The sequence below is a fragment of the Variovorax sp. GW821-FHT09B01 genome (assembly GCF_059418345.1).
The window spans coordinates 1-110297 of the sequence record NZ_JBWKPQ010000012.1; the positions used below are offsets into that span (position 1 = coordinate 1).

The window sequence follows — 110297 nt, forward strand, 5'->3', positions numbered from 1 at the left end:
AGCGGGGTCGCCTTCTTTTGCTTACTTTTCTTGGCGAGACAAGAAAAGTAAGTCGCCCGCCGGGGCGAGACCCGGCCTACAGCCTCAAGCAAAGAAAACACCCCCAATCCAACCTCAGCCCAAAGAGCAAAAAAAACACCCCAACAAAACACCAGAAACCAAACAGTCACAATACCCCTCCGGCCAAACACATCCCCCCAGTCGGAGACCCAAACCCAAATGAAAGCCACCTGGAACGGCGCCACCATCGCCGAAAGCGACGACACCGTCCTCGTCGAGGGCAACCACTACTTCCCCATGTCGTCGCTCAACCGCGACGTCGTGACCTTCAGCAACCACAAGACCACCTGCCCCTGGAAGGGCAGCGCGAACTACTACTCGCTGCTGGTCAACGGCGAACTCAACACCGACGCCGCCTGGTACTACGCCGACCCCAAGCCCGAGGCCGAGATGGTCCGCGACCGCGTCGCGTTCTGGAAAGACGTGAAGGTCACGGCGTCGTGACCACCCCGGCCTTCGATCCGCCGTTCATCCATCCCGCGGAACTGCCGGCCGCACTGCGCGACCAGGGCTATGCGGTGCTTGGGCCCCAGGCCGTGGGCGACTGGCTCGGCCTGCCGGTCGCGCAGCTCGAGGCGCTGCATGCCGACTGGAACGATCTTCCGCCCGACGAATACCTGAAGGACGGCGGCCGCTATCGCACGCGGCGCCACGAATGCTTCACGGTCGACGGCGAGGCGATGCAGCAGGTGCCGCGCCGCGCGCACTGGCAGCCGGTCGAATACAACGCGCTGCATGGCGGCATGCAGCGCTGGTTCGCGCCGATGCTCGCGGCCACGATCGCGCAGCCGGCCTGGCAGCGGTTGATCGTGCGACTCGGCGAAGCGGCGAGCCAGCTGCGTGGCGCGCAGCGCTGGTACGTGGAAGCGCACCAGTTCCGCATCGACACCGCGGGCGGCATCGGCCGGCCCACGCCCGAGGGCGCGCACCGCGATGGCGTGGACCTGGTGGCGGTGGCGCTGGTGGGCCGCCACGACATCAAGGGCGGCGAGACGCGCGTGTTCGAGGCCAACGGGCGGCGCGGCGAGCGCTTCACCATGACCGAGCCGTGGACGCTGCTGCTGCTCGACGATGCGCGCGTGATCCACGAATCGACGCCGATCCAGCCGCTCGAGGAGAACGGCACGGGCTGGCGCGACACGCTGGTGATCACCTGCCGCGCCCAGGGTTTTCAGGGCGACTGAAACCCGCGCCGCGAGGCGCTGCGCGGCCTGCAGGCGCGGGCCGCGCGAAGGCGGTATCCGCAATTTCCCTGGCTGGGAGGCGTCCTACAGTTGTGTCGCAGCCTTGCGGTTAAATTCGGGGCCCGGTCTTCGGCCATCTCCAACGGCCCGTGGACTGGACCCTGTCTGCCTGCGAACGAAGAAAGCGAGGTCCGCCATGTTCAATCACATCCTGGTCCCCATCGACGGCTCCGAAACTTCCATGCTCGCGGTCAGCAAGGCCAGCGGATTGGCGCTGGCCTTCGGAAGCCGCATCACCCTGATCCACGTGATCGACAACTACCCCTTCATCGGCGTGGGCGCGGACTATGCGCTCGGCCAGAACGAGTACCTCGCCGCGGCCACCTCGAGCGCCAATGCGGCACTCGCGCGCGGCGTGGCCGCGCTGGCGGCCGAAGGCCTGCACAGCGACCAGCGCGTGATCGACGGCCACGTGGTGCACGAAGGCATCGTGGACACGGCCATCGCCATCGCGGCCGACCTGATCGTGATGGGTTCGCACGGCCGCAGCGGCATCGAGAAGCTGCTGCTCGGCAGCGTGACGCAGCGCGTGCTGCAGGACTCGATGGTGCCGGTGCTGGTGGTCAAGGGCGGCTGAGAAGAACGCCGCGCCACCCCTTCGAATCCCGCCGATTCCCGCCGCTCACGCCGAGCCTTCCCCCGCCTCCCGCAACGCCTCGAAGCGCGGCCCGAAATCGGGTCGGCTCGCGAAGCGCATGCGCTCGCGCGTGGCCGGGTGTTCGAAGCCCAGCGCGCTCGCATGCAGCAGCAGGCGCGGCGCGCGTGCCTGCACTTCGGGGCTGCCGTAGAGCGCATCGCCGAGGATCGGATGGCCGATCGACGCGAGGTGCACGCGCAGCTGGTGCGAGCGGCCGGTGAGCGGCTCCAGCAGCAGGTAGCTGCAGGGCGTTTCGCCGTCGAGGCCGCCCAGGGCGCGCCAGCGCGTGAGGCTGGGCTTGCCGGCGGGGTCGATCTTCTGCAGCGGGCGGCGCGGCCAGTCGGCCATCAAGGGCGCATCGATGCAGGTCCATTCCGCGTCCACAGGCAGCAGACCGTCGACCACCGCTTCGTAGCGCTTGTCGACCTGGCGCGTGGCGAAGGCGTCGCTCAGCGCGCGCTGCATCTCGAGGCCGCGCGCCATCAGCACCAGGCCGCTGGTCGCCATGTCGAGCCGGTGCACGATCAGCGCATCGGGCCACTGGCGCTGGGCGCGCGCGCTCAGGCAGTCCTGCTTGTCCTCGCCGCGGCCGGGCACGCACAGCAGGCCGGCGGGCTTGTCGAGCACCAGCAGGTGGGCGTCTTCGTGAACGGGTCGTAGCAGGGGCGGGGCCATGGGAGGGCCCGAGTGTAGAAGCGCCGCGGCGCAGGGTCGTGCAGGGGCCTTGGCGGGCCCTCATGCGCGGCTCACGGTGGGTGGGCTATCCTTGGACGGATGTCCGGCCCCGCCACTGGCTCCTCAGCCTCCGCCTCCTCTCCCCTCGATGCCGCCGCCGGCGCGGTGCCTTCCCCACCGAGTTTTTCCGACCTCACGCGCGAACGCCCGTTCATGCAGATGTGGGTGGCGCGCCTGTTCGGCACTGCCGCCTCGCAGATGCTGCTGGTGGCCATCGGCTGGCACATGTACTACCTGACCAACAGCGCCTGGGACCTGGGCCTGGTCGGGCTCTACCAATTCGTGCCGGCGCTGCTGCTGGCGCTGCTCGCGGGCCACGTGGTCGACCGCCACCACCGCGGGCGCATCGTCGCGGCCTGCTTCGCGGTGCAGGGGCTGGTGGCGCTGGCGCTGCTGTTCGCGGTGCTGCGCGGCCACGACAGCCGCGCGCTGCTGCTGGGCCTGTCGCTGGTGCTGGGCGCGGTGCGCGCGTTCCAGATGCCGGCCCAGCAGGCGCTGACGCCGATGCTGGTGCCGCCGGTCATGCTGGCGCGCGCCATGGCCTTCAGCTCGGCCGGCATGCAGGGCGCGATCATCGGCGGGCCGGCGCTCGGCGGCCTGCTGTTCGTGGCTGGCATGGCGGTGGTCTACGGCGCGAGCGTGCTGTTCTTCGTGGTGGCCTGCGCGCTGGTGCTGCGGCTGCGCTATGCCTACGTGCCCAAGGCGCGAGAGCCGGTCACGCTCGGCACCGTGTTCGCGGGCGTCAACTTCATTTGGAACCGCAAGCCGGTGCTCGGCGCGGTCTCGCTCGACCTGTTCGCGGTGCTGCTGGGCGGCGCGGTGGCGCTGCTGCCGATCTATGCCAAGGACATCCTGCACACCGGCCCTTGGGGCCTGGGCCTGCTGCGCGGCGCGCCCGCGGTGGGCGCGCTGGTGATGTCGATCGCGCTCACGCGCCGGCCGATCGAACGCCGCGTGGGCCGCGCGCTGCTGATGGCGATCGCGCTGTTCGGCCTGTGCATGGTGGTGTTCGGCATCTCGCGCAGCTTCATCGTCTCGCTGATCGCGCTCGCGGTCTCGGGCGGCGCCGACATGGTCAACGTGGTGATCCGCCAGACGCTGGTGCAGCTCGAGACGCCCGATGCGATGCGCGGGCGGGTCAGCGCGGTCAACTCGATCTTCATCGGCGCCAGCAACCAGCTCGGCGAATTCGAATCGGGCGCCACCGCGGCGCTGCTCGGGCCGGTGGGCTCGGTGGTGGTGGGCGGCGTCGGCACGATGCTGGTCGCGCTGACCTGGTTCAGGCTCTTCCCCTCGCTTGCGCAGCGCGACCGGCTGGTGGTGGCGGCGCCGGCCGTGCGCGGCTGAGTCAGGCGTCGTCGAACAGCGAGAAGGCCTGCGGCGCGTCGATCGCGATGTCGCCCAGTGCCTCGGCCACGCAGGGCAGGATCCAGCGCTCGGCCTTTTCCTCGGCGCTCAGGCCCGGCCATTCGATGGTGTGGCGCGCCTCGCCTTCGAGCAGCTGGCAGATGCAGGTGCGGCAGGTGCCGTTGCGGCACGAGCTCGGCATCTCGATGCCGGCCGCCTCGGCCGCCTTCAGCACGCTGGTGCCGGCCTCGGTCTCGAAGACCAGGCCCGAGGGCTCGAGGCGGACCTTCATGGCCGCGGCGTCGACGTGCCCTGGCGGCGCTGCTCGCGCAGCATGAAGAGGTAGAGGCTCTCGACCTTCTCGCGCGCCCACGGCGTCTTGCGCAGGAAGCGCAGGCTCGAACCCACGCTGGGTTCGTGCGTGAAGCAGCGCACCGGCACCAACTCGCCCAGCTGCTGCCAGCCGTAGTGCGCCTGCAGCGCCGTCACGATGGCTTCGAGCGTCAGCCCGTGCAGCGGATTGCGCGGCTGGGCCGGGGGCGCGGTGGGGGAGGGCGGCGAGGTCGGTGCGTCGCTCACGGGTGGCGGATCACTTGTTCTTGAGCTTGCCGCGCGGAATCACCGCCGTGGTGACGACCGCGCGCACCGGCTCGCCGCCGAGTGCCGGGGCCTTCGGCGGGGAGGTGTCCTTCTTCGGTTTCTTGCTTTCCTTGTTGGAACGTTGCTGACCCTTGGCCATAAGGTTTCTCCTGAGCTGCTGCGATGATGGGCTGGGAGTTTAGCGGTGCGGCGACAATAGGCGGTTCCATCCGTTTTTCCCGCATTCATGTCCGACCACGAAGTTCGCCCCGCCACGATGCGCGATGCCAAGGCCATCGCAGAAGTCCACGCCGCCGCCGCCAAGGCCGCCTACGAAGGCATCCTGCCCGAAGAGGAGCTGCGCGCGCTGGCGCTCGCCTCGCGCGAGGCCAAGTGGCGCGAAGCCATCGAGTTCAGCGAACCGCAGGTCCACGTGGCCGAACTCGATGGCAAGGTCGTCGGCTTCGTCGGCTTCGACCGCTCGCGCGACCCCAAGACCCCGTCCACCGCGGGCGAGATCTGGGCCCTCTACGTCCGTCCCGAGCACTGGGACAAGGGTATCGGCGTCGCCCTCTGGGACGCCGCGCGCGAGGGCCTCGAGGAAGAGGGCTGCACCACGGTCACCATCTGGGTGCCGATCCGCAACGACCGCGCGATGCGTTTCCACGAGCTGGCCGGCTTCAAGCGCGAGATGAAGACCGCCAAGACCACGCAGATCGGCAGCGTGCGCATCGAGGAAATCCGCCTCAAACGCAACGTCGCCTGACATGGACGCCGGACACGCCCCGGGCCACGCCCGCCGGGTGCCATCGCACCAGCGCCGCACGCTCGCCGTGCAATGGATCCGCCGCACCCATGGCTGGTTCGGCCTCTGGGGCGCGGTGCTCGGGCTGTTGTTCGGCTTCAGCGGCATCTGGCTCAACCACCGCAACGTGCTGAAGCTGCCGCAAGCGCAGGAACGCAGCCGGGCCCAGCTCGCGCTGCCCGAGCCGGCGCCGACCACGCCCGAGGCGATGGCCGCCTGGCTGCAGCAGGCCTTGCGCACCGATGGCCCGCCGCGCTCCACGCGCATCGAGCCCGCCAAGCCGGTGGCCTGGGTCGACCGCAAGGCCGATCCCGAGGCCCCCGCGCTGACGCAGCCCGCGCACTGGACCTTCAACTTCGGCGGCCCGAACGAGATCGTGCAGGCCGACTACTGGCAGGGCAACCGCTCGGTGGGCGTGGCCACCACCCACAACGGCCTCGTCGCCACCCTCACCAACATGCACAAGGGCGGCGGCATGCCGCTCGCGTGGATCCTGCTGGTCGACACGCTGGCCGGCAGCCTGATCTTCCTGTCGCTCTCGGGCGTGGCGCTGTGGCTGCTCACGCACCGCCGCCGTGCCGTCGGCCTCGCGGTGTTCGGCGTCTCGCTGGCCACCATGCTGGCGATCGCGCTGAGCGCGCTCTGACGGCTGAAGGTTGAGGGCCGAGAGCTTCGGCCGACTGCTTTCGGCGTACATCGCGTGGCCGCGCCGAAGGCGCGGGCCCGGCATGTGCGGATATTCACGGACCCTGCACACGGCAGCGGCTAAGCTCGCGCCTTTCATTTTCCTTTCGCCCATCCATGGCCTCCAGCCTGCTCCTGCTGCTCGACGACATCGCGACCGTGCTCGACGACGTATCGGTCCTCACCAAGGTCGCCGCCAAGAAGACGGCCGGGGTGCTCGGCGACGACCTCGCGCTCAATGCCCAGCAGGTCGCCGGCGTCAAGGCCGACCGCGAACTGCCCGTGGTCTGGGCGGTGTGCAAGGGCTCGCTGGTCAACAAGGTGATCCTGGTGCCGGCCGCGCTGGCCATCGGCACCTGGCTGCCCTGGCTGGTCACGCCGCTGCTCATGGTGGGCGGCGCCTTCCTGTGCTTCGAGGGCTGCGAGAAGCTGGCCCACAAGTTCCTGCACAAGGAAGAACACGCGGCCGACACCGCGCGCCACGAGCAGGCCGTGGCCGATGCCGCGGTCGACGTGGTGGCGCTCGAGAAGGACAAGATCAAGGGCGCGGTGCGCACCGACTTCATCCTCTCGGCCGAAATCATCGCGATCACGCTGGGCACCGTGCAGGGCCAGCCCTTCACCACCCAGCTCAGCGTGCTGGTGGGCATCGCGCTGATCATGACGGTCGGCGTCTACGGCCTGGTGGCCGGCATCGTGAAGCTCGACGACGCGGGCCTCTACCTGAGCCAGCGCGGCAGTGCCGCCGCCCGTGGCGTGGGCCGCGCGATCCTCGCGGGCGCGCCCTGGCTCATGAAGGGGCTGTCGATCGCCGGCACCGCCGCGATGTTCCTGGTCGGCGGCGGCATCCTGGTGCACGGTGTGCCCGCGCTCGGCCATGCGGTCGAGGCCTGGGCCGCGACCTCGGGCGTGTTCGGCACGCTGGGTTCGATGCTGGTCAATGCCGGCGTCGGCATCGTCGCGGGCGCGGTGGTGCTCGCGGTCGTCGAACTGGTCAAGAAGCTGCGGCGCTGAGCCGCGCGCGGCTCAGCGCCGTTGCGAATCCTTGCCGCGCTTCACCAGCTCGACCACCACCAGCGCCGCGCCCAGCGCGAGCGCGAACCAGCCCACCACCGAGGCGCCCGCCACCATCTCGAACCAGCGCGTGCCCTGCAGGAAGTGCGGGCCCAGCAGCACGGCGGCGCCGATGAGCAGGCAGAGGATGCCGCGTTCGAGCATGCGGGGCTGGCGGGAGGGACGGGCCATGGAGATCGATCGGTTCGGTTGGGGGGAGCGGCCGCCGCATTCGCGCCGCGGCCGGGGGCCCGATTCTCCACGCATCGGCACAATGCCCTTTTCGAGCATCCAGCAAGGACCCCGCCGCATGACCATCGAGATTTCGCGCGAGCTGCGCCAGCAGGCCATCACCTCGATCGAGCGCTATTTCCGCGAGAACATGGAGGAGCCGATCGGCAACGTCGCCGCCGGCGCGCTGCTGGGCTTCTTCCTCGAGGAGATCGGCCCCACGATCTACAACAAGGCCGTGGCTGACGTGCAGGAACGGCTGCAGGCGCGCGTGTCGGAGGTCGACCTCGAGGTGCACGAGGACGAGTTCCGGTACTGGCACAAGTTCGACAAGCAGAAGAAGGGGCGATAGGACTGCCGGGCGGCCATGGCAGCGTACCGCGCGCTCGACCACGTCGTGATCCGCCTGCGCGCGGTCGATCCGCTGTGGTCGCTGCTCGCCGGCGAGCTCGGCCTGCCGGTGAGCTGGCCGCTGCAGCACAGCGCCTTCGCGAGCTTCGGCTGGATCAACGTCGGCAACACCAACCTCGAGCTCTGGGCCGCGCGCGACGACGCCGACATGCCGCCCGAGGCGCAGCCGCCGCGCGTGCAGGGCCTGGCGCTCGATCCGGCCGACCTGGAAGCGAGCATCGCCGAACTGGCCGCGCGAGGTATCGCCTGCAAGCCGCCGCGTGCGTACCGCACGCAGGACGCATCGGGCGCGTCGGTCACCAACTTCACCAACGCGGTGCTGCTCGACCTGTCCTCCGATGCCTGCTGCGTCTTCTTCTGCGCCTGGGATGCGGCCGGCACCATCTATCCGTGGCCGGAGAAGCTCGATGCGCTGCAGCGGCGTGCTCGCGATGCGAAGGTCTTCCGGGCCTGCAGGGGTGGGCCGCTGGGGCTGGTCGGTCTGCAGAGGATCGGCCTGGCCGTGCCCGACGAGGCCGAGGCGAGCGCGCGATGGCGCGCGCTGACGGCCTCGCCGCGGGGCCCGATCGCGCTGATGCCCGACATCGCCGTGGCGCTGGCCCCGGGCCGGCATCCGTTCGCGACCATCGAATCGCTGTGCTTTGGCGTGCGCTCGCTGCCGCAGGCGCGCGCCTTCCTGGCCGAACGGCAACTGCTCGAGGCCTCGTCGCCCGACGAACTGGTGCTCGCGCGCCACGCCTGCCCCGGCCTCGACCTGCGCTTCGTGGAAGCGCCGCGTGGCGCCGGCGCATCGGACTGAATTCAAAACTGTCAGCAAACGTTGCAGAATCGACGGCCATGCCTCGCCATCGCACCGCCCCTTCCTCGCCGACCCACCCGCGCCCGTTGCGCGCCGCCTGCCTGCTGCCGCTGCTGCTGGGTGCCTCGCTCGCCTGCGCGCAGTCGCAGAACCCGGCCGACTTCCCGCTCGAATCGGTCGGCTACCTCAACGAGGAGCTGCCGCGCATGGAGGCCGCCGTCGCCTCGAGGAACCGTGAGTTCTTCCATGGCGCGATGGCGCGCACCATCGAGTTCTCGGAGCGCTGGGGCTTCAAGTCCCGGGCCAACCCGCAGCTCGCCAAGTACCCGATGTGCACCGACGCCGTGATGGACTACGTGGTGGTCGGCCTGTGCCGGCTCGATCCCGCGGGCGATGTCTGCGAGCCCGGGCTCGCGCCGCGGCTCGATGCCAACGTGAAGCGCTGCCGCGAGGTGGCGGCGCAGCGCTGAAAGAACAACGAGCGTGCGCGATCGGCGCGCACCGGAGACAGGAAAGACCATGGACTACGCCCGCTACCAGACCCTCGCCATCACGCGCCGCGGCGCCAACGGCACCGTGCTCGACATCCAGATGCGCGCGGCCAACGGCAAGCTGCCCACGGCCGGCCACGACGGCCACCGCGAACTCGCCGAGATCTGGCGCGATGTCTCGACCGACGACTCGGTGCGCTGCGCCGTGCTGCGCGGCGAGGGCATGGGCTTCTCGGGCGGCGGCGACCTCGGCATGGTGCAGGACATGACGGCCGACGACGCGATCCGCCAGCGCGTGTGGCGCGAGGCGCGCGACCTGGTCTACAACATCATCAACTGCGACAAGCCGATCGTGAGCGCGATGCACGGCCCGGCCGTGGGCGCGGGGCTGGTGGCGGGCCTCTTGGCCGACATCTCGATCGCCACGCGCGGCGCGAAGATCGTCGACGGCCACACCCGCCTGGGCGTGGCGGCCGGCGACCATGCGGCGATCGTCTGGCCGCTGTTGTGCGGCATGGCGAAGGCCAAGTACCACCTGCTGCTGTGCGAGCCGGTCAGCGGCGAGGAGGCCGAGCGCATCGGCCTGGTGTCGCTGGCGGTCGAGGACGCGGAACTGCTGCCGCGCGCCTACGAGGTGGCAGACCGCCTCGCGGCCGGCAGCCAGAGCGCCATTCGCCTGACCAAGTACGCGCTCAACAACTGGCTGCGCCAGGCCGGGCCCACCTTCGACGCCTCGCTGGCGCTCGAATTCATGGGCTTCGCGGGCGCCGACGTGCGCGAGGGCGTGGCCTCGCTGCGCGAGAAGCGCGCGCCGAACTTCGGCTGACGCGCCCCGTCTTCAGGCCTTGCGCAGGCCCTGCAGCGTCTGCAGCAGCACCACGCGCGTCTGCCCCAGCACCATGCCCTTCCACTCGTCGTTGTCGCAGTAGAAGGCATCGCGCAGCTGGCGGCGGATCTCGCGCTGCTGTGCGTCGGAGGCTTCCGGATGGCGGCGCAGCCAGGTGTCGGCGCGCAGGCGCGTGAGCACCTCGTTGTCGGGCAGGGTGCCGAACTCCAGGCCCATGGGCGCGATGCGCGCGTTCGGGCATTCGTCGTAGGCGGTCGAGATCACCGGGCCCGAGACGTCGGCCGAGGCCGAGTCGCCCGCGAAGGGCGCGAACACGTCGGCACCCCACCAGGCATGGGCCATGGCCAGGTCCTCGGGCGTGTTGCGGCCCGGGTAGATCTTCTCGCCGTGGCCGTAGGGGCCCAGGCCCGTGTGCACGTCGATCCAGCCGATGTGCGTGGCCGAGGCCGCGTACTTGCGCAGGATCGATCGGATGGTCCTGTTGCTCCACGAAGGCGCGGTGCCGCCGTAGAACAGGCCGTCGGGCGAGACGTACTGGCCCTTGGTGACGGCGGCGCGGAAGGCGCGCATGCCGTGCTTGTCGATATAGGCGGCCACGGCCGCTTCATCGGCCGGCGTCGGCGGCCAGCTCGCGGGCAGCACCAGCGGTTCGACGTCGGTGTATTCGGCATTCACCGGCAGCGGCGCGCCGAAGTCGATGTGGTTGCGGTTGAGGTCGATGTTGTCCTCGTTGGTGCGGTGCAGGTGCGAGAAGCCGTGCGGATTGACGGCATGCACCAGCAGCAGCGCCACGCCGGCCTGCTGCAGGCGCGTGAGCAGGTCCTCGTCATGCAGGGTCGCGACCTGCGTGCCCGAGCCGCAGAAGCCTTCGGGGCCGTGCGTGCCCGAAGTCACGAGCAGCAGCTTCTTCGCGTCGATGGCGCCGAGCAGCGCGACGTCGGTCGCGAGTTCCTCGCCGAGCGCGCCGCGATGGGCTTCATTGACGAAGGATTCGATCGAAGCGCCGCGGGCGCGCGCGGCCTCGAGGAATTTGGCGCGAGCCTCGACGTAGGTGCCCGAGAAATGCCGCGTGGCGGCGGTGCTGTGGGTGAGAGCGGTCATGGAGGGATCGTGGGGAGGAATGTTCGAGGGGGAATCAGGCGTGCGCGCCGGCCGCGTCGATGTCGCGGCCCGTGTGGTCGCGCAGCCAGAGCAGGCCCAGCAGCGAGACCAGGGTCATGATGACCAGGTACCAGGCCGGCGCGAGCTTGCTGCCGGTGGCGTTGAGCAGCCAGGTGCTGATGAAGGGCGCGAAGCCGCCGAACAGCGCCACGCCCACGCTGTAGACCAGCGACATGCCGCTGGCGCGCACCGCCTTCGGGAACATCTCGGGCAGCATCGTGATGCCGGGCACGGTCTGGCCCACCAGGCCCAGGCTCAGCACGCCGAGCACGATGAACAGCACGGCGGGCGTGGGCGAGGCATTGAGCCAGAGGAAGCCCGGGTAGATCAGCACCACGAGGAAGACGCGGCTCCACAGGATCAGCGGTTTGCGGCCCACGCGGTCCGACAGCAGGCCCACGAAGGGCGCGAAGGCGAACGAGATCAGGCCGGTGAGCGCGGCGCCGAACAGCGCCACCGAGGGCGTGAGGCCGAGCTCGCGCACCGCGTAGGTCGGCATGTAGAAGGTGACGACATAGGCCGCCGTGGTGCCGCCGACCAGCGCGAGGATGGCGGCCAGCACGGTCTTGCCGTGCTGCGAGCAGACGATCTTGAGGCTGCTCTCGCGGCGCGGCGCGGTGGCCGATTCGGGCGCGATCTGCAGCGATTCCTCGAGATGGCGGCGGATGTACATGCCCACCGGCGCGATCAGCATGCCGAGGACGAAGGGCACGCGCCAGCCCCAGCTCTGCATGTTCTCGGGCGACAGCGTGAAGGTGAGCGCGCCCACCACCACCGCGCCGAGCATCACGCCCAGGCCCTGGCTCGCGAACTGCCAGCTCGCCATGTAGCCGCGGTTGCGCGGCGTGGCGTGCTCCACCAGCAGCGTGGTGGAAGCACCGACCTCGCCGCCGGCCGAGAAGCCCTGGATCAGCCGCGCCAGCACGATCAGCACCGGCGCCGCGACGCCGATGCTCGCGTAGGTGGGCGTGAAGGCGATCACCGCGCAGCCCAGCGCCATCAGGAAGATGGTCAAGGTCATGGCCTTCTTGCGGCCCGCGCGGTCGGCATAGGCGCCGATCACGATGCCGCCCAGCGGCCGCATGATGAAGCCGACGCCGAAGGTCGCGACCGTGAGCAGCAGCTGGCCATAGCCGCTGAAGGTGGGAAAGAACAGCTTGCCGATCACCAGCGCGAGAAAACCGTAGACGGTGAAGTCGAAGAACTCGAGGCCGTTGCCGATGGTGGTGGCGACGATGGTCTGGCGCCGGCTGGCGGCGCTGTGCGCGGGACGGGTGGGGCTCATGTCTCGGGGTGTTGGTGTGGTTCTGTGGAATGCGGGTAGGTCGAAGGTCTTCGGCCGCGACGGATGCTAGAGAGTCGGTTGCTCGCTGAAAAGACAATAATTGGGCCAGTACGATAACTTTTGGTTGTCGCCCGTCCGGCACCCGTCCTCCATGAAACCCAACCAGTTGCACGCCTTCGTCGCGGTGGTCGAGCAGATGAGCATCCGCGCCGCGGCGCGCGTGCTTGGCATCTCGCAGCCCGCGGTGACCAAGATCGTGCGCGAGCTCGAGCGCGAGGTCGACGCACCGCTGGTGGAGCGCAGCGTCAAGGGCGTGCGGCTCACGCCCTTCGGCGAGGCCTTCGCGCCGCGCGCGCGCATGCTGCTGGCCGACATGCAGCGCGCGCGCGAGGAGATCGCGCAGATCCGCGACGGGCTCACGGGCCGGGTCGCGCTGGCCGTCAGCACCTCGTTCGCGCAGACCATCCTGCCGGCGGCCTTCAAGGACTTCCATGGCCGGCTGCCGGCCGTCGACGTGCAGTTCAGCGAGGCGGTGCTGCCCTGGATGCTGGCGCGCCTGCGCGAGGGCTCGCTCGACTTCGCGGTGGCGCACGTGGTGCCGGGCCGGCTCGATCCGCAGTTCGAGGCGATCGAGCTGTTTCCGGTGAAGCTGGTGGTGGGACTGCGCGAGCGCCATCCGCTGCGCGCGAGCCGCTCGATGGCCGAGCTCGCGACCGCCGAATGGATCCTGCCGGGCGACGATCACTTCAGCGGCCGGGAATCGATCTCGGCGCTGCTGCCGCTGGGCCTGCCGGCGCCGCAGCGCGTGATCCAGGGCCACTCGGTCACGGTCGCACTGTCGCTGGTCGGGCAGATGGACCTGATCGGCCTGTTCGTCGAGCCGCTGGCCGCGCTGAGCTTCAAGCGCCATGGCATCCGGCGCGTGGACGTGGTCGAGACGCTGCCGACGCTCAACGTCTGCGTGGTCAAGCGCCGCGGCCAGCTGCTGACGCCGGCCGCGCAGCATTTCGTCGAATGCATCCAGCGCGCCTCGGCGCGCGCGCTCGCAGCCTGATCAGCGGCCGCGCCAGGCCGGCGGCCGTCCCTCGGTGAAGGCCGCCACGCCCTCGGCGAAATCGGCGCTGCCGTAGCAGCGGCGCACGAGGTCGTCGGTGTCGGGCGCGCCCTGCGTCGTGCCGCGGCGCAGCGCTTCCTTGGCGGCCGCCTGCGTCACGGGCGCCAGCGCGGCCAGCCGCGCGCACAGCGACTGCAGCGCGCCGTCGAGCGCCTCGGCCGCGCAGACCTGTTCGAGGAAGCCGCAGGCCAGCGCCTCGTCCGCGTCGAGGATCTGCGCCAGCAGCAGCATGCGCCGCACCGGTTGCAGGCCCCAGGCCGCGCGCAGCCGCGCGAAGTTCAGCGACGACAGCGTGTTGCCCAGCGTGCGCGCGATCGGCACGCCGAAGCGCGCGCCCGGCGTCGCGAGCCGGAAGTCGCAGGCGGTCGCGATCGCGAGCCCGCCGCCCACGGCCCAGCCCTCGACCACCGCCACGGTCGGCATCGGCAGCGCCTCGATCAGGCCGATGCCGGCATCGATGCGCCGCTCGTAGGCCACGCCGTCGTCGCCGCCCGCGAAGTCGCGGAACTGCGCGATGTCGGTGCCGGCCACGAAGGCCTGGCCGCCCGCGCCGCGCAGCACCGCCACGCGCACCTCGCCGGCGCGCGCGGCCAGCGATTCGCAGTGCGCGGCGAGCGACTGGTACATGGCCCAGGTCATGGCATTGCGCGCGGCCGGCCGATCGAACACCAGCGTGGCGATGCCCGCCGTCACCGAGAGATGAACGCTGCCTTCGCTCATGACCCGAAGGCTCCGGCCGCGGCCAGCTCGCGCTGCGCCGGCGCATCGATGCCGAGCTCGGCCAGCACCTCGGCCGTGTGCTGCCCCAGCAGCGGCGGCGCGCGCCGCACCTGCTGCGGCGTGCCGCCCATCTTCACCGCGAAGCCGATGTTCGGCACCTTGCCTTCCACCGGGTGGTCGATCTCGATGCGCATGCGGCGGTGCCGGCCATGCTCGCTCTCGAAGGCCTCGGGGTAGCTGAGGATCGGCCCGGCCGGAATGCCCACGGCCAGCAGCCGGTCGATCCAGTGCTCGCAACCTTGTTCGGCGAAGCTGCGCTCGAGGCTCTCGATCAGCGCGTGCCGGTTCGCGAGGCGCAGCGACACCGTCGCGAAGCGTGCGTCATCGAGCAGGTCGGGCCGCTCCAGCGTGGCGCACAGCGTCTGCCACAGCTTCTGGTTGGTCGCACCCATCACGAAGTGGCCATCGGCCGCCTTCATCGCCTGGTAGGGCGCGCTCATGCGGTTGGCGGTACCGAGCTGCTCGGGCTCGCGGCCGGTGCCCCAGTACTCGCTGATGTCCCAGATCGAGAAGGCCAGCGCGGAATCGAACAGCGAGGCATCGACGTACTGGCCGCGTCCCGTGGCCTTGGCGCCGATGTAGGCCGACAGCATGCCGTAGGTGGCGAACAGCGCGCAGCCGATGTCGGCCACCGGCACGCCGGCCTTGGCGGGCGGGCCGTCGGGATGGCCGGTCACGCTCATGATTCCCGACATCGCCTGCGCCATCAGGTCGAAGCCCGGCCGGCCGGCCCAGGGCCCGGTCTGGCCGAAACCCGAGATGCTGACGTAGACCAGCCGCGGGTTGATCGCGCTGAGCGTTTCGTAGTCGGTGCGCAGCCGCTTCATCACGCCGGGGCGGTAGTTCTCCACCAGGATGTCGGCCTGCGCCACCAGCTTGTAGAGCACCTCGCGCCCGCTGTCGGACTTGAGGTCGAGCGCGATCGAGCGCTTGTTGCGGTTCATGTTGAGGAAGCCCATGCTGTCCGTGCCCTTGAGCTTGAAGCCCATGGCGCCGCGCGTCTGGTCGCCGCCCTGCGGCGGCTCGATCTTGATGACGTCGGCGCCGAGGTCGGCCAGCAGCATGCAGGCATAGGGACCGGCCATGACCTGGCTCACGTCGAGCACGCGCACGCCGGCCAAGGGGAGGGGACGGGAGGAGGAGGTGTCGCTCATCGGTTGGCGTCTTTCAGGGGGAAAGGAAAATGGTCTCAAGCGTCGGCGCGCACGCCGGCCTCTTTAACGATGCGGCCCCACTTGGCGTATTCGCTCGCGATGAAGGCGCCGAACTTCTCGGGGCTGCCGCCCGCGTCCTCGGCGCCGAACTCGTCGAGCCGCTGCGCGATCTCGGGCAAGGCCAGCACGCGGTTGATGTCCTCGCTCATGCGCTGCACCATCGGCGCGGCCATGCCGCGTGGGCCGACGAGGCCATACCACGAAGCCGCGTCCAGCCCCGGAAAGCCCGACTCGGCGAGCGTGGGCACGGTGGGATGGCTGCGCGCGCGCTGCAGCCGCGTCTGCGCGATCGCGATCACCTTGCCCTGCTTCACGAAGGGCGTGGCCGCGGTCATCGTGTCGAAGGCATAGTCGATCTGGCCGCCGAGCAGGTCGACGATCAGGGCGCTCGAGCCCTTGTAGGGCACATGAACCGCATCGACCTTGGCCTGCAGCTTGAACATCTCGAAGGCCAGGTGCTGCGCCGAGCCGATGCCCGAAGAGCCGAAGGACACGCGGCCCGGCCGCTCGCGGCACAGCGCCACGACGTCGGGCAGGGTGCGCGCCTTCTGCGCGGGCGCGCAGGTCAGCATGTTCGGTGTCACGCCCACCAGGGTCAGCGGCGTGAAGTCGCGCCGCGGGTCATAGCGCACGCCGGTCAGCAGCGCCGGCGCGATCGCGTGGCTGTTGACGTGCGCCATCAGCAGGGTGTTGCCGTCGGGCGATTGCTTGCTCACGTAGTCGGCCGCGATCGCGCCGGTGGCGCCGGGCTTGTTCTCGACCACCACCGATGCGTTCCACATCGCACCCAGCTTCTGGCCGATGACGCGCGCCAGCACGTCGGTGCCGCCGCCGGGCGCGAAGCCGACCACGATCTTCACGGGGCCGGCCGGTGGCGCCGCCTCGTTCGCGGCGCGCACCAGTGCCGGTGCGGCGAGGGCGGCCGCGGCCGCCAGGGTGAAGCTTCTGCGTTGCATGCTGCGATGTCTCCGTCGTTCTTTAGGTTCGACGGATGGTGCGCAAGGCCCGCACCGGGCGCCATCGCTATTTGGGCGAGGCTGGATTCGCGTTTTGCGTATCCGCGAGCACGCGCGCCACGCTGGCCGCGGCGCGCGACAGCGAATCCTCGGCGCGATGGCACAGCACGAACTGGCGCCGCGCCCAGTCGCCGCGGATCGGCAGTCGCGCGAAGCGGCTGCCCGCCGCCACATGGCGCGCGATCGCCGCCGGCATGACGCCGATGCCCAGGTCCTGAGCCACCAGCGCCGCGATGCTGTCGAAGCCGCCCACGCGCATGCGCATGCGCAGCAGCTGGCCGGTCTCGTCGGCCAGCCGCGCCAGCATGATCGAGATCGCCGAGCCCTCGTTGAGCACGATCAGGTCGCAGGCCAGGATGTCCTCGAGCACCACCTCGCGCCGGCCGGCCAGCGCATGGCCGCGCGCGGTGACGGCCACCAGATGGTCGCCGCGGTAGGGCAGCATCGGCAGGTCGATGGCGCCGAGGCTGGCCTCGTAGATGCCGATGTCGACCGTGCCGCGGCGCAGCGCCTGCTGCACCACCTGGCTGTTCATCTCCTGCAGGTCGATGCGCACGCCGGGGCAGGCGGCGGCGCAGCGCTCGATGTCGCGCGGCATGAACTGGATCACCGCCGACTTCGGCGCCGCCACGCGCACCACGCCCTGTTCGCCGCCGAGGTAGGAGGCCGCGTCGTCCTGCATGCGCAGCACGGTGTGCGTGATGTTGCGCGCATGCGCGAGCATCGCGCGCCCGGCATCGGTCAGCACCATGCCGTGCGGGCGGCGCTCGAACAGCGCCACGCCGAACTGCGATTCGAGCTCGAGGATGCGGCGCGAGGCCGCGGCCGGCGCCATGTGCATGCGCTCGGCGCCGCGCGTGACGCCGCCGAGTTCGGCGGTGGCGATGAAGAGCTGGACCGTCGTCAGGTCGAAATGCAGGCGCGTGCTCATGGGAAGGCGATGCCGGCCTCGCCGCTGCGCCAGGGCGGGTTCTTGCGCATGACGCTGTCGAACAGCGGCGAGGCGATCCAGTCCGCGAGCCAGGCGCGCAGCCGTGGCCAGGGCTGGGCCTCGAACCAGGCCGGCTCGACCATCGCGTACTGGCGCACGAAGGGCATCAGCGCGGCATCGGCCAGGGTGGCGTGGGCGCCGAGCAGGAAGGCCGAGGCCGCCAGCCGCGCCTCGAGCTCGCGCAGGAAGCGCGCACCCTGCTCGCGGGCCTCGGCCTGCACCGCGTCGGCGAAGCGGCCCGGGTACTTGTAGCGGTCGAGCTGCGGCTTGAAGCGGTCGTCGCAGGCGGCGACCAGCGCCTCGGTGTCGCCGGGCTGCAGCCAGCGCAGCGGATCGTGGGCCGCGAGCGCCCAGCGCATGATGTCCAGGCTCTGGTCGATCACCGTGCCGTCGGCCAGCACGAGCACCGGCACCGTGCCCTTGGGCGAGGCGGCCAGCATCTCGGGCGGCTTGCGCTTGAGCTCGACCTCGCGCAGCTCGCAGCGCTGGCCGCTCGCCGCCAGCGCGAGGCGGGCGCGCATCGCATAGGGGCAGCGGCGGAAGCTGTAGAGCACGGGCGGGGTCATCGGCGGCGGGAAGGCGGAGGCGGGCCCCGAGTCTATCGGCGCGGCCGGAGGCGGCGGCGACGGGCGCTTTTACGCTTTACATGCAACCGTGTTGCATCATTCATATAATGCAATGCAGTTGCATATCAACGAGACCCACGCCATGCCCCAACGCCTTCCCGTCACCGTGCTGTCCGGCTTCCTCGGCGCCGGCAAGACCACGCTGCTCAACCACATCCTGCACAACCGCGAGGGCCGTCGCGTGGCGGTGATCGTCAACGACATGAGCGAGGTCAACATCGACGCCGCGCTGGTGCGCGAGGGCGGAGCCGAGCTGTCGCGCACCGACGAGCGGCTGGTCGAGATGAGCAACGGCTGCATCTGCTGCACCTTGCGCGAGGACCTGCTGATCGAGGTCGGCCGGCTCGCAAAGGAGGGCCGCTTCGACCAGCTGGTGATCGAGTCGACCGGCATCTCCGAGCCGCTGCCAGTGGCCGAGACCTTCACCTTCGCGGGCGAGGACGGCAAGAGCCTGGCCGACGTGGCGCGGCTCGACACCATGGTCACGGTGGTCGATGCCTTCAACTTCCTGCGCGACTACGGCTCGGCCGACAGCCTGCGGCAGCGCGGCCAGTCGCTGGGCGACGAGGACGTGCGCACCGTGGTCGACCTGCTGATCGAGCAGATCGAGTTCTGCGACGTGCTGGTGCTCAACAAGACCGACCTGGTGAGCGCGGCCGAGCGCGAGCGGCTGATAGCGATCCTCAAGAGCCTGAATCCGCGCGCGCGCATCGAGCTGTCGCAGTTCGGCCGCATTTCGCTCGACCGGGTGCTCGACACCGGCCTGTTCGATTTCGCGCAGGCCGAGCAGGCGCCGGGCTGGCTGGCCGAGCTGCGCGGCGAGCACCTGCCCGAGAGCGAGGCCTACGGCATCCGCAGCTTCGTCTACCGCGCGCGGCTGCCGTTCAATCCGCAGCGCTTCTGGGACCTGGTGCAGCAGGAATGGGAGGGCGTGGTGCGCTCCAAGGGCTTCTTCTGGCTCGCGAGCCGGCCCACGCGCGCGGGCAACTGGTCGCAGGCCGGGGGCGCCTGCCGCTACGGCGCGGCGGGTTTCTGGTGGGCGGCGGTGCCGCGCGAGCACTGGCCCAGCGATCCCGAGGGGCTGGCGTTGATTCAGGCCAATTGGGACCCGGCCACCGGCGACGCGCGCCAGGAACTGGTGTTGATCGGCATCGGCATGGACGAGGCCGCGCTGCGCGCGCGGCTCGATGCCTGCCTGCTCACCGAGGAAGAGATGCGCTACGGCGCCTCGTGGTGGCAGAACCTGCCGGACCCTTTCCCGTCCTGGAACGTGTAGGGCGGGCGGCGGGCCGGGCCGCGGGTGCGGCTTCGGCCGGCACGCAGTCGCCGCAGGTGCCGTGCAGGGTGAGCGCGGTGCGGCGGGTGTCGATGCCCTGCTTGCGCAGCGCGCGGCCGAGCCGGCCCATGACCTTCGGCAGCTCGGGGTCGGAGGGCAGGGCCAGCACCTTGTGGCACTGGTCGCACTCGAAGGTGTTGCCCGAGGCGGCCTCGACGTGGCGCGCGAAGCGGTTCACGCGGTCGGCGCCGACGCGGCGGTCGCACAGGCCGACCTCGACGAGCCGGTCGAGCACGCGGTAGATCGTGACCCGGTCGGGTTCCTCGCCGGTGGCGGTGGTGTAGGCCGCGGCGACTTCGTCGTGCGTGAGCGGTTGGGAGGTGTGCTCGAGCAGCTCGAGCACGGTCTGGGCGGCGCGCGTGACGCGCAGTCCGCGGTCGCGCAGCTGGCTTTCGCTGTCGAAGGTTGCGTGGGCCATTCGGGGCTTCGGTTGCGAGGTCGTTGTCTTCATGCGAGCCGCCATTGTGTTGCATACCGCGCCGTCGTGGGCGCGCCGCGGCGAATCGCCCGGCTTCCATGCCAGATAATCCGCGCGAATCGGACAGACCACGGACGCCACGACGCAACAGCATGGACACGGGACGCGACGGCGACGCACTGAGCCACCTGCTCGCGGGCTACAAGTCCGAGCGCGCCGTCACGGCGCGCTTCTCGCTGTCGGCGCCGTGGGCACTGCACTCGACCGGCGTGGACGGCCCGCTGATCCGCCTGTGCACCGGCGCCCCCTACTGGATTTCGGTGGCCGATGCCGAGCCGGTGCAGGTGGCGCCGCACGACATCGCGATGCTGCCGCAGGGCGGCGCGCACACCGTGTCGTCGGCGCCGGGGCTCGAGGCGCGGCCGTTCCGCGAGTTGATCGCCGCGCATTCCACCGGCCGCCATGGCGACCACCCGATCGTGTTCTCGCACGGCGGCGGCGGTCCGGTCACCGAGCTGTTCTCGCTGCACCTGTGGCTGCCGGCCCAGGGGCTGGGCTCGATCATCGCGAGCCTGCCGTCGCTGATCGTGCTGCGCCAGGCGCAGATTCCCACCACGGCCTCGCTCGCGCTGGCGATGGAGACGCTGGTCAACGAGACCGTGGCCCAGCGCCCGGGCTGGCAGCTCTCGGCCGCGCGCATGGCCGACCTGCTGCTGGTCCACATCCTGTGCGAGCACCTGTATGCGCAGCCGTCGGCGGCGCCGGCCGGTCCCGCCGCGCCGGCCGAGCGCCTGGGCACCCTGCGCGGGCTCGACGACGAGAGCATCGCGCGCGCCATGGCGCTGATGCACGAGCGGCCCGCCGATCCGTGGTCGGTGGCGACGCTGGCGCAGGCCAGCTACCTGTCGCGCACCATCTTCAGCGAGCGCTTCCGCACGCTGGTGGGCGTGACGCCGATGCACTACCTGGGCTCCTACCGCATGACGCTGGCGGCCGAGAAGCTCAAGAACCGGCAACTGAGCCTGCATCAGGTGGCCGAGTCGGTGGGCTACGAGTCGGAAAAAGCGTTCTCGCGCGCCTTCCAGCGCTGGACCGGGCTCACGCCCAGCGCCTACGCCCGGCGCCACGGCGCCGCCTGAACGTCGTCATCGTCCGGTCACGGACGAACGGTGACCAAATCCGGCGCGCCGGAGGTTGAGCCGCCGGCCCCGGGACCGAAGAATCGCCGCATCCCCATCACGGCCCGCGCAGCACGCGGGCCAGAGAGACGACGACATGACGGCCTCCCCCTCGCGCCCCCGGCGGCAGCGCGTGATTCCCGCGGTGCGCGATCCCGCGCTCGAGCTTTCGCTGGTCAAGCCGATCGCGACCGGCGACAACCACCAGCGCGCGGCCACGGTGCAGGACACCGACGGCGAGCCGCTGCTGCGGTTCGAGGGCCGCAGCAACCCCTACCTCGAGCACCAGCGCAACGACCTGCTGCTGAGCCTGCAGCACATGCGCAGCGAGGGCCACGACGAGATGGTCTTCATGTGCATCACCCACTGCAAGGAGCTGAGCTTCAAGGCGATCCACTACGAACTCTCGAACATGCAGCTGCGCGTGCGCGCCGACGACGTGGCCGGCGCGCTGCAGCTCGCGCCGCGGGTGCGCGCGCTGCTCGAGTTCCTGGCCAAGACCTGGGACGTGCTCTCGACCATCACGCCGCACGAGTTCAACCAGTTCCGCAACACGCTGGGCATCGCCTCGGGCCAGCAGTCCTACATGTACCGGCACGTGGAATTCATCCTCGGCAACAAGTCGATTCCGCTGGCGCGCGCGCATGCCAACAACCCCGAGGTGTGGCCCCACATGGAACGCGCATTGAATGCGCCCAGCCTCTACGACGACGTGCTCGCGCTGCTGCACCGGCGCGGCGTGCCGGTGCCGGCCGAGGCGCTGGCGCGCGACTGGTCGGCCAGCTATGCGCCCAACGCGGGCGTGGAGGCCGCGTGGCTGCAGGTCTACGGCGACCCGGCGCCCGAGAACGATCTCTACCGGCTCGGCGAGGCGCTGATGGACATCGCCGACGTGTTCTCGCAGTACCGCTGGCGCCATTTCGTCTCGGTCGAACGCATCCTGGGCTTCAAGCCCGGCACCGGTGGTTCGGCCGGCGTGGGCTGGCTGCGCAGCGTGGTCGACCACCGCTTCTTTCCCGAGCTGTGGTCGGTGCGCACGCGGCTCTAAGTCCTTCCTTTCGTTTTTCTTTCTGGAGCACGCGTGTTCGATCAACTGCCGGCCCATGCCGACGATCCCATCCTCGGCCTGTTCGAGGCCTACAAGGCCGACCCGCGGCCGCACAAGGTCAACCTCGGCATCGGCATCTATTGCGACGAGCAGGGCCGGGTGCCGGTGCTGGCTTCGGTGCGCGCGGCGCGCGCGCTGCTGGCCGAGGCCGATGCGCCCAGCGTCTATGCGCCGACCGAGGGGGCGCAGCCCTACCGCGACGCGGTGCGGCGGCTGGTTTTCGGCGAGGTGGCAACGGCGCCGCTCGTGGTGGTGCAGACCGTGGCCGGCACCGGCGCACTCAAGACCGGCGCGGACCTGCTCAAGGACCTGTCGCCCGAGGCCACGGTGTGGATGCCCGACCCGACCTGGGCCAACCATGCGGCGATCTTCGAGGGCGCGGGGCTGCGCGTCGATCACTATCCCTATTACGACGGAAGGACCGGCAGCTTCGACCTCGACGGTGCCATCGCCACGCTCGGCAAGCTTCCGGCCGGCGACATCGTGCTGCTGCATCCCTGTTGCCACAACCCGACCGGCGTGGATCCCTCGCACGAGGAGTGGCGCGCGCTGTTCGACACCATCGCGCAGCGCGGCCTGCTGCCCTTCTTCGACATGGCCTACCAGGGCTTCGCGCAGGGCGTGGACGAGGATGCCTGGGCGGTGCGCGAATGCGTGCGCCGCGGCATCGCCTGCCTGGTGGCGAGCTCGTTCTCGAAGATCTTCTCGCTCTATGGCGAACGCGTGGGTGCGCTCGCCGTGCATGCGCCGGGCGCCGATGCGGCGCGGCTGCTGGGCCGGCTCAAGCTCGGCATCCGGCGCAGCTATTCGTGCCCGCCGGGACAAGGCGCGGCGCTGGTGCAGGCGATCCTGTCGGACCGCGCGCTCGAATCGCAATGGCGCGCCGAGCTCGAGGCGATGCGGCTGCGCATGCGCGCGATGCGCACGGCGTTGCATCGGGCGCTAGGGCCGGGCTCCGGCTACCTGGTGGCGCAGCACGGCATGTTCAGCTACACGGGACTGGCGCCCGCGCGGATCGATGCATTGCGCGAACGCTTCGGCGTCTACCTCGTGGGCTCGGGGCGGCTGTGCGTCGCGGGGCTCAACCCGTCGAACATCGAACGGGTGAGCGCCGCGCTCGCGGCGGTGCGCGCATGAGGCGGCCCGAACGCATCCTCGTCGTGGGCGCCGGCATCGCGGGCTGCTCGGCGGCGATCGCGCTGGCAAGCCGGGGCTTCGGCGTCACGCTGGTCGAGAAGCAGGCCGAATGGCGCTTCCAGAGCTCGGGCATCTTCATCTACGGCAACGGGCTCGAGGCGCTGCGCGCGGTGGGCGTGCTGCCGCGCATCCTCGAGGCCGGCTTCGCGATCGAGGACGGGCGCAACGTCTACCTCGACCACCTGGGTGCGCCGATCGTCGACGTGTTCTATCCGCGCTCGCGCGGCGGCGCGGCGCCGATCGTGGGCATCAAGCGCTCGCAGATGCACCGCGTGCTCGCGGACCGGCTGTCGGCGCTGGGCGTGGAGATCCGGCTCGCGACCACGGTGGAACGGGTCGACATGGAGGGCGAGCGCGCGCAGGTGCTGCTGTCCGACGGATCGGCGCAGGCCTTCGACCTGGTCGTCGGCGCCGACGGCATCCGCTCGCAGCTGCGCGAACAGGTGACGGGACCGCTCGCGCCGCGCTACACCGGCTTCGGCGTCTGGCGCAGCGTGCACGAGCGGCCGCGCGCGCTGGTGGCCAAGATCATGATGATGGGCATCGGCAAGCGGCTGGGCATCATGCCGATCGCCGACGACCGGCTCTATCTGTTCGGCACCGTCGCCGAGCCGGCCGGCCGCTGGTATCCGAAGGAGGACTGGCCCGCGCGCATGCGCGAGCGCTTCGCCGAGTTCGGCGGACCGGCACGGCCCTTCCTCGACCAGCTCGGCGCGGACTCGGAGCTGCTCTACACCGCGGTCGAGGAGGTGCAGGCGCCGCTGCCCTGGCATGCGGGGCGCCTCCTGCTGATCGGCGACGCGGCCCATGCCTCGACGCCGTTCATGGGGCAGGGCGGCGCGATGGCGGTGGAGGACGCGGTGGTGCTGGCCGATATGCTGGCCGACCACGGCATTTCCGATGCCACCTTGCGCGCCTTCGGCGAGCGCCGCTATCCGATGTGCCGCTTCGTGCAGGACGCGTCGCGCCAGGTGGGCGAGGCCGGCGCGGTGGAGGACGCCGCGAGCTGCGCGTTGCGCAACGCGGCGATGCGCGAGGGCGCGCAGCGGCAGGTCGATGCGTTCTACGGTCGACTGGACGCCTTGCGCGCGGCTTGAACCGGGCGCTTATGCCCGGATCGGCCTAAGCATCTGACGAATGGGTCGTTCGCGCGCGGGCGGCGGCGCGACAGAATCGCGCGCGTTCTCCAGCCCGTACCCGAAAGTTCTCCATGCGCGTCCCCTCCCTTCTGAAGCCGGCCCTCCTGTTGTGGGCCGGCGCGTCGATCGCCCTGGGCGCGCAGGCGCAAACCCCCGCCGCCTCCTACCCGGCCAAGGCGGTCCACATCACCGTGGCCAACACGCCCGGCAGCTCGCCCGACGTGCTCGCGCGCTACCTCTCGACGCGGCTGTCGGAGCAATGGAAGCAGCCGGTGGTGGTCGACAACAAGGCCGGCGCGGCCGGCATCCTCGCGGCCGACGGGCTTGCCAAGGCGCAGCCCGACGGCTATTCGCTGCTGGTGGGCGCCGACGGCCCGATCACCATCCTGCCGAACCTGCAGGCCAGCCTGCCCTACGACGCGCGGCGCGACCTGCTGCCGGTGGTGTCGCTGGGCCAGATCGACTTCGTGCTGGTGGCCAATCCCAAGACCGGCTATCGCAGCGTGGCCGACTTCGTGCGCGCCGCCAAGGCGCAGCCGGGCCGCATCAACTACGCCTCGGCCGGCAACGGCAGCCCGCAGCAGCTGGGCATGGAGCTGTTCAAGCAGAAGGCTGGCATCTACGTGACCCACATCCCCTACCGCGGCGGCCCGCTGGGCATGCAGGACGTGATCGCGGGCCAGGTCGACGTGATGCTGATCGCCGTGGGCCCGGCGCTGCCGCACATCCGCAGCGGCCGGCTGGTGGCGCTGGGCACGGGCGGCGAGAAGCGCCATCCGCTGCTGCCCGAGGTGCCGACGCTGGGCGAGAGCTACCCCGGCTACCGTGCCGGTACCTGGTTCGGCCTGTTCGCGCCCGCGAACACGCCGCAGCCGGTGGTCGACGCGATCGCGCAGGAGGCTGGCCGCATCGTGCGCACGCCGGCCGCGCGCGCCGACCTCGCGGCCCAGGGCATCGAGGCCACCGGTTTCGCGCAGCGCCAGTTCCAGGGCCAGGTGGCGGCCGAGTACGAGCGCTATGCGCAGATCGTGAAGGCGAACGGGATCAAGGCGGAATAAAAGCCGGTCAACGCACCGACTTGGCCAGCGCCCGCGCGAAGGCCGCGACGTCCTCGTCGCGGCAGACCTCCGCGACCAGCGGCGCATGGCCCTGCGCCACGGCCGCCAGCGCCATCGCCTTCTTCGGGCACAGGCCCAGGCAGCTCGACTGCACCACGCGCAGCCGAATCGGCACATCGCGCAGCTCGTGCTTGAGTTCCTTGCGCACCGGCCTGGCCTGCAGCTTCGCGGGGCCGTCCTTGCGCGCCTCGCATTCGCCGCAGACCAGCACGAGGCCGCCGAGCTTGGTGTCTACCAGGGGTGGGGAATGGCTCACGCGGGGTCCTTCGCTGGGGTTCTTGCGGACCATCTTGGGGGCGTGGCCGCGCCGCGCAAGTCGGCCGAGCGGCCGTCTGGGTGCGCGGGATGCACCGGATCCCTGCGCTGGATCAATGTCCCGGGCCGCCCGAATGCGCTAAGGTCCGGCCATCCGCGCCTGTTTGGCGTACTTTTTCACGACTTTCACCGACCATGTCCCGTCCCCCCATCGAGATCGAAACCGCCCCCCATCCCACCGCCACGGTGATCGTGATGCATGGCCTGGGCGCCGACGGCAACGACTTCGTGCCCATCGCCAACGAGCTCGACCTCTCGAGCGTGGGCCCGGTGCGCTTCGTGTTCCCGAACGCGCCCGTGATCCCGGTCACCATCAACGGCGGCTACCAGATGCCGGCCTGGTACGACATCGCGGTGGCCGACCTGGTGGCGCGCGAGGACGAGGCCGGCCTGCGCCGCTCGCAGGCCACGATCGAGGCGCTGATCGCCAACGAGAAGGCGCGCGGCATCGCGGCCGAGCGCATCGTGGTGGCCGGCTTCTCGCAGGGCTGCGCGATGGCGCTGATGACCGGGCTGCGCCACGGCGAGCGGCTTGCGGGCATCGTCGGCCTCTCGGGCTACCTGCCGATCGCGGCCACCACCGCGGCCGAGCGCCATGCGGCCAACCACGACACGCCGGTGTTCCTGGCCCATGGCCGGCAGGACCCGGTGGTGCCGATCGCGCGCGCCCAGCAGTCGCGCGACGCGCTCGCGGCACTGGGCTACACCATCGAATGGCACGAGTACGCGATGGCGCACTCGGTCTGCATCGAGGAGATCGGCGACCTCAACGCCTTCCTGCTGCGCGTGCTCGCACGCTGAACCGGCGGGCCGAGGCGCCCGCGACACTCGAAAGGAGACACCCCATGATCCTCGTCATCGGCCATGCCACCGCCAAGCCCGACACCCTGCAGGCCATGCTGGCGATCAGCGTCGAGCACGTGCAGCGCTCGCGCGCCGAGCCAGGCTGCCTCTCGCACGAGGTCTCGACCGACGCGCTGCAGCCGCTGCGGCTCACCTTCGTCGAGCGCTGGAGCGACATGGCGGCGCTGCAGGTGCATTTCCGCGTCGAGGCCTCGCGCGCCTTCGGCAAGGCGCTGGCCGCGATGGCCGACGGGCCGCCGCAGATCCACGTCTACCAGTCCGACGAGATCGACCTGGCCGGCCTCGCGGGCCGCTCGGGCGCTGCGCCACGGACCCCCGAAAAGAGCTGATCGCGTCAGCGCGTCGAAAGGTGATGCTATGGAAAAAATAGCGGACCGCAGCATAGCCGGCAGCGGGTTTCCCTGCACGAGCAGCGCCCGCGCCGCCGTGCTACCTTCCAGCCCCTCAGAAGATTGATGGGTCATAACAATATGAGCAACAGATTGCAGGAGAGGCTGGGTTCGCTCTCGGCCGGGCGGTTGAAAGGCATGCGGCGCGGCATCGAGAAGGAAAGCCTGCGCGCGCTGCCCGACGGCAAGCTCGCGCTGACGCCCCATCCGCTCGCGCTCGGCTCGGCGCTGACCCATCCGCACATCACGACCGACTTCAGCGAGTCGCAGCTCGAGCTGATCACGGGCGTCCACGGCGACGCCGAGGCCGCGCTCGACGAGCTGACCCGGGTCCACCAGTTCACCTACCGCGTGCTCGACCAGCTCGGCGACGAGCGCATGTGGGTCTCGAGCATGCCCTGCGGCCTGCCGACCGACGAGACCATTCCGATCGGCCGCTACGGCTCGTCGAACGTGGGGCGCGCCAAGAGCGTCTACCGCATGGGCCTGAGCCATCGCTACGGCCGCCGCATGCAGACCATCTCGGGCATCCACTACAACTGGTCGCTGCCCGAGGTCTCGAGCGAAGCGTATTTCGCGCTGATCCGCAACTTCCGCCGCCACGCCTTCCTGCTGCTGTACCTGTTCGGCGCCTCGCCGGCGCTGTGCTCGAGCTTCGTCGCGGGCCGCCCGCACGAGCTGCAGCCGCTGGGCGACGGCAGCATGTTCATGCCACACGGCACCTCGCTGCGCATGGGCCGCCTGGGCTACCAGAGCGACGCGCAGGCCTCGCTGGCCGTGAGCTACAACAGCCTCGAGGGCTACGGCGCCTCGCTGCAGGACGCGCTCACGCGCCCCTGGCCGGCCTACGAGGCCATCGGCATCCGCAACCTCGGCGGCGACTACAACCAGCTCGGCACTAGCCTGCTGCAGATCGAGAACGAGTTCTACGGCACGATCCGCCCCAAGCGCGTGATCAACCCCGGCGAGCGCCCGCTGCATGCGCTGCGCGAGCGCGGCGTCGAGTACGTCGAGGTGCGGCTGATGGACCTCGATCCCTTCGAGACCGTGGGCATCAACGCCCAGACCATGCGCTTCCTCGACGTGTTCCTGCTGCACTGCCTGCTCAGCGACAGCCCCGACGACACGCCGCAGGAGATCGCCGACCTGGCGCACAACCAGCACCTGACGGCCGCGCGCGGCCGCGAGCCGGGCCTGGCGCTGCTGCGCGGCGGCCAGCCGGTGTCGCTGGTCGACTGGGGCCTGGAGCTGGTCGAGCAGTGCGCGCCGATCGCCGAGCGGCTCGATGCCGCGCACGGCGGCACGGCCCATGCCGAGGCGGTGCGCGCCGCGCGCGAGGCGCTGGGCAACCCCGACAGCCTGCCCTCGGCGCGCGTGCTCGCGGCCATCGAGCACGAGCATGCCAACTCCTTCATCGGCTTCATCCGCGCGCGCTCCGAGCAGACCCGCGCCGCGCTGATGGCGCTGCCCTTCTCCGACGCCCAGCGCGCCGTATTCGCGCGCATGACCGAGGATTCGATCCAGGAGCAGAAGCGCATCGAGATGGCCGACACCATGCCCTTCGAGATCTACCGCGAGCAGTACGTGTCGCCCACGCGCCTGGGCGTGGGCAAGGGCCAGCGGGTGGCCGTCGCGGCCTGACGGCGGGCCGCCCGGCCGCCGGCTGACGACAGCCGTCTTGGCCCGTGGCCTACAGGCGGTCGGTGCCGCTGGCTCACGCTGCACCGCCGCATGGCTGAGAGGATCGGACCATGCAAGCCGTCGCCCGCCAGCCGTTCCCTCCCGCCTCGTTCCGCGCCCTGGCCGATCCGCAACGGTGCGGCACTGCGCGGGGCGGGCGATCATGAGTCTCAAGGCCTATCTCGTCGAAGACAGCCCCGTGATCCGCGAGAACCTCGTGGGTTTCCTCGAGGACGTGACCGAGACCGAGGTGCTGGCCGTGGCCGGCAGCGAGGACGAGGCGGTGGCCTGGCTGCAGCGCCACCGCGACGATTGGGACCTGACCATCGTCGACCTGTTCCTCGAGCGCGGCAACGGCCTGGGCGTGCTCGACGCCTGCCGCCAGCGTTCGCCGCACCAGAAGGTGGTGGTGCTCAGCAACTACGCCACCGCCGAGATGCGCGACCGCTCGCGCCTGCTGGGCGCCGACGCCTTCTTCGACAAGTCGGCCGAGCTCGACCAGCTCGTCGCCTACTGCGAAACCCTGCACGAAACCTCGTCGCACGAGTGACTGGCGGGACCGCCCGGGTGCGGCCGCGCGGTACTTTCTGAGGTAAAACGCGCCGCGGCGCGTGCGGTTTGACGCGTCCTCCATCCATCCTCCGAGAGACCGAGACGACATGAGCAACGACAGCAGCAGCATCGACTTCCAGGGCCGCGTGGCCATCGTGACCGGCGCCGGCGGCGGCCTGGGCCGCCAGCATGCGCTGGCCCTCGCGGCGCGCGGCGCCAAGGTGGTGGTCAACGACCTCGGCGGGGCGCGCGACGGCTCGGGCGGCTCGGTGAGCGCGGCGCAGGCGGTGGTCGACGAGATCAAGGCCGCGGGCGGCGAGGCGATCGCCAACGGCGCCTCGGTCACCGACTTCGAGGCCGTGCAGGCCATGGTGCAGCAGGCGGTCGATGCCTGAGGCCGGGTCGACATCCTCGTGAACAACGCCGGCATCCTGCGCGACAAGAGCTTCGCCAAGATGGAACTGGCCGACTTCAAACTGGTGGTCGACGTGCACCTGATGGGCGCCGTGAATTGCACCAAGGCCGTCTGGGCGCTGATGAACGCGCAGAAGTACGGCCGCATCGTGATGACCACCTCCTCGAGCGGCCTGTACGGCAACTTCGGCCAGAGCAACTACGGCGCCGCCAAGCTGGCGCTGGTGGGCCTGATGCAGACCCTGAGCATCGAGGGCGCGAAGAACGACATCCGCGTCAACTGCCTGGCGCCCACCGCGGCCACGCGCATGACCGAGGACCTGTTCCCGCCCGACATGCTCGAGGCCTTCCAGCCCGAGGCCGTGGTGCCGGCGATGCTGGTGCTGGCGGCCGAGAACGCGCCCACGCGCGCCATCCTGTGCGCGGGCGCCGGCACCTTCGAGGCCGCGCACATCACGCTCACCCAGGGCGCCTGGATCGGCATCGGCGGCGACTCGCCCGAGCAACTGGCCGCGCGGCTCGACGAGGTGCGCGCGCGCGAGGGCGAGCAGGTGCCCCAGAGCGGTACCGCGCAGGGCGCGAACGAGGTCGCGAAGGCGAAGGCGGCGCGCGGCTGAATTCGCGCCCGGCGTTCATGGCGCTTGACCTCGAGTGCACGCGAGCACTTCCAATGAAATCCACCGGGGCCTCCGGTGCTTTCCATTGACGCTCAAGAGGACATCGCCATGAATACCACCACCGCCAGCAACAAGGCACTCATCCAGCACATCCACGCCCAGCTCGACCAGGGCAACAGCCGGCCCTTCCTCGAGGGCTTCGCCGACGACGCGACCTGGAAGCTCGAGGGCAGCACCGCCTGGTCGCGCACCTACCGCGGCAGGAAGGCGATCCGCGAGGAGCTGCTGAACCCGCTGTTCGCCCAGTTCGCCACCCCCTACACCAGCCGCACCGAGCACGTCCTGGCCGACGAGGACCGGGTGGTGGTGCAATTCAGCGGCGACGTGCTGACCCATGCCGGGCGCCGCTACAACAACCGCTATTGCTACGTCTACCGACTCGAAGGAGGCCTGGTGAAGGAACTGATCGAGTATTTCGACACCGGCCTGGTGGCCTCGGCGCTGGACGCGCCGGCGGTCGCGGCCCCGGCCGATGCCGGCGGCTGAGGCCCGGCGCGGCGTCGCGCAGGGCACGCCGTTCCTGATCGGCGAGCTGGCGCAGCGCACCGGCCGCAGCGTGCACGCGATCCGCTGGTACGAGAGCCAGGGGCTGGTGCCCGGCGTGGTGCGCGACGCGGGCGGTCGGCGCCTGTACGGCGAGCCCCACATCGGTTGGCTCGACCTGATGGACCGGTTGCGCCGCACCGGCATGTCGATCGCCGAGATGCGCGAGTACACGGCGCTCGCGCTGCGCGGCCGCGCCACCCTGGCCGAGCGGCGCGCGCTGCTCGCGGCGCACCGCGAGCGCGTGCAGCAGACCATCGCCGAATGGAAGCGCGCGCTGTCGCTGGTCGACCGCAAGATCGACTTCTACGACGCCTGGATCGAGAGCGGGCAGCGCCCACCGCTTATCCCCACCGGCGCGCCCGAGCCGGCGCGGCCACCGCGCCAGCCGGACACGCCGGCGCCTTCGCGCCGCGCGCGTCGAAGCTGAAGGGCGCCGAAGGCTTATTCGGCCACCAGCCCCATGCCGCCGTCGCGGCGGATCGACTCGCGGTCGCGGTGGTTGTGCAGCCGGCCCAGCGTGCTGTCGAGCAGGCGCTTGAGCTTGTCGGACGCGCCGCGGAAGGCCTCGTCCATGCTGGATGCGTGCTGCTTCACCGCCAGCGGCTGGTGGTGCGCGAGCCGCGCTTCCATCACGCAGCACTTGTCGCGTTCGCCGGCCTTCTCGTGGTTTTCGTCGCTCAGGTGCACTTCCACGCGGGTCACGTCGTCGGCGAAGCGCTGCAGCTGCTGCTGGATCTCGGTGTCGGCCCAGCGCTCGAGCGCTTCCTTGTTGTCGATGCCGTTGCTCGTGTTGACCTGTATCTGCATGTCCAGTGTCTCCCTTCTTGGATGTCAGGTTGGAGGATCGAAACGAGTCTTCACTCTGAACGCTGAAACCGTGGCGCGCGTAGGCCAAGGCCCTGCCGGCGGGCCGGGCAGGGTTGGCGATCCGCGGACGAAGGGACGGGTTACGCGCCCAGGCGCGGCACCACGATGTGCTCGGGCGGCAGTTGCGCGCGGTGGCGCTCCCAGGCCGCGGCAAAGCCCGCTTCGAGGTGGCGCGTATAGGTCGCGGTATCGAACAGCGCGCAGTGCCCGCGCGCGGCGGCCAGCTCGGCGCGCAGGGCCGCGAGGCGCGGCGGGTCGGTCGCGAGCGCCAGGGCCAGCGCCTCGTAGGCGGCCGGGGAGTCGGTCGCGAGCTGCGGGAAACCGGCCGCGCCCAGCAGGCTGCCCGCCACGCGGCCGGCGAAGGTCTGGCCCACGCAGCTCACGAGCGGCAGCCCGGCCCACAGCGCGTCGCTGGCGGTCGTGTGGGCGTTGTAGGGCAGGTTGTCCAGGCACAGGTCGGCCAGCGCCAGGCGCTGCAGGTGAGCCGACTGCTCGGCCCAGGGCGCGAACACCAGCCGCTCGGAGGCGATGCCGTGCGCGGCGGCGCGCTCGCGCAGGTTCCGTTCGTAGGCTTCTGTGCCGCCCTTGAGCCAGAGCACGCTGCCCTCGACGCGCGCGAGCAGCCGCAGCCAGATGTCGAAGAACGCGGCCGTGAGCTTCTGGCCGTTGTTGAAGTTGCAGAAGACGAAGGCCCCTTCCGGCAGGCCGGCATCGGCGCGCGACAGCGGCCCGGTGGCCGTCTCGCGGCGCGAGTCGTTGGGCTGGTAGGCGTCGGGCAGGTAGAGGATCTTCTCGCTGTAGTCCGCGCGCGCCGCCTCGGGGATCAGGAAGGGATCGGCCACCAGGTAGTCGATGAAGGGCGCGCCCAGCGTGCCCGGGAAGCACAGGTAGCTGAGCTGCAGCGGCGCCGGCCGCAGCGCCAGCACCGAGGGCCGCGCATCGATGGTGTAGCCGCCGAGGTCCACCAGGATGTCGATGCCGAGGTCGGCGATGGCCTGCGCGGTCTCGCTGTCCGACAGCTCGTGCGCGTCGACGAAGCGGTCGAAGGCCCGCTCGAGCCGCTCGCGCATCGCGCTGCCGTCGCTCTGGCGCAGCGAGATCGCCGTGACCTCGAAGCGTTCGCGGTCGTGGCGCTCGAACACCTCGGCCACCAGGAAGGAGGTGGCGTGGCGGCCGAAGTCGGCCGAGATGTAGCCGACGCGCAGGCGCTCGCCCTCGGCGCGCACCGGCGCGTGCAGCGGTTCGGCCGCCATCGGGTAGTGGCGCTGCGCATGCAGCCGCGCCACCTGCAGCTGCTCCTGCGGCGTGGAGGGCAGGATCAGCAGCGCGAAGGGCTCGATGCATTCGCGCTGCGCGCGGATGTCCTCGCGCAGCAGCGCCATCTGGGCGTCGAAGTCCCGCCAGTCGGCGATGGCCGCGCGCGCATAGAGCAGGCCGCCGCGCGCGAAGGCGTAGTCGGCGTCGCCGGGATGCTCGCGCAGGGTCCGGTCGTACAGCTGTGCCGCGTCCGCGAAGCGCCGCGCCTGGCACAGCGCGGTGCCGTAGTTCTCGATCAGCGTGGGATGCGCCGGCTGCAGCGCCAGCGCGCTTTCGTAGCACTGAAGTTCCTGTGCATGCAAGCGCAGCTTGCCGCAGGCCGCGCCGCGGTTCATGTGGGCCTCGAAGGCGTTCGGGCGCAATTGCACCGCGCGGTCGAAATGGGCCAGCGCCTCGGCGGCCTTGCCGAGCGCGAGCAGCGCGAGGCCCAGGTCGTGCTCGGCCTCGAACAGGTTCGGCTGGCGCTGCAGCAGCGCGCCGAAGGCCTCGGCCGCGGCGCGGTGCTGGCCCGACTTCTGGCAGGCCATGCCGAGGTAGTACCAGCTCTCGAGGGAATTCGGGTCGTAGCGCAGCGAGGCGCGCAGCCGCTCGATGGCTTGCGGGAAGTCCTGCGTCTGGCCCGCGATGAAGCCCAGCAGCCGGTTCGCGGCGGCCATGTGCTGGCCTTTTTTCAGCAGCTGCAGCAGCACTTTCTGCGCAGCGGAATACTGGCCCTGCCGGAAAAGCAGTTCGGCCGACTGCAAGCTCATTGCAGACCCTTGTGGTTCGGTGATCTTGGGGGGAGGGCCACGAGGTGGCGCCCGGCCGCGAGGGGCGGGCGCGCGCAGTCTAGCGTCGTCCGGTCGCGCCTGCCTGACGCGGGGGCCGAAAAAGGGCGGCGGCGCCGCCTTCGCTCAACTCTGGATGTAGTGCGTCAGTTGCTCGATGGTCTGCTCGTGGTCGGCAATGATGTCGTCCATCAGGTCCTGGATCGAGATCATGCCCACCACCCTGTCGCCGTCGACCACCGGCAGGTGGCGGAACTTGCGCTGGCTCATCAGCGCCATGCAGGTCTGGGTGGGGGTCTGCGGGTTCACGGTCATCACGTCGGGCGTCATGATCTCCGAGACCTTGACCTCCTTGGAGTTCTTGCCCTGCAGCGCGACCTTGCGCGTGTAGTCGCGCTCGGAGAGGAAGCCGACCAGCCGGTCGCCCTCCATCACCATCAGGGCACCGACCTCGAAATGCGCCAGCGTGGCCAGCGCATCGAACACCGTGGTGCCCGGCGAGGTCCGCCAGGCCGCGGAGTCGTGACGTTTGAGCAGTTCGGAGACGGGTTTCATCGCGGCAACTCCTTGAAAAAAGTCTGGATTCGACCGACGCCGGAAGGCGCGCTCTGCGACAAATCATAGGGGCTGGCACGCGCGAGCGGCGCAAGACTTTGCAAGCGTGCGGCCATGCGCTGCGCGGCAAAGACCCCGGTATCCCCGCGCGGCGGGGGCGTATCGATCGATTCAGGTTCGCGGTTCACAATGCGCACCCCGGACCGGTGCATGCACCGTCCCATTCCATCCCGCAGCCACAAACACAAGAAAGACACGCACCGATGGCGATCCAGTGGTTCCCCGGTCACATGCATCTCACGCAGAAGGCGATCACCGAGCGCGTGAAGGACATCGACGTGGTGATCGAGCTGCTCGACGCGCGGCTGCCCGGCTCGAGCGCCAACCCGATGCTCGCGCGGCTGACCGCCAACCGGCCGGCGCTCAAGGTGCTCAACAAGCAGGACCTGGCCGACCCCGAGCGCACCGAGCGCTGGCTCGCGCACTACAACGGCCTGCCGGCCACGCGCGCGATCCCGCTCGACGCCAGCCTGTCCACGCCCGCGCAGCAGATCGTGCGCGCCTGCCATGCGCTGTCGCCCAACCGCGGCGGGCTCGCCAAGCCGATGCGGGTGCTCATCTGCGGCATTCCGAACGTGGGCAAGTCGACGCTGATCAACACCCTGACCGGCGGGCGCAAGGCCAAGACCGGCGACGAGGCCGGCATCACCAAGCTCGAGCAGCGCATCACGCTGGCCGACGACTTCTACCTCTGGGACACGCCCGGCATGCTGTGGCCGCGCATCGTGGTGCCCAAGAGCGGCTACAACCTCGCGGCCAGCGGCGCCGTGGGGCGCAATGCCTTCGACGAGGAAGAGGTGGCGCTCGAGCTGCTCGGCTACCTCAAGCAGCATTACGCGGCGGGGCTGGTGGCGCGCTTCAAGCTGGTCGAGCACGAGCATGCGCCCGGGGAGCTCGCCGAGATGCGCGACGAGGCGCTGCTCGACACCATCGGCCGCAAGCGCGGCGCGCTGCTCGGCAAGGGCCGCGTGAACCTGCAGAAGGCGGCCGAGATCGTGATGCACGAGTTCCGCGCCGGCAACCTCGGGCGCATCACGCTCGAGACGCCCGAGGAGTTCGCCCAGTGGCTGGCCGAGGGCCAGCGCGCCGATGCCGAGCGCGAGGCCAAGAAGGCCGCGCGCAAGCAGCAGCGCAAGGGCGGCAAGGCCGCGGCCGCCGAGGACGACGCGGTCGCCTGAGGCAACGGACCATGCAGCAGCCGGCCGCCACCGATGCCGCCTGGCACGCGGCCCTGGCGCGCCGCTTCCCCGAACTCGGTGTCGGCCCGCTGGCCGCGCTCGCCGGCGCGCCCCGCCGCGAGACCCTGGCGCCGCATGCGGTGCTGCTGGCCGCGGGCAACGCCTGGCGCCATGCCTTCTGGGTCGAGCGCGGGCTGCTGCGGCTGTACTACCTCGATGCCGAGGGCCGCGAGTCGAACAAGAACTTCCATGCCGAGGACGCCTTCGTCTGGCCCGTGACGCCGCTGCTGCGCGACGAGCCGGCGGCCTTCTTCATCGCGGCGCTCGAGCCCGCCGTGGTGCGCTGCCTGCCGTGCGACGCGCTCGAAGCGGCGGTCGCGGCGCTGCCCTCGTGGACCGCGCTGCGGCTGGCGGCGCTGGCGGGCCTGTTCGACGACAAGCTGCGGCGCGAGCAGGCCTTCCTGCAATGCGACGCGCGCGCCCGCTACGAGGCGCTGCTGCGCGAGCGGCCCGACTGGGCGCGGCGCATTCCGCTGCGCCACCTGGCGTCCTACCTCGGTATGACCGATGTCTCGCTGTCGCGGCTGCGCGCGGAGATGGGGCTTATCGCAGGTTAAGGCGGGCCGGGGCGGCGCGCGCCACAGTCGGCGCATGCCGCCACGTACCTCGCCGCTCTCCTTCGCGCTGTCTCTTGCAGGCTGGGGCCTGCATGGCTTCGCCGTCTTCGCCTTCGGCCTCATGGCCGGCTTCTTCTGGGCCTACGGCTTCAACGTCAGCCTTGCCACGCTGCAGATGGACGGCGCGAGCTATGCCACCGTGCAGTCCAGCCTCAACCGCCATGTGCGGCACGCGATGTTCTTCGGCTTCTTCTTCGGCCCGCCGCTGCTGTGCGCGCTGGCGCTCGCGACCACCTGGCGCGAATGGCGCGCATGGCGTGGCTGGTTCGGCCTGCTCGCGTTCGCGGGCGTGCTCTATGCGCTGGGCATCGTGCTGTTCACCGCGCAGGTAAACCTGCCGCTCAATGCGTATACGGAGTCGTGGGATCCGCGGGCGCTGCCGCCCGACTGGGCCGAGACGCGCGCACGCTGGAATGCCGCCAACCTCTGGCGCTGCGCGGCCAGCGCGCTGGCCTTCGCCTTGTCGATCGCGGCGCTCGCGCTGCGTGCGCGGGCTGTCGCCGATGCAACTGCCGCGCGCGTTCCGGTCACGGACGCGACGGGCCGGCCAGGGGGCGCTTCGTAGAGTGGGCTCGACCCATTCTGGTCGACAAGGAGAGTCCCCCTCTCGAAGGAGCATCCGATGCTAGACACCATCCAGGCCTTGAATCGAACGGCCGCATTCAACCGCTGGGCCGGCTTCGAAGTCGTGCGCGCGGAAAAGGGCGAGGCCGAGCTGCGCATGGCATGGCGCGAGGCCGACATGGGCCAGTACGCCGGCTTCCTGCATGCCGGCATGATCGGCGCGCTGCTCGACACCGTCTGCGGCTTCGCGGCCGCCACCGTGGCGGGCCGCGTGCTGGCCTCGCACTTCTCGGTCGATTGCATGGCGCCCGCGCTGGGCCGCGTCTTCGTGGCGCGCGGGCGCGTCGTGAAGGCCGGGCGCAAGCAGGTCTTCACCGCGGCCGAGCTGTTCGGCGAGGCCGAGGACGGCACGCTGAAGCTGCTGGCCACGGGCAGCACGATCCTGGTGCCGGTGCCCGACGACAAGGGCTGAGGCCTTCAGCGCGCGGCCGTCAGGGCCGCCGCGGGCGCCCGATCCGGCGTCCGCTTTTCCTGCAGCGGCAGGCCGAACAGCGGCCGCAGCCAGCGCACGCGGCGGATCAGCGCGTCGTTGAGCAGCCAGCAGCCGCCCAGCGTGGCCGCGAGGATCAGCGCCGGCTCGAGCACCGGGCCGAGCGCCAGCGGTGCCAGCCAGACGATCGCCAGCACGATCAGCGTCTGGTGCAGCATGTACCAGGGATAGACCGAGGCATTGGCCCAGCGCAGCCAGGGCCAGGGGCGGTTCAGGTAACGGTGGCCATGGCCGAGGAGGGTGGCGACCGCGGCCCAGAGGTAGAGCGAGCGCAGCACGGCGTTGACTTCGTTCGGCACGCGGCCGGCGCCCAGTGTGCGCGCCGCGATGTAGGCGGCGACCACCGCCACGGCCAGCGCCAGCGACACGCGGCGCAGCCGCTCGAGCTCGCGCCAGATGCCGCTGTCCGCGCCCATCCAGTAGCCGTAGAGGAAGACGGTGAAGTAGATGCTGTGCAGGAAGGGGTCGCGCACCAGGTTGTGGGTCGGCGGGTAGTGCGGCGCCAGCAGCAGCGTGAAGGCCGCGAGCGGCAGCACCGGCAGCAGCAGCAGCCAGCCGCCGCGCAGCCCGTTGAAGGCCCGGCGCAGCGCCTGGCCCGCGGCCGAACGCCACAGCGGCAGCGTGAGCGCCACCGCGGCCGTGTAGACGAACAGGTACGGCAGGTACCAGAGGTGGTTCCAGGTGATGCCGAACTCTGCGCCCGCGAAGGCGCCTTTGGGCCAGGGCTGGCTCATCGTCAGGTAGCGCAGCAGGAAGGCGCCGAAGCCCGGCGCCACCAGGCCGTTGGCCACGCCTTCGGCATAGGCCTGCCAGGGCACGACCACCGCCATGCCGAAGGCCAGCGGCAGCATCAGCCGCAGCCCGCGGCCGCGCAGCAGCGCCGCCGTGCCCTGGTGGCGGCTCAGGAAGGCCAGCGAGACGCCCGAGATCAGGAACACCAGGTCCATGCGCCACAGGTTCAGGATCCGCATCGGCCACTGCAGCCATTCGGCCGCATGCGGGCTCTTGAGGTGCCAGGGCCAGTCGGCCACGTAGTACATCGCCACGTGGTAGACGATGACGAGCAGGAAGGCGAGGGCGCGCAGGGCGTCGATGTCGTGCCGGCGCGCTTCGGCGGCCGGCGGGACGGGGTTGCGTGGAAATCGGTCGGTGGGCATGAAGGCTCCTGGATCGGGGACTGAACGAGCGGCCATGGTCCGGGAGCGGCGCGGCGGCGGCGCGCCCGGGGGACGGATCGCGGGCGCTTTGTGACGAGCGGTGGCCCCGGTGGGACGAAACAGGGGGCGAAATCCGTCCCTTGGCGGCCCCTGCCGCCCCGTTCGCCCCGCGGATCGCGACAATCGCCCGCCATGGCCGGCCCGCGCAAAGACCTCTACCACCGCTACGAACCGATCCGCCGCTACGTCGAGGTCGGCTTCTGGATCGTCGTGATGGCGCTGCAGGCGCTGTTCAACACCACGGTGGCGATGGTCGACGCGCGCTCGCGCGCGGTGCCCCGCGAAACCTGGGAGATCGTGGTCTGGGAGGGCTCGAGCCACCTCGTGCTGCTGCTGCTGGTGCCGGCCATCGTGGCGCTGGAGCGGCGGCTCTCGCCGCTGGCCTCGCTCGCGCCCGGCAGGCTGATGCGCTACCTGGCCTGGCATCTTGCGGCCAGCGTGGCGTTCAGCCTGGCCCACGTGATGGCGATGTTCGCGCTGCGCTCGCTGGCCTATGCCGCGGCCGGCGAGCACTACGCCTTCGGCGGCTGGGCCGCGCAATGGGGCTACGAGTACCTGAAGGACGTGCGTGCCTACGTCTCGATCGTGTTCGGTATCTGGGCCTACCGGATGTTCATGCTGCGCTGGCAGGGCGAGGCGCGAGTGCTCGACGCGCCGGACGAGGCGCCTGAAGGGCCGCAAGCGTCGCCACGCCCGGCCGATGCCGAGCCGGCCCCGGCCGCGGACGCGCCACCGCCGCCCGCCGAACCCGCGCCGCCCCCGGCGCCCGCGCGCCCCGAGCGCTTCCTGGTGCGCAAGCTGCGGCGCGAATTCCTGATCGCCGCCAGCGACATCGACTGGCTGCAGGCCGAGGGCAACTACGTCGGCCTGCACGTCAACGGCCACGACTACCTGCTGCGCGCCACCCTGACCGACTTCCTGACCCAGCTCGACCCGGCGCTGTTCGTGCGCGTGCACCGCAGCCATGCGGTCAATCTCTCGCGGCTGCGCGAGATCGAGCCGCTCGACGGCGGCGATGCGCGGCTGCACATGCACGACGGCAGCACGGTGCCGTGCAGCCGGCGCTACCGCGAGGCCCTGCGCGGCGCCACCGCCGCCTGAGCCCCCGCGGGGGTGCGCCATGCACCGTCAGGCGGCATCCGTTCGGGTGCGCCGCGCCCGCCCATCGGGCCGAATCAGCCCCATCTCGGCCCGTTTCGCACCATTGATGAGCTTGTAGGCACCATTTTTGCTTCATTGGCCCGCCGTCCTGCTGAATTCAGGTGCGGCGCACCAAATCAATCCAAAAACCAGCAAGAAGCTCCAATGGACGCACTCAAACAGGGCGCAGACGCGCTGTTCATCCTTCTAGGCGCGATCATGGTGTTGGCCATGCATGCGGGATTCGCCTTCCTCGAACTCGGCACGGTCCGCAAGAAGAACCAGGTCAATGCGCTCGTGAAGATCCTGGTCGACTTCTCGGTCTCGACCATCGTCTACTTCCTCGTCGGCTACGGCGTGGCCTACGGCACCCACTTCTTCGTCAGCGCCACCGAGCTGTCGGCCCGCAGCGGCTACGACCTGGTGAAGTTCTTCTTCCTGCTGACCTTCGCGGCCGCCATTCCGGCCATCATCTCGGGCGGCATCGCCGAGCGCGCCAAGTTCTGGCCGCAGCTGATCGCCACCGCCGTCATCGTCGGCTTCGTCTATCCCTTCTTCGAAGGCATCGCCTGGAACAAGCACTTCGGCATCCAGGACTGGATCGCTTCGGTCACGGGCCATGAATTCCACGACTTCGCGGGCTCCGTGGTGGTGCATGCCGTGGGCGGCTGGCTCGCGCTGCCGGCCGTGCTGCTGCTGGGCGCGCGGCGCAACCGCTACCGCGGCGACGGCTCGCTGGCCGCGCATCCGCCGTCGAACATCCCGTTCCTCGCGCTCGGCGCCTGGGTGCTGTGCGTGGGCTGGTTCGGCTTCAACGTGATGAGCGCGCAGACCATCGACAAGATCTCGGGCCTGGTCGCGGTCAACTCCGTGATGGCGATGGTCGGCGGCACGCTGGTGGCGCTGGCCATGGGCAAGAACGACCCCGGCTTCGTCTACAACGGCCCGCTGGCCGGGCTGGTGGCGGTGTGCGCGGGCTCCGACCTGATGCACCCGATCGGCGCGCTGGTGGTGGGCGGCGTGGCCGGCGCCATCTTCGTCGCGATGTTCACGCTGACGCAGAACAAGTGGAAGATCGACGACGTGCTCGGCGTCTGGCCGCTGCACGGCCTGTGCGGCACCTGGGGCGGCATCGCGGCCGGCATCTTCGGCACCCAGGCACTGGGCGGCATCGGCGGCGTGAACCTCGGCGCGCAGCTCATCGGCACCGCCATGGGCGTGGTCTGGGCGCTGCTCGGCGGCGCGCTGGTCTACGGCGTGCTCAAGAAGACCGTCGGGCTGCGGCTGTCGCAGGAAGAGGAATTCGACGGCGCCGACCTCTCGATCCACCACATCTCGGCGACGCCGGAGCGCGAAGTCAACTGGTGAACGGTTCGCGGCGGGGGCGGCTCAGCACTTCTGGAAGCGCGGGCACTCGGCGACCGCGCGGATCGCCACCACCGTGTTCTCGCCGTCGAGGTGGCGCGAGACGAACTCGACCGGCGTGCCATCGGCGATGTCGGCCGCGAGCTTGCGGTCGGCCAGCCTGAAGGTCTGGGTGGTGAACGGCAGCTTCGAGCGCGGCGGGATCTTCAGGTGCAGGTACAGCTTGCCGCCGGGCTCCTCGTGCGAAGACATCAGGCGCGCGCGCGTGTAGACGGGGTCGGTCTTCGTTTCCTGCGCGGCGGCGCCCGCGAGTGCGAGCAGGGCCGCGGCGGCCAGGGCCAGGCGGGACAGCGGCGGGAAGGGCATGTGCGAACTCCTCGTCGAAGGGGGCGGAAATGCCATTGTGAAGCGCCAACCTTCGGCCAAGCCAAAGATGCGTTCGTCCAAGCGCGCGACGGGACCGCGCTTCGGCACAATCGCGCCCCCGACAAAAACATGGAGGAGGGGAGATGGCGAACGACACGATCGAGATCCGGCGCTTCGATGTCCATGCGGACGACGCGTCCGAATGGGCGCGCTTCCACCGCTACCGGCGCCTGCGCGACGAGGAGCTGCACCCCGGCGAGCCGCAGGCGGCCGATGCCGACTTCGAGCACGACGCGCGGCGCCGCATGCCCTTCCACGAGGCCGAGCGCTTCGTCGCGCGCGAGGGCGACGAGCTGGTCGGCAACCTCATCCTCTGGCGCCGCCGGCCCGACGCACCGAACAGCGAGCCCTTCGCGTTGCATGCGGAGGCCTGGCTCGGCGTGCTGGGCGCGCACCGGCGCCGCGGCATCGGCAGCCGGCTGCTCGTGCCGCTGCTGGCCTTCATGTGCGAGCACGGCAAGACCGTCGCGACGATGAACACCTTCTACCCGCCGGGCCATGCCTTCCTCGAAGCCTCGGGCGCGGTCCTCAAGCACCGCGTGATCGAAAACCGCATGCGCATCGACGGCCTCGACGCGGACGAGCTCGCGCGCTGGAAGGCGCAGGGCACGGCCGGTGGCGCGCTGCGCTTCGAGATCCATCCCGGCCGCACGCCGATGGAGCGCCTGGCGCAACTGCTGGCGCCGTTCTCGGACCTGTTCAACGACATGCCGCTCGGCGAACTCGAGCTGCCGCCCGCGCGCTACGAGCTCGACGGTTATGCCAACTGGTACCGCGAACTCGACCGCAGCGGCGGCGAGCACCACCTGGTGCTGCTGGTCGACGCCGACGGTACGCTGGCCGCGATGTGCGAAGCGCACTGGGACCCGCGCACTCCCGAGCGCCTGCACCAGCGCCTGACCGGCGTGGCGCGCGCCTGGCGCGGCCGCTCGCTGGCCAAGGCGGTGAAGGCCGCGATGCTCGACAGCGTGCGCGCGCTGCATCCCGAACTGCGCACCGTCGTGACCTACAACTCGGAAGCCAACGCGCCGATCCTCGCGATCAACCGCCGGCTGGGGTTCGAGGTGCATCGGCGGCAGGGGGTTTATCAGCTGGGGGTCGAGGCGCTGGCCGAGTGCTTGGCGCGGCGCGGGGAATCGGTGGACTGAAGCGCAAATTGCGCCGATACGCTTCAGATTTGAAGCGTATCGGGCCGGAACCGGTGCCCAGCAAGAACGCGCCGCCTGTAGCAAACTCGCGCGACCCGTTCCCGCCCGAGCCGCCACACCCCACCATGACCCAATCCCCACCCGCCCTCGAAGTCCTCCCGCGCGACCTCTCCGCCTACCGCCAGGGCAATGTCGGCGTTGACTACGTGCACCGCTTCGAATCGGGCAAGCCCGGCCCGCACGTGCTGATCAACGCCCTGACGCACGGCAACGAGATCTGCGGCATGACGGCCGCCACGCACCTGCTCGACCACGGCGTGCGGCCGAAGATCGGCACGCTCACCGTGAGCTTCGCGAACATCGACGCCTACGAGTCCTTCACCGAGGCCGCGCCCTACGACAGCCGCCAGATCGTCCACAACCTCAACCGCATCTGGTCGCCCGAGTGGCTCGATGGCAGCGAGGACAGCCCCGAGCTGCGCCGCGCGCGCATCCTGCGGCCCGTGGTCGATGCGGCCGACCACATCCTCGACATCCATTCCACCAGCCAGCCGGTGGTGCCGTTCTGGGTCTACCCGTCCTTCGAGCGCAATGCCAAGGTGGCGATGGCCATCGGCCGGCCGCCCGTGCACCTCGTGATGCCCGACGGCCTGGGCTCGGGCACGCCGCTGATCCAGTACGGCAGCCATGGCGGACCCGACGGAAAGGGCGTGGCGATGGTGGTCGAGTGCGGCCAGCATTTCCTGCGCTCCGCCTCGGACCTCGCCACCGCCGTCACCTACGACTTCCTCGCCTACTTCGGCCTGGTCGACAAGGACCCGGCCGCCCCCGCACCCGAGCCGCAGCGCCGCTTCAAGCTGCTGCAGACGCACGTGATCCAGAGCGAGGACTTCGCCTTCGTGCGCCCGCTGATCGGCTTCGAGACCTTCGTCAAGGGCGAGCTGATCGCCACCAACGGCCCCGACGAGATCCGCGCGCCGGTCGACGACTGCACCGTGTTCATGCCCGCGCAGCGCGTGATCGTGGGGCGCGAGGCGCTCTACCTGACGCAGCCGATCTGAGCTGGGCGACGGGCCGCTGCGCTCAGCAGATGAGCAGGTGCCGCGGCACGTCGACCGTGCTGTAGTCGGCGTGCCAGTAGTGCGGGTCGTCGCAGAGGCTGAACACCACGTTCTCGTTCGCATGGCGATCGCCGAAGCGGTCGCGCAGCGTGACGTGCACCGAGCCGGGATCGGGCCAGTCGGCGCCGGCGTCGCTCACGCGGTTGCCCGCGGCGACCTCGGCGGCCACCACGGATTGCAGCGCGGGGTGCAGGCGGGTGTTGAGCAGCGCGAGCGCGGCGGCGCGCGAAGCCGGGGGCATGGCGGGATCGAGGCAGGCGGTGGTGAAGCTGTGGCGCCCAGGCATGGCCGGATGCTCGCTTCTCAAGCCGCCAGCGCACTGCGCGCCGGAATCTTCTCGAAGCAGTGGTTGCACAGCGACTGCTTCACGAAGGCCGCGTGCGTGGTGTCGACCGGCTTCTTGCAGTGCTCGCACATGAAGGCCTCGCCGACCGCGAGCTGGAATTTCTGGAAGAAGGCGTCGCTCAGGTGGATGCGGCGGATGTCGCGGATGTCGTCGCGCACCTTGAGGTTCTCGAGGGTGTTGTTGTCGAGCGCGGTGCGCGTGATGTTCAGGTGGTTGTAGCAGCCGTAGTCGATCGAGTAGACGTTGAAGGTCTCGCCCGCCATGTCCTTGTGCGAGTAGCCCTTCTTGCGCAGGTGCAGCACGCGGAAATCCACCAGGCCGAGGATGTGCGGATTGGCCGAGTACTTCTCGCTGATCATGAAGTGGCTCGAGTTCTTGCCGACCACGATCTCCTGCACGATCTTCTCGAGCAGGTTCTTCTCGACCGAGTGCTCGTCGACCTGCTTCTTCTTGTCGGTCTCGTACCAGCCCGAGGTGGCGGCGCGCACGTTCTTGATCGAGATGTGCTTGGAGCCAGAGCTCTTGAACTGCGCGTACGAATGGATGAAGAGGTTGATGAAGTCGCGCGGTATGCCCGCGCTCGCGATCAGCAGCTCGCCCAGCGCCTTGTTGGTGAGGAAGGCGTTGATGAAGGCGTCGTTGTTCTTGCGCGAGGGCAGCAGCAGCTCGTCGGACAGGCTGGGGCTGTGCTGCTCGAGGTGCTTGCACAGCAGCTGGTTGAAGAAGTTGCGGGTCTTGGCCTTGTCGATCTCGAACACGTAGCGGTTGTCGAGCTGGTAGCCGAAGATGTCGCCGCCGTCCTCCAGGCCGTAGAACTTCTCGTCGGTCTTGTGGCCGAGGTCGGTGCGGTTCGGGATCGCGGCGATCTTGAAGCTGAAGCGGCTCGCGATGAAGGACTTCTTGACCAGCTCGGCCAGGTGCTTCTGGGCCGAGTTCGGGATCTCGGACCATTCGTCGATCAGGCAGAAGACGCGGTTCAGTTGCAGTTCCTCGCTCAGGTCCTGCAGCAGGTTCGCGATGTCGAAGACGCTGATGAACTGGTCCTTGAGCCTCGACTCCTGCGACTTGGTCTGCAGGCTGCCCGAGGCCTGCAGCTCGGGCGCCTTCGAGAGCTTGAGCGAGGCGCCGGCCTGCGCGATCGACTCGACGGCGAGGGCCGTCTCCTTGAGCTTGTTGAGCGAGCTGCCGTCGAGTTCGCGCTGGATGGCCTCGAGCCGGTGCTGCAGCTGGCGCTCGGCCTCGTCGTCGAGCGGATCGCGGCGCAGCGGGATGATGTCGTCCCGGCCGTGGATGGCGCGCAGGTTGCTCGAGAACGCATTCACCAGGCTGCGGATGATGTTCTTGAACAGGATGACCGCGTACTGCTCCCAGCTCAGGCCGTCGGCCTCGGCATGCGGCAGGATGGTTCGCGCATCGATGTAGACCGCGATCCGCCGCGAGGCCGCGAAGTCGTTGTTGATCTTCTCCTGCAGCGCCTTCAGCAGGTGGGTCTTGCCCGAGCCGCGGCGGCCGTAGATGACCTGGTTGTTGAGGTTGTGGATGTCGTGCAGCGCGTCCTCGCCCACGTACAGGCCGAGGTAGCTCTGGTCCTGGATGTTCTCGGCCCGCAGCGCGTTCGAGAGCGTCGCGACGGCCTTCTGGATCTGGGCGTCGCTGATGGGCATGGCATTGCCGGTCCGGGGCGCGCTGGTCGTGTTCTTCTGCATGAGGGCTGGTGCAAGTGAAGCGGGACCGGCGCGCGTCCCCGAGATGGGGCCTCCCGGCGCGCGGTCTGAAAACGAATTGTTACTTGCCCCGGACGCCTTGCCAACAGAGGCGCCCCGGCCCGGACCGCCGGCGAGGTGCCGGCGCAACGTTCAGGCGGAAATGAACAGCGCCGGATCGACCATCGCGCGGTTGAGCATCACCGACCAGTGCAGGTGCGGGCCGGTCACGCGACCGGTGGCACCGACCGCGGCGAGCTTGTCGCCGGTCTGGAGCACGTCGCCGACCTTCACGTCGACGCGGCTCAGGTGGCAGTACATGGTCAGCAGGCCGCCGCCATGGTCGAGCCAGACGGTGCCGCCATTGAAGAAGTAGTCGCCGGTGTCGATGACCTTGCCCGGCAGCGGCGCGAGCACGGGGGTGCCGGTGCCGGCCGCGATGTCCATGCCGCTGTGGGGATTGCGCGACTGGCCGTTGAAGACACGGCGCAGGCCGAAGGAGCTCGAGCGGCGGCCCGGCACCGGCACGCGCATCTGCAGCGCGGCATCGGGGCGCAGCTCGGTGCGGGTGGCGGTCACGGTGGCGAGGTGGTCGCGCTCGCGCTCGTAGCGCGCCTGGTCCTCGGGCGAGAGGTCGACGGTGCGCGGCGCCACGTTCAGGCGCTGCTCGCGGTACTGCTTGGGCGCGATGCTGTAGCCGAGCTGGCGCGGCGCGGCGTCGGGTCGGGCCTGCACCGAGATGCTGGCCTCGCCGGGTTCGGCCGCGAGCGGGATGCCGACGAGGGCGGTCCATTCGATGGGGTCGCCGAGCACCAGCACGGGCTGGTTGCCGTCGCCGCCGGTCGTGGCCAGCGGCCGCGCGGCCGCGGGGCCGAGCGACAGGCGCGCGACGCCGCCGGGGACCTGGGAGGCGCGGGGCCAGACCTCGGGCGGCTGGGGCTTGGCGGCGCCGGCCTTCTTGGTCGCCGCCGTGGCGGGCAGGGCGAGCAGGGCGGCGGTGCCGATCAGGAGCGTGCGGCGGGTGGAGAGCGGAGCATGAAGGATGCGTGACATGGGCCGCATTGTGGCGTCATGGCCGGCGCCCGATTGTCGGAAAGCACCATGAAAAACCGGGGCACGCGGCCCCGGTTCGTGGTGCGGCAGGAGCGCCGGCGCCTACTTGCCCCAGCTGTCGCGCATGCCCGCCGCGCGGTTGAACACGCGCCGGCCGTCCTCGGCCGCCTTGGCGTCGAGCACGAAGTAGCCGTGGCGCTCGAACTGGAAGGCCGCTTCGGGCTTCGCGTCGGCGAGCGAGGGCTCGACATAGGCCGCGCAGACCTCGAGGCTGTGGCGGTTGAGTTCCTCGAGCAGCTCGCCGCCGCCCGGATTGGCTTCGGAGAACAGCCGCTCGTAGAGCCGCACCTCGGCCTGCACCGCGTCTGCCACGGCCACCCAGGTGATATTGCCCTTGACCTTGATCGCGTCGGCGCCCGGGGTGCCGCTCTTGGTGTCGGGCACCAGCTTCGCCTGCACCTCGATGAGCTTGCCCTCGGCATCGCGCGTGGCGCCGGTGCACTCGATGACGTGGCCGTACTTGAGCCGCACCTTGTTGCCGGGGAACAGGCGGAAGAAGCCCTTGGGCTGCACGTCCTCGTAGTCGGTGCGCTCGATCCAGACCTCGCGGCCCAGCTTGAAGGCGCGCTTGCCGAGCTCGGGATGGTGCGGATGGATCGGCGCCGAGCAGTCGTCGAGAGCGGCGTCGCCGCCCATGAGTTCACCCCAGTTGCTGATGACCAGCTTGACCGGGTCGAGCACGGCCATCGCGCGCGGCGCCACGGGGTCGAGGGTGTCGCGCAGCGCGGCCTCGAGCGCGGCGTAGTCGATCCAGCCGCCCGACTTGGTGGTGCCGCTGCGTTCGCAGAACAGGCGCAGCGCCTCGGGCGTGTAGCCGCGGCGGCGCAGGCCGGCCAGCGTGGGCATGCGCGGGTCGTCCCAGCCGTCGACGTGCTTTTCCTCCACCAGTTGGCGCAGCTTGCGCTTGCTGGTGAGCACATGCGTCACGTTGAGCCGCGCGAACTCGTACTGGCGCGGGTGCGGGCTGGCGATCAGGCCGCCTTCGGCGAGGCGGTCGAGCAGCCAGTCGTAGAACGGGCGCTGGTCCTCGAATTCGAGCGTGCAGATGCTGTGGGTGATCTGCTCGAGCGCGTCCTCGATCGGGTGCGCGTAGGTGTACATCGGGTAGATGCACCACTTGTCGCCGGTGTTGTGGTGCGTGGCCCGGCGGATGCGGTAGAGCGCCGGGTCGCGCATGTTGATGTTGGGGCTCGCCATGTCGATCTTGGCGCGCAGGGTGGCGGCGCCGTCGGCGAGCTTGCCGTCGCGCATCGCGCGAAAACGCGCGAGGTTCTCCTCGGGGCTGCGGCTGCGGTACGGGCTGTCGGTGCCGGGCTTGCCGAAGTCGCCGCGGTTGGCGCGCACTTCATCGGCCGATTGCTCGTCGACATAGGCCAGGCCGGCGCCGATCAGGTATTCGGCCGCGCGGTACATGAAGTCGAAGTAGTCGCTCGCGAAGTACTCGTGCGGCTGCATCACGCCGGGCGCGCTGGGGCGGTCGGCGAGGTAGGTCTCGTAGCCGAGCCATTCCACGGCGTCGCGGATCGAGTCGACGTACTCCTGCTCTTCCTTCTCGGGGTTGGTGTCGTCGAAGCGCAGGTGGCAGACGCCGCCGTATTCGCGCGCCAGCTCGAAATTCAGCCAGATGCTCTTGGCGTGGCCGATGTGCAGGTAGCCGTTGGGTTCGGGCGGAAAGCGCAGGCGGACCCGGGCCGGGTCGCTCATGCCATGGGCGTGGTGTTCGGCATCGCCCGGAGCCCCGCCCCAGCGGCGGCCGGTGTAGGCGCCCTGGGCGAGGTCGTTTTCGATCACGTGGCGCAGGAAATTGCTGGGTGCGGCGGGTGTTTTTGCGACGTCTTTGTCGGTCGGGGAGGTCATCGACGCATTCTAATTTGGGGGATCTTCAGGTTACCTTTGGCAACGCTCTTCACAATGCGGCGGGCAACCACTTTGCATTTGGCGCGTTCAATACGTACATGGGCAGTGAATGCCTTCCCTACAAGGAGTCCAACATCATGAGCGTCACCCGTTCTACCTTCTTCAAGTGGGCCGCCGCAGGCGTCGTCGCCGCCGGTGCCCTGTTCGCGGCCACCTCGGCCAGCGCTCGCGGCGACGTGAGCTGGTCCATCGGCGTCGGCGTGCCCGGCGTGGCGGTGGGCGTGGGCGGCCCCGCCTACTACCCGGCACCGGTCTATGCGCCGCCGGCCCCCGTCTACTACGCCCCGCCGCCGCCGGTGTACTACCGCCCGCCGCCGGTCTATTACCGTCCGGCCCCGGTGTACTACGCGCCGCCGGCCTACTACGGCCCGCGCTATTACGGTCGCGGCTACTACCGCGGTCATGGCCACGGCCACTGGCGCTGAAATGCCACGCTGAATGTGAGCAAATGAAAAAGCCGGTTCTTCGGAACCGGCTTTTTCATTGGGCGACGCAGCGGCCCGGATTTCACATGGCGCGAAACAGGTGGGCGTAGAGCCGGCTGACCGGAATCCGCTCCGGCCGCCCGCGCAGGTCCAGGGCGAGCTTGCCGGCCTCGTCGCGGTGCACCGCCTCGATGGCCGAGGCGCGCACGACGACCGCCCGGTGCACCTGCCAGAAGGTCTGCGCATCGAGTTGCGGCAGCAACTGCTTGAGCGGCGTGCGGATCAGGTATTCGTGGTCCGCGGTCAGCACCCGCAGGTATTTGTCGGCGGCCTCGAAATACAGCACCTCATCGATCGGCACCATGCGCACCGTGCTGCCGCCGGCATCGCTGGCGGCGATCATGCGCAGCGGCGCGGCCGAGGGTTCGGGCATCGGCGCGCCGGCGCCGCCCGCGGCGGCCAGCACCTCGCGCCAGCGCGCCAGCGTGCGGTCCAGCGCCTCGTCGGCCGGCGTTTCGGCCGCCGGCCGCGCGGCCAGCGCCTGTTTCAGCCGCACCACCGTCTTGCGCAGCCGCTCGGGTTGCACGGGCTTCAGCACGTAGTCGATCGCCTGGGCCTCGAAGGCACGGGCCGCGTACTCGTCGTAGGCAGTCACGAAGACCAGTTGCGGCATCGGCGCCTCGTCGGCGGGCCAGGCGTCGGCCAGCTCGGTGGCGGCGCCCAGGCCGTCGAGGCCCGGCATGCGGATGTCGAAGAACAGCACTTGCGGCAGCAGCCGCAACGCCTCGCGCACGGCGCTGCGGCCGTCGCCCGCGGTGGCGGCGATCTTCAGCTCGGGCCAGGCGGCGGCCAGTTCGGCCTTCAACGCCTGCGCGAGCAGCGGTTCGTCCTCGGCGATCAGCGCGGTGGGAGTGGCAGGAGTGTTCATGGCGTGGGGGAAGCGGCCGGCGCGTCGCCGGTGGAGGAAGCCTGCAGCGGAAAGCGCAAGGTGGCGCGGGTGCCCGTGTGCTCGCCGGGCGCGAGCGTCAGGGCGGCGCGCGGGCCGTAGACCGTGGTCAGCCGTTCGCGCACCTGTTCGAGGCCGAAGCCGCCGCCGTCCCGCGACGTCGACGGCAACGCGGCATCGAGCCCGATGCCCGTGTCGCTGAGTTCGATCACCAGCAGGTCGCCCTCGCGGCGCGCGCGCACCGCGATCTCGCCGCCCTCGACCTTGGGCTCGAGGCCGTGGCGGATGCTGTTCTCCACCAGCGGCTGCAGCAGCAGCGGCGGCACCGGCACCTCGCGCAGCTCGGCCGGCAGCTCGAGCGTGTAGCGCAATCGCTCGCCCATGCGCACCGACATCAGCTCGAGGTAGTCGGCCAGCCGGTCGAACTCGGCCCCCAGCGGATGCGCGAGCGTGCGCGAGCCGCTGAGGGTGACGCGCAGGTAGCTGTTGAGCCGGTCGAGCATGGCCACGGCGCGCGGCGGATCGAGCGTGATCAGCACCCGCAGGTTGGCCAGCGTGTTGAACAGCATGTGCGGCTCGAGCTGGGTTTCGAGCAGCTTGAGCCGCGCCTCGGTGGCGTCGCGCCGGGCGCGCTCGATCTGCCCCTGCAGGTGCTTGCTCTTGCCGAGGCTGTAGAAGAAGAAGCAGGCGCCGGCGGTGGCGACCAGCGTGATGGTGAGCGTGGTCGCCAGCTTGTGGCCGCGGTAGTCGAGGAAGTCGAGCAGGGGCGCGCCGCTCCAGGCGTCGCCGATCAGGTTGCCTAGCAGGAAGCCGGCGGTCACGCCGAAGCCGATCAGCGCGATGCTCTGCGGGCCATGCGGCCAGAGCACTTCGCGGTGGCCGCTCATCAGCAGCCGGCCGCCATCGATGCACAGCCAGCTGATCAGGCCGATCGCCATCGAATAGACCATGTGGTCGACCCAGCTGCGGCCGCTCGAGATGCTGAGCGCGGCCGCGATCAGGCAGCAGAAGACGGCGGTGATCAGCCCGTGCCGCAGCAGGTCGCGCAGGTTCTCGATGCCGAACCTGGGGCGGGCGGCGGCAGGGGCCTGGTTCAACGGCGCTCCCCGGCGGCCAGCGCGCGGCGTTCGCGTTCGACCAGGCGCTCGTAGAAGTCGCCGCCCGGCGCGATGAACCAGATCACGGCGCCGTGCACCAGCAGCCCCAGGCCCCAGCCCATCAGCGGATAGACGGCCCAGGTGTGGCCCTTCGACGCCGACAGCGCGACCAGCCCGAGGTTGACCAGCACGTAGACGAAGGCATGGATGTACCAGCCCATCTTGGCGCCGGCGCGGCGGCGGGCGCGCTTCTCGAGTTCTGCGGGAGAGGGGGACGAGGATGTGTTCATGACAGCTCCTTGATCTGAACGGGAATGAAATCGGCAGGTGGGGAGGCGAAGGGCGCCGGGGCCTCGACGGCCGCGCGCCGGCGCAGTTCCTCGGTGGTCTCGCCGGGCCCGTCGGGGTTCCAGCCCGGCGGCTTCACGAGGTAGCCGACGAAGGCGCGCACCGAGCGGGCCGAGGCCAGGTCCTTGAACAGCGCGCGCCATTGGCTGAACTCGATCTCGAGCAGGTTGTACGAAGTGATCGGCTTCACGAGGCCGTAGCGGCAGGGCAGGTCGGCGCGTTCGGGGATGTAGGTGCCGAACAGGCGGTCGAACACGATCAGCACGCCGCCGTAGTTGCCGTCAAGGTACTCGAGGTTCGAGGCATGGTGCACCCGGTGCGCCGAGGGCGTGTTGAGCACCCATTCGAGCGGCCCGAGCTTCGGGATCCAGGTGGCGTGGATCCAGAACTGGTAGAGCAGGTTCAGGATCAGCATGATCAGCACCACGCGCGGCGGCATGCCCAGGAGCGGCGCCAGCATGAAGAAGGCCAGCGTGCCGGTGAGCTTGCCGGTCCAGCCGAAGCGGTAGGCGGCCGACAGGTTCAGCTCGTTGGGCGAGTGGTGGATCGCATGGGTGCACCAGAACCAGCGCACCCGGTGCGCGGCGCGGTGGTACCAGTAGTAGCAGAACTCCTGGCCGATGAAGCAGGCGGCCCAGCCTGTCCAGTGGTCCATCGGCAGGGTGAGGAGGCGGTGCGCGTAGAGCCAGTCCATGGCGCCGACCCAGAAGGCCAGCGGCAGCAGCCAGCGCAGCGGGTATTCGCGCACCAGGAAGTCGAACACCGAGATGCCGGCCGCCTTCCAGTCGTAGCTGCGCCAGCCGTTGCGCCACGAGAGCACCAGCGCTTCGGCCAGCGAGGCGATCAGCACCACGGACACCGAGATCTTGAGGATCAGCACGAGGACGGACATGGCGCTTCCTGCAGGCGTGGGGGAATGGGCGGGCGAAAAGGGCGGCGCCGATCTTAGGCGGCGCCGGCTCCGCTGGCCATGGCGTCGGTGGCGATCGCCAGCTTCCACAGGCGCAGGGCGCGGGCCGCGAAGACGCCGCTGAAGGCGCCGTAGAGCACGGGGATCGCGACCGCGAACACGCTGTCGTGGCGCAGCTCGGGGTGCATGACCAGCGCCACGCCGACCACGTACTTGGTGAAGAAGATGCCCATCATCAGCGCCAGCGGCACCGCGCTGCCGGCCAGGTGGAAGCGGCGCGTGGCGGCGTCGTAGCGGGTGCTCGCGGGCAGCGGGCGCCGCAGCACCAGCGCGATCATCACGGCCGCGGCGGCGGCCCAGCCGAGCAGGGCGCCGAGCGAATCGCCGAAGGCCGAGGCCACGCCCATCAGCGACAGCGCGCCCATCGCGATCGGCATCAGCGTGATGCGCGTCAGGCTCACGCTGCCCGACAGCAGCTGCTTGCTGCCGAGCCAGACCAGCAGCACGAAGACGGCGAACACCCACTTGGGCGTGTGAAGAAGGATCTGGATCAGCATGGGGTGGCTCCTTGATCGGTCGAGGGTGGAAAGGCGGCCGGAAAATCCGGGAGAAACGATGGATGCCCGAGGGCGTTGGAGCGGACTTTGCCGGCGCGCTCGCAGGGCCGCCACGGCCGTGCGATGAAATGCGGGGGCGCGGCGCGAAGTGCGCGCCGGCGGCGCCAAATGCGGCCGGACGCGGCGCGCGGGCGGCACCGAATCCGGTGGGCCGCGGCCCGCCGCCCCCGAAGTCGAAAGCTTTACCGTCGCTTTACGGCACAGCAAACTCTGCATACACCTTTCGGCGCTGTACTCTAGGCCGCAACCCGTTCAGGCTCTACTTGCTTCCCATGGACCCCCACACCCCTGTTCCCCCGCCGGCCGCCGCATCGCCCACGCATCCCCCGGTCCGACGCCGCCGCTGGGTCGGCAGCCTGATCGCGCTGTTATTGCTCGTGGCCCTGGGCGGCGGTGCCTGGTACCTGGTGCAACGCGCGAAGACGCCGGTGGCCGGCCCCGGTGCCGGACCGGGCGGCCCCGGTGGGCCGGGCGGTCCTGGCGGCCGGCGCGGCGGCGGTGGCGGCGGTGCCGCCTCCAGCACCGTCGGCATCGCGACCGCGCGGCAGGCCGACATCCCGATCCAGCTCGAGGCGCTCGGCACCGTCACGCCGCTGGCCAACGTCACCGTGCAGCCGCAGGTCTCGGGCGTGCTTACGCAGGTGCTGTTCCAGGAAGGCCAGATGGTCAAGAAGGGCGACGTGCTCGCCACCATCGACCCGCAGCCCTACCAGAACGCGCTGGCCCAGGCCACCGGCGCGCGCCAGCGCGACGAGGCGCAGCTCGCGGCGGCACGCGTCACCCTGCAGCGCTACCAGACCCTGCTGGGCCAGGACTCGATCGCGCGCCAGGACGTCGACACCCAGAGCGCGCTGGTCAAGCAGCTCGAGGGCACGGTCGCGATCGACCGCGCCAACGAGAACTCCGCGCGGCTGAACCTGACCTGGACCCGCATCGCGGCGCCGGTCGGCGGCCGCATCGGCCTGCGGCCGGTGGACGTGGGCAACTACGTCTCGACCGGCACCAGCGGCGGCATCGCCGTCATCACCCAGATCGCGCCGATCGACGTGGTGTTCTCGGTGCCGCAGGACCGCGTGCCCGAGGTGCAGGAGCGCCTCGCCGCCGGCGCCAAGCTGCCCGCCACCGCCTTCGACCGCACGCGCGTCAAGCAGCTCGCCACCGGCAGCTTCTCGACGCTCGACAACCTGGTCGACACCCAGACCGGCACCGTCAAGGCCAAGGCCCGCTTCGTGAATGCCGACGGCGCGCTGTTCCCGAACCAGTTCGTCAACCTGCGCCTGTTGCTGCGCACCGTGACCAGCGCCGTGGTGGTGCCGGTGACGGCGATGCGCAACGGCCCGAATGGCGACTACGTCTACGTGCTCAACGCCGACAACACGGTGTCGCAGCGCGTGGTGACGCGCGGTGAGTCGAGCGTCGACAACATCGCGGTGACCGCCGGCCTGAATGCCGGCGAGGTGGTCGTGACCGAGGGCGGCGACCGCCTGAAGGACGGCGCGCGCGTGCAGACCCAGGCCGACCGGCCCGCGGTCGCGCCCGGTGCCGCCGCCAATGGCCAGCACCGTGGCGGGCGGCGCCAGCGCGAGGGCGCGCAGGGCGGCGCTCAAGGCGGGCAGGCACCGGCCGGTGGCGCCGCGTCGTCCGCCGCGCCCGCGCCGGGTACGGCACCTGCCGCTCCGGCAACGGCGCCGGCCCCGGCGGCCGCACCCGCCACCGGCGCCCAGCCGGCCGCACCTGCCGCCGCACCGACCGCCGCCGCCCCCAAGCTCCCCACCGCCGAACAGCGTCAGCGCATGCTCGACGCCGCCAAGGACGACCCCGAGCAGCTCGAGCGCCGCAAGCGCTTCCTCGAACAGCTCGACCGTGGCGATCCCGCCGCGCTCGAACGCTGGCAGCGCATGGCCGAACGGCAGGGCCAGGGCGGGCAGGGCGAGGGCCGCCGCCAGGCGCCGCAAGGCCAATGACGCGCCGGCCTTCCGCCTCGGCATCCACCGCCGCGCCGCCCGCAGCGCCCTCGACGACGAATTGATCCCATGAGCCCTTCACGCCCGTTCATCCTGCGGCCGGTGGCGACCTCGCTGCTGATGGTCGCCATCGTGCTCGCCGGCCTGGTGGCGTTCCGCTTCCTGCCGCTGTCGGCGCTGCCGCAGGTCGACTACCCGACGATCCAGGTCCAGACGCTCTACCCGGGCGCCAGCCCCGAGGTGATGAGCAACACCGTCACCGCGCCGCTCGAACGCCAGTTCGGCCAGATGTCGGGGCTCGACCGCATGAGCTCCACCAGCGCGGCGGGCGTGTCGATCATCACGTTGCAGTTCACGCTGGGCCAGACGCTCGACGTCGCCGAGCAGGAGGTGCAGGCGGCGATCAACGCCGGCGGCTCGCTGCTGCCGGCCGACCTGCCGGCGCCGCCGGTCTACGCCAAGGTCAACCCGGCCGACGCGCCGGTGCTCACGCTGGCGATCACCTCCGACACCCTGCCGCTGACCGAGGTGCAGAACCTCGTCAACACGCGGCTCGCGCAGAAAATCAGCCAGGTCTCGGGCGTGGGGCTGGTGTCGCTCAGCGGCGGCCAGCGGCCGGCGGTGCGCATCCAGGCCAACACCCAGGCACTGGCGGCCAACGGCATCGGCCTCGACGCGCTGCGCACCGCGATCAGCGCGGCCAACTCCAATGGCGCCAAGGGCAGTTTCGACGGCCCCAAGCGCGCCTACACCATCAACTCGAACGACCAGCTGCTCACGGTCGACGACTACAAGAACCTGATCGTCTCGTACAAGAACGGCGCGCCGATCCGCATGGTCGACGTGGCGCGCGTGGTCAACAGCGCCGAGAACAACCAGCTCGGCGCCTGGGCCGGTACCAAGGCCGCCGGCGATGCCGAAGGCACGCTCACGCCCGCGATCATCCTCAACGTGCAGCGCCAGCCCGGCGCCAACGTGATCGCCACCGTCAACGCCATCAAGGCGCAGCTGCCCGAGCTGCAGGCCGGCATGCCCGCGGGCCTCAAGGTCGAGGTGCTGAGCGACCGCACGGCCGGCATCCGCTCGTCGGTCGAGCACGTGCAGATGGAGCTGGTGCTCGCCGTGGTGCTGGTGGTGCTGGTGATCTTCGCCTTCCTCGGCAGCCTGCGTGCCACCGTCATCGCCAGCATCGCGGTGCCGATCTCGCTGATCGGCACCTTCGGCCTGATGTACCTGCTGGGCTACAGCCTCAACAACCTGAGCCTGATGGCGCTGACCATCGCCACCGGCTTCGTGGTGGACGACGCGATCGTGATGATCGAGAACATCGCGCGCTACATCGAGGAGGGCGAGAAGCCCTTGCAGGCCGCGTTCAAGGGCGCCACCCAGATCGGCTTCACCATCATCTCGCTGACGGTGTCGCTGATCGCGGTGCTGATCCCGCTGCTGTTCATGGGCGACGTGGTCGGCCGGCTGTTCCGCGAGTTCGCGGTCACGCTGGCGATCACGATCCTGATCTCGGCCGTGGTGTCGCTCACGCTGGTGCCGATGATGTCGGCGCGCTGGCTCAAGCACGAGCCCAAGCGCGACCCCGCCAGCCACGGCATCGCCGCGCGCGCGCAGCGTTTCTTCGACGGCGTGATGACGCGCTACGACCGCTCGCTGCACTGGGTCATCGACCACCAGGCGCTCACGCTGCTGGTCGCGCTGCTCACCCTGCTGCTGACCGTGGCGCTCTATCTCTCGATCCCCAAGGGCCTGTTCCCGACCCAGGACACGGGCCAGCTGCAGGCACGCATCGAGGCCGCGCAGGACGTCTCGTTCGACCGCATGTCGCAGCTGCAGCAGCAGGCCGCGCGCGCCGTGCTGGCCGACCCCGACGTCGAGAACCTCAGTTCCTTCGTCGGCGTCGATGCCGCCAACAACACCATGCTGCACACCGGCAGCATGCTGATCAACCTGCGCCGCGGCCACGACAGCCAGCAGGCCGTGATGGACCGCCTGCGCGAGCGCGTGCGCGGCGTGGCCGGCGTGACCCTCTACCTGCAGCCCACGCAGGACCTGACCATCGACGCCGAGACCGGCCCCACGCAGTACCGCGCCTCGCTCGAAGGCGTGGACGGCGCCGCCATCACCGACTGGATGCAGCAGCTGGTGGCGAAGCTGCAGGCCGAGCATGGCGACAAGGTGCGCAACGTCAGCAGCGATGCCGGCGCCCAGGGCCTGGCGGCCTTCGTCAACGTGAACCGCGACACCGCGGCGCGGCTGTCGATCACCGCGAGCACGGTCGACGACGCGCTCTACAGCGCCTTCGGCCAGCGCATCGTCTCGACCATCTTCACCGAGACCAATCAGTACCGCGTGATCCTCGAGGCGCAGCCCGGCATGGTGAACACGCCGCAGACGCTGGGGCAGCTCAACCTGATCGCGGGCTCGGGCACCGCGACGCCGCTCTCGGCCATCGCCGACATCAGCGAGCGGCAGGCGCCGCTGCAGATCACGCACGTGGCGCAGTACCCGGCGAGCACGCTGAACTTCGATACCGCGCCGGGGGTGGCGCTGGGGTCGGCGGTCGACACGATCCGTGCGACGGCGAAGGAGATCGGGTTGCCGAAGAGCATCACGATGACCTTCCTCGGGGCTTCGGGGGCTTACGAGAAATCACTGTCGAACCAGCTGTGGCTGATCCTGGCGGCGGTGGTGTGCGTGTACATCGTGCTGGGGGTGCTGTACGAGAGCTACGTGCATCCGCTGACGATTCTGTCGACCTTGCCATCCGCCGGGGTGGGGGCGCTGCTGGCGTTGATGGTGACGGGCAACGACCTGGGGGTGATCGGGATCATCGGGATCATCCTGCTGATCGGGATCGTGAAGAAGAACGCGATCATGATGATCGACTTTGCGATCGATGCGGAGCGCACGGAGGGCAAGTCGCCTCGGGAAGCGATTCATCAGGCGGCGTTGTTGCGGTTTCGGCCTATCTTGATGACTACGCTGGCTGCCTTGTTTGCTGCTGTGCCTTTGATGTTCAGCTTTGGGGATGGGGCTGAGTTGCGGCGTCCTTTGGGGTTGGCTATTTTTGGGGGGTTGATCGTTAGTCAGCTGCTTACCTTGTTCACTACGCCTGTTATTTATTTGGCGTTTGATCGGTTGGGTGGGGCTCGGAGGTCTGGGGTGGTCGAGGAGGAGGCGGTTTGAGGCTTCTTTCTCGTCAGGCTGATGTGTTGTGTTCTTCGGTTGCTTTCCCTGCGGGCGCTGTTGGCCGGGATTTCGCCCCGGCGGGCGAGTCACTTTCTTTTGCTTCGCCAAAAGAAAGTAACCAAAGAAAAGGCGACCCCACTGTCTGTGTCCCTCCGCTTCGCTACGGGCAACCTGCGGTGCTCGGCTACGGCGGGGGTCCGCAGAACTCGCTCCACTTCGTTCCGCTCAGACAGCTGCGGCCCTTATCCCGCCTACGCCTGCGCTCCTCGGCACAGCCAGAGGGGAGTGGTTCGGGCCATCGCTGCGCTCGGCCTCCAAAGCCCTTCGGGCCTTCGCTTCGCTCGGCCGTGGTGAAAGGTCCAGGGCCTGCGCGTCCCTACACCCCACACAAGGACGCGCCATGGCGCGTTGACTCTGATCCCCTCTGGCTGCGCCGAGGAGCGCAGCGTTTCGCGGATCAGGGCTCGCAGCTGTTTGAGCGAAGCGAGTTCTGCGAGACCCCGCGAAACGCGAGCACCGCAGGTTGCCCGCAGCGAAGCGGAGGGTCGCAGACAGTGGGGTCGCCTTTCTTTGCTTACTTTCTTTGGCGAGACAAAGAAAGTGAGTCGCCCGCCGGGGCGAGACCCGGCCAACGCCCTCTGCAAGAGGCAGACCGGCAGCAAGCCAACACACCAAAGCAGGGAATCAAAGAAGGAGGCAAGAGATGAATCTCTCCCGCCCCTTCGTCCGCCGCCCCATAGGCACAGTCCTCCTCACCATCGGCATAGCCCTGGCAGGCATCGCAGCCTTCTTCGTCCTCCCGGTCTCCCCGCTCCCGCAAGTCGACTACCCCGTCATCTCGGTCCGCGCCTCCATCCCGGGCGCCAGCCCCGAGACCATGGCCACGAGCGTCGCCACGCCCCTCGAACGCCACCTGGGCACCATCGCCGGCGTCAACGAGATGACCTCGACCAGCTCGGTCGGCTCCACCCGCGTCACCCTGCAGTTCGACCTCAGCCGCAACATCGACGGCGCCGCGCGCGAAGTGCAGGCCGCGATCAACGCGAGCCGCGTCGACCTGCCCGCCACCCTGCGCAGCAACCCGACCTACCGCAAGGCCAACCCGGCCTCGTCGCCGGTCATCATCCTGGCGCTGACCTCGAAGACCAAGACGCCGGGCCAGATCTACGACGCCGTGTCGAACATCGTGAGCCAGCGGCTGTCGCAGGTCGACGGGGTGGGCGACGTGGAGATCGGCGGCGGCTCGCTGCCGGCCGTGCGCATCGAGCTGCTGCCGTTCGCGCTCAACCGCTACGGCATCAGCACCGAGGACGTGCGTGCCGCGATCCAGGCCTCGAACGCGAACCGGCCCAAGGGCATGGTGCAGGGCGAGGGGCGCAAGCTGCAGGTCTATACCCAGACGCCGGCGCTGCGCGCGAGCGACTACGCCTCGATGCTGGTGGCCTGGCGCAACGGCGCGGCGGTGCGGCTGGCCGACGTGGCCGAGGTCTACGACGGCGTGGAGGACACGCGCACGCTGGGCCTGTTCAACGGCGAACCGGCGGTGATCGTGCTGATCACGCGCCAGCCCTCGGCCAACATCATCGAGACGGTCGATGGCGTGCGCGCGCTGCTGCCCGAGCTGCAGTCGCAGCTGCCGCCCGACGTCGAGCTGCGCGTGGCCTCCGACAGCACCAGCTCGATCCGCGCCTCGCTGCACGAAGTGGAATTCACGCTGGTGGCCTCGGTGCTGCTGGTGGTGCTGGTGGTCAGCCTGTTCCTGCGCAGCGCGCGCGCCACCGTCGTGCCTGCCGTGGCCACGGTGGTCGCGCTACTCGGCACCTTCGGCGTGATGTACCTGCTGGGCTTCAGCCTCAACAACCTGAGCCTGATGGCGCTCACGGTGGCCACGGGCTTCGTGGTCGACGACGCGATCGTGGTGCTCGAGAACACCAGCCGCCACATCGAGGCCGGCATGACGCGCATGAAGGCCGCGCTGCTCGGCGCCAAGGAAGTGGGCTTCACGGTGCTGTCGATCAGCGTGTCGCTGGTGGCGGTGTTCATCCCGCTGCTGTTCATGGGCGGCCAGGTCGGGCGGCTGTTCCGCGAGTTCGCGGTCACGCTGTCGGCGGCGGTGATGATCTCGCTGGTCATCTCGCTGACCACCACGCCGATGATGTGCGCCTGGCTGCTCAAGCGCGGCGGCGAGGCCGACAAGACTCGGCCGCCGGGCCGCTTCGCGCGCTGGTCGGAACGCGGCTACGAGTGGGTGCTCAAGCGCTACGAGGTCAGCCTCGACTGGGCGCTCGGCAGCAAGGCGCTGGTGGCGTTGATCCTGCTGGCGGTGATCGGGCTCAACGTCTACCTGTTCAGCGCGGCGCCCAAGGGCTTCTTCCCGCAGCAGGACAGCGGCCAGCTCAACGGCGGCCTGCGCGCCGACCAGAGCATCTCCTCGCAGGCGCTCGCGGCCAAGCTGCGCGAGGTGGTCGACATCATCCGGCGCGACCCCGCGGTCGACACGGTCACGGGCTTCATCGGCGGCTCGCGCGCGGGCGGCGGCTTCATGTTCGTCAACCTCAAGCCCGCGAACCAGCGCACCGAGAGCGGCCTCGCGGTGATTGCGCGGCTGCGCCCGCAGCTCAACCAGGTGACCGGCCTGCGCGTGTTCCTGAGCCCGGTGCAGGACGTGCGCTCGGGCGGGCGCTCGAGCAACTCCACCTATCAGTACACGCTCAAGAGCGACAACCTGGCCGACCTGCGCACCTGGGCCGGCAAGCTGGCCGACGAGCTGCGGCTGCAGCCGAACCTCACGGACATCGACACCGACCAGGACCAGAACGGCGTGGAGACGGTGGCCGAGGTCGACCCCGACAGCGCGCGCCGGCTCGGCCTGACCTCGCAGGCGGTGGACAACGCGCTCTACAACGCCTTCGGCCAGCGCCAGGTGGCGACCATCTACACCGAGCTCAACCAGTACCACGTGGTGATGGAGTGGGCGCCGCGCTACACGCGCAGCCCGAATGCGCTGCGCGACGTCTACGTGCCGGCCACGCGCACCTCGGTGGTGGCGGGCCAGACCGTGACCACGCAGGTGGCGGCCAACGGCACGACCAACCAGTCGACCTCGGTGGCCACCAGCAACACGGCCACGGGCTCGAAGACCGGTACCGCGTCGACCGCCTCGAGCACCACGCCCACGGTGCCGGTGTCGGCCAACGCGGGCTCGCGCAACGCCTCCACCGGCAACGTGCTGAGCAACACGCCGACCACGCTGGTGCCGCTGTCCTCGGTGGCGAAGTTCGTCGAGCGTTCAGTCGCGACCTCGGTGAGCCACGAGGACGGCGAGCTCGCGACCACGATCTCGTTCAACCTGGCCGAGGGCGCCAACCTCGGCGACGCGCGCGAGGCGATCGCCAAGGCCGAGGCCAACATCGCGATGCCGATCAACGTGCGCGGCGCCTTCGCGGGCACGGCGCTCGCGGCGCAGCAGTCGCAGGGCCAGCAGGCGATGCTGATCCTGGCCGCGCTGGTCGTCATCTACATCGTGCTGGGCATCCTCTACGAGAGCCTGGTGCACCCGATCACCGTGCTGTCGACGCTGCCCTCGGCAGGCGTGGGCGCGGTGCTGGCGCTGCTGATGTTCCGCATGGAGTTCTCCATCATCGCGCTGATCGGCGTGTTCCTGCTGATCGGCATCGTGAAGAAGAACGCCATCCTGATCATCGACTTCGCGCTCGAGGCCGAGCGCTCGCGCGGCCTGAGTCCGCTGGAAGCGGTGCGCGAGGCCTGCCTGCTGCGCTTCCGCCCGATCCTCATGACCACCATGGCGGCCGCGCTCGGCGCGCTGCCGCTGGCGATCGGCTTCGGCGAGGGCGCCGAGCTGCGCCGGCCGCTGGGCGTGGCGATCATCGGCGGGCTGATCGCCAGCCAGGTGCTGACCCTGCTCACCACGCCGGTGGTCTACCTGCTGCTCGACAAGCTGCGCCGCCGCGGCGCCGACGAGAGCCACCTGAGCCGCACCATGGAGGTCCAGCCATGACCGCAACGACAAAGACACCACGGCCCGCACGCGCCGTTCGAAGAATGCCCGCCTCCCTGTTCCAGACTCCCTTCTTTCCGCAGCGCATCGCGCTGGCCGCGACGCTCGCCGCGCTGCTCGCGGGCTGCGCCGTCGGCCCGGCCTACCAGGTGCCGGCCGCCGTGTCGCCCGCGGGCTGGAAGGAACAGAAGACCGCCGAGGGCTGGCTGCCGGCCGCGCCGGCCGACACGCTCGAGCGCGGCGAATGGTGGAAGCTCTTCGGCGACCCGGTGCTCGACGAGCTCGCGGGCCGGGTGCAGGTGTCGAACCAGAACATCGCGGCCGCGGTCGCCAACTACGCGCAGGCCCAGGCGCTGGTGCGCGGCGAGCGCGCGGCGCTGTTCCCCTCGGTCTCGCTGAGCGGCAACGGCAAGCGCAGCGGCAACATCGGCGGCGACAGCAATGCCTCGAACGGCTTCTCGGCCACGCTCGCGGCCGACTGGTCCCCCGATGTCTGGGGCCGGCTGCGCGCGGCCGTCAGCAGCGCGCAGGCCAATGCGCAGGCCAGCGAGGCCGACCTCGCGGCGGCGCGGCTGTCGGCGGTGGGCGAACTGGCCACCAACTACTTCTCGCTGCGCGAGGCCGATGCCGAGATGGTGCTGCTCGACGAGACCATCGAGGGCTACCAGCGCGCCTACGAGATCACCAACAACCGCTACCAGGCCGGCATCGCCGCGCAGACCGACGTGCTGCAGGCGCAGACCCAGCTCGTGAACGCGCGCGCCGACCGCGTCGGCCTGCAGCGCACGCGCGCCACCTACGAGCATGCGATCGCGGTGCTGGTGGGCGCGGCGCCGGCCGACTTCAGCCTGGCGGCCGCGAAGTGGACGCCGACGGTGCCGGGCGTGCCGACCGGCGTGCCCTCGACGCTGCTGCAGCGCCGTCCCGACATCGCGGCGGCCGAGCGCTCGGTGGCCGCGGCCAATGCGCAGATCGGCATCGCGCGCGCGGCCTACTTCCCGAACTTCGGCCTCAATGCCTCGGTGGGCAGCAACGCGAGCAAGGTCAAGGACCTGTTCAATGCCTCGAACACGCTGTGGGCGCTCGGGCTGTCGGTGGCGCAGGTGGTGTTCGACGCGGGCGCCATCGGCGCCAACGTCGATTCGGCCAAGGCCGGCCACGAAGCGGCCGTGGCGCGCTACCGCCAGACCGTGCTGACGGCCTTCCAGGCAGTCGAGGACCAGCTCAGCGCGGGTGCCACGCTGGCCCAGCAGGAAGGCCTGCGGCGCGAAGCCTCGGCCGCGGCCGACAAGACCGAGCAGCAACTGCTCAACCGCTACCGCGCGGCGCAGGTCAGCTACACCGAGGTCGTGACCGCGCAGGTCGCCGCGCTCAATGCGCGGCGTTCGCTGGTGCAACTGCAGGTCAACCGCCAGTCGTCGGCGATCGCGCTGATCCAGGCGCTCGGCGGCGGCTGGCAGGCCGAGTGGCTCGCGGACGCGGGCACGCAGCCGGCCACGCGCTGATCGCGTCGGCAAGTCGAGTCGGGGAAAGGTCGCGGACGCACGCGGCATCGCGCGCGTCCCTGGAGTCGCCGCCGCGCCGCAATTGATCCGGCGGCCGGCGGCGTTCGGGAAAGGACCTTCAGGGCCTCAATGGGCCGGGCGGTCCGTCATGCCGCCCAGGTAGTCCTTGTCGGTCACCAGCACCCACAGCGCCAGCACCAGGATCGCCGCGGCCACGAGCACCGCGTTGACCAGCGCCACCTCGAGCCCGCCGAAGCCCAGCACCCACGGCGACACCGCGAGCCAGACCGCGAGCGCGACCTCGGTCCACTCCTCCCAGGCCTGCGGCACGAAGGTCGCGCCCAGTGCCACGGCACCGAGCACGAGGCCGGTACCGATCGCGCCCCACATGGCGAGCGTGTGGCCCTGGAAGCCCAGGACCCAGGGCGAGACGATCAGCCAGACGCCGAGGACGGCGTTGACCGGGTCTTGCCAATGCTTCACTTGCTTCATGGTCTTTACCTCCTGTCGCGGCAACAGCAGGACGCGCGACCGCGACCGGGGTTGGACTGCCCGGCCTCGCCAGGGGTTCCGCGCGATCAGCCGCCGCGCGCCACCGGCGGCACCAGGTAGGCCCCCGACTCGAACAGCTGCGCCTCGGCCTGGTCGATGCGCCGGATCACGGCCTTGCCCGCGCGGCTCGCGAGCAGCTCGACCAGCGCCTCGGCCACGGCCACGCCGGCGGCCACCGAGGGAAAGAACGAGGGGCTGTGGATGGTGAACAGCAGGGTCTCGTCGGCGCGCAGCGAGAGCGGCGAGCCGAGGCTGTCGGTCAGCGCCACGATGCGGCTGCCCGCGGCCTTGGCGGCCTCGGCCACCTGCAGCGCCTCGCGCGAGTAGGGCGCGAAGCTCGCGATCAGCACCACGTCGCCGCGCCCGAAGGCGCGCTGCTGCATCTCGAGCGTGCCGCCCTGGCCGTCGACCAGGTGCACACTGCCGCGAAAGAGCCGGTACACGTAGACGAAGGAGAAGGCGATCGGGTAGCAGGCGCGAAAGCCCGCCGCATGCACCGCCGGCGCCTTCTCCATCAGCGCGCAGACCTTCTGCAACGCCGCTTCGCTCTGCAGCTGCGTGGTCTCGAGGTTGCGGCGCTGCACCTCGAACATCTCGCCGGTCAGGCCGCGGTCGCGCGCGCGGCCCACCAACTGCTGGGCGCGCGCGCCGTAGGCCTCGGCGCCCAGGCCCATGTCGGTGGCGAAGGCGGCCTTGAGCTGCGGCCAGCCGTCGAAGCCCAGCGTCTGGGCGAAGCGCACCAGCGTGGCAGGCGTGCTCTGCGCGCGCGTGCCGATGCCGCGCATCGAGCCCGTGACCACCTCGTTCGGATGGTCGAGCACGTAGCGCGCCACCTGCTGCAGCGCGGGGCTCAGGTCGTCGAAGCGCTGGCGGATCTGGTCTCTGGCGCCCATGGCGTCGTTCCTCTTGGTCTCTGGCGTTGGAACGAATGTACCGGAGGCGCGCCCGCTGTTCCGGGCCGCGGCTGGAACGGGTGAAACGAGCGGAACAGTTGACGGAACAAATGTTCCAAGAAATAATTCGCCCGAAACGTTGGTTCCAAACCCATCCGCCTGTCCTCACGCCATGACGCACGTCTTCCACCGCCATCTCCGCCAGACCCCGCCCGTCGCCACGGGCTCGCACGGCCTCTACATCCGCGACGCCGAGGGCCGCGAGTACCTCGATGCCTCGGGCGGCGCGGCCGTGTCCTCGCTGGGCCATGCGCATCCCGAGGTGCTGGCCACGATGCATGCGCAGATCGACCGGCTGGCCTATGCCCACACCAGCTTCTTCACCAGCGAGGTGGCCGAGCGCCTGGCCGACGAGCTGATCGGCGCGGCGCCCGAAGGCATGAGCCATGCCTACCTCGTGAGCGGCGGTTCCGAGGCGGTGGAGGCGGCGCTCAAGATGGCGCGCCAGTACTTCGTGGAGATCGGCCAGCCGCAGCGCACCCACTTCATCGCGCGGCGCCAGAGCTACCACGGCAACACGCTGGGCGCGCTCGCGGTCGGCGGCAACGCCTGGCGGCGCGAGCCCTTCGCGCCGATCCTGGTGCCGGCCACGCACGTGTCGCCCTGCTATCCGTACCGCGAGCAGCGCGCCGACGAGAGCCCGGCGCAGTACGGTCAACGGCTTGCGAACGAGCTCGAGGCCGCGATCCTCGCGCAGGGTGCCGACCGCGTGATCGCCTTCGTCGCCGAGACCGTGGGCGGTGCCACCGCCGGCGTGCTGGTGCCGGTGCCGGGCTACTTCCAGGCGGTGCGCGCGGTCTGCGACAAGTACGGCGTGCTGCTGATCCTCGACGAGGTGATGTGCGGCATGGGCCGCACCGGCAGCTTGCATGCCTGCGAGCAGGAGGGCGTGGTGCCCGACCTGATGACCATCGCCAAGGGCCTGGGCGGCGGCTACCAGCCGGTGGGTGCGGTGCTCGCGCAGCGCAGGGTGGTCGAGGCGATGTCGCAGGGCAGCGGCTTCTTCCAGCATGGCCACACCTACCTCGGCCATCCGATGGCCTGCGCCGCCGCGCTCGCGGTGCAGCAGACGATCCGGCGCGAGGGCCTGGTCGCGAAGGTGCGCGAGGACGGAACGGCCTTCGGCGCGATGCTGGCCGACGCGCTCGGCGCCCATCCGCACGTGGGCGACATCCGCGGCCGCGGCTTCTTCTGGGGCCTCGAGCTCGTGGCCGAGCGCGCGGGCAAGACGCCTTTCGATCCCGCGCTGAAGCTGCATGCGGCCGTCAAGAAGGAGGCGATGGCTCGTGGGCTGCTGTGCTATCCCTTCGGCGGCACGGTCGACGGCCGCCAGGGCGACCACGTGCTGCTCGCGCCGCCCTTCGTCGCCACGCGCGACGAGCTGCGCGAGATCGCCGCGCGGCTCGCGGATGCCATCGACGCGGTCACGTGCCGCGCCGCGGGCTGAGCCTGCGCTTCTTCCTTCCCTTTTTCTTCCACCCACCGCCTCGAGGAGCACCTCCATGCCCAAGCCACGCCTGCCGTTTTCCTTCCTGCTCGCTGCCGCCCTCGTGCTGCCCGCGCTCTGCGCGAGCGCGCAGGAGAGCGACACCCTCGCCAAGATCAAGGCCAGCGGCGCCATCACCTTCGGCTACCGCGAGTCCTCGTTCGGCTTCTCGTACCTCGATGCCAACCTCAAGCCCGTGGGCTACAGCATCGAGATCTGCAAGCGCATCGTGGAGGCGGTGAAGAGCGAACTCAAGATGCCGGCGATCGAGATCCGCTACCAGGCCGTGACCTCGGCCAACCGCATCCCGCTGGTGCAGAACGGCACGGTCGACATCGAGTGCGGCTCCACCACCAACCTGGTCGAGCGCCAGAAGCTGGTGGCCTTCTCTCCGGACATCTTCCGCTACAACGTGCGCATGCTGGTGAAGGCCGATTCGGGCATCAAGAGCATCGCCGACCTGCAGGGCAAGACGGTGGTGACCACCACCGGCACCACCTCGTTCCGGCTGCTGCGCGAGGCCGACAAGGGCAAGAACCTCGAGGTCACGAGCCTCGGCGGCAAGGACCACAGCGATTCCTTCCTGCTGGTGGAGAGCGGCCGCGCGCAGGCCTTCGTGCTCGACGACATCCTGCTGGCCGGCCAGCTCGCGAATGCGCGCAACCCGAAGGACTTCCTGATCACCGGCGAGAGCCTGCGCACCGAGAACCAGTCGCTGATGTTCCGCAAGGACGACCCCGTGTTCAAGGCCATCGTCGACCGCGTGGTCTCGGGCATGATGAAGTCCGGCGAGATGGAGACGCTCTACGGCAAGTGGTTCACCTCGCCCATTCCGCCCAAGGGCATCAACATCAACTACCCGCTCAACGCCGAGACGAAGGAAGCCTTCGCCAATCCCTCGTCGAAGGGCATCTGAGCCGCATCACGTCCCCATGACCCGCATCGCCTTGATCCACGCGCTCGCGCATTCGGTCGCGCCCATCAACGACGCCTTCGCGCGCGACTGGCCGCAGGCGCTGCGCATGAACCTGCTCGACGACAGCCTGTCGGCCGATCTCGCGCGCGACGGGCGCGGGCTCGACGCGGCCATGCACGAGCGCTTCCAGCGGCTCGCGCAGTACGCGGTCGACACCGGCGCCGACGGCATCCTCTTCACCTGCTCGGCCTTCGGTTCCTGCATCGAGGCGGTGGCGCGGCGCCATGCGGCGTTGCCGGTGCTCAAGCCCAACGAGGCGATGGTGGAGGAGGCGGTGCAGGTGCTGCGCGAGGCCGGCCCTGGCGCGCGGCTCGGGCTGATCGCCACCTTCGCGCCTACGCTGGCCTCGATGCCGCCCGAGTTCCCGAGCGGCATCGCGCTGGTGCCGGCACTCGCCGAAGGGGCGCTCGAGGCGCTGAATGCGGGTGACGGGGAGCGGCACGATGCGTCGATCGCCAGGCAGGCCGAGGCCTTGCGCGCGCAGGGCTGCAGCCACATCGCGCTCGCGCAGTTCAGCATGGCCCGCGCACGCGCGGCCTGCGAACGGGCCTCGGGGCTGCCGGTGCTGACCACGGTCGACAGCGCGGTGCGCGCGCTGCGCCGGCGCACCTCAGGCTGAACGGTCGCCGCGCAGCAGGGTGTAGATCGCGGTGGCCGCGATCTGCGCCGCGTCGCTGCGGCCGAGCGTGCGCATCCGGCCGGTCTCGCGGTCCACGGCCTGCAGGCCGGCGGCCATGCGGCGGTAGATCTCGGCCGAGGGCATGGCGCCGCTGGTGCCCAGCGCATCGCAGTAGGTCTCGACCAGCAGCTCGTTGAGGCGCTCGCACTCGGCGTTCGAGAGCTTCATCGGGTCGCCGTCGAACAGCGTCGCCACCGCGTGCATCAGGTAGGCCTGGGTCTCGAGCGAGAAGCCCTGCTGCCGCACGCAGTCCTCCATCGCGCTCCAGAAGTACGGGCCCGAGGTGCGGCGCCAGCTCTCGAGGATGCGGCGCGCGCGCGCCGTGAGGTCGGCCTGCGGGTCGCGCGGGCCGCAGGGCCGCAGCGCCAGGCCCTGCAGCGCCAGCGCATGGGCGGCATCGGCACCGCCGAGCAGGAAGCTCCAGAGCTGCCAGCGCGCATACCACTTGTGGTCGTGGGCGGGGTCGAGCGCCTGCGTCAGGCCGCGTTCGATGTATTCGGCGGCGCCGGCCATCTGCCAGGCCATGTGGCCGTCTTCCAGGTCCAGCGGCTGCAGCCGCTGCGACAGCCGGTCGGCCGCGACCTGGCCCTCGGCCACCAGCGTGGCGCCGCGGCCGCAGCGGTCGATCTCGCCGAGGCAGCGCGCGAGCCGTTCGAGTTCGCCGGTCGAGGCGCCCGTGGCGCGGGCGGCGCGGCACAGCGCGGCCTGGCGTTCGGCTTCGCGGCGGCGCGCATCGTGGCGCGCATGCGCCGCATGGTCGTCGGCGGTCGACGCGTGCTCTTCGAGGCACAGCAGGTGTTCGTCGGCGTCTTTTTCGCGCTCGGGCGCGGGGGCGAGCATGCAATGTCCTTCGGTTGGCCGCCGGCGTGGGGCGTCGGCGCGGTTGGACTGTGACCGTGCCCGGCGGTAGGCGCCATCCCCCAAACTAGGTATGTCATAGAACGATACGAAAATCGGCCGGAGACCGGCACCCGCGACCCTCCGGAGCCTGAACCGGACCTGACCGGCTCCCTCGCGATAATTGCCGCTCTTTCAAGGAGTACGCGTTGGATATCGTTCTGTTGGTCAAGGCCGCCGTCATGGGCATCGTGGAGGGGCTGACCGAATTTCTCCCGATCTCGTCGACCGGCCACCTGATTCTTGCGGGCTCGCTGCTCGGCGGCTTCGATGACGAGCGCGGCAAGGTGTTCGAGATCGCGATCCAGACCGGCGCGATCTTCGCGGTGATCATGGTCTATTGGCAGAAGATCCGCTCGACCGTGGTGGCGCTCCCGCGCCAGGCCAAGGCGCAGCGCTTCGCGCTCAACGTGCTGATCGGCTTCCTGCCCGCGGTGGTGCTGGGCCTGCTGTTCGGCAAGGTGATCAAGGAACACCTGTTCACGCCGGCCGTGGTGGCCAGCACCTTCATCATCGGTGGCTTCATCATCCTGTGGGCCGAGAAGCGGCCGCCGGGCTCGGTGCGGGTCGAGAACGTCGACGACATGACGCCCTGGGACGCCCTCAAGGTCGGCCTGGTGCAGTGCTTCGCGATGGTGCCGGGCACCAGCCGCAGCGGTTCCACCATTATCGGCGGCATGCTGCTGGGGCTGTCGCGCCAGGCGGCCACCGACTTCTCGTTCTTCCTCGCGATCCCGACGCTGATCGGCGCCGGCGTCTACAGCCTCTACAAGGTGCGCTCGCTGCTGTCGGTGGCCGACATCCCGCTGTTCGCGGTCGGCCTGCTGTTCTCGTTCCTGAGCGCCTGGCTGTGCGTGCGCTGGCTGCTGCGCTACATCAGCTCGCACAGCTTCATCCCGTTCGCCTGGTACCGCATTGCCTTCGGCATCCTGATCCTGGTCACCGCCTGGCAGGGCTGGATCGTTTGGGCCGAGTAAGGCTCTAGCCTTCGCCCTCAGGTCGCGCCGACGGGCATCCGCAGCCCGACGCGCGTCGCGCCGGGCGCCGAGGCGATCTCGAAGGCCCCGCCCAGCCGCCGCGCCCGCGTGCGCAGGCTGCGCAGGCCGGTGCCCTCGGGCCGCGGCGGCGCCTCGGGCTCGAAGCCGCGGCCATCGTCGCGCACCTCCAGCCGCAGCTGGCCGCTCTCTTCCACCAGCGACACGTCGACCCGCCGCGCGCCGCTGTGGCGCAGCACGTTGGTCAGCGCCTCCTGCAGGAAGCGCAGCAGGTCGAGGTTCTGCGAGGGCGCGAGCGTCAGCGCCTGCAGGCCTTCCACGCGCCAGCGGCATTCGATGCCGTTGGCCTCGAGCAATTGCGTGAGCCGATGCCGCAGCGGCGCCACCAGGTCGGCGAGCGCATGCGCGCCGTCGTCGCGGCCGTTGGCGTCGATGATCAGCCGCAGGTCGTCGCGCAGCCGCTTGAGCATGGCCAGCAGCTGCGGCGCGCTCAGGTGCTCGGGCGTGCGCTCCAGCGTCGCGATGCTGCCCACCAGCATGCCGCCCAGGCCGTCGTGCAGGTCGCTCGCGAGGTTCACGCGCTCGCCGATGCGCGCATGCGCGAGCTCCAGCGCATGGCGCTGCGACAGCGTGGCCGCGAGCTCGTCCTTGGCCGCATTCACTTCCTGGATCAGCTCGGTGTTGAAGTTCTCGATCCGGCGCAGGCTCTGCACGAAGCGCCCGGCCTGCGTCAGCGCCATGCCCAGCAGCAGCACGTAGGACGACATGGTGGTGTAGTAGATGTTGCTGTCGATCACCTGGGTGAACACCAGCAGGTCGTGCGCGCCGGTGAGCGCCGACACCGCCATGAAGGGCGCGAGCGAGCGCATCGGGCTGCCGCGGTGGCGCCAGGCATGGACGATGGCGGCGCTGTTGACCACGATGATCGTCAGCCCGCCGACCAGCGTCCAGATCGCGCGGTGCAGCGGCAGCGCCGCGGGCGCGGCCAGCCACAGGTCGAGCACGCCGACCGCCGCCGCCAGCAGCGAGGCGCCCTCGAGCAGCGGCATGCGGCGGTCGCAGAAGCGCAGCGCGAACACCGCGTAGGCGGTGCTGAAGACCAGCAGCAGCGAGGTGTTGAGCGCCTGCCAGGCCGAAGTGGTGGCGAAGGGCCAGGGGCTGGTGGCGATCTGGTTGTAGCCGAACAGCAGCCACAGCATCGACATCAGCGCGAACCAGCCATAGGCCGTTTCGCGCCGCCGCAGCAGCCACAGCGCCGCGAAGAAGGCCGACACCGCCGCGCTGACCGCGAGGCCCAGCACCTGCAGGTCGCGCCGCACCACGCGCTCGCGTTCGTAGGTGGCCTGCAGCACGGCCGGCGGCCCGACCACGACGGGCCCCAGCCCGGCCTGGTAGACCGCGAGCCCGGAGACGCGCACCAGCAGGGTGTTGGTGCCCGCGCGCAGCAGCGGCGGCGCCAGCAGCCAGTAGCGCGGCGTGTTCCAGGCCCGCGTGAGCGGCTCGACCAGGCTGGCGTCGCGCGAGATCGGCGTGCCGTTGAGGTACACGGCGCCGGCCATGTTGAGGTAGTGCAGCAGCAGGCCGGTCTCGCGCGGTTCGGCCGGCTGTTCCCAGCGCAGCCGGTACCAGGCCACGCCGTCGAAGCCGCTCCAGCGGTCGGCCCAGTTGTCGGGCAGGGCGGCGACCGGCTCCCAGCCGTCCTCGGGCGGACGCGTGTCGTTCCAGCCGGCGGCGCGCACGGCCTCGATGCGCAGCGCGGGGAAGTCCTGGGCCAGCGCGCCATGCGCGCACAGCAGCAGCGCCAGCGCCGCGGCCAGGCGGTGCAGCAAGCTCAGCGCAGCAGCCCGTGCAGCCGCGCCTGGTAGACCGCCTCGGTGCGCGATCCGACGGCCAGCTTGCGGTAGATGTTCTTGGTGTGGCATTCCACGGTCAATCGGGAGATCGAGAGCATTTCGGCCATGTCGCGGTTGCTGAGGCCCTGCGACACCAGTTCGAGGATGCGGTGCTCGCGCCGGCTCAGCAGCGCGGCGGCGGGCGCTTCCTCCTTGCGCGGCGCGAGGCCCGAAGCGGGAAGCAGCTCGCCGGGCTGGGTGTCGGCGGTCATGGCCGGGATCGGCAACGGCGCGGGCATGGTCGCGGGCGCGGCGTTCGGCTGGTGCGTGAGCCAGCCCAGGATGCGCCGCGCGATCGCGGGATCGATCGGCGCGCCGCCCTGCTCGATGCTGCGCAGCGCGATGCTGAGCTCGAGGTCGTCGCGCTCCTTGAGCAGATAGCCGATGGCGCCCGCGCGCAGCGCCGCGAAAATGGTTTCCTCGGTGCGGTAGGCCGAGATCACCACCGCCGGCAGTCGCGGGTGGTGCTGTTGCAGCCAGCCGATCAGGTCGACGCCGCTGCCGTCGGGCAGCCCGATGTCGACCAGCGCCACGCCGAAGCTGCGTTCGGCCAGCAGCGCCCGTGCCGAGGCCACGCTGTCGGCCCAGGCGATCTGCGGCGCGGTGCAGCCGAGCGTGCCGAGCACGTAGGCCAGCCGCTGCTGCATGGCCGGATCGTCCTCGACCACCAGCGCGGGGGTCAGCGACACGGGTTCGGGGGTTTCCGGAAGGGACGTGGACATGGCGGCGGGGCGTTTTCCCTGGATTGTCGCCAGTTATTGCAATTTGTATCGCCGCCGTGGTTTTGCTGGCGCCCGCCGGTGCCACGGACAATCGCGCGCATGCCCGACCTTCGTGAACTCATGCGCCAGTTTCCGCGCGCCGGCCGCCTCGAGGCCGTCTACCTGCGGCCCGCGCGGCGCGTGCCGGTGCAAGCCGTCGAGGGCGCGCAGGCGCTTGCGGGCCTGGGACTGGAAGGCGACCGCGCGAGTGCGGCCAAACCCGGCGGCAAGCGCCAGGTCACGCTGATCCAGGCCGAGCACCTGGGCGCGATCGCCGCGCTGGCCGGCCATGCGGCCATCGACGCCGCGCTGCTGCGGCGCAACCTCGTGGTGTCGGGCCTGAACCTGATCGCCGCGCGCTCGCTGTTCCGCGACCAGCCGCTGGTGCTGCGGCTCGGCGACTCGGTGCGGCTCGAGATCACGGGCCCCTGCGAGCCCTGCTCGCGCATGGAGGAGCTGCTGGGCCCGGGCGGCTACAACGCGATGCGCGGCCACGGCGGGCTGACCGCGCGCGTGCTCGCGGGCGGCCCGCTGCGCGCGGGCGACGCGGTGCGCTGCGAGCCCGCGGACGTCTGACTCAGAGCTTGAAGCCCGAATCCTTCACGAGCTGCCCGAGCATGCGGTCGATCTTCGCGAGCCGCTCGCCCTGGTCGGCCGGCGTGCCGGGCACGGTCGTCATGTCGAGGCCCCTGAACTTCTCCACCACCTCGGGCTGCGCCAGCACCTGCGCCAGCGCGGCGTTGTAGCGCGCCACCGTGGCCTCGGGCACGCCGGCGCCCGCGTAGAGGCCCAGCAGCTCGGTGAGCTCCATGCCGGGCAGGCCGGCTTCCTCGAACGACGGCACCTCGGGCAGCAGCGGCGTGCGCCGCGTCGACGCGAGGATGCGCAACCGGCCGCTGCGGTGGTAGGGCAGGAAGTCCGACACGCTGGTGATCGCGCCGTGCAGCGTGCCGCCGAGCAGGTCGGGCAGCATCGGCGCCGAGCCCTTGTAGGGCACGGGCAGGCTCTCGACCTGGAAGTGGCGCGCGATCCGGCTCGCCATGAATTCGGGCGCGCTGGCCGCGGCCGGCACGCCGATGGCGGCGTCGCCGCGGTGCGTGGCCAGCCAGCGCCCGAAGGCCGCGAGGTTCGAGGCGTTGGTGGTCGCGGGATTCGTTGCGAGCGCGAGCTCGAAGGTGGCGACGCTGCCCACGGGCCGGAAGTCGCGCGTGGTCGAGAAGCCCGGGTTCTTCACCGTCAGCGGCACCGTCGCCACCGTGTGGGTGTTGGTCAGCATCAGCGCCGAGCCGTCGGCCGGCGCGGCCTTGAGCGCGATCGCCGCGAGCTGGCCGCCGGCGCCGGGCCGGTTGTCGACCACCACCGGCTGCTGCAGCTGCAGCGCGAGCTTCTCGGCCACGATGCGCGCGGCGATGTCGGCCGGGCCGCCGGCCGCGTAGCCGACGAGGATGCGGATCGGGTTGCCTTCGGCCCGCGCGCGCAGGAAGGGCGCGGCCAGCAGGCCGGCGCCGAGGGCCAATGCCGAGCGGCGGGGCAGGGACGTGGTCATGCAGTCCTCCTTCGTTTCAGGCGGCCACCGGGGCCGTGCGCCCGATGCGCGCCAGGATCGCGCGCCGCTCGGCCACCACGCCGGCCACGCGCGCGCGCGCCGCCTCGACGATGTGGGCCGGCGCCTTGGCCGGCGCGCCGCTGTCGAACGGCGGCTGCGGGTCGTATTCGGCGAACAGCTGGATCGCGCGCGCCGTGTCGTCGTCGGTGGCCTGCGCGATCGCGCGCAGCGCGCAGTCGATGCCCGAGGTCACGCCGGCGCCGGTGATGCGGTTGCGGTCGACCACCACGCGCTGGTCGCGCGGCGTCGCACCGACCATCGCCAGCAGTTCGTGCGAGGCCCAGTGGCAGGTGGCCTCGTAGCCCTCGAGCAGGCCGGCCACGCCCAGCAGCAGCGGGCCGGTGCAGATGCCGACCACCCAGCGCGCGCCGCGGCCCTGGCGCGCGAGGAAGTCGACCGTCTCGCGGTCCTCGAACAGCGCCGCGACGCCGGGGCCGCCGGGCACCACGAGCATGTCGAACTGCGGACAGTCGGCCATCGCCTGCGTGGCGCGGAACTCCCAGCCGAGCTCGGTGCGGATCGGGTCGGTGTGCTTCCACACCAGCGAGAGGCTGGCGCCGGGAATGCGCACCAGCAGGTCCGCGGGCGCGACGTAGTCGGTCGCGGTGATGTCGGGAAAGACGAGCATGCCGATCTTCATGGGGAGACTCCAGGTGTCGAGGTTGGGGATCGGCCCAGTCTAGGAAGCGACAGGCTGGCATTCGAGACAATTGCCCCATCATTCCTGCCAGCCCTGGCGCGGCCCGCCGGCTTCGGTTCTGCTGCGTCTTTCTCCTTCGCGAAGGCAACGTCTCCATGTCGATCCTGCCCGTCTGGTTCGTGGTGTTCGAGCGCTTCCAGCTGCTCGACGTGTCGGGTCCGCTGCAGGTGTTCGCCACCGCCAACGACGAGCTGCGGCTCGCGGGCCGCGCGCCGGTCTACCGCACGCGCGTGCTGGCCGCGCAGGCGGGGCCGGTGGCCAGCTCAAGCGGGCTCGCGGTGCAGGCCGAGGCCTGGCCCGCGCGCGTGCGCCATGCCGAGGCGGGCACCAGCACCGTGGTCGCGCCCGGCGGCCCAGCCGCCTGGAACCCTTCGACGCAAGTGGGCGGTGGCGGCACCGAGGCCGCCGAGGCCTGGCTGCGCCGCCATGGCGCGCGCTTCGACCGCGTCGCCTCGGTCTGCACCGGCGCCTTCGTGCTGGGCCGCGCGGGCCTGCTCGACGGCTGCCGCGCCGCCACCCACTGGGGCGCCTGCGATGCGCTGGGCGCGGCCTTCCCGCGCATCGAGGTGCAGCGCGACGCGATCTACTTCCGCGACGGCCGCCGCTGGACCTCGGCCGGCGTCACGGCCGGCATCGACATGGCGCTGGGCATGGTCGAGGCCGACCTCGGCCGCGCCATCGCCATCGGCGTGGCGAAGAAGCTGGTGGTGTTCTACAAGCGCCCGGGCGGGCAGTCGCAGTTCAGCAGCGCGCTGCTCGCGCAGGAGGCCGAGGACCCGCGCGTCGAGTCGCTGCATGGCTGGATCGACGAGCACCTGCACGAGACGCTCGACGTGGCGCGGCTGGCCGACCGCATGGCGATGGCGCCGCGCACCTTCGCGCGCTTCTACCTGCAGCGCACCGGCGTCACGCCCGCGCATGCGGTCGAACGCATGCGGCTGGACCGCGCGACGCGGCTGCTCGAGTCGTCGGGCGCCAGCATCAAGGCGGTGGCGCAGCGCTGCGGCTTCGGTTCGGAGGAGATCATGCGGCGCGCGTTCCAGCGGCGCTTCGGCGTGCCGCCGCTCGACTACCGGGCGCGCTTTCGCTGAGGCCCTGTCAGCCCATCAGGTTGCGCAGCGCCGCCTCGATCGCAGCCGCCGTGGCCAGCGGCTTCTCCATTGGAAACAGGTGCGTGCCGTCGAGCATCGCGATGCGGCCCTTGGTCACCTGCTGCGTCATCGCCATGCCCACGCGCTTCATCTCGGCCGACTGGCGCCCGCCGATGAAGGCGGCCTTGCACTTGAGCGGATGGCTGCGCAGCAGCGCGCCGAGGTTGTGCGGCAGCGTGTTGTAGATGGCGGTCTCGACGTCGCGGTCGAAGCTCAGCGCGCGCGTGTCCTCGCTATCGAAGGTGCCGTGGTCGATGTAGTCGTGCAGCACCTGCTCGTCCCACTTCGCGAAGGCCTTCTTGCTGCGGAAATGCTCGAACACCGCCTCGCGGTGCTCCCAGCTGTTGCGGCGCCGGCGGCTGATCGCGCCGGGCGAGATGCTCTTCATGAGCGGCGTGCGCTTCACCATGTTGAGCGTGTTGGCGCGCCAGCCGCCGAGGATCGGCGAGTCGACCAGCACCACGCCGCGCGCCAGTTCGGGATGCCGCGCGGCGCACATTAGGCTCAGGAAGCCGCCGAGCGAGTGGCCGACCAGGAACACCGGCCCGCCCGCGCGTTCGGCGCGCGGCCGCGCGAAGTCGGCCAGCTGCTCGACCAGGTGCGGCCAGTTGTCGGTGACGGGGTACTTCGGGTCGTGTCCGAATTTCTCGATGGCATCGACCTCGAAGCCGCGGTTGCGCAGGCTGTCGAGGACGACGCGGTAGGTGCTCGCGGGAAAGCTGTTGCCGTGCGAGAAGACGATCGGCGGCACAGCGTTCAGATGAGCTTTTCGTCGGGCGTGGAGATCTTGCGCAGCGCGCCGTGCCGCGTGGCCGGCATCTTCAGCGGATGCTCGGTGGCGCTGTCGTCCCACACCGGGTCCTCGATGCTGTCGAACACCTCGCGCAGCTTCTGGCCCCAGCTGTTGTGCACCATGCGGTAGTAGGGGTTGTCGGCGTCGATGCAGATCACGCGGTCGGTCTCGAGCTTGTTGGCCTCGTAGACCACGAGGTCCAGCGGCAGGCCGACCGAGAGGTTGGACTTCATGGTCGAGTCCATCGACACCAGCGCGCACTTGGCGGCCTCGTCGAGCGGGGTCTCGGGCGTGAGCACGCGATCGAGCACCGGCTTGCCGTACTTCGATTCGCCGATCTGGAAGTACGGCGTCTCGGTCGTGGCCTCGATGAAGTTGCCGGCCGCGTAGACCAGGAACAGGCGCATGCCCTCGCCCTTGACCTGGCCGCCGAAGATGAACGAGACGTTGAAGTCCAGGCCCGCATGCTTGAGCGCCTCGGCATCGCGGTCGTAGACGTGGCGCACGGCCGAGCCGAGCACGCGCGCGGCATCGAACATGCTCTTGGCATTCCAGATCGTGGTCGGCGTGCCGGGCTCGCCGTTCTCCTGCGTCTCGCGCAGCTCCTCGATCTGCAGGATCTCGCGCACCGACTGCGAGATGCTGAGGTTGCCCGAGGACAGCAGCACCATGACGCGGTCGCCGGGCTGCTCGTAGACGATCATCTTGCGGAAGGTGCTGATGTGGTCCACGCCCGCGTTGGTGCGCGAATCGGACAGGAACACCAGGCCGGCGTTGAGTTTGATGCCTACGCAATAAGTCATTTTTTCGTCTCGCAAGAGCAGTGCCTGCTCATGGGGCTCCGCGGTCGCGTGCATTCAGTTTCTGTAGGGCGTAGAGCGCGTCTAGGGCTTCGCGCGGGGTCATCGCGTCGGGGTCGAGCGCGGACAGCGCGGATTCTACGGCGCTGACCATGGGGGTTTCGGAGGCCGGGGGCGGTGCGAACAGGTCGACCTGTGCACGAGTTTGCGCATGCTGCGACTCGAGCGCTTCCAGCGCCTGGCGCGCATGGTTGACCACCGCCGCGGGCATGCCCGCCAGCCGCGCGACCTGGATCCCGTAGCTCTTGCTGGCCGGGCCGGGCTGCATCTCGTGCAGGAACACGATGTCGCGGCCGGCCTCGGTGGCGCTCACGTGCATGTTGACCGCGCCATGGTGCGTGGCCGGGAATTCCGTGAGCTCGAAGTAGTGGGTGGCGAACAGCGTGAAGGCCTTGGCGCGGTCGTGCAGCTGGGCCGCGATGCCCGCGGCCAGCGCCAGCCCGTCGAAGGTGCTGGTGCCGCGGCCGATCTCGTCCATCAGCACCAGCGACTGCGCGGTGGCGCCGTGCAGGATCTGCGCGGCCTCGGTCATCTCGAGCATGAAGGTCGACTGCGCGTTGGCCAGGTCGTCGGCCGCGCCGATGCGGGTGTGGATGGCGTCGATCGGCCCCAGGCGGCAGGCCGCGGCCGGCACGTGCGAGCCGATCGAGGCCAGCAGCACGATGATCGCCACCTGCCGCATGTAGGTCGACTTGCCGCCCATGTTGGGGCCGGTGATGACCTGCATGCGCTGCTGCGGGCCGAGCTGGGTGTCGTTGGCGATGAAGCCTCCCGAGGACTTCTCGGCCAGCCGCGCCTCGACCACCGGGTGGCGGCCCTGCTGGATCTCGATGCATGGGTGCGAGACGAAGCTCGGCGCGCGCCAGTGCAGCGTGTGCGAGCGCTCGGCCAGCGCGCACAGCGCGTCGAGCGTGGCGAGCGCCGTGGCCAGGCGCGTGAGCGCGGGCACCGAGGCCTGCAATGCGTCGAGCAACTGCTCGTAGAGCCACTTCTCGCGCGCCAGCGCGCGGTCCTGCGCGCTCAGCGCCTTGTCCTCGAAGGCCTTGAGCTCGGGCGTGATGAAGCGCTCGGCGTTCTTCAGCGTCTGGCGCCGGCGGTAGTTGTCGGGCACCTTCGAGAGCGCGCTCTGCGTCACCTCGATGTAGAAGCCGTGCACCCGGTTGAACTGCACGCGCAGGTTGCTGATGCCGGTGCGCTCGCGTTCGCTGACCTCGAGCTTGAGCAGGAAGTCGTCGCAGTTCTCGCTGATCTCGCGCAGCTCGTCGAGCTCGGCGTCGTGGCCAGTGGCGATCACGCCGCCGTCGCGCACCAGCGCGGCCGGGTCGGGCTTGATCGCGCTCGCGAGCAGCTCGGCGCAGCCCGGCGGCGGCGCCAGGCGCTCGGCGATCTGCGCCAGCAGCGCCGCGGCGCCGGGCAGGGCGGGCGCGAGCTGCTCGGCCTTGGCCAGCGCCAGCCGCAGCGCCAGCAGTTCGCGCGGGCGCACCTGGCGCAGCGCGATGCGCGCCGCGATGCGTTCCACGTCGCTGGTGTTCTTGAGCTGCTCGCGCAGCGTGCGCCAGGGCGCGCCGGCGCCGCCGAGCACGGTGGCCTGCAGCGCGCCGATGGCCTCGAGCCGCGCCTGCGCGTCGCCGCGCTCGCGGCGCGGCGCCAGCAGCCAGCGCTTGAGCAGGCGGCTGCCCATGCCGGTCATGCAGGTGTCGAGCAGCGAGAACAGCGTGGGCGAGTCCTCGCCGCGCAGCGTCTGCACCAGCTCGAGGTTGCGCCGCGTGGTGGGCGGCAGCTCGATCAGGTCGCCGTCGCGCTCGACCGTGAGCCGCTGCAGGTGCGACAGCGCGCGGCCCTGCGTGTGCTCGGCATAGCCCAGCAGCGCGGCGGCCGCCGCATGGGCGTTGGTCAGCGATTCGGCATTCCAGGCCGCCAGGCTCTGGCTGCCCATCTGCTCGCTGAGCTTGCGTTCGCCCAGGCCGCCATCGAACTGCCAGGCCGGCCGCACCGACAGCGTGAAGGGCGTGGCGCTGCGCGCCGCCTTGAGCCGCTGCTCGAAGGCCGGCGTGACCTCGGCGCCGTAGAGCAGTTCGCTCGGCGCGATGCGCGCGATCCAGGCCTCGAGCGCGTCGGCCGGGCATTCGGCCAGCCGCAGCTCGGCACCGGTCACGCTGAGCCAGGCCAGGCCGCAGAAATTGCGCGTGCCGGCATGCACCGCCAGCAGCGTGGCATCGGCCTTGTCGTTGAGCAGCTCGGCATCGGTCAGCGTGCCGGGCGTGACCACGCGCACCACCTTGCGCTCGACCGGGCCCTTGGAGGCGCCGACCTCGCCCACCTGCTCGCAGATCGCCACCGATTCGCCGAGCTTGATGAGCCGCCCGAGGTAGGTGTCGACCGAGTGGAAGGGCACGCCGCACATCACGACCGGCTGCCCGGCCGACTGGCCGCGCTGGGTCAGCGTGATGTCGAGCAGGCGCGCGGCCTTCTCGGCGTCGGCCCAGAAGAGTTCGTAGAAATCGCCCATCCGGTAGAAGAGCAGGGTGTCCGGATGGTCCGCTTTGAGCCGGAGGTATTGCGCCATCATGGGCGTATGACCGGCGTAATCGGGGGCGGCTGCGGCGGGGGTATCTGTCACGGAATGGGCGCGTAAGCCATTGCTGGCGTTGGAGAAAGTGCTGTCTGAGAGTTCGGGCATGGACGCATCGTCGCTGGATCCCGGCCAGGCCATGGCGCGGGGCGCCCGGTATTGTGGCCGACCCGCAAGCCGGTGGGCGGCGTGGGGCGGGATGCGGGGGGAAGAGGATGCGAGCGGGCAAAAAAACACCCGCACGTGGGCGGGTGGAGTTCTTCCCTGATGGCTGTGGGCGGCTGCTCTTCTGTTTGGTGGGCGCCCCCTTTTGCGTGACAGCGAAGCGATGTTCGTGTATCGCCCGCACAACGCCTGTCAGTCTTTGCGCGGTAAGACTTGTAGGCGGGTGAAAGAAATGAGCAAAAAGTCACGCAACTAAACCCTTCGGCCGCTTGCGAGTAGCGATGTTTTAACTTTTGCGCTCCCTCTCGCGGCAGTCAGGCAGCGGAACGCGGCCCCGTGGCACCATCGGCACCCCTCAATCCAACCGCGATCCTGGAGCGCCGATGCTGATCAACTGCGTGGCTTACGAGAACGGCGCCAAGCTGGCCGACATTCCGGTCGAGAGCATCAGCGAATACATCTCGCGGCCCGGCTGCTTCGTCTGGGTGGCGCTCAGCGACGCCACGCCCGAGGAACTGGCCGTGATGCAGCTCGAGTTCGGCCTGCATCCGCTGGCCGTGGAAGACGCCCAGCACGGCCACCAGCGGCCCAAGGTCGAGGAGTACGGCAACTCGCTGTTCGTGGTGATGCACCTGGTCGAGCCCTCGGACGCGGGCGAGCAGTGCATCCATGTGGGCGAGGTCGACGTGTTCGTGGGCAGCAACTACGTGCTGTCGGTGCGCAACCGCAGCCGGCAGGGTTTCCTCGGCGTGCGCGAGCGCTGCGAACGCGAGCCCGAGCTGCTGAAGAACGGCGCCGGCTTCGTGCTCTATGCGCTGATGGACGCGGTGGTCGACCGCTACTTCCCGGTGATCGACGCGCTCGAGGACGAGCTCGAGTCGATCGAGCAGCAGATCTTTGCGCAAAGCGGCGCGGCGCGCGACAAGATCAAGCAGCTCTACGAACTCAAGCGCCGCAGCATGGTGCTCAAGCGCGCGGTGGCGCCGCTGACCGAGGCGGCCGGCAAGCTGCACGGCGGGCGGGTGCCGCAGATCTGCATGGGCTCGCAGGAGTACTTCCGCGACGTGGGCGACCACCTGGGGCGCATCAACGGCTCGATCGACGCCATGCGCGACACCGTCGCCACCGCGATCCAGGTCAATCTCTCGATGGTCACGATCGAGGAGAGCGAGGTCACCAAGCGCCTTGCGGCCTGGGCCAGCATCTTCGCGGTGTGCACCGCCTTCGCGGGCGTCTGGGGCATGAACTTCGAATTCATGCCCGAGCTGAAATTCCGCTGGGGGTACCCCACGGCGCTGGCGCTGATCGCGGGCACCTGCGGCTATCTCTACTACCGGTTCCGGCGCGCGGGCTGGCTCTGAGAACGGGCCGCTAAGGCCCAACTAATAAACATGTAGATAATCAAGTCCCTTATGAAAAGGGACTTCAGCCAGCGTTTCGGCTTCATCGTGAAGGACGTGGCCAAGCGCTACGGCGAGGCCTTCGACCGCCTCGCGCGCGAGCGCATCGGCCTGAGCAGCGCCCAGTGCCGGCTGCTCGGCGTGCTGGCCATGGAAGGCGAGGAGGCGCCGCTGTCGCAGGCCGAGCTCGCGCAGCGGCTGGAGCTCACGCCGATGGCCGTGGGCGGGCTGTGCGACCGCATGGAGGCGGCCGGCTGGATCCGCCGCGAGGCCAGCGCCACCGACCGCCGCGTGAAGCTGATCCACCTGCAGCCCAGCGCCGAGAAGGCGCTCGATGCCGCGCTCAATCTCAGCGACGGGCTCAATGCGCGCGTGATGGCGGTGCTGGCGCCCGGCGAGCGCGCTCAGCTGCTGGCGCTGCTCGGCAAGGTGCGCGGCAGCCTGCTCGAGATCACGGGCGGCAACGGCCCCGAGGGCGAAGGCCGATGAGCGCCGCGCCCGGAACCGCGGTGCCGCACCGCGGGATGATCACCGTCTCGATCATGCTCGCGACCATCATGCAGGCGCTCGACACCACGATCGCCAACGTCGCGCTGCCGCACATGCAGGGCAGCCTGCAGGCCTCGCAGGACCAGATCACCTGGGTGCTGACCTCCTACATCGTGGCCTCGGCGATCGCGCTGCCGCTCACCGGCTGGCTCTGCGGCCACTGGGGCCGGCGGCGCGTGTTCATCATCTCGGTGATCGGCTTCACCATCGCCTCGGCGCTGTGCGGCCTGGCGACCTCGCTGGTGGGCATCGTCGGCGCGCGGCTGCTGCAGGGCATCTTCGGCGCGGCACTGGTGCCGCTGTCGCAGGCGGTGCTGCTGGACATCAACCCGCGCGAGAAGGTCGGCCAGGCGATGGCGATCTGGGGCGCGGGCATCATGGTCGGGCCGATCCTCGGGCCGCTGCTGGGCGGCTGGCTCACCGACAACTTCGACTGGCGCTGGGTCTTCTTCATCAACCTGCCGGTGGGCGTCTTCGCCTTCTGGGGCATCGCGCGCTACCTGCCCGAGAGCCGGCCGCAGGGCGAGAAGCTCGACATCTTCGGCTTCGTCACCCTCAGCCTCGCGATCGGCATGCTGCAGCTGTTCCTCGACCGCGGCGAGCAGCTCGACTGGTTCGATTCGTGGGAGATCCGGCTCGAGGCCGCGGCCTCGCTGGTGGCCTTCTGCTTCTTCGTGGTCCACACCTGGACCGTGCGCGGCGTCTCCTTCTTCGACCGCGACCTGCTCAAGGACCGCAACTTCGTCACCGGCCTGCTGTTCGCCTTCATCGTCGGCATGATCCTGTACGCGACCATGGCGCTGCTGCCCAACTTCCTGCAGGGCCTGATGGGCTATCCGGTGGTCTACACGGGGCAGGTCACGGCGCCGCGCGGCATCGGCACCATGATCGCGATGCTGGTGGTGGGGCGGCTGGTGCAGCGCGTGGACGTGCGCGCCATCATGGCGCTGGGCTTCGGGCTCACGGCCTTCTCGCTCTACCAGATGACGCGCATCACGCTGCAGATGGACAGCACGCTGATCATCGTCTCGGGCTTCGTCCAGGGCCTGGGCATCGGCTTCACCTTCGTGCCGCTGTCGACCGCCACCTTCGCCACGCTGGCGCCGCGGCTGCGCAACCAGGGCACGCCGATCTTCAGCCTGCTGCGCAACATCGGCAGCAGCGTGGGCATCTCGATCGTGCAGGCGCTGCTCACCGAGGGCTCGAGCGCCGCCCATGCGCAGATCGCGACCACCGTGGCGCCCGGCAATCCGGCGTTGGCCACGCTGCCTTCGATGATGTCGCCCGACAACCCCCTGGGCCTGGCCATGCTCAACGCCGAGGTCACGCGGCAGGGCGCGCTGGTCGGCTACCTCGACGACTTCGCGATCATGATGGTGATCACGCTGGTGGCGATCCCGCTGCTGCTGCTGATCCGCAGTCCGAAGCGCGCGGCGGCCTCGGGGCCGGCCGAAGTGCCGCACTGAGCGACACCGCGCGCGAGGCCGATCAGTCCTCGATCGCGTCGTGCGTCGCGGCCGTGCCGCGGCGCCAGTAGCCCGAGGCCCGGATCCACTTCGGGTTGGCGCCGCGCTCGCCCACCAGGTGCGCGCGCACCGCCTTCGCCACGCCGGTCTCGCAGCCGACCCAGGCGTGGTAGTCGCCCTCGGGCAGCGCCTGCTTCTTGAGCGTCTCGAGCAGCATCGGGCTCAGGCCCGCCGACACGCCCCGGCGATGCACCCACACCAGCGTGAGCGCGGCCCGGGTCTCGAACGGGATCTCGTCCTCGGGGCCGTCGACCTCGGCCAGCACCACCACGCGCGCGAGCGCGGGCAGTTCGGCCAGGCGGCGCGAGATCGCGGGCAGCGCGGTGTCGTCGCCGATCAGCAGGTGCCAGTCGAACTCGGTCGGCACGATGAACGAGCCGCGCGGGCCGCCCACGCCGATGCGGTCGCCGGGCTTGGCGTTCTCGGCCCATTGCGTGGCGGGGCCGGCCTCGTGCAGCGCGAAGTCGATCTCGAGCGTCTTCGCGGCCGCGTCGTGGCGGCGCGGCGTGTAGTCGCGCATGGTGGGCCGGCCCTCGGGCCAGACCGGGCCTTCGGGGCCCATGGTCGGCAGGGTCAGGCGACCGGTGGCCGGGTCGGGGAAGAACAGCTTGGCGTGGTCGTCGAAGCCCGGGCTGTGGAAGCCCTCGAGCTCGTCGCCGGTGAGCACCACGCGCAGAAGGTGCGGCGTGACGCGCTGCACGCTCTTCACCGTGAGCTGGCGAAAGCGCAGGTCGTGGCGCACGCGGCGCGGCAGGCGGTCGGGTTGGGGGGAAGTGGAGAAGTCGGTCATGTGCGGTTGACTTTCAAAGACGTTCGATCTGTTGTGCGGCGCTGTCGAGCACCGCGGCGAATTCGTGGGCTTGTTGTTCGGTGAGGGGCGTGCCCGAGAGGCGCAGGCGCATCGCGAGCTTGAGGTTCTCGATGGCGCGCGTGACCTGCGGCGGCCGGCCGCCGCGCGCGCCGGCGCCGTCGACGCCGCCGTTGAGGCGTTCCATCATCGATTCGGCGGTCTCGCGGTTGGCCGTCAGGTACTCGCGCCCGCTGTCGGTGAGGGTGTAGCGCTTGCGGCCGCCGCCCTCGGCGCCGCTCTCGACGCTGAGGTGGCCCAGCTCCTCGAGCAGGGTCAGCGTGGGATAGACCACGCCGGGGCTCGGCGCATAGCTGCCGCCCAGGCGTTCCTCGATCAGCTTGATGAGTTCGTAGCCGTGCGAGGGCTTGTCGGCGATGAGCTGCAGCAGCACGAAGCGCAGGCCGCCGTGGCCGAACACCCGGCCGGCGCCGAAGCCGTGGCGCCCGCCGCGGCCCCGGCCGCCCGAGAGGCCGTCCTCGTGCTCGCCGCGCGGGGTGCGGTGGCAATGGTCGAAGTGGAAATGGCGCATGGGAGCCTCTCTTTCTGAATCGATATCTGATTGTGTCTAAATTATTTTAGATATATCTAAATCGACGCGTCAAGAGGGGAGAAAGGCAAGACCGGAGCGCTGACAGGGGCAATTTAGATAGCCTGCGCCGCAGTCCCCGGGCACCGCGAGGCGTTGTTCGCGCCGCCTTACCATCGAGGCCATGGAACGTCTTACCCGCCAGCGCGCCGCCGTGTTCTCGGCCTTCAGCGATGCCAGCCGCGTGCTCACCGCCCCCGAAATCCATGCGCATGCGCGCGAACTCGTGCCCGAGATCAGCCTGTCGACCGTCTACCGCCAGGTGTCGGCGCTGCTCGCGGACGGCGAGATCGCCAAGGTCGAGCTGCCCGGCGAGCCCGCGCGCTACGAGGTCTCGTGCCGGGAGGAGCCGCATGCGCACGCGCACGGCGACCACGCCCACGAACACGAGAAGGGGCAGGGCCGCGCGGGCGACCACCACCATCACTACTTCCATTGCCTGTCGTGCGGCCAGGTGTTCCTGCTGCACGCCTGCCCGGGCCCGATGGACGACCTGGCGCCGCCGGGCTTCCAGGTCGCGAGCCACGAAGTGACCCTGCACGGCAGCTGCGCGGCCTGCGTGGCGAAGGCGGCACCGGCCGGCCGATCGCACTGAACAAGGCACCCGCGCGGGTGCTCATTCTTCTTTACAAAGTTATTGCGAATGAATTCGCAATAACTTAGACTGCTGGTTTCCATCCAACAGCGCGACGCCATGCAAGTCCTGTCCTCCCTCAAAGAAGCCAAGAAGCGGCACCGTGATTGCCAGGTGGTCACCCGGCGCGGACGCACCTACGTGATCTGCAAGTCCAACCCGCGCTTCAAGGCGCGGCAGGGCGGCGCGAAGAACAAGCGCGCCCGCTGACCGCCTGAGACCGCGGGCCGGACGGTCCGGCCGCCTCCCCGATCCGCCACGGCACCGGCCCCCGGCGCCCAGCCAATCCCCTTTTCGAACGCCACGGCATGCACCCGCATGCGCGTGAGCCTGCGCGCGTCCACCGCGGATGCATGCGGGCGTGCGCGCGCCGTTTCCCCGTTTCTTCTCTTCGACCGGAACCCTCCCATGCTCAGAGCACAGGGCCTCACCAAGCAGTACGGCAGCCATGTCGCGCTCGACCGCCTCGACCTCGACATCCGCGCGGGCGACATCTACTGCCTGCTCGGCGCCAACGGCGCGGGCAAGACCACCACCATCAACCTGTTCCTCCACTTCATCGCGCCCAGCGCGGGCACGGTGGAGATCAACGGCGTCGACGTCACGCGCCATCCGCTCGCGACCAAGCAGGACGTGGCGTACATCCCCGAGCACGTCACGCTCTACGGCACGCTCTCGGGCCTGGAGAACCTGCGCTTCTTCGCCGGCCTCGCACTGGGCCGCGCGCTGCCGCGCGAACGGCTGCTCGAGCTCATGACGGCGGTGGGCCTCGACCACGCGGCGGCCGACAAGCGCGTGTCGGCCTATTCCAAGGGCATGCGGCAGAAGGTCTGGATCGCGGTGGCGCTGGCCAAGGAGGCGAAGGCGCTGCTGCTCGACGAGCCCACCTCGGGCCTCGATCCGCATGCGGCCAGCGAGTTCTCCGAGCTGCTGCGGCGCGCCGCCGACCAGGGCGTGGCCGTGCTGACCACCACGCACGACCTGTTCCATGCGCAGCAGACCGCCACGCGCGTCGGCATCATGAAGAGCGGCCGCCTCGTCGACAGCCTCGAGGGCGCGCAGCAGATCGCGCGCATCGACCTGCAGTCGCTGTACCTGCAGCACATGAGGGCCTGAGCATGTGGCGCTGGATCGCGAACCGCGAATTCACCGAACGGCTGCGCGACGGCCGCCTGCTGTGGGCCGGCGGCCTGGTGCTGGTGCTGCTGTTCACCGCGCTCGGCGTGGGCTGGGCGCACCAGCGCGAGGCGCGCGCCGAGCAGCAGGCCGCGCAGGCGCTCGACTACCGCGACTGGCTGGCGCAGGACCGGCGCCATCCGCACGACGCCGCGCACCAGGGCATGCATGCCTTCAAGCCCGAGGCGCCGCTGGCCATGGTCGATGCGGGCATCAACCCCTACATCGGCAGCACCGTGTGGCTGCAGGCGCACCGCCAGAGCGAGGTCAAGTTCAAGCCCGCGCAGGACGCCACCGGCCTGCAGCGCTTCGGCAACCTCTCGGTCGGCTGGATCCTGCAGGTGCTCGGCCCGCTGCTGGTGATCGTGCTGGGCTTCAATGCCTTCGCGGGCGAACGCGAGCAGGGCATCCTGCGCCAGACGCTGAGCCTGGGCGTCTCGCCGCTGCGCCTGCTGGCGGGCAAGGCGCTCGCGCTCGCGGCCTCGCTCGCGGTGCTGCTGGTGCCGGCCGCCCTGGTCGCGGCGCTCGCGGTGGGGCTGGGCGCCGCGCCCGGCGAGCGCGCCGATGCGCTGCTGCGGCTGGCGGCCTGGAGCCTGGGCTATGCGGTCTACCTCGGCGCCTTCGTGTTCGTGGTGCTCGGCGTGTCGGCGCTGTGCGCCACCTCGCGCGCGGCCATCACCGTGCTGCTCGCGCTGTGGGTGGCGCAGGCCGTGATGGCGCCGCGCGTGCTGTCCGAGGCGGCGCGCGCGGCCTATCCGAGCCCGACCCGGCTCGAGTTCAACCAGGCGCTGCAGGCCGAGCTCAAGCAGGTCTCCGACCGCACCTGGCTGCAGGCCTTCGGCACCACCGAGCGCTGGGGCCGCGACGTGCCGCTGCGCCAATGGGGCATCGCGCTGCGGCTCGACGACCAGGCCTCCTACCCGGTCTACGACCGCCACTACGGCCGCCTCTGGGACACCTGGGAGCGCCAGCAGCGGCTGCAGGAATGGAGCGGCCTGCTGCTGCCCCTGCTCGCGATGCGCAGCTACTCGATGGGCATGGCTGGCACCGACTTCGCGCACCACCGCAGCTTCACCACCGCGGCCGAGCTGCATCGGCGGCGGCTGCAGGACCTGATGAGCGAGGACCTGGTCGCGCATGCCGATCCGCTCGGCGACCGCCACTTCGCCTACCAGTCGGGCCCCGAGCTGTGGGCCAAGGTGCCGCCGTTCGTGCACCGGACGCCGCGCGTGGGCTGGGCCCTGCGCCACCAGCTGCGCAGCCTGGCCGTGCTGTGCGCCGGCCTGCTGCTGGCCGCGGCCTTCGCGGCCGTCGCCGTGCGCCGCCAACGCGCGCTGGCCTGAGCGCGCCTTTCAGAAAGAGCCAAGCAAGAGGAAGCCATGTCCGTCTCCATCGTCAACCCGCCCCAGGGCTTCAGGCTGCGCGCCGTCATGCGCCAGGAGCTGCGCCTGCTGCTGGCCGACCGCAGCGTCTGGGCCGTGGCCCTGCTGTTCCTGCTGCTGGTCGGCTACGCGCTCGGCAACGGCCTCGCGCAGACCGCGCAGCGCGACCGCGCGCAGGCGGCCGTGGCCCAGGCCGACCGCGACACCCGCGCGGCGCAGCGCGCGCAGCTCGAGGCCATCCTCGCGGGCCGGGCCCAGCCCACGCCGTTCGAGAACCCGGCCGATCCCTCGCGCATGGCCAGCAGCTACGGCGCGCAGCACGCGATCCTGCCGAGCGCGCCGCTCGGGCCGGTCGCGCTCGGGCGCAGCGACCTGTTCCCGAGCCAGTTCCGCGTCACGCACCAGAGCCGCGTGGCCTTCATGAACCCGAGCGACATCGAGAACCCCTGGTACCTGCTGAGCGGCCAGTTCGACCTGGCCTTCGTGCTGGTCTATCTGCTGCCGCTCTTGATCTTCGTGCTCGGCTACAACCTGCTGTCGGCCGAGCGCGAGAACGGCACGCTGCGCCTGCTGCTCTCGCAACCGCTGCGCCTGCGCACGCTGCTGGCCGGCAAGCTCGCGGTGCGCGCCGCCGCGCTGCTGGTGCCGGCGGTGCTGCTGCCCGTGGGCGTGCTGCTGCTGGCGCGGCAGGCGGGCTTCGCGCCCTCCGCGCCGGGCGCGGGCACGGTCACCTTCTGGTGGGCGCTGCTGGTGGGCGCCTATGCGCTGTTCTGGTTCGCACTGGTGGTGGCGGTCAATGCCTTCGGCGCTCCCTCGGCCACCAATGCCATGGTGCTGATGATCGCGTGGGTGCTGCTGGTGCTGGTGGCGCCGGTGCTGCTCAACCTCGCGGTCACGCAGGCCAGCCCCGCGCCCTCGCGCACCGAGCTCGCGACCCAGACGCGCACGCTCACGGCCGCGGCCATGAAGCGCCATGCCGAGCTGTTGAGCACCGACTACAAGCACGTCGGCCAGGGCGCGCTGCTGCTGCCGCGCGACGGCAAGATCGAGATCAGCGCGCGCGGCCTCGCCAACTACCGCATCGAGCGCGAGATCGACGAGGCGATCGCACCCGAGCTCGAGCGCTTCGAGCGCCAGCACGCGGGCCAGCAGCGGCTGCTCGAGCGCTTCGGCGCGCTGTCGCCCGCGGCCGTGGCCTACGAAGGCATGACCGGACTGGCGGGTACCGGCGCGCGGCGCCATGCGCAGTTCGTGGCGCAGACGGTGGGCTTCCATCTTGCGTGGAAGCACTTCTTCTTTCCGCGCATCGAGGAACGCAGCGCGCTGATGCCGGCCGACTTCGACCGCATCCCCAGCTTTGCATGGCGCGAGGAGTCGCCGCGCGAGCTGCGCGATCGTGCGCTGGCGGCCGTGCTGCAACTGCTGCTGCCGAGCCTGCTGCTGTTCGGCCTCGCGGGCTGGCGGCTGCGCCGCTTCTCGGTGGCCTGAGCACGCACGCAAAAAAGAACGATCAATCTCCGGAGGGAATTTCAGATGAAACACACGATGTCGGGCGTGGCCGCGGCCATCGCCGCGCTGTCCATGGCGGGCGCGCAGGCACAGGAGCAGCCGGCGCCGCAAGCGCAGAAGGTGCAACAGGCATTGGGCGCGATCACGGTCGAAGGCAACCGCGACGCCGAGGGCCTGCACCTCGAGGGCAGCAGCGGCAGCGCCTCGCGCCTGGGCCTCACGGTGCGCGAGACGCCGGCCTCGGTCGAGGTGCTGTCGCAGGACCTGATCCAGCAGCGCGGCGCGCGCACCTTCAGCGAGGCGCTGCGCGGAGTCACCGGCCTCGCGGGCGGCGGGCCGCCGTCCTCGCCGACCACGCTGTCGACGCGCGGCTTCACCAGCCTGCTCTATCTGTACGACGGCGTGCGCACCTCGGGTGCGGGCGTCACCAACCGCGTGCAGGACACCTGGAACTACGACCGCATCGAGGTGCTCAAGGGCCCGGCCTCGGTGCTCGACGGCGAGGGCGCGATCGGCGGCGTCGTCAACTTCGTGACCAAGCGGCCCGACCGCAACAACCCGAACCGCGAGCTCTCGGTCGGCTACGGCAGCTTCGGATCGACCCGCCTGGGCGTGGGCTTCGGCGGGCCGGTCGGCGAGTCGGGTGCCTACCGCCTCGACTACAGCCACAACGACAGCCGCGCCGGCAACGTGCCAGGCAGCGGCGAGCGCATGGACCACTTCACCAGCGGCCTGGCCTTCGACCTCGGTGGCTCGGTCAAGCTCGACCTGAGCTTCGACTACCTGAAGGACGACAACAAGGCCTACTGGGGCACGCCGCTGGTGCCGGCCTGGTTCGCGACCGAGCCCACGGGCGTGGTGCGCACGCCCGACGGCCGCGTGATCGACCGGCGCATCGCGCGCGTCAACTACAACGTGCTCGACAACGAGAACACGTCGGAAACCTACTGGCTCAGCGCACGCCTGAGCGGCCGCCTCGGCGACAACTGGTCGTGGCGCAACACGGTGGCGGCCAACAAGTCGCAGCGCCTGTTCCGCAACTCCGAGAGCGCCGTGTTCGTCGCGCCCGCGAGCATCGCGCGCGACCAGACCCAGATCACGCACGACCAGGACTTCTGGCTCGAGCGCTTCGATGCCACCCACCACGGAACCTTCGGCGGCATGGACAACCGCTTCGTGGTTGGCGGCGAACTCAGCGGCACCCGCTTCGACAGCCAGCGCCGCTTCTCCGATGGCCAGGCCTCGACCGCCGCCGCGCTGCGCGTGCCGGCGCTCGCGCCGTTCACCGGCTTCTACAGCGACGATCCGCGCCTGAGCGCCACCGGCGCCGGCAACCGCACCGACACCACCTCGCGCGTCGACGTGAGTTCGGTGTTCGTCGAGGATGCGCTCAAGCCGCTGCCCGGCCTCACGCTGGTGGGCGGCTGGCGCCACGACCGCACCAAGGTGCAGCGCGGCATCGCCGACCTCAACACCGGCGGCTACAGCCGCTTCGACACCAGCTACCGCACCGACTCGGGCCGGCTCGGCGCGGTCTACGACCTGTCGCCGCAATCCAGCGTCTACGCGCAGTACACCAACGCCACCGTGCCCGTGGGCTCGTTCTTCCTGCTGTCGCAGTCGAATGCCAACTTCCCGATGTCGCGCGGCAAGCAGGCCGAGATCGGCTTCAAGCACAGCCTGCCCGAGGCGCGGCTCGAGTGGACCGCCGCGCTCTACAAGATCGAGCTCGACAACGTGCTCTCGCGCGATCCCAACAAGCCCGGCGACACCGTCAACAACGGCCGCCAGTCCTCGCGCGGCGTCGAGCTCTCGGCCGTATGGCGGCCCACGCGCCAGCTCACGCTGGCGGGCAATCTCGCGGCGCTCGATGCGCGCTTCGACACCCTGGTGGAGGCCGGCGGCGTCTCGCGTGTGGGCAACACCCCGCCCAACGTGCCACGCCACGTGGCCAACCTGTTCGCCACCTGGCGGCCCGACAACTCGAACTTCGAGTGGTTCCTCTCGCTCAACCATGCGGGCCACGTCTTCACCGACAACGCCAACCAGATCCGCATCGACGGCTACACCACCGTCGACGCGGCCGTCAGCTACCGCATGAAGCCCGCGCTGCTGACCTTCCGCGTGCGCAACCTCACCGACCGGCTCTACGCCACCTGGGGCGGGCGCGCGGTGAGCCAGGTGCTGCTGGCACCAGGGCGCAGTTTCGAGGTGTCGGCGCGCTTCGACTTCTAGCCCGTGCCCAGGCCAGCGAAGCCGCCCGGCATCTGGCCGATCGCGGCGCGCAAGGCATCGGCCTGGCGCCGCGACTGCATCAGCGCCAACCCGTTGGCGCCGAGCGCGCGCCGCCGCGCATCGTCGCGCAGCAGCTCTAGGCAGGTGGGCACGATGCCGTCGTACGAGGTGAAGGCCACGGCGCCCGCGTACGCACGTTCCGCCTCGCGATCGTCGCCGGTCTCCGACACCACGCAGCAGCCGTTGGCCAGCAGGTAGGACACGCGCACCACCTCGAACAGCCGGCCCTCGTAGTGGTGCAGGTTCAGCACGATGCGGCTGCGCGCGATGTAGTCGTCGCGCGCGGCGCCATAGACGCCGAACAGTGCGACCACGCGCAGCCCGGCGTCCTCGAGGGCCCGCAGTGCGTCGCGCCGCCGGTCGTTGACCGAGCCGTAGAACAGCACGTCGATGTCCGGCGTCTCGCGCGGCACGATGCGCCGCAGCGCATCGGCATGGCCCACCTCGCACAGCGTGGCCGCGATGCCCATCGAACGCAGCAGCGCCACGTTGCGCGCGCTGTAGTCCCACACCGGGCGCCGGCGCAGCAGGTCGAGGTAGCGCTCGGACCACCAGGGCGAGCCGGGCGACAGCTGCTCGAGGTTGAACAGGATCGCGCGGCGCGGCGGCCGGTCGGCGATCGCGGGCAGCAGGTTGGCGCCGAGCACGATCGTCTCGCCCTCGGGGCGACGGTGCACGATCGGCGCCGCCACGCCGAGTTCGCGCAGGCCTTCGCTCAGCGCGAGCGCGAACTCCTCGAAGGCGCCGCTGTGGGCATAGCCGGGCGGCGTGACGATCCAGATGCTGGCAGGGGGCACGTGGCGTGCTCCTTGGCGGAAAGGAGACCGATGATAGTCAGCGGTCCCCGCCGAAGCGTCCCTCGATCGACGTGCCGGCCACGAGGCGCAGCTCGCCGCGGTGCGCGTTCGCGATGGCACGCAACAGCGCCTGGCGGTGCGCGCGGGCCATGTGCTGGCCCGGCGTCTCGATGGCGTCCCGCGCTGGCGCATCGCCCGCATGCACGGCGATGCGGAAGCGCGCGCCGTCGATCTCGCTGACCACGATGCAACTGGACTTCGCCTGTGGCGCGAGCTCCTCGAGCGCGAGCCGCACGAACTGCGCGATGCGTGCCGGATCGCCGAGGCCCTCGCCATGGCCGAGCCGGTCGTGCTCGATCGCGATCGCCTCGTGCGAGGAACGCCGCGCCTCGATCGCCTCGCCGACCACCTGATGCAGCGGGAAGCGCTTCGCGACCATGGCGATGGGCCGCCCGGCCGCGAGCCGGCAGAAGTCCGCGAGCTCCTCGGCCTGCTCGTGGGCGCGCACGGCCGCGCTGTCGATGTGCTCGAGCACCGCGTCGGCCTCGTTCAGGTCGCCGCGCCGCGCCAGCAGGTCCACGCCGAGGCGGATCGCGGACAGCGAGTTGCGCACGCAGTGCATGGCGGCGTCCATGAGGCTGTCCATCGATGGGGCCGAAGGTCGGCCGCCGGGGCCCAGGGTGGTGGCGCTCCAGTTGGACAGCGCCCAGTTCACGGCAAAGGGGCGCCGGCTGCCGGTAGAGGCCGCGGGAGCAGCAGGAGGGGAAGCGGGCGGAGCACGGGGCGATGGCGGCTGCGCATCGCCGTTCGGAAGAAGGTCGGGCATGTCGTCACGCAAGGGCGCCGTCGGGAGGAATCCGGGCGGCCGGCTTGGCGCGCTCGCGATGTCGGCGCGCATGCGGCGGGCGATCCGACTCGGGAATGATGCGCTGCCGCATGGCGGCCCGCTGTCGGGCGAAGCGGCAGCGCGTGTAGGCGGATGCCGACGTTCAGGGCCTGCGCGCGGCCGTGCGCAGCGCGCCGGGATCGGGCGCGTTGTGCTGGTCGGCATCGGTCAGCGTGCGCAGGAAGGCCGCCACGTCGCGGATCTCGGCCTCGCTGAGCGCCGGCTTGCCGCCGGGCTTCTGGCCGAAGGGCGGGTCGGTGTTGACGTTGGCGTGGTATTGCGCGGGCAGGTCGTCGTATGGGTGCACCTTGCCGTCCTTGCCGCGCCCATACCAGCGCTGCGGCGCCGTGTCGCGCTGCGCATAGAAGCGGATCACTTCCTCGAGCGAATGGAACACGCCGTTGTGGAAGAAGCTCTGGCGCACCGCCACGTTGCGCAGCGAGGGCGTGCGGAACAGGCCGCAGTACTCGGGGTGGTCCTTCATGTCGGTGCGGATCGGGCCGCACACGCCCATGTCGTGGTAGTCGGGGTCGGCATTGGCCGCGAGCCTGCGGTTGCGCGGCACGCCGAGCGCGATCTGGCCGAAGTCGCTGAACAGCGGGAAGGCGCCGTCGGGCGTGCGCTCGCTGATGTGGCAGGAGGCGCAGTTGCCCTTGTCCTCGGCGTTGAAGAGGGCGAGGCCGCGGGCCTCGGCGGCGTTGAGCTTCGTCTCGCCGCGCAGCACGGCGTCGTACTTGCTGGTGAAAGGATAGAAGTCCCGGGGCGACTGCTGGAACACCTCGAGCGCGAGGCCGGCCGCGCGAAGCGTCGCCTGTGGATCGCCGAACAGCGCGTCGCCGAAGGCCGCGCGCAGTTCGCCTGCATAGGGTGCGCGTTCGAGCTTATGCGCCACCTCCTCGACCGAGGCATTGGCCATCTCGACCGGCGACAGCAGCGGCAGCGCCGCCTGCTCGTGGGCCGAGCCCGCGCGACCGTCCCACATGCGCCCGCCCGTGGGACCGGCATCGACGCTGTCGTCGCCGTCGTTGTCGTGGTGGTGCTCGGTGAAGGCGGTCAAGGTCTGCAGGTAGCGCAGCGAGGGCACGGCGCGCGGGCCCTCGGTGCGGCCGTCGGGGCCGGCCAGCTGCACCGACAGGGCATTCGGTGGTCCCCAGGCGTGCCGGGGATCGTGGCAGCTCGCGCACGAGGCCTTGCCCGAGGCCGAGAGGCTGCCGTCGAAGAAGATGCGTCGGCCCAGTTCGCCGAGCTGCGCCGGCGTGGGCTGCTTGCGGCCCGGCAGCACGGCGTAGGGCGCGTCGAGGTAGGCCGGGTGCGCGGGCTCGGTGGAGGCCGTGGGCACCGGCGCGGCTTCGGCGGGCGCCGGCACCGGTGCGCTCGCCGTGGGCGCGCGCTCGCAGCCGCCGAGCAGCGCGACGAGCAGGGCGGCCGCGGCCAGCAGGGCCGCACGGCGAGGAAGACGAGACATCGGGAACACGTGGAACGGGGCAGGAGGCGCGTGCAGGGCAGGGCCGCAGGCGAGGCTAGAAGTGACGCATGTCAGAACCGTGACATGCCGGCCGGAGATTTCTTAGCCCTGAATTAGGAAGGCAATTGAAAGCTTTCGCTGCAACGTCGCTGTCATCTGCCCCCGGGAGCATCGCCCGGCCGGGCTTCCGCCCTGGTTCATCCACACCTCATAACAGCACACATGATGACCGCCTCCACTCGCAGCAGCGGTGCGCTCGCCTCGGCGCGCACCTTCGTCAGCCACTTCAAACCCTGGCCCACAGCCATCGCGGCGGCGGCGCTGGTCGTCGCCTGCGGCGGCGGTTCGGACGGCGGCGGCTTCTTCCCCTTCCTCGGTGGCGCCACCACCGCGGGCGTGGTCACGGGCAGCTACTACCGCAATGCCAAGGTCTGCATCGACGCCAACAACAACGGCCGTTGCGATGCCGGCGAAGCCAGCACCACCACCGATGCCAACGGTGCCTTCACGCTCGCGGGCCAGGGCGCCGTGGTGGCCGAGATCGGCACCGGCAGCAAGCGCTTCGATCCCGACACCGGCGTCGAGAGCGCCGTGACCCGGGCGCTGGTGTTCCGCGCACCGGCCGGCGCGAACGGCGTGGTCAATGCGATCAGCACCGAGCTCGCCGCGCTGATGGATGCCAACGGCGGCAACCTCGCCGCCGCGCGCACCGCGCTCGCTGCCCGCCTGGGCGTGAGCGAAAGCCAGCTGCTGGCCGACCACAACAAGGTCGGCGACGCCAAGGTCAAGACCGCGCTGCAGACCGAGATCGACCAGTCGCTCGAACGCATCGCCGAAGCCGTGGCCGAGGCCGGCAGCGGCGGCGACATCGTCGCGGCACTGCGCAACCGCTTCGCGCTCGACGACATCACCAACGTGGTCGTGATCTATGCCGAGAACCGGGGCTTCGACAACCTCTATGGCCTGTACCCGGGCGCCAACGGCATTCCGGGCGTGAACCCGAGCTCGTCGACCAGCACGGCCGAGCCGCAGAAGGACTTCGATGGCGCGACGCTGCCGAACCTGCCGCCGGTGTGGACTGGCGTGACCGCGAGCGGGCAGACCACGGTGATCGAGCAGGGGAAGACCGTGGGCATGCCGAACCGCATGTTCCAGATCGACGACCCGAAGGGCTTCTACAACACCGGCACGGTGGTGTCGCAGAGCATCATCACGCGCGACCTGGTGCATCGCTTCTACAACAACCAGATGCAGATCAATGGCGGTAAGAACGACAAGTTCACCGCCTATTCGGACGCCGGTGGCCTCAGCATGGGTTACTACGACGGCAGCAAGATGAAGCTTTGGGACCTGGCCAAGCAATACACGCTGGCCGACAACTTCTTCATGGGTGCCTTCGGCGGTTCGTTCCTGAACCACCAGTACCTGGTGTGCGCCTGCGCTCCGCTGTATCCGAATGCCGACGCCGACAGTTCGCCGGCCAAGGCCACCATCTCGGCCATCGATACCGATGCCAACGGCAATTTCGTGCGCCTCACCCCGGCCGACAACGCGCCGAGTTCGGTGCTCGTCGGTGCGCCCACCTACAAGAACGACAACACGCTGACGCCGAAGGATGCCGCCGGCAACTTCTACGCGGTCAACACCATGCAGCCGCCGTACCAGCCGAGCAACAACGCACCGGCGGCGAACGACGCGACACATCACTACGCCGACACCACCAAGTCCAACACCCTCCCGCCGCAGACCCAGGCCACCATCGGCGACCTGCTCACCGCCAAGGGCCTGAACTGGGCCTGGTACGGCGGCGCATGGAACAGCACCACCGCCATCGCCGAGGGCGACCGCAAGTTCCCGGCCGCCGTGCCGCCGGCCGCGCAGACGCCGAACTTCCAGTTCCACCACCAGCCCTTCAACTACTACGCCGCCTTCGACCCGGTGCAGCATCCCGATGCTCGCGCCGCCCACCTCAAGGACTTCGACGCCGACTTCCTGAAGGACGCCGCCAACGGCACGCTGCCGGCCGTGAGCTTCTACAAGCCGCAGGGCAACCTGAACCAGCACGCCGGCTACGCCAGCGTGGCCGACGGCGACGCCCACATCGCCGACGTGATCGCCAAGCTCAAGGCCAGCCCGCAGTGGAAGCACATGCTGGTGGTCGTGACCTACGACGAGAACGGCGGCTTCTACGACCATGCGCGCGTGCCCAAGGCCGACCGCTGGGGCCCGGGCACCCGCATCCCCGCGCTCATCGTGTCGGACTTCGCGAAGAAGGGCTTCGTCGACAAGACGCAGTACGACACCGCCTCGACCCTGCGCTTCATCACGCACCGCTGGTCGCTGCCGGTGCTGCCGGGGCTGGTCGAACGTGACAAGGCGCTGGTGAAGAACGGTCTGCCGGCAATGGGCGACCTGACGAGCGCGCTGGACTTCTCGAAGAAGTCCTGATGAACGCCTGAGCGGCGCGGCCCGGCGCCCTTACGCGTCGGGCTGCTCCAGCACGCTCTCGAGAAAGCGCTGCGCCGCCGAGGTCTGCGCGCCCGGCGGCAGCGCGAGCGCGATGCCGATCGCGACCTGCGCGCCCGCGCCCGAGAGCGGCTTGAACACGACGTTGCGCGCCACGTGGCGCGTGGCGACCGAGGGCACCAGCGCCACGCCCAGGCCGCTCTCGACCAGGCTGATCAGCGTCTGCACCTGCACCGCCTCCTGCTGCACGTTCGGAATGAAGCCCGCCTGCTGGCAGGCCAGCAGTGCCGCCGCATGCAGGCCCGGCACCTCCATCGCGCCGTACATCACGAAGGGCTCGTCGGCCAGGTCGGCCAGCGCCAGGCGACGCCGCCGCGCGAGCGGATGGTCGGCCGCGACCGCGGCCACGAACACGTCGCGCTCGGCTGGGAAGATGCGCGCATGGCAGGCGCGTCCGATCGGGAAGCGCACCAGGCCCACGTCGACGTCGCCGGCCTCCACCATCTCGACGATGCGCGCGGTGGTCGATTCGCCGAGCTGCAGCTGCACGCCGGGATAGCGCGCGCGAAAGCGCGGCAGCACGCGCGGCATCAGCGCATAGGTGGCCGAGCCCACGAAGCCCACGCGCAGGATGCCGGCCTCGCCGCGCGACGCGGCCTGCGCCGCGCGCGCGAACTGCTCGGCATGGAAGACCGCGCGCCGCGCCTCCTCGAGCGCCGCCGCGCCCGCGGGCGTGAGCTCGGTGCCGCGCCGGTTGCGCACGAACAGCGGCACGCCCACCTGCTCCTCGAGCCGGCGGATCGAGGCCGACAGCGGCGGCTGCGCCATGTGCAGCCGCTCGGCCGCGCGGTGGAAGTTGAGGGTCTCGGCAAGGGCCACGAAGTGGCGCAGCTGGCGGATGTCCATGATCTGCAAACGGTATCACAGAGTTGGGATTTGATATTGGACGGCATCGGATCCGCTTCGCAGAATCGGCGCAGGAGACAAACAGACGATGCTTCCCCTGCAGGGCGTGAAGGTGCTCGACCTCTCGAGCGTGGTGTTCGGACCCTTGGCCAGCCAGACGCTGGCCGACTACGGCGCCGAGGTGATCAAGGTCGAGCCGCCCGAGGGCGATTCCACGCGCCACACCGGCCCCGCGGCCGAGCCCGGCATGGCGGCCGTGTTCCTCGGCAGCAACCGCAGCAAGAAGAGCGTGGCGCTCGACCTCAAGCAGGGCGCCGCGCGCGAGGCGCTGATGGCGCTGGTGGCGCAGGCCGACGTGTTCATGCACAGCATGCGGCCGCAGAAGCTCGGCGGCCTCGGCATCGATCCGCAGACGCTCATCGAGCGCTTCCCGCGCCTGGTCTACGCGGGACTGCACGGCTTCTCGCAGCACGGTCCCTACGCGGGGCGGCCGGCCTACGACGACGTGATCCAGGGCATGTCGGGCCTGGCCTCGCTGATGCAGATGCAGTCGGGCGAGGCGCGCTACCTGCCCACCATCGCGGCCGACAAGACCTGCGCGCTGGTCGCGGCCCAGGCCATCCTGGCCGCGCTGTTCCGGCGCGAGCGCACGGGGCGGGGCGGCTTCGTCGAGATCCCGATGTTCGAGACCATGGTGTCCTTCAACCTGGTGGAGCACCTCTACGGCAACCACTTCGAGCCGCCGCTGGCCGAAGCCGGCTATCCGCGCGTGCTCACGCCCTGGCGCCGCCCGTGGCGCACCGCCGACGGCCACATCTGCATGATGCCGTACACCTCGCTGCACTGGCGCCGCTTCTTCGCCGAGGTGGGCGAGCCCGCGCTGGCCGAGGACCCGCGCTTCGTCGACATCGCCGCGCGCACGCAGCACATCGGCGAACTGCTCGCGCTGGCCGGCGGCTTCGTCGCGCGCGGCAGCACCGCGCACTGGCTCGCCACCTGCGAGCGGCTCGAGATCCCGGCCGCGCCGGTCAGCCGGCTCGAGGACCTGCCGCGCGACCCGCACCTGGCGGCCACCGGCTTCTTCGCCGAACTCGACGACCCGCGCATGGGCCGGCTGCGCTTTCCGGGCGTGCCGGTGCGCTTCGACGGCGAGCGCGCACCCGTGCGCATGCCGCCGCGCCTGGGCGAACACACGCGCGAAAGCCTGGTGGCGGCCGGCGTGCCGGGCGCGCATGTCGATGCGCTGATCGCCGACGGCGCCGCCATCGTCCCTTCCGCCTGAACAACGCACCGAGAACCGCATGAACGACAAGACCGACACCTTGCCCCGCCTCACCGCCGAAGACGCCGCCCTGCCGCGCCTCGGCCAGGGCTTCGTCTGGCAGGACCTGGCGCTGGGCCAGCGCCTGCGCACCTTCCGCCGCACCATCACCGAGGCCGACCTCGTCGCCTTCATCGGCGTGACCGGCATGGTCGAGGCGATCTTCATCGACGCCGACTACGAGGCCGGCGCGATCGCCGGCCGCCCGGTGCCGGCCGCGCTGACCTACACGCTGATCGAGGGCTTCATCCTGCAGACCATGATCCAGGGCACCGGCCTCGCGATGCTCGAGCTGGTGCAGAAGATCCATGCGCCGGTGCGCGTGGGCGACCGCATCGAGGCGGTGGTCGAGGTCACCGGCATCCGTCCGACCTCGAAGGGCGGCCGCGCCATCGTCGATTCGCGCATCACCGTCTTCAACCAGCACGGTCAGTGCGTCATGCACTACGACGCGCGCCGGCTGCTCGCGGGGCGCGACCCGTCCTGAGCCCGCGCGGGGCGAGCGCCCGCAGAGCGCGATCCCGCGGCACCACCCGTTCCCAGTTCCAACGACAAATCGGAGACAAGCCCATGCATTCCAGAACCCCTGGCGCCGCGCGCCCGCCCCAGCGGCGATCGCTGCTGCTCGCCACCGCGGCCGCCATCCTCGCCGCGTCGGCGGCTCCCGCCTTCGCGCAGGGCGGCAGCTACCCGAGCAAGCCGATCACCATGGTCGTGCCCTTTCCGCCGGGCGGCCCCACCGACCTGGTGGCGCGCGTGCTGGCGCAGAAGCTTTCCGAGCAACTGGGCCAGAACGTGCTGGTCGACAACCGCGGCGGCGCCAACGGCAACATCGGCGCACAGCTGGTGGCGAAGGCACCGGCCGACGGCTACACGCTGCTCTACAACACCTCCTCGATCGCGCTGAGCCCGGCGCTCTACAAGAGCGTGTCGTACGACGTGCAGAAGGACTTCGCACCGGTCGCGCTGGTGGCCGTGGTGCCGCTCGCGCTGGTCACCCATCCCTCGGTGCCGGCCAGCAACGTCAAGGAGTTCGTGGCCTATGCCAAGGCCCATCCGGGCAAGCTCTCGTACGGCTCGGCGGGCAACGGCAACGTCACGCACCTGGGCGCCTTCCAGTTCGTGCAGGCCAACGGCATCGATGCCGCGCACGTGCCCTACAAGGGCAGCGCGCCGGCCGACGTCGACCTGGTCGGCGGCCAGATCCAGTTCATGACCGACACCGTCAACTCGGTGATGGCCTTCGTGCGCGACAAGCGCATGAAGATGCTCGCCGTGACCACGGCCAGGCGCATGTCGCTGTTCCCCGATGTGCCCACGCTGGCCGAGTCGGGCATGCCGGGCTTCGAGGTCGGCGCCTGGCAGGGCGTGATGGTGCCCGCCGGCACGCCCGCGCCGGTGGTCGAGCGGCTCAATGCCGAGATCGTCAAGGCGCTGAAGGCGAGCGACGTGCGCGAACGGCTCGCGCTGCAGGGCGCCGAGCCGCTGGGCTCGACCCCCGCCGAGTACGGCGCCTACGTGCGCAAGGAACTCGCGCGCTGGGCCGGCGTGGTCAAGGCCACGGGCGTGACGCTCGATTGACCGGAGACGCCCCATGACCACCACACCACGCAAGACCCGCGGCACGCGCCGCCGCGCCTTTGGCATCGCGCCCGCGCTGCTGCTCGGATGGGGCCTGCTGGGCAGCGCCGCCCCGGCCGCCGCGCAGGACTTCCCGTCGAAGCCGATCAAGTTCGTCGTGCCCTTCCCGCCGGGCAGCGGCACCGACACCTCGGCGCGCTACTTCGCGCGCAAGCTCAACGAACTCACGGGCCAGCCCGTGGTGGTCGAGAACAAGCCCGGCGCCAACGGCTTCATCGCCGTGAAGGCCGTGCTCGCGGCGCCGGCCGACGGCTACACCGTGTTCGTGGGCAGCAACTCCACGCTCGCGGTCAACGTCGCGCTGTTCAAGCAACTGCCGTACGACCCCGTGGCCGACCTCGCACCGCTCACGATGATGATGCGTTCGCCCGCGCTGGTCGTGGTGCCCGGCAACTCCGAATACAAGACACTGCCGGCGCTGATCGCGGGCGCCAAGGCCAGGCCCGGCGTGCTCAACTACGGCGCGGGCTCGGCCGGCTACCAGCTGATGTCGGAACTGTTCAACGACGCCGCCAGGGTGCAGACCGCGCACGTGCCCTTCAAGGGCGCGGCGGAGGCCGTGATCGCGGTGGTCTCGGGCACGGTGAACTTCGCCTTCGCCGAGATCACCAGCGTGCAGGAGCTCGCGCGCTCGGGCAAGGTGCATGCGCTGGCCGTGGCCTCCGACCGGCGCGTGCCCGCGCTGCCCGAGGTGCCCACGGCGGCCGAGGCCGGCCTGCCGGGCTTCACGGCCTACACCTGGGTGGCCGGCATGGTGTCGGCCAAGACACCCAGGGCCGAGACCGAGAAGCTCGCCGCGCTGCTCACGAAGATCGAGAAGATGCCCGAGACGCGCGAGTTCTACGAGCGCATCGGCGCCGAGGTGATGCAGGGCGGCCCCGAGGAGATGCGCAATTTCCAGAACGCCGAGATCCAGCTCTGGAAGCGCATCGCGGTGACGGCCCGTGTCGAGCAGCAGTGAGATGAAGAAGCCCGCTGCCGATGCGCCCGTGCCCGGCGCGCTCTCGCACATCCGCGTGCTCGATCTCTCGCGCGTGTTGGCCGGTCCCTGGGCCAGCCAGACGCTGGGCGACCTGGGCGCGGAAGTCATCAAGGTCGAGCGTCCCGGCCGCGGCGACGACACCCGCCTGTGGGGCCCGCCCTTCCTCAAGGACCGCGAGGGCGCCGACACGCGCGACTCGGCCTACTACCTGTGCGCCAACCGCAACAAGAAGTCGGTGGCCATCGACTTCACCGCCGCTGCCGGCCAGGCGTTGGTGCGCGATCTCGCCAAGCGCTGCGACGTGCTGATCGAGAACTTCAAGGTCGGCAGTCTCGCGCAGTACGGCCTCGACCATGCCTCGCTGCTCGCGCTCAATCCGCGGCTGGTGTATTGCTCGATCACCGGCTTCGGCCAGACCGGCCCCTATGCCGAGCGCGCCGGCTACGACTTCCTGATGCAGGGCATGGGCGGCCTCATGAGCATCACCGGCCGCGCCGACGGCGAGGAGGGCGCCGGCCCGGTCAAGGTGGGCGTGGCGCTGACCGACATCCTCACCGGCCTGTATGCGAGCACCGCCATCCTGGCCGCGCTGCAGTCGCGCGACCTCAGCGGCGTGGGCCAGCACATCGACCTCGCGCTGCTCGACGTGCAGGTGGCCTGCCTCGCCAACCAGGGCATGAACCACCTGTACGGCGGACAGCCGAAGCGCATGGGCAACGCGCATCCCAACACCGTGCCGTACCAGGACTTTCCCACGGCCGACGGCCACATGATCCTGGCCATCGGCAACGACGGCCAGTTCGCGAGCTTCTGCCGCGCCGTCGGCCAGGCCGGGTGGGCGAGCGATGCGCGCTTCGCCACCAATGCCGACCGCATCGCGAACCGCATCGCGCTGATCGCGCTGATGCGCGAGATCACGGCCACGCGCGGCACCGCCGAATGGATCGCGCTGTTCGAGCGCGTGGGCGTGCCCTGCGGCCCCATCAACACCATCGCCGACGTGTTCGAGGACCCGCAGGTGAAGGCGCGCGGCACGCAGATCCGCATGGCGCATCCGGTGGCGGGCGAGATCCCGCTGGTGGCCAGTCCGCTGCGGCTGTCGCAGACCCCCGTGCAGTACCGGCGCGCGCCGCCCACGCTCGGGCAGGACACGCGCGAAGTGCTGGGCGATCTGATGGGCCTGTCGGCGCAGCAGATCGGCGACCTGACGAACCAAGGAGTGATTGCATGAGTGGAGCCCTGAGCTCGCTGTCGATGACGGCGATCCCGCCCGAGGACGAGGCGCTGCGCGCGCCCGTGCGGGCCTTCCTGGCCGAGGCGTTGAAGGACGTGCCGGCGCCAGTGCGCGCGCGCTCCTGGTCGGGCTACGACGGCGCCTTCAGCCGCGCGCTCGGCGCCAGGGGCTGGCTCGGCATCACCTTGCCGACCGAATACGGCGGCGGTGGCCGCAGCGCCTTCGCGCGCTACGTGCTGGTGGAGGAGTTCCTCAACTCTGGCGCGCCCGTCGGTTCGCACTGGATCGCCGACCGCCAGAGCGGCCCGCTGATCCTCAAGTACGGCACCGAGGCGCAGAAGCGCTTCCACCTGCCGCGCATCTGCCGCGGCGAATCCTTCTTCTGCATCGGCATGAGCGAGCCCAACGCCGGCTCCGACCTCGCGAGCGTGCGCACGCGCGCCGTGAAGGGCGCCGACGGCTGGACGCTCAACGGCCAGAAGATCTGGACCACCAATGCGCATCACTGCCAGTACATGATCGCGCTGGTGCGCACCTCGGGCGAGCCCGAGGACCGGCACAAGGGGCTGTCGCAGCTCATCGTCGACCTCTCGCTGCCCGGCGTCACCGTGCGGCCGATCGAGGACCTCTCGGGCGACTCGCATTTCTGCGAGGTCTTCTTCGACAACGTGCGGCTGCCCGCCGATGCGCTCATCGGCGCGGAGGGCCACGGTTGGGAGCAGGTCACGGCCGAGCTGGCCTTCGAGCGCAGCGGCCCCGAGCGCCTGTTCTCGAGCATCGTGCTGTTCGACGAGTGGCTGGCCTTCGTGCGCACCGAGGCCGGCCGCACGCCATCGGCCGTGCGGCTCGCGGGCCGCATCATGGGCCAGCTCGCGCCGCTGCGCGCCATGTCGCTCGCCGTCACCCGGAAGGTGGCCGAGGGCGGCAGCCCGGTGGTCGAGGCCGCGCTGGTCAAGGACCTGGGCACCGGCGTCGAGCAGCTGATACCGGCCGCCATCGCCGACGACCTCCACGGCCGCGCCGAGGGCACGCCCGTGCCGCTCGAGCTGCTGCTCACCCTCGAATACGTGACCCAGGTCGCGCCCTCGTTCTCGCTGCGTGGCGGCACGCGCGACATCCTGCGCGGAATGATCGCGCGCGGCCTCGGCCTGCGCTGAGCCCGCGGCGCCCACAAGGAAGCAAAACATGGAAGACATCTACGCCGACGCCCTGCGCGGGCTGCTCGAGGACTGCTGCACCCTGCGCCATGTGCGCGAGATCGAGGCCGGCGGCCCGGCGGGCGCGTTGTGGGAAGCGATCGAAGGCTCGGGCTTCGCCAATGCGCTGCTGCCCGAATCGGTGGACGACGGCGCGGGCCTCACGCTGGCCGACGCCTTCGCGCTGCTCGAACTCTGCGGCCGCTTCGCCGTGCCCGTGCCGCTGGCCGAGACCATGACCGCGCGCGCCCTGCTCGCGCAGGCCGGCGTGCGGCGCCCCGGCGGCAGCATCGCGCTGGCCGCGGGCCGTCTCGACGCCGATGGCGCGCTGAGTTGCGAGCGCGTGGTCTTCGGCCGCGTTGCCGACTGGGTGCTGGCGCAGGTCGAAGGCGCGCCGTCGCGCTGTCTGCTGCTGCCCGTCGATGCGGCCGAGGCCACGCCGGCCGTCGCGCCGCTCGATGCCGGCCTGCGCTGGCCGGCCGATGCGCTCGCCGCCGCGCCTTCCTTCGAGGGCGGCGAGGCCCTGCGCCTGCATCAGGCACGGCTGCTCGCGGCCCAGCTCGCGGGCGCGCTGTCGGCCGTGTTCGAACGCACGCTGCAGTACGCCAACGAGCGCCAGCAGTTCGGCCGCGCCATCGGCAAGTTCCAGGCCATCCAGCACCAGCTCAGCGTGATGGCCGAGCATGTGTTCGCCGCGCGCATGGCCGCGCAGATGGGCTGCACCGCGGGCGATGCGCCAACGCTCGCACCCGACGCGCTGCGCGTGGCCGTCGCCAAGGCACGCACCAGCGAGGCCGCGCTCGAGGTCGCGGCCCTGAGCCATTCCATCCACGGCGCCATCGGCTTCACGGCCGAGTTCGACCTGCAGGTCTACACGCGCCGCCTGCATGCCTGGCGCCAGGCGGCCGGTGCCGAATCGCACTGGCACGACCTCATCGGCACCTTGCTCGTCGACGGCCGCTTCGAGCGCTCGCTCGACCTGCTGCGCGCCGCCACCGATCCCGTCGCGGCCTGACCGCCCTTATCTGGAGACATCACCCCATGGACAGCTTCCTCCAATCCCGGCGCGATGGCGCCATCCTCGTGCTCACCATGAGCCAGCCGCAGACGCGCAATGCGCTCACCGGCAACAGCGCGGTCGAGGAGATCGTGCAGGCCTGCGCGCAGGTCACGCGCGACCGCGGCATCCGCGTCGTCGTGCTGACCGGCGCCGACCCCGTCTTCAGCTCGGGCGGCAATGTCAAGGACATGCAGCGCTACGAGAAGGAGGGCCTCTCGCCCGAGGTCATCCGCGAGGAGTACCGCAACGGCATCCAGCGCCTGCCCAAGGCGCTCTACAACCTCGACGTGCCCGTGATCGCCGCCGTCAACGGCCCCGCGGTCGGTGCCGGCCTCGACCTCGCGTGCATGTGCGACATGCGCGTCGCCTCCGAGAAGGCCACCTTCGCCGAGAGCTTCGTCAAGGTCGGCATCGTGCCGGGCGACGGCGGCGCCTGGCTGCTGCCGCGCGTGGTCGGCATGTCGAAGGCCTCGGAAATGGCCTTCACCGGCGATGCCCTCGACGCGCAGGAAGCGCTGGCCTGCGGCCTCGTCTCGCGCGTGGTGCCGCACGAGCGATTGATGGAAGAGAGCCTCAAGCTCGCCGCGCGCGTGGCCGCCAACCCCGGCGGCGTGCTGCGCATGACCAAGCGGCTGCTGCGGGAGGGCGAGCGCAGCACGCTCGAATCGCTGCTGGAGCTGTCGGCGGGCTACCAGGCCATTGCGCACATGACGAGCGATCACCGGGAGGCGGTGCGGGCGTTCATCGAGAAGCGCAAGCCGGTGTTCGGGAACGATTGAGCCGGCGACCCGGTGGCGTATCGACTTTCGCCGCCGGAGATGATCGAATGCCATCCCGATGGCCAAGCTCGATCCGCTGAACACCTCGCGCTACTGGCATGCTCCCGACCTGCCGGGCATGGACCTGCTGCACGCGGACTTCAGGACTCACGAGTACGCGCCACATGTGCACTACTCCTTCGTGATCGCGGTCACCGAGGCCGGCGGTTCGGAGTTCACGAGCCGGGGCCGCACCGGCATCGCGCAGCCGCGCTCGCTGCTGGTCTTCAATCCGGCCGAGCCGCATTCGGGGCGCATGGCGGGCAGCGAGCGCTGGCGCTATCGCTCCTTCTATCTGGCCGATGCGGGCATCAGGCACCTGATGAACTCGCTGGGTCTGGACCAGACTCGCTACTTCGCATCGAACACGCTCGATGATCCGCAACTCGTCGACAGCTTCCTCGCGCTGCACCGGGCCTTCGACGGCGACGGCCTGCCCGGTGATTCGCTGCGCCGGCAGGAGTTGTTCGTGCAGGGCTTCGGCACCCTGTTCGAGCGCCATGCCCTTGCCGGGCAGCGCGCGCTGCCGATGCCCGGAGGTGCAGGCGTGCTCGCGCCGGTGCTCGAACTGCTCCACGACGCCTATGCCGAGAACCTGAACCTCGAGCAGATGGCGGCCGTCGTCGACCTCACGCCGTTCCAGCTGATCGGCGCCTTCAACCGCACGATCGGCCTCACGCCCCATGCGTACCTCACGCAGTTGCGGATCCGGGCCGCCATCGGCCATCTCGCGGCGGGCCGGCCGCTGACCGACGCGGCGATCGCGAGCGGCTTCTATGACCAGAGCGCGCTCACGCGGCACTTCAAGCGCACTTTCGGTATGACGCCGTTGCAGTACGTGCGCGCCCGCAAGGGCTGAGCGCTTCCCGCAATTTTCGCCAATACGCCGGCGCGAACGCCGGCCAGGATGCGTGCCACGGCTTCGGCCTTTACGCCACGGCACGCTCCATGACCACGACCCTCGCGCTTCCCGCCGCCACGCGCGGCCAGTTCCTCTCCTTTGCCGCGCTGCTGTTCGGCGCGGCCGCGCTGGCGCTGGGCGGCGTGTTCCTACGCCACAGCGAGCTGCAGCCCACGGCCAGCGCGGTCTACCGCGTGGCGCTCGCGATCCCGGTCTTCTTCCTGCTCGATGCACTGGCGGCGCGCGCCGAACCGGCGCCCCGGGCCGTGGCGGCGTTTCCGGTCAAGCTGGTGCTCGTCGGCTTCATCTTCTCGGGCAACCTCGCGCTCTACCACTGGTCGATGACCCTGACCACGCTGGCCAATGCGAACCTGCTCGCGAACCTTGCGCCGATCTTCGTGGTGCTCGGGGCGCGGCTCTTCCTCGGCAAGAAATTCAGGCGCGGCTTTCTCGCCGGCATGCTGTGCGCGCTGGCCGGCGCCTTCCTCCTGATCGGCCACCGGCTCGACTTCGGCTCGGGCCGCATGGCCGGCAACCTGCTGGGCCTGTTGTCGGCGGTGTTCTATGGCAGCTACCTGCTCGCGGTCAGCCTCGTGCGCTCCAACCACCGCACCATGAGCGTGATGGCCTGGAGCAGCCTCGGCACGCTGGTCGTGCTGTTGCCGGTCGCGTTGCTGCGCGGCGAATCGCTGCTGCCGCACACGCTGCATGGCGTGCTGATGCTGCTCGCACTGGCGCTGGTGTCGCACGTGGGCGGGCAGGGCCTGATCGCCTATGCGCTGGCCAAGCTGCCCGCGGCGCTGTCCTCGATCACGCTGCTGGTGCAGCCCGTGATCGCGACGGTGCTCGGTGGCTGGCTGTTCCACGAGTACCTGAGCCTCACCGAGTTCGCCGGCGGCGCGATCATCCTGATCGGCATCGTGACCGCGCGGCGATTTTCCTAGTCCCTCTGTCAGACCGAAGATCCGATGTCACCCTATCTTTGCCATCTAGCCCCCGATTGCCTGCGCTTCGAAGCCGGCGTGATCGCGCGCCGCCCCAACGCCGTGCTGCTCGACCGCTCGTATTTCTATCCGGGCGGTGGCGGGCAGCTGAGCGATCGCGGCACGTTGCAATGGAAGGGCGGCGAATTGCGCGTGGAGCGCATCGAGACCGAAGGCGCCAACGCCTGGCACTGCCTCGCCGAGGGCGAGACCGCGCCCGAGTCCGGCGAGCGTGTCGTTGCGAACGTCGACTCCGCGTTCCGCTTCCTGATGAGCCAGCTGCACACGGGCCTGCACATCCTCAATGCGCTGGTCTACCAGCGCTTCGAGGGTTCGCTGGTGACCGGCGTGCAGATGGCAGCCGACGGCACGGCCCGCATCGACTTCGACCTGCCCGCGGCCGACAACAACGCGTTGCGCGCGCTCGAACCCGAACTCAACGCGCTGATCGGCGACGGCCTGCAGGTCAACGTGCTGTACCTCGACGCGGCCGCACTCGCACGCGAGCCCGGCCTGCTGCGCAGCCGCTCGGTCGCGCCGCCGCGCCAGGACGACGGCATGACGCGCATCATCGAGATCGCGGGCCTCGACCG

At 70.4% G+C, this 110297-nt stretch carries 108 protein-coding genes and 1 pseudogene (1 of these 109 running past the window's edge); 65 read left to right on the plus strand and 44 right to left on the minus strand.

What is annotated here, in order from left to right:
• Positions 1–219 precede the first annotated feature (219 nt).
• From AC07RV_RS27555 to AC07RV_RS27565, 3 genes are all read left to right on the plus strand, one after another.
• Positions 220–504, plus strand: a complete 285-nt coding sequence (locus tag AC07RV_RS27555; RefSeq protein ID WP_093339974.1) for a DUF427 domain-containing protein — start codon at positions 220–222, stop codon at positions 502–504.
• Positions 501–1244: a 2OG-Fe dioxygenase family protein gene (locus AC07RV_RS27560; RefSeq protein ID WP_296789287.1), complete on the plus strand. Its 744-nt coding sequence runs from the start codon at positions 501–503 to the stop codon at positions 1242–1244. Before AC07RV_RS27555 ends, AC07RV_RS27560 begins: the two co-directional genes overlap by 4 nt.
• A 196-nt stretch (positions 1245–1440) precedes the next feature.
• Positions 1441–1881, plus strand: a complete 441-nt coding sequence (locus tag AC07RV_RS27565) for a universal stress protein (RefSeq protein ID WP_057597897.1) — start codon at positions 1441–1443, stop codon at positions 1879–1881.
• A gap of 45 nt (positions 1882–1926) precedes the next feature.
• Here the strand turns inward: AC07RV_RS27565 and AC07RV_RS27570 are convergent, their stop codons facing one another.
• Positions 1927–2616, minus strand: a complete 690-nt coding sequence (locus tag AC07RV_RS27570) for an RluA family pseudouridine synthase (protein ID WP_296789288.1) — start codon at positions 2614–2616, stop codon at positions 1927–1929.
• A gap of 99 nt (positions 2617–2715) precedes the next feature.
• On the opposite strand from AC07RV_RS27570, the gene AC07RV_RS27575 reads away from it, so the two are divergent.
• Complete coding sequence (locus tag AC07RV_RS27575; RefSeq protein ID WP_296789289.1) at positions 2716–4023, plus strand: MFS transporter; 1308 nt, start codon at positions 2716–2718, stop codon at positions 4021–4023.
• Position 4024: 1 nt separating this feature from the next.
• On the opposite strand, the gene AC07RV_RS27580 is transcribed toward AC07RV_RS27575, so the two are convergent.
• Genes AC07RV_RS27580 through AC07RV_RS27590 form a run of 3 tightly spaced genes read right to left on the minus strand, consistent with a single transcriptional unit; the run spans position 4025 to position 4762 of the window.
• Positions 4025–4315 (minus strand): 2Fe-2S iron-sulfur cluster-binding protein, encoded by a 291-nt coding sequence (locus AC07RV_RS27580; protein WP_209545440.1) that lies wholly within the window; start codon positions 4313–4315, stop codon positions 4025–4027.
• Complete coding sequence (locus tag AC07RV_RS27585; protein ID WP_296789291.1) at positions 4312–4602, minus strand: VF530 family protein; 291 nt, start codon at positions 4600–4602, stop codon at positions 4312–4314. The genes AC07RV_RS27580 and AC07RV_RS27585 overlap by 4 nt, the downstream gene beginning before the upstream one ends.
• Positions 4603–4612: 10 nt before the next feature.
• Positions 4613–4762 (minus strand): hypothetical protein, encoded by a 150-nt coding sequence (locus tag AC07RV_RS27590; RefSeq protein WP_177239215.1) that lies wholly within the window; start codon positions 4760–4762, stop codon positions 4613–4615.
• 87 nt (positions 4763–4849) lie between these two features.
• Between AC07RV_RS27590 and AC07RV_RS27595 the strand changes: the two genes are divergently transcribed.
• The 3 genes from AC07RV_RS27595 (at position 4850) to AC07RV_RS27605 (ending at position 7105) form a co-directional block, all read left to right on the plus strand.
• Positions 4850–5368 carry a GNAT family N-acetyltransferase gene (locus AC07RV_RS27595; protein ID WP_093339960.1) on the plus strand — a complete coding sequence of 173 codons (519 nt, stop codon included), beginning with the start codon at positions 4850–4852 and terminating at the stop codon, positions 5366–5368.
• A 1-nt stretch (position 5369) separates the two neighbouring features.
• Positions 5370–6053, plus strand: a complete 684-nt coding sequence (locus AC07RV_RS27600) for a PepSY-associated TM helix domain-containing protein (RefSeq protein WP_296789293.1) — start codon at positions 5370–5372, stop codon at positions 6051–6053.
• 155 nt (positions 6054–6208) lie between these two features.
• A complete protein-coding gene (locus tag AC07RV_RS27605; protein WP_208512200.1) occupies positions 6209–7105 on the plus strand; it encodes a DUF808 domain-containing protein in 897 nt (298 codons plus the stop codon).
• A gap of 12 nt (positions 7106–7117) precedes the next feature.
• Here the strand turns inward: AC07RV_RS27605 and AC07RV_RS27610 are convergent, their stop codons facing one another.
• Entirely contained in the window at positions 7118–7336 is a 219-nt protein-coding gene (locus AC07RV_RS27610; protein WP_057597821.1) for a hypothetical protein, read from the minus strand.
• Between the two features lie 118 nt (positions 7337–7454).
• Between AC07RV_RS27610 and AC07RV_RS27615 the strand changes: the two genes are divergently transcribed.
• The 4 genes from AC07RV_RS27615 to AC07RV_RS27630 are packed head-to-tail and all read left to right on the plus strand — an operon-like array spanning position 7455 to position 9902.
• Positions 7455–7727 carry a DUF2164 domain-containing protein gene (locus AC07RV_RS27615; RefSeq protein ID WP_296789294.1) on the plus strand — a complete coding sequence of 91 codons (273 nt, stop codon included), beginning with the start codon at positions 7455–7457 and terminating at the stop codon, positions 7725–7727.
• A 15-nt stretch (positions 7728–7742) separates the two neighbouring features.
• Positions 7743–8585 carry a VOC family protein gene (locus AC07RV_RS27620; protein WP_296789295.1) on the plus strand — a complete coding sequence of 281 codons (843 nt, stop codon included), beginning with the start codon at positions 7743–7745 and terminating at the stop codon, positions 8583–8585.
• A 38-nt stretch (positions 8586–8623) separates the two neighbouring features.
• Entirely contained in the window at positions 8624–9055 is a 432-nt protein-coding gene (locus tag AC07RV_RS27625; RefSeq protein ID WP_296789296.1) for a hypothetical protein, read from the plus strand.
• 49 nt (positions 9056–9104) lie between these two features.
• Positions 9105–9902 (plus strand): enoyl-CoA hydratase/isomerase family protein, encoded by a 798-nt coding sequence (locus AC07RV_RS27630; RefSeq protein WP_296789298.1) that lies wholly within the window; start codon positions 9105–9107, stop codon positions 9900–9902.
• A gap of 12 nt (positions 9903–9914) precedes the next feature.
• Here AC07RV_RS27630 and AC07RV_RS27635 read toward each other — a convergent pair whose 3' ends face one another.
• Both AC07RV_RS27635 and AC07RV_RS27640 read right to left on the minus strand, forming a co-directional pair.
• Positions 9915–11024 (minus strand): M14 family metallopeptidase, encoded by a 1110-nt coding sequence (locus AC07RV_RS27635; RefSeq protein ID WP_444813597.1) that lies wholly within the window; start codon positions 11022–11024, stop codon positions 9915–9917.
• A gap of 34 nt (positions 11025–11058) precedes the next feature.
• Positions 11059–12369 carry an MFS transporter gene (locus AC07RV_RS27640; RefSeq protein ID WP_444813598.1) on the minus strand — a complete coding sequence of 437 codons (1311 nt, stop codon included), beginning with the start codon at positions 12367–12369 and terminating at the stop codon, positions 11059–11061.
• A 151-nt stretch (positions 12370–12520) separates the two neighbouring features.
• Between AC07RV_RS27640 and AC07RV_RS27645 the strand changes: the two genes are divergently transcribed.
• Positions 12521–13423, plus strand: coding sequence for a LysR family transcriptional regulator (locus tag AC07RV_RS27645; RefSeq protein ID WP_093339939.1), 903 nt, complete (start codon positions 12521–12523; stop codon positions 13421–13423).
• On the opposite strand, the gene AC07RV_RS27650 is transcribed toward AC07RV_RS27645, so the two are convergent.
• The 5 genes from AC07RV_RS27650 to AC07RV_RS27670 form a co-directional block, all read right to left on the minus strand.
• Positions 13424–14203 carry an enoyl-CoA hydratase/isomerase family protein gene (locus AC07RV_RS27650; RefSeq protein WP_296781444.1) on the minus strand — a complete coding sequence of 260 codons (780 nt, stop codon included), beginning with the start codon at positions 14201–14203 and terminating at the stop codon, positions 13424–13426.
• Positions 14200–15417, minus strand: coding sequence for a CaiB/BaiF CoA transferase family protein (locus tag AC07RV_RS27655; RefSeq protein WP_296781445.1), 1218 nt, complete (start codon positions 15415–15417; stop codon positions 14200–14202). Before AC07RV_RS27655 ends, AC07RV_RS27650 begins: the two co-directional genes overlap by 4 nt.
• Before the next feature lie 35 nt (positions 15418–15452).
• Positions 15453–16433, minus strand: coding sequence for a tripartite tricarboxylate transporter substrate binding protein (locus AC07RV_RS27660; protein ID WP_296781446.1), 981 nt, complete (start codon positions 16431–16433; stop codon positions 15453–15455).
• Positions 16434–16500: 67 nt separating this feature from the next.
• Positions 16501–17424 (minus strand): LysR family transcriptional regulator, encoded by a 924-nt coding sequence (locus tag AC07RV_RS27665; protein ID WP_296781447.1) that lies wholly within the window; start codon positions 17422–17424, stop codon positions 16501–16503.
• On the minus strand, positions 17421–18050 hold the full coding sequence (locus AC07RV_RS27670; RefSeq protein WP_296781448.1) for a glutathione S-transferase: 630 nt from the start codon (positions 18048–18050) through the stop codon (positions 17421–17423). Before AC07RV_RS27670 ends, AC07RV_RS27665 begins: the two co-directional genes overlap by 4 nt.
• A gap of 142 nt (positions 18051–18192) precedes the next feature.
• Between AC07RV_RS27670 and zigA the strand changes: the two genes are divergently transcribed.
• The gene (gene zigA, locus AC07RV_RS27675) at positions 18193–19386 is read left to right on the plus strand and encodes a zinc metallochaperone GTPase ZigA (protein WP_296781449.1); all 1194 of its coding nucleotides are present in this window, start codon (positions 18193–18195) and stop codon (positions 19384–19386) included.
• Here the strand turns inward: zigA and AC07RV_RS27680 are convergent.
• Positions 19310–19864, minus strand: a complete 555-nt coding sequence (locus tag AC07RV_RS27680; RefSeq protein ID WP_256222257.1) for a Fur family transcriptional regulator — start codon at positions 19862–19864, stop codon at positions 19310–19312. The genes zigA and AC07RV_RS27680 overlap by 77 nt on opposite strands.
• 152 nt (positions 19865–20016) lie before the next feature.
• On the opposite strand from AC07RV_RS27680, the gene AC07RV_RS27685 reads away from it, so the two are divergent.
• From AC07RV_RS27685 to AC07RV_RS27705, 5 genes are all read left to right on the plus strand, one after another.
• The gene (locus AC07RV_RS27685) at positions 20017–21003 is read left to right on the plus strand and encodes an AraC family transcriptional regulator (RefSeq protein ID WP_296781450.1); all 987 of its coding nucleotides are present in this window, start codon (positions 20017–20019) and stop codon (positions 21001–21003) included.
• 136 nt (positions 21004–21139) lie between these two features.
• On the plus strand, positions 21140–22090 hold the full coding sequence (locus AC07RV_RS27690) for a tryptophan 2,3-dioxygenase (protein ID WP_296781451.1): 951 nt from the start codon (positions 21140–21142) through the stop codon (positions 22088–22090).
• Between the two features lie 33 nt (positions 22091–22123).
• Positions 22124–23287 carry an amino acid aminotransferase gene (locus AC07RV_RS27695; RefSeq protein WP_296781452.1) on the plus strand — a complete coding sequence of 388 codons (1164 nt, stop codon included), beginning with the start codon at positions 22124–22126 and terminating at the stop codon, positions 23285–23287.
• Entirely contained in the window at positions 23284–24444 is a 1161-nt protein-coding gene (locus AC07RV_RS27700) for an FAD-dependent oxidoreductase (RefSeq protein ID WP_296781453.1), read from the plus strand. The genes AC07RV_RS27695 and AC07RV_RS27700 overlap by 4 nt, the downstream gene beginning before the upstream one ends.
• 113 nt (positions 24445–24557) lie before the next feature.
• Positions 24558–25544, plus strand: coding sequence for a Bug family tripartite tricarboxylate transporter substrate binding protein (locus AC07RV_RS27705; RefSeq protein ID WP_057595648.1), 987 nt, complete (start codon positions 24558–24560; stop codon positions 25542–25544).
• A gap of 7 nt (positions 25545–25551) precedes the next feature.
• On the opposite strand, the gene AC07RV_RS27710 is transcribed toward AC07RV_RS27705, so the two are convergent.
• Positions 25552–25860, minus strand: coding sequence for a hypothetical protein (locus tag AC07RV_RS27710; RefSeq protein WP_143129052.1), 309 nt, complete (start codon positions 25858–25860; stop codon positions 25552–25554).
• 194 nt (positions 25861–26054) lie between these two features.
• Here AC07RV_RS27710 and AC07RV_RS27715 point away from each other — a divergent pair, with 194 nt between their 5' ends.
• The 7 genes and pseudogenes from AC07RV_RS27715 (at position 26055) to AC07RV_RS27745 (ending at position 31468) form a co-directional block, all read left to right on the plus strand.
• Entirely contained in the window at positions 26055–26720 is a 666-nt protein-coding gene (locus tag AC07RV_RS27715; protein WP_057595650.1) for an alpha/beta hydrolase, read from the plus strand.
• 44 nt (positions 26721–26764) lie between these two features.
• Entirely contained in the window at positions 26765–27112 is a 348-nt protein-coding gene (locus AC07RV_RS27720) for a putative quinol monooxygenase (protein WP_296781454.1), read from the plus strand.
• Between the two features lie 141 nt (positions 27113–27253).
• Positions 27254–28813, plus strand: a complete 1560-nt coding sequence (gshA, locus tag AC07RV_RS27725) for a glutamate--cysteine ligase (RefSeq protein WP_057595652.1) — start codon at positions 27254–27256, stop codon at positions 28811–28813.
• Positions 28814–29015: 202 nt separating this feature from the next.
• Entirely contained in the window at positions 29016–29402 is a 387-nt protein-coding gene (locus AC07RV_RS27730) for a response regulator (protein WP_057595653.1), read from the plus strand.
• A gap of 109 nt (positions 29403–29511) precedes the next feature.
• Positions 29512–30435, plus strand: a pseudogene (locus AC07RV_RS27735) (SDR family NAD(P)-dependent oxidoreductase).
• A gap of 108 nt (positions 30436–30543) precedes the next feature.
• Entirely contained in the window at positions 30544–30981 is a 438-nt protein-coding gene (locus AC07RV_RS27740) for a nuclear transport factor 2 family protein (RefSeq protein ID WP_296781455.1), read from the plus strand.
• Positions 30968–31468: a MerR family transcriptional regulator gene (locus AC07RV_RS27745; protein WP_296781456.1), complete on the plus strand. Its 501-nt coding sequence runs from the start codon at positions 30968–30970 to the stop codon at positions 31466–31468. Before AC07RV_RS27740 ends, AC07RV_RS27745 begins: the two co-directional genes overlap by 14 nt.
• Positions 31469–31482: 14 nt before the next feature.
• Here the strand turns inward: AC07RV_RS27745 and AC07RV_RS27750 are convergent, their stop codons facing one another.
• The 3 genes from AC07RV_RS27750 to AC07RV_RS27760 form a co-directional block, all read right to left on the minus strand.
• On the minus strand, positions 31483–31848 hold the full coding sequence (locus AC07RV_RS27750) for an HPF/RaiA family ribosome-associated protein (protein ID WP_093339896.1): 366 nt from the start codon (positions 31846–31848) through the stop codon (positions 31483–31485).
• 140 nt (positions 31849–31988) lie between these two features.
• Entirely contained in the window at positions 31989–33974 is a 1986-nt protein-coding gene (locus tag AC07RV_RS27755) for an O-linked N-acetylglucosamine transferase, SPINDLY family protein (RefSeq protein ID WP_296781457.1), read from the minus strand.
• Between the two features lie 144 nt (positions 33975–34118).
• The gene (locus AC07RV_RS27760; protein ID WP_093339891.1) at positions 34119–34547 is read right to left on the minus strand and encodes a CBS domain-containing protein; all 429 of its coding nucleotides are present in this window, start codon (positions 34545–34547) and stop codon (positions 34119–34121) included.
• A 263-nt stretch (positions 34548–34810) separates the two neighbouring features.
• Here AC07RV_RS27760 and ylqF point away from each other — a divergent pair, with 263 nt between their 5' ends.
• Genes ylqF through AC07RV_RS27780 form a run of 4 tightly spaced genes read left to right on the plus strand, consistent with a single transcriptional unit; the run spans position 34811 to position 37498 of the window.
• A complete protein-coding gene (gene ylqF, locus AC07RV_RS27765; protein WP_093339888.1) occupies positions 34811–35785 on the plus strand; it encodes a ribosome biogenesis GTPase YlqF in 975 nt (324 codons plus the stop codon).
• An 11-nt stretch (positions 35786–35796) separates the two neighbouring features.
• On the plus strand, positions 35797–36402 hold the full coding sequence (locus tag AC07RV_RS27770) for a Crp/Fnr family transcriptional regulator (protein ID WP_296781458.1): 606 nt from the start codon (positions 35797–35799) through the stop codon (positions 36400–36402).
• Positions 36403–36436: 34 nt separating this feature from the next.
• Positions 36437–37027, plus strand: coding sequence for a DUF1772 domain-containing protein (locus AC07RV_RS27775; protein WP_296781459.1), 591 nt, complete (start codon positions 36437–36439; stop codon positions 37025–37027).
• A 57-nt stretch (positions 37028–37084) separates the two neighbouring features.
• The gene (locus AC07RV_RS27780; RefSeq protein ID WP_093339880.1) at positions 37085–37498 is read left to right on the plus strand and encodes a PaaI family thioesterase; all 414 of its coding nucleotides are present in this window, start codon (positions 37085–37087) and stop codon (positions 37496–37498) included.
• Positions 37499–37503: 5 nt separating this feature from the next.
• Here the strand turns inward: AC07RV_RS27780 and AC07RV_RS27785 are convergent, their stop codons facing one another.
• Positions 37504–38733 carry an acyltransferase family protein gene (locus AC07RV_RS27785; RefSeq protein ID WP_296781460.1) on the minus strand — a complete coding sequence of 410 codons (1230 nt, stop codon included), beginning with the start codon at positions 38731–38733 and terminating at the stop codon, positions 37504–37506.
• Between the two features lie 192 nt (positions 38734–38925).
• On the opposite strand from AC07RV_RS27785, the gene AC07RV_RS27790 reads away from it, so the two are divergent.
• Entirely contained in the window at positions 38926–39894 is a 969-nt protein-coding gene (locus AC07RV_RS27790; protein WP_296781461.1) for a LytTR family DNA-binding domain-containing protein, read from the plus strand.
• Between the two features lie 204 nt (positions 39895–40098).
• Positions 40099–41301 (plus strand): ammonium transporter, encoded by a 1203-nt coding sequence (locus AC07RV_RS27795; protein WP_296781462.1) that lies wholly within the window; start codon positions 40099–40101, stop codon positions 41299–41301.
• A 21-nt stretch (positions 41302–41322) separates the two neighbouring features.
• Here the strand turns inward: AC07RV_RS27795 and AC07RV_RS27800 are convergent, their stop codons facing one another.
• Positions 41323–41664, minus strand: a complete 342-nt coding sequence (locus AC07RV_RS27800) for a hypothetical protein (RefSeq protein WP_281080775.1) — start codon at positions 41662–41664, stop codon at positions 41323–41325.
• A gap of 143 nt (positions 41665–41807) precedes the next feature.
• On the opposite strand from AC07RV_RS27800, the gene AC07RV_RS27805 reads away from it, so the two are divergent.
• Positions 41808–42872, plus strand: coding sequence for a GNAT family N-acetyltransferase (locus tag AC07RV_RS27805; protein WP_296781463.1), 1065 nt, complete (start codon positions 41808–41810; stop codon positions 42870–42872).
• A gap of 125 nt (positions 42873–42997) precedes the next feature.
• Positions 42998–43933 carry a M14 family metallopeptidase gene (locus tag AC07RV_RS27810; protein ID WP_296781464.1) on the plus strand — a complete coding sequence of 312 codons (936 nt, stop codon included), beginning with the start codon at positions 42998–43000 and terminating at the stop codon, positions 43931–43933.
• 22 nt (positions 43934–43955) lie between these two features.
• Here AC07RV_RS27810 and AC07RV_RS27815 read toward each other — a convergent pair whose 3' ends face one another.
• From AC07RV_RS27815 to AC07RV_RS27830, 4 genes are all read right to left on the minus strand, one after another.
• Complete coding sequence (locus AC07RV_RS27815) at positions 43956–44279, minus strand: hypothetical protein (RefSeq protein ID WP_296781465.1); 324 nt, start codon at positions 44277–44279, stop codon at positions 43956–43958.
• 17 nt (positions 44280–44296) lie between these two features.
• Positions 44297–46045, minus strand: coding sequence for an ORC-CDC6 family AAA ATPase (locus AC07RV_RS27820; RefSeq protein ID WP_296781466.1), 1749 nt, complete (start codon positions 46043–46045; stop codon positions 44297–44299).
• Positions 46046–46195: 150 nt separating this feature from the next.
• On the minus strand, positions 46196–47095 hold the full coding sequence (locus AC07RV_RS27825; protein ID WP_296781467.1) for a M23 family metallopeptidase: 900 nt from the start codon (positions 47093–47095) through the stop codon (positions 46196–46198).
• Between the two features lie 102 nt (positions 47096–47197).
• Positions 47198–49012 carry a glutamine--tRNA ligase/YqeY domain fusion protein gene (locus tag AC07RV_RS27830; protein WP_296781468.1) on the minus strand — a complete coding sequence of 605 codons (1815 nt, stop codon included), beginning with the start codon at positions 49010–49012 and terminating at the stop codon, positions 47198–47200.
• Between the two features lie 137 nt (positions 49013–49149).
• Here AC07RV_RS27830 and AC07RV_RS27835 point away from each other — a divergent pair, with 137 nt between their 5' ends.
• Complete coding sequence (locus AC07RV_RS27835; RefSeq protein ID WP_093341198.1) at positions 49150–49497, plus strand: hypothetical protein; 348 nt, start codon at positions 49150–49152, stop codon at positions 49495–49497.
• A gap of 82 nt (positions 49498–49579) precedes the next feature.
• Here the strand turns inward: AC07RV_RS27835 and AC07RV_RS27840 are convergent, their stop codons facing one another.
• The 5 genes from AC07RV_RS27840 to AC07RV_RS27860 are packed head-to-tail and all read right to left on the minus strand — an operon-like array spanning position 49580 to position 53355.
• Entirely contained in the window at positions 49580–50425 is an 846-nt protein-coding gene (locus AC07RV_RS27840) for a LytR/AlgR family response regulator transcription factor (RefSeq protein ID WP_296781469.1), read from the minus strand.
• Positions 50422–51540, minus strand: a complete 1119-nt coding sequence (locus AC07RV_RS27845) for a sensor histidine kinase (RefSeq protein WP_296781470.1) — start codon at positions 51538–51540, stop codon at positions 50422–50424. The genes AC07RV_RS27840 and AC07RV_RS27845 overlap by 4 nt, the downstream gene beginning before the upstream one ends.
• Positions 51537–51830 carry a 2TM domain-containing protein gene (locus AC07RV_RS27850; protein ID WP_093339854.1) on the minus strand — a complete coding sequence of 98 codons (294 nt, stop codon included), beginning with the start codon at positions 51828–51830 and terminating at the stop codon, positions 51537–51539. Before AC07RV_RS27850 ends, AC07RV_RS27845 begins: the two co-directional genes overlap by 4 nt.
• The gene (locus AC07RV_RS27855; RefSeq protein WP_296781471.1) at positions 51827–52780 is read right to left on the minus strand and encodes a sterol desaturase family protein; all 954 of its coding nucleotides are present in this window, start codon (positions 52778–52780) and stop codon (positions 51827–51829) included. Before AC07RV_RS27855 ends, AC07RV_RS27850 begins: the two co-directional genes overlap by 4 nt.
• Before the next feature lie 53 nt (positions 52781–52833).
• Positions 52834–53355: a DUF6622 family protein gene (locus tag AC07RV_RS27860; protein WP_208512168.1), complete on the minus strand. Its 522-nt coding sequence runs from the start codon at positions 53353–53355 to the stop codon at positions 52834–52836.
• Positions 53356–53687: 332 nt separating this feature from the next.
• Between AC07RV_RS27860 and AC07RV_RS27865 the strand changes: the two genes are divergently transcribed.
• From AC07RV_RS27865 to AC07RV_RS27880, 4 genes are all read left to right on the plus strand, one after another.
• Positions 53688–55379, plus strand: coding sequence for an efflux RND transporter periplasmic adaptor subunit (locus tag AC07RV_RS27865; protein WP_296781472.1), 1692 nt, complete (start codon positions 53688–53690; stop codon positions 55377–55379).
• 69 nt (positions 55380–55448) lie between these two features.
• The gene (locus AC07RV_RS27870; RefSeq protein ID WP_093339845.1) at positions 55449–58577 is read left to right on the plus strand and encodes an efflux RND transporter permease subunit; all 3129 of its coding nucleotides are present in this window, start codon (positions 55449–55451) and stop codon (positions 58575–58577) included.
• A 706-nt stretch (positions 58578–59283) separates the two neighbouring features.
• Complete coding sequence (locus AC07RV_RS27875; protein ID WP_296776209.1) at positions 59284–62598, plus strand: efflux RND transporter permease subunit; 3315 nt, start codon at positions 59284–59286, stop codon at positions 62596–62598.
• Between the two features lie 44 nt (positions 62599–62642).
• On the plus strand, positions 62643–64103 hold the full coding sequence (locus AC07RV_RS27880) for an efflux transporter outer membrane subunit (RefSeq protein WP_296776224.1): 1461 nt from the start codon (positions 62643–62645) through the stop codon (positions 64101–64103).
• Positions 64104–64229: 126 nt separating this feature from the next.
• Here the strand turns inward: AC07RV_RS27880 and AC07RV_RS27885 are convergent, their stop codons facing one another.
• Positions 64230–64595, minus strand: a complete 366-nt coding sequence (locus AC07RV_RS27885; protein WP_208510630.1) for an SPW repeat protein — start codon at positions 64593–64595, stop codon at positions 64230–64232.
• 86 nt (positions 64596–64681) lie between these two features.
• Entirely contained in the window at positions 64682–65548 is an 867-nt protein-coding gene (locus AC07RV_RS27890) for a MurR/RpiR family transcriptional regulator (RefSeq protein ID WP_296776205.1), read from the minus strand.
• A gap of 172 nt (positions 65549–65720) precedes the next feature.
• On the opposite strand from AC07RV_RS27890, the gene AC07RV_RS27895 reads away from it, so the two are divergent.
• From AC07RV_RS27895 to AC07RV_RS27905, 3 genes are read left to right on the plus strand one after another with little or no spacing between them, the layout of a single operon-like run.
• Complete coding sequence (locus AC07RV_RS27895) at positions 65721–67055, plus strand: aspartate aminotransferase family protein (protein WP_296776203.1); 1335 nt, start codon at positions 65721–65723, stop codon at positions 67053–67055.
• A 55-nt stretch (positions 67056–67110) separates the two neighbouring features.
• Entirely contained in the window at positions 67111–68010 is a 900-nt protein-coding gene (locus tag AC07RV_RS27900) for an amino acid ABC transporter substrate-binding protein (protein WP_296776200.1), read from the plus strand.
• 16 nt (positions 68011–68026) lie between these two features.
• Positions 68027–68689, plus strand: a complete 663-nt coding sequence (locus AC07RV_RS27905; RefSeq protein WP_296776197.1) for an aspartate/glutamate racemase family protein — start codon at positions 68027–68029, stop codon at positions 68687–68689.
• On the opposite strand, the gene AC07RV_RS27910 is transcribed toward AC07RV_RS27905, so the two are convergent.
• Positions 68681–69589: a hypothetical protein gene (locus tag AC07RV_RS27910; RefSeq protein ID WP_296776195.1), complete on the minus strand. Its 909-nt coding sequence runs from the start codon at positions 69587–69589 to the stop codon at positions 68681–68683. The two genes, AC07RV_RS27905 and AC07RV_RS27910, sit on opposite strands and share 9 nt — an antisense overlap.
• 206 nt (positions 69590–69795) lie before the next feature.
• Here AC07RV_RS27910 and AC07RV_RS27915 point away from each other — a divergent pair, with 206 nt between their 5' ends.
• Positions 69796–70623: an undecaprenyl-diphosphate phosphatase gene (locus AC07RV_RS27915; RefSeq protein WP_093339823.1), complete on the plus strand. Its 828-nt coding sequence runs from the start codon at positions 69796–69798 to the stop codon at positions 70621–70623.
• A gap of 17 nt (positions 70624–70640) precedes the next feature.
• On the opposite strand, the gene AC07RV_RS27920 is transcribed toward AC07RV_RS27915, so the two are convergent.
• Positions 70641–72470 carry a sensor histidine kinase gene (locus tag AC07RV_RS27920; protein ID WP_296776193.1) on the minus strand — a complete coding sequence of 610 codons (1830 nt, stop codon included), beginning with the start codon at positions 72468–72470 and terminating at the stop codon, positions 70641–70643.
• Between the two features lie 2 nt (positions 72471–72472).
• Positions 72473–73255: a response regulator transcription factor gene (locus AC07RV_RS27925; RefSeq protein ID WP_296776191.1), complete on the minus strand. Its 783-nt coding sequence runs from the start codon at positions 73253–73255 to the stop codon at positions 72473–72475.
• Positions 73256–73354: 99 nt separating this feature from the next.
• Between AC07RV_RS27925 and AC07RV_RS27930 the strand changes: the two genes are divergently transcribed.
• Positions 73355–73870 carry an MOSC domain-containing protein gene (locus AC07RV_RS27930; protein WP_296776190.1) on the plus strand — a complete coding sequence of 172 codons (516 nt, stop codon included), beginning with the start codon at positions 73355–73357 and terminating at the stop codon, positions 73868–73870.
• Position 73871: 1 nt separating this feature from the next.
• On the opposite strand, the gene AC07RV_RS27935 is transcribed toward AC07RV_RS27930, so the two are convergent.
• Positions 73872–74840 carry a tripartite tricarboxylate transporter substrate-binding protein gene (locus AC07RV_RS27935; protein WP_296776187.1) on the minus strand — a complete coding sequence of 323 codons (969 nt, stop codon included), beginning with the start codon at positions 74838–74840 and terminating at the stop codon, positions 73872–73874.
• A gap of 16 nt (positions 74841–74856) precedes the next feature.
• Positions 74857–75540, minus strand: a complete 684-nt coding sequence (locus tag AC07RV_RS27940; RefSeq protein WP_093339809.1) for a DJ-1/PfpI family protein — start codon at positions 75538–75540, stop codon at positions 74857–74859.
• Positions 75541–75695: 155 nt separating this feature from the next.
• Here AC07RV_RS27940 and AC07RV_RS27945 point away from each other — a divergent pair, with 155 nt between their 5' ends.
• A complete protein-coding gene (locus AC07RV_RS27945) occupies positions 75696–76691 on the plus strand; it encodes a GlxA family transcriptional regulator (protein WP_296776183.1) in 996 nt (331 codons plus the stop codon).
• A gap of 7 nt (positions 76692–76698) precedes the next feature.
• Here the strand turns inward: AC07RV_RS27945 and AC07RV_RS27950 are convergent, their stop codons facing one another.
• Genes AC07RV_RS27950 through mutS form a run of 3 tightly spaced genes read right to left on the minus strand, consistent with a single transcriptional unit; the run spans position 76699 to position 80970 of the window.
• Positions 76699–77502 carry an alpha/beta fold hydrolase gene (locus AC07RV_RS27950; RefSeq protein ID WP_057592830.1) on the minus strand — a complete coding sequence of 268 codons (804 nt, stop codon included), beginning with the start codon at positions 77500–77502 and terminating at the stop codon, positions 76699–76701.
• A gap of 5 nt (positions 77503–77507) precedes the next feature.
• Complete coding sequence (locus AC07RV_RS27955; protein WP_057592829.1) at positions 77508–78347, minus strand: proteasome-type protease; 840 nt, start codon at positions 78345–78347, stop codon at positions 77508–77510.
• Between the two features lie 28 nt (positions 78348–78375).
• Entirely contained in the window at positions 78376–80970 is a 2595-nt protein-coding gene (gene mutS / locus AC07RV_RS27960) for a DNA mismatch repair protein MutS (RefSeq protein ID WP_492714610.1), read from the minus strand.
• Positions 80971–81524: 554 nt separating this feature from the next.
• Between mutS and corA the strand changes: the two genes are divergently transcribed.
• From corA to AC07RV_RS27975, 3 genes are read left to right on the plus strand one after another with little or no spacing between them, the layout of a single operon-like run.
• Positions 81525–82502 (plus strand): magnesium/cobalt transporter CorA, encoded by a 978-nt coding sequence (gene corA, locus AC07RV_RS27965; protein WP_093339635.1) that lies wholly within the window; start codon positions 81525–81527, stop codon positions 82500–82502.
• A 51-nt stretch (positions 82503–82553) separates the two neighbouring features.
• The gene (locus tag AC07RV_RS27970; protein WP_296776174.1) at positions 82554–83030 is read left to right on the plus strand and encodes a MarR family winged helix-turn-helix transcriptional regulator; all 477 of its coding nucleotides are present in this window, start codon (positions 82554–82556) and stop codon (positions 83028–83030) included.
• Entirely contained in the window at positions 83027–84556 is a 1530-nt protein-coding gene (locus tag AC07RV_RS27975) for a DHA2 family efflux MFS transporter permease subunit (RefSeq protein WP_296776172.1), read from the plus strand. Before AC07RV_RS27970 ends, AC07RV_RS27975 begins: the two co-directional genes overlap by 4 nt.
• Before the next feature lie 22 nt (positions 84557–84578).
• Here the strand turns inward: AC07RV_RS27975 and AC07RV_RS27980 are convergent, their stop codons facing one another.
• Positions 84579–85406, minus strand: a complete 828-nt coding sequence (locus tag AC07RV_RS27980; RefSeq protein ID WP_296776170.1) for a siderophore-interacting protein — start codon at positions 85404–85406, stop codon at positions 84579–84581.
• Between the two features lie 13 nt (positions 85407–85419).
• Positions 85420–85995, minus strand: a complete 576-nt coding sequence (locus tag AC07RV_RS27985) for a PadR family transcriptional regulator (RefSeq protein ID WP_296776167.1) — start codon at positions 85993–85995, stop codon at positions 85420–85422.
• Positions 85996–86176: 181 nt separating this feature from the next.
• Here AC07RV_RS27985 and AC07RV_RS27990 point away from each other — a divergent pair, with 181 nt between their 5' ends.
• The 6 genes from AC07RV_RS27990 to AC07RV_RS28015 all read left to right on the plus strand — a co-directional run bounded on the left by AC07RV_RS27990 (position 86177) and on the right by AC07RV_RS28015 (position 92988).
• A complete protein-coding gene (locus tag AC07RV_RS27990; protein ID WP_093339625.1) occupies positions 86177–86647 on the plus strand; it encodes a Fur family transcriptional regulator in 471 nt (156 codons plus the stop codon).
• 99 nt (positions 86648–86746) lie between these two features.
• Entirely contained in the window at positions 86747–86896 is a 150-nt protein-coding gene (gene ykgO / locus AC07RV_RS27995) for a type B 50S ribosomal protein L36 (RefSeq protein ID WP_057592821.1), read from the plus strand.
• Between the two features lie 198 nt (positions 86897–87094).
• Complete coding sequence (locus AC07RV_RS28000; protein ID WP_093339622.1) at positions 87095–87802, plus strand: ABC transporter ATP-binding protein; 708 nt, start codon at positions 87095–87097, stop codon at positions 87800–87802.
• A gap of 2 nt (positions 87803–87804) precedes the next feature.
• Positions 87805–89205 (plus strand): ABC transporter permease subunit, encoded by a 1401-nt coding sequence (locus tag AC07RV_RS28005; RefSeq protein ID WP_296776164.1) that lies wholly within the window; start codon positions 87805–87807, stop codon positions 89203–89205.
• Positions 89206–89241: 36 nt separating this feature from the next.
• Complete coding sequence (locus tag AC07RV_RS28010; RefSeq protein ID WP_296776162.1) at positions 89242–90732, plus strand: ABC transporter permease subunit; 1491 nt, start codon at positions 89242–89244, stop codon at positions 90730–90732.
• Positions 90733–90777: 45 nt separating this feature from the next.
• Positions 90778–92988 (plus strand): TonB-dependent receptor, encoded by a 2211-nt coding sequence (locus AC07RV_RS28015; RefSeq protein ID WP_296776160.1) that lies wholly within the window; start codon positions 90778–90780, stop codon positions 92986–92988.
• On the opposite strand, the gene AC07RV_RS28020 is transcribed toward AC07RV_RS28015, so the two are convergent.
• The 3 genes from AC07RV_RS28020 to AC07RV_RS28030 all read right to left on the minus strand — a co-directional run bounded on the left by AC07RV_RS28020 (position 92985) and on the right by AC07RV_RS28030 (position 96196).
• Positions 92985–93845 carry a glycosyltransferase family protein gene (locus AC07RV_RS28020; RefSeq protein WP_296776158.1) on the minus strand — a complete coding sequence of 287 codons (861 nt, stop codon included), beginning with the start codon at positions 93843–93845 and terminating at the stop codon, positions 92985–92987. The genes AC07RV_RS28015 and AC07RV_RS28020 overlap by 4 nt on opposite strands.
• A gap of 37 nt (positions 93846–93882) precedes the next feature.
• Complete coding sequence (locus AC07RV_RS28025) at positions 93883–94560, minus strand: ATP-binding protein (RefSeq protein ID WP_296776155.1); 678 nt, start codon at positions 94558–94560, stop codon at positions 93883–93885.
• A 274-nt stretch (positions 94561–94834) separates the two neighbouring features.
• The gene (locus AC07RV_RS28030; protein WP_296776152.1) at positions 94835–96196 is read right to left on the minus strand and encodes a cytochrome-c peroxidase; all 1362 of its coding nucleotides are present in this window, start codon (positions 96194–96196) and stop codon (positions 94835–94837) included.
• A 225-nt stretch (positions 96197–96421) separates the two neighbouring features.
• Here AC07RV_RS28030 and acpA point away from each other — a divergent pair, with 225 nt between their 5' ends.
• Complete coding sequence (acpA, locus tag AC07RV_RS28035) at positions 96422–98644, plus strand: acid phosphatase (protein ID WP_296776149.1); 2223 nt, start codon at positions 96422–96424, stop codon at positions 98642–98644.
• Between the two features lie 30 nt (positions 98645–98674).
• Here acpA and AC07RV_RS28040 read toward each other — a convergent pair whose 3' ends face one another.
• Entirely contained in the window at positions 98675–99568 is an 894-nt protein-coding gene (locus AC07RV_RS28040; protein WP_296776146.1) for a LysR family transcriptional regulator, read from the minus strand.
• 88 nt (positions 99569–99656) lie between these two features.
• Between AC07RV_RS28040 and AC07RV_RS28045 the strand changes: the two genes are divergently transcribed.
• From AC07RV_RS28045 to AC07RV_RS28095, 11 genes are all read left to right on the plus strand, one after another.
• The gene (locus tag AC07RV_RS28045; protein WP_296776143.1) at positions 99657–100850 is read left to right on the plus strand and encodes a CaiB/BaiF CoA transferase family protein; all 1194 of its coding nucleotides are present in this window, start codon (positions 99657–99659) and stop codon (positions 100848–100850) included.
• Between the two features lie 19 nt (positions 100851–100869).
• A complete protein-coding gene (locus AC07RV_RS28050) occupies positions 100870–101376 on the plus strand; it encodes a MaoC family dehydratase (RefSeq protein ID WP_093339602.1) in 507 nt (168 codons plus the stop codon).
• Positions 101377–101459: 83 nt separating this feature from the next.
• The gene (locus AC07RV_RS28055; protein ID WP_296776139.1) at positions 101460–102470 is read left to right on the plus strand and encodes a tripartite tricarboxylate transporter substrate binding protein; all 1011 of its coding nucleotides are present in this window, start codon (positions 101460–101462) and stop codon (positions 102468–102470) included.
• 13 nt (positions 102471–102483) lie between these two features.
• Positions 102484–103491, plus strand: coding sequence for a Bug family tripartite tricarboxylate transporter substrate binding protein (locus AC07RV_RS28060; RefSeq protein ID WP_296776136.1), 1008 nt, complete (start codon positions 102484–102486; stop codon positions 103489–103491).
• A gap of 1 nt (position 103492) precedes the next feature.
• Positions 103493–104743, plus strand: coding sequence for a CaiB/BaiF CoA transferase family protein (locus tag AC07RV_RS28065; protein ID WP_296776133.1), 1251 nt, complete (start codon positions 103493–103495; stop codon positions 104741–104743).
• Positions 104740–105903 carry an acyl-CoA dehydrogenase family protein gene (locus AC07RV_RS28070; RefSeq protein ID WP_296776130.1) on the plus strand — a complete coding sequence of 388 codons (1164 nt, stop codon included), beginning with the start codon at positions 104740–104742 and terminating at the stop codon, positions 105901–105903. Before AC07RV_RS28065 ends, AC07RV_RS28070 begins: the two co-directional genes overlap by 4 nt.
• 28 nt (positions 105904–105931) lie before the next feature.
• Positions 105932–106957, plus strand: a complete 1026-nt coding sequence (locus AC07RV_RS28075) for an acyl-CoA dehydrogenase family protein (protein ID WP_296776127.1) — start codon at positions 105932–105934, stop codon at positions 106955–106957.
• Positions 106958–106983: 26 nt separating this feature from the next.
• Positions 106984–107781, plus strand: a complete 798-nt coding sequence (locus AC07RV_RS28080) for a crotonase/enoyl-CoA hydratase family protein (protein WP_296776122.1) — start codon at positions 106984–106986, stop codon at positions 107779–107781.
• 58 nt (positions 107782–107839) lie between these two features.
• A complete protein-coding gene (locus AC07RV_RS28085) occupies positions 107840–108679 on the plus strand; it encodes an AraC family transcriptional regulator (RefSeq protein ID WP_296776119.1) in 840 nt (279 codons plus the stop codon).
• A gap of 89 nt (positions 108680–108768) precedes the next feature.
• A complete protein-coding gene (locus tag AC07RV_RS28090) occupies positions 108769–109665 on the plus strand; it encodes a DMT family transporter (RefSeq protein WP_093339574.1) in 897 nt (298 codons plus the stop codon).
• Between the two features lie 24 nt (positions 109666–109689).
• Positions 109690–110297, plus strand: partial view of an alanyl-tRNA editing protein gene (locus tag AC07RV_RS28095; RefSeq protein WP_296776113.1) — the 5' portion only. 118 nt of this gene lie beyond the right edge of the window; only the first 608 of its 726 coding nucleotides appear in the window; the start codon lies at positions 109690–109692; the stop codon falls past the right edge of the window.

Coding starts and splice junctions, on each gene's coding strand:
- AC07RV_RS27555 (WP_093339974.1), top strand. CDS start 220: ATGAAAGCCACCTGGAACGGCGCCACCATCGCCGAAAGCGACGACACC.
- AC07RV_RS27565 (WP_057597897.1), top strand. CDS start 1,441: ATGTTCAATCACATCCTGGTCCCCATCGACGGCTCCGAAACTTCCATG.
- AC07RV_RS27570 (WP_296789288.1), bottom strand. CDS start 2,616: ATGGCCCCGCCCCTGCTACGACCCGTTCACGAAGACGCCCACCTGCTG.
- AC07RV_RS27575 (WP_296789289.1), top strand. CDS start 2,716: ATGTCCGGCCCCGCCACTGGCTCCTCAGCCTCCGCCTCCTCTCCCCTC.
- AC07RV_RS27580 (WP_209545440.1), bottom strand. CDS start 4,315: ATGAAGGTCCGCCTCGAGCCCTCGGGCCTGGTCTTCGAGACCGAGGCC.
- AC07RV_RS27590 (WP_177239215.1), bottom strand. CDS start 4,762: ATGGCCAAGGGTCAGCAACGTTCCAACAAGGAAAGCAAGAAACCGAAG.
- AC07RV_RS27595 (WP_093339960.1), top strand. CDS start 4,850: ATGTCCGACCACGAAGTTCGCCCCGCCACGATGCGCGATGCCAAGGCC.
- AC07RV_RS27600 (WP_296789293.1), top strand. CDS start 5,370: ATGGACGCCGGACACGCCCCGGGCCACGCCCGCCGGGTGCCATCGCAC.
- AC07RV_RS27605 (WP_208512200.1), top strand. CDS start 6,209: ATGGCCTCCAGCCTGCTCCTGCTGCTCGACGACATCGCGACCGTGCTC.
- AC07RV_RS27610 (WP_057597821.1), bottom strand. CDS start 7,336: ATGGCCCGTCCCTCCCGCCAGCCCCGCATGCTCGAACGCGGCATCCTC.
- AC07RV_RS27615 (WP_296789294.1), top strand. CDS start 7,455: ATGACCATCGAGATTTCGCGCGAGCTGCGCCAGCAGGCCATCACCTCG.
- AC07RV_RS27620 (WP_296789295.1), top strand. CDS start 7,743: ATGGCAGCGTACCGCGCGCTCGACCACGTCGTGATCCGCCTGCGCGCG.
- AC07RV_RS27625 (WP_296789296.1), top strand. CDS start 8,624: ATGCCTCGCCATCGCACCGCCCCTTCCTCGCCGACCCACCCGCGCCCG.
- AC07RV_RS27630 (WP_296789298.1), top strand. CDS start 9,105: ATGGACTACGCCCGCTACCAGACCCTCGCCATCACGCGCCGCGGCGCC.
- AC07RV_RS27635 (WP_444813597.1), bottom strand. CDS start 11,024: ATGACCGCTCTCACCCACAGCACCGCCGCCACGCGGCATTTCTCGGGC.
- AC07RV_RS27640 (WP_444813598.1), bottom strand. CDS start 12,369: ATGAGCCCCACCCGTCCCGCGCACAGCGCCGCCAGCCGGCGCCAGACC.
- AC07RV_RS27645 (WP_093339939.1), top strand. CDS start 12,521: ATGAAACCCAACCAGTTGCACGCCTTCGTCGCGGTGGTCGAGCAGATG.
- AC07RV_RS27650 (WP_296781444.1), bottom strand. CDS start 14,203: ATGAGCGAAGGCAGCGTTCATCTCTCGGTGACGGCGGGCATCGCCACG.
- AC07RV_RS27655 (WP_296781445.1), bottom strand. CDS start 15,417: ATGAGCGACACCTCCTCCTCCCGTCCCCTCCCCTTGGCCGGCGTGCGC.
- AC07RV_RS27660 (WP_296781446.1), bottom strand. CDS start 16,433: ATGCAACGCAGAAGCTTCACCCTGGCGGCCGCGGCCGCCCTCGCCGCA.
- AC07RV_RS27665 (WP_296781447.1), bottom strand. CDS start 17,424: ATGAGCACGCGCCTGCATTTCGACCTGACGACGGTCCAGCTCTTCATC.
- AC07RV_RS27670 (WP_296781448.1), bottom strand. CDS start 18,050: ATGACCCCGCCCGTGCTCTACAGCTTCCGCCGCTGCCCCTATGCGATG.
- zigA (WP_296781449.1), top strand. CDS start 18,193: ATGCCCCAACGCCTTCCCGTCACCGTGCTGTCCGGCTTCCTCGGCGCC.
- AC07RV_RS27680 (WP_256222257.1), bottom strand. CDS start 19,864: ATGGCCCACGCAACCTTCGACAGCGAAAGCCAGCTGCGCGACCGCGGA.
- AC07RV_RS27685 (WP_296781450.1), top strand. CDS start 20,017: ATGGACACGGGACGCGACGGCGACGCACTGAGCCACCTGCTCGCGGGC.
- AC07RV_RS27690 (WP_296781451.1), top strand. CDS start 21,140: ATGACGGCCTCCCCCTCGCGCCCCCGGCGGCAGCGCGTGATTCCCGCG.
- AC07RV_RS27700 (WP_296781453.1), top strand. CDS start 23,284: ATGAGGCGGCCCGAACGCATCCTCGTCGTGGGCGCCGGCATCGCGGGC.
- AC07RV_RS27705 (WP_057595648.1), top strand. CDS start 24,558: ATGCGCGTCCCCTCCCTTCTGAAGCCGGCCCTCCTGTTGTGGGCCGGC.
- AC07RV_RS27715 (WP_057595650.1), top strand. CDS start 26,055: ATGTCCCGTCCCCCCATCGAGATCGAAACCGCCCCCCATCCCACCGCC.
- AC07RV_RS27720 (WP_296781454.1), top strand. CDS start 26,765: ATGATCCTCGTCATCGGCCATGCCACCGCCAAGCCCGACACCCTGCAG.
- gshA (WP_057595652.1), top strand. CDS start 27,254: ATGAGCAACAGATTGCAGGAGAGGCTGGGTTCGCTCTCGGCCGGGCGG.
- AC07RV_RS27730 (WP_057595653.1), top strand. CDS start 29,016: ATGAGTCTCAAGGCCTATCTCGTCGAAGACAGCCCCGTGATCCGCGAG.
- AC07RV_RS27740 (WP_296781455.1), top strand. CDS start 30,544: ATGAATACCACCACCGCCAGCAACAAGGCACTCATCCAGCACATCCAC.
- AC07RV_RS27745 (WP_296781456.1), top strand. CDS start 30,968: ATGCCGGCGGCTGAGGCCCGGCGCGGCGTCGCGCAGGGCACGCCGTTC.
- AC07RV_RS27750 (WP_093339896.1), bottom strand. CDS start 31,848: ATGCAGATACAGGTCAACACGAGCAACGGCATCGACAACAAGGAAGCG.
- AC07RV_RS27755 (WP_296781457.1), bottom strand. CDS start 33,974: ATGAGCTTGCAGTCGGCCGAACTGCTTTTCCGGCAGGGCCAGTATTCC.
- AC07RV_RS27760 (WP_093339891.1), bottom strand. CDS start 34,547: ATGAAACCCGTCTCCGAACTGCTCAAACGTCACGACTCCGCGGCCTGG.
- ylqF (WP_093339888.1), top strand. CDS start 34,811: ATGGCGATCCAGTGGTTCCCCGGTCACATGCATCTCACGCAGAAGGCG.
- AC07RV_RS27770 (WP_296781458.1), top strand. CDS start 35,797: ATGCAGCAGCCGGCCGCCACCGATGCCGCCTGGCACGCGGCCCTGGCG.
- AC07RV_RS27775 (WP_296781459.1), top strand. CDS start 36,437: ATGCCGCCACGTACCTCGCCGCTCTCCTTCGCGCTGTCTCTTGCAGGC.
- AC07RV_RS27780 (WP_093339880.1), top strand. CDS start 37,085: ATGCTAGACACCATCCAGGCCTTGAATCGAACGGCCGCATTCAACCGC.
- AC07RV_RS27785 (WP_296781460.1), bottom strand. CDS start 38,733: ATGCCCACCGACCGATTTCCACGCAACCCCGTCCCGCCGGCCGCCGAA.
- AC07RV_RS27790 (WP_296781461.1), top strand. CDS start 38,926: ATGGCCGGCCCGCGCAAAGACCTCTACCACCGCTACGAACCGATCCGC.
- AC07RV_RS27795 (WP_296781462.1), top strand. CDS start 40,099: ATGGACGCACTCAAACAGGGCGCAGACGCGCTGTTCATCCTTCTAGGC.
- AC07RV_RS27800 (WP_281080775.1), bottom strand. CDS start 41,664: ATGCCCTTCCCGCCGCTGTCCCGCCTGGCCCTGGCCGCCGCGGCCCTG.
- AC07RV_RS27805 (WP_296781463.1), top strand. CDS start 41,808: ATGGCGAACGACACGATCGAGATCCGGCGCTTCGATGTCCATGCGGAC.
- AC07RV_RS27810 (WP_296781464.1), top strand. CDS start 42,998: ATGACCCAATCCCCACCCGCCCTCGAAGTCCTCCCGCGCGACCTCTCC.
- AC07RV_RS27815 (WP_296781465.1), bottom strand. CDS start 44,279: ATGCCTGGGCGCCACAGCTTCACCACCGCCTGCCTCGATCCCGCCATG.
- AC07RV_RS27820 (WP_296781466.1), bottom strand. CDS start 46,045: ATGCAGAAGAACACGACCAGCGCGCCCCGGACCGGCAATGCCATGCCC.
- AC07RV_RS27825 (WP_296781467.1), bottom strand. CDS start 47,095: ATGTCACGCATCCTTCATGCTCCGCTCTCCACCCGCCGCACGCTCCTG.
- AC07RV_RS27830 (WP_296781468.1), bottom strand. CDS start 49,012: ATGACCTCCCCGACCGACAAAGACGTCGCAAAAACACCCGCCGCACCC.
- AC07RV_RS27835 (WP_093341198.1), top strand. CDS start 49,150: ATGAGCGTCACCCGTTCTACCTTCTTCAAGTGGGCCGCCGCAGGCGTC.
- AC07RV_RS27840 (WP_296781469.1), bottom strand. CDS start 50,425: ATGAACACTCCTGCCACTCCCACCGCGCTGATCGCCGAGGACGAACCG.
- AC07RV_RS27850 (WP_093339854.1), bottom strand. CDS start 51,830: ATGAACACATCCTCGTCCCCCTCTCCCGCAGAACTCGAGAAGCGCGCC.
- AC07RV_RS27855 (WP_296781471.1), bottom strand. CDS start 52,780: ATGTCCGTCCTCGTGCTGATCCTCAAGATCTCGGTGTCCGTGGTGCTG.
- AC07RV_RS27860 (WP_208512168.1), bottom strand. CDS start 53,355: ATGCTGATCCAGATCCTTCTTCACACGCCCAAGTGGGTGTTCGCCGTC.
- AC07RV_RS27865 (WP_296781472.1), top strand. CDS start 53,688: ATGGACCCCCACACCCCTGTTCCCCCGCCGGCCGCCGCATCGCCCACG.
- AC07RV_RS27870 (WP_093339845.1), top strand. CDS start 55,449: ATGAGCCCTTCACGCCCGTTCATCCTGCGGCCGGTGGCGACCTCGCTG.
- AC07RV_RS27875 (WP_296776209.1), top strand. CDS start 59,284: ATGAATCTCTCCCGCCCCTTCGTCCGCCGCCCCATAGGCACAGTCCTC.
- AC07RV_RS27880 (WP_296776224.1), top strand. CDS start 62,643: ATGCCCGCCTCCCTGTTCCAGACTCCCTTCTTTCCGCAGCGCATCGCG.
- AC07RV_RS27885 (WP_208510630.1), bottom strand. CDS start 64,595: ATGAAGCAAGTGAAGCATTGGCAAGACCCGGTCAACGCCGTCCTCGGC.
- AC07RV_RS27890 (WP_296776205.1), bottom strand. CDS start 65,548: ATGGGCGCCAGAGACCAGATCCGCCAGCGCTTCGACGACCTGAGCCCC.
- AC07RV_RS27895 (WP_296776203.1), top strand. CDS start 65,721: ATGACGCACGTCTTCCACCGCCATCTCCGCCAGACCCCGCCCGTCGCC.
- AC07RV_RS27900 (WP_296776200.1), top strand. CDS start 67,111: ATGCCCAAGCCACGCCTGCCGTTTTCCTTCCTGCTCGCTGCCGCCCTC.
- AC07RV_RS27905 (WP_296776197.1), top strand. CDS start 68,027: ATGACCCGCATCGCCTTGATCCACGCGCTCGCGCATTCGGTCGCGCCC.
- AC07RV_RS27910 (WP_296776195.1), bottom strand. CDS start 69,589: ATGCTCGCCCCCGCGCCCGAGCGCGAAAAAGACGCCGACGAACACCTG.
- AC07RV_RS27925 (WP_296776191.1), bottom strand. CDS start 73,255: ATGTCCACGTCCCTTCCGGAAACCCCCGAACCCGTGTCGCTGACCCCC.
- AC07RV_RS27930 (WP_296776190.1), top strand. CDS start 73,355: ATGCCCGACCTTCGTGAACTCATGCGCCAGTTTCCGCGCGCCGGCCGC.
- AC07RV_RS27935 (WP_296776187.1), bottom strand. CDS start 74,840: ATGACCACGTCCCTGCCCCGCCGCTCGGCATTGGCCCTCGGCGCCGGC.
- AC07RV_RS27940 (WP_093339809.1), bottom strand. CDS start 75,540: ATGAAGATCGGCATGCTCGTCTTTCCCGACATCACCGCGACCGACTAC.
- AC07RV_RS27945 (WP_296776183.1), top strand. CDS start 75,696: ATGTCGATCCTGCCCGTCTGGTTCGTGGTGTTCGAGCGCTTCCAGCTG.
- AC07RV_RS27955 (WP_057592829.1), bottom strand. CDS start 78,347: ATGACTTATTGCGTAGGCATCAAACTCAACGCCGGCCTGGTGTTCCTG.
- mutS (WP_492714610.1), bottom strand. CDS start 80,970: ATGGCGCAATACCTCCGGCTCAAAGCGGACCATCCGGACACCCTGCTC.
- corA (WP_093339635.1), top strand. CDS start 81,525: ATGCTGATCAACTGCGTGGCTTACGAGAACGGCGCCAAGCTGGCCGAC.
- AC07RV_RS27970 (WP_296776174.1), top strand. CDS start 82,554: ATGAAAAGGGACTTCAGCCAGCGTTTCGGCTTCATCGTGAAGGACGTG.
- AC07RV_RS27975 (WP_296776172.1), top strand. CDS start 83,027: ATGAGCGCCGCGCCCGGAACCGCGGTGCCGCACCGCGGGATGATCACC.
- AC07RV_RS27980 (WP_296776170.1), bottom strand. CDS start 85,406: ATGACCGACTTCTCCACTTCCCCCCAACCCGACCGCCTGCCGCGCCGC.
- AC07RV_RS27985 (WP_296776167.1), bottom strand. CDS start 85,995: ATGCGCCATTTCCACTTCGACCATTGCCACCGCACCCCGCGCGGCGAG.
- AC07RV_RS27990 (WP_093339625.1), top strand. CDS start 86,177: ATGGAACGTCTTACCCGCCAGCGCGCCGCCGTGTTCTCGGCCTTCAGC.
- ykgO (WP_057592821.1), top strand. CDS start 86,747: ATGCAAGTCCTGTCCTCCCTCAAAGAAGCCAAGAAGCGGCACCGTGAT.
- AC07RV_RS28000 (WP_093339622.1), top strand. CDS start 87,095: ATGCTCAGAGCACAGGGCCTCACCAAGCAGTACGGCAGCCATGTCGCG.
- AC07RV_RS28005 (WP_296776164.1), top strand. CDS start 87,805: ATGTGGCGCTGGATCGCGAACCGCGAATTCACCGAACGGCTGCGCGAC.
- AC07RV_RS28010 (WP_296776162.1), top strand. CDS start 89,242: ATGTCCGTCTCCATCGTCAACCCGCCCCAGGGCTTCAGGCTGCGCGCC.
- AC07RV_RS28015 (WP_296776160.1), top strand. CDS start 90,778: ATGAAACACACGATGTCGGGCGTGGCCGCGGCCATCGCCGCGCTGTCC.
- AC07RV_RS28030 (WP_296776152.1), bottom strand. CDS start 96,196: ATGTCTCGTCTTCCTCGCCGTGCGGCCCTGCTGGCCGCGGCCGCCCTG.
- acpA (WP_296776149.1), top strand. CDS start 96,422: ATGACCGCCTCCACTCGCAGCAGCGGTGCGCTCGCCTCGGCGCGCACC.
- AC07RV_RS28040 (WP_296776146.1), bottom strand. CDS start 99,568: ATGGACATCCGCCAGCTGCGCCACTTCGTGGCCCTTGCCGAGACCCTC.
- AC07RV_RS28045 (WP_296776143.1), top strand. CDS start 99,657: ATGCTTCCCCTGCAGGGCGTGAAGGTGCTCGACCTCTCGAGCGTGGTG.
- AC07RV_RS28050 (WP_093339602.1), top strand. CDS start 100,870: ATGAACGACAAGACCGACACCTTGCCCCGCCTCACCGCCGAAGACGCC.
- AC07RV_RS28055 (WP_296776139.1), top strand. CDS start 101,460: ATGCATTCCAGAACCCCTGGCGCCGCGCGCCCGCCCCAGCGGCGATCG.
- AC07RV_RS28060 (WP_296776136.1), top strand. CDS start 102,484: ATGACCACCACACCACGCAAGACCCGCGGCACGCGCCGCCGCGCCTTT.
- AC07RV_RS28065 (WP_296776133.1), top strand. CDS start 103,493: ATGAAGAAGCCCGCTGCCGATGCGCCCGTGCCCGGCGCGCTCTCGCAC.
- AC07RV_RS28070 (WP_296776130.1), top strand. CDS start 104,740: ATGAGTGGAGCCCTGAGCTCGCTGTCGATGACGGCGATCCCGCCCGAG.
- AC07RV_RS28075 (WP_296776127.1), top strand. CDS start 105,932: ATGGAAGACATCTACGCCGACGCCCTGCGCGGGCTGCTCGAGGACTGC.
- AC07RV_RS28080 (WP_296776122.1), top strand. CDS start 106,984: ATGGACAGCTTCCTCCAATCCCGGCGCGATGGCGCCATCCTCGTGCTC.
- AC07RV_RS28085 (WP_296776119.1), top strand. CDS start 107,840: ATGGCCAAGCTCGATCCGCTGAACACCTCGCGCTACTGGCATGCTCCC.
- AC07RV_RS28090 (WP_093339574.1), top strand. CDS start 108,769: ATGACCACGACCCTCGCGCTTCCCGCCGCCACGCGCGGCCAGTTCCTC.